Genomic DNA, 115343 nt, shown 5'->3' on the forward strand with positions numbered 1-115343 from the left:
GGAGAAATAGGCGCTGTATTTCAGCGCCGCTAATAATGTTGCATTTTTCATGTTGTTTCACTCAGTCTGTTTTATATATTCAAAAGGGAATGTGTTCAGAACACAGGAGGAAAGATCCCATAAAACAGACAAGCGAAAATGGTGAGGTGATAAGAAGTAATATAAGTCGATGAACGGAAGAATACTAAGATAAAGCAATCCCCTCTAGGCTGTTATGCCTTTTTCACAAATTTTGCTGTGACAAACATATCTCCAGCGCCATCCACCTTACAATCAAGTTGATGGTCTTTACCTTCTTTGATGCGTTTGATCAGCGCTTTCGTACCAATTTTTAGCACCATAGAGCTACCTTTGACTTTGAGGTCTTTTGCTAAAGTGACTTTGTCGCCTTCAGATAACAAAGTACCGTTCGCATCTGTAACCGAAAACTCGCCATCATCTTCTACTTCGTTAGGGTTCCACTCATAAGCACACTCTGGACAAATAAGATTAAGTTGATCCTGATAGACATATTCTGATTGGCATTTTGGGCAAGGTGGTAAAGACATGTGTTGCTTCTTTTACATATAAAGTGATCGTTAATTTTAACCTTAAACGACTTTTTGAACGATAGGCAAACTAGCTAAAATGCAAAAGCCCCTGAAAGTTACCTTTCAGGGGCTTGGTAAAGCAAATATTTAAGCGATCTAATGCTTAGTTTGCAGTGCGAACAGTGTCGAACTGAGATTGCAAATCACTGATTTTGTCTTGGTAAGCATCTAGTTTCTGAGACAAAGTCGCTGGAGAGTTAAACTCTACATTTGGGTTTGATTCAACACCCATTGTCTCTAGTTGAGCAGACAATGCTTTGGCATGTGCTTGAGCATCTAGGTAATCATCTAGAAGATTGTTTTCATCGCCAGAAGCGAATGAAGCTGTTGCAGTTAGGGCTAAAGTTGCAATGATAGCTGGAGTTTTAAAGTTCATATTATTCACCTTTTAATCTATTAAACATTTTCTGTTTTGTCTGTTAGGCGAAACGTTTAGGGAAGTGTTTCGCGTTTCGATGGAAGTAATATTAGCGCTTCAAATATAGAAAAAAAGAGCCCAACAGAGCGTTCCAAAATGCTTCCTTCAAGCCTCTAAAACAGCCTTAATTAGCGATAAAAGCACCAATCGCGCAAACCCTAAAAAAAATGACATCAAAGCGTCAGAAGTTGCAAACAATGTTCATAAAAATCATGCCGTGCCCCGTTTAAATACGTTACAACAGCCAAATATTGCAAACAGCATTCACCGATCCGTTCGCAATCCATCCTAAAACCCCAGCATAAAAGTTATTTGGACTCGTACACTTACATAATTGAAATCGAAGAAATTGATCAGAAAGCATCAGTACGTTCGATACATTTTCTCAAACTGCAGAGTCATTAAGTTTTGTATATTAGTTTAACCCCCAAAGACGTGATTTTGCTCTGCAAGTAAGCTGGCGGCTGACGGTCTGTAATCAGGCAATCAATGTCTTTCAGACGTGTCCAAACACAGCGTGACGCACGGTCAAATTTCGTGCTATCGACCATTAAAACTCGGTAATGGCAATTATCAACCAAGGCTTCTAAAGAGCTAATGTCATCATCTGTAAAGTCAAACAACACGCCATGCTTATCAATAGCGGATACGGAAAACACGCCCACATCTGCTCGATATTTCTGAAAGAAACGCACTGCATCTGCACCGACAATATCCTGATCGCGTTTGCGAACTTTGCCGCCAGCTACGGTTAGCTCGCCCTTTGGATGCTCGCTAATAATACGCGCCGCATGAAGATTCGTTGTCATGACATGCAAATCTTCTTTTTCGCTAAGACATTTCGCTAACTCAGCAACTGTTGAACCAGATCCCAAAAACACCGACTGATAATCCGAAATCTGCTGTAAGCAGAGTTCGGCCATACGTCGTTTACCTTCTGCGTTGTAAATCTGACGCTGATTAAAGCTGATGTTTTCACGGTTCGGAAATGGAACCACTTCCCCATGATTTCTTAATAACAGTCCCTTCTCCGATAATAAACGCACATCACTGCGAATGGTTTGTACAGAAACACCAAAAGCATCCGCTACCGCTTGTAATGGCTGACGACCATTTACATTGATCCATTGAATAATATCCAGTTGCCGCTGATTCATAATCCTCCCCTAAAGCGTAAAACTTCAAACGAAAGCAAATAACATCCAAACGAAAGCATTCAGTAACTTTAGTGTCAAAGTGTGGCGTTAGTGTTTCAGTAACTTCTAACCACTTAGGAACTTTTGCAATGAAGATGTTAAAAACGCTCGTCGCAACCAGTATTTTGGCTTCAGTATCTTCCCTATCCTTCGCTGAGACACTGACGCTGTACACCAGCCAGCCAAACAAAGATGCTCAAATGACCGTGGATGCGTTTGAAAAAGCGAACCCGGGAATCGAAGTGGAATGGGTACGCGACGGCACCACTAAATTGATGACTAAACTTCGTGCTGAGCTAAGCAGCGGCGTGGTGAATCCAGATGTACTTTTAATCGCTGATAGCGTGACTATGGAGTCCATGGCAAAAGATGGCTACTTAGCCCCCTACCTAAGCCCTAACCGCTCGAACTACGATGCGTCTCTTTACCATAACGAAGGTTACTACTACGGCACTAAGCTGATCACAACAGGGATTGTTCGTCACCAACGTGCGCCAGAAAAACCAACAGATTGGTCTGACTTCGCAAAGCCTGAGTACAAAAACCAAATTGCGATGCCAAGCCCACTGTACTCCGGTGCAGCGCTGATCCATCTGGCAACACTGACAGATGAACCAAGCCTTGGCTGGTCATACTACGAAGCGCTGCATAACAATCAGGTGATGGCGCAAGGTGGCAACGGTAGCGTATTAAAAGCCGTTTCTTCAGGCACCAAACCATACGGTGTGATCGTCGATTTTCTTGCGATTCGTGAAGCGCAAAAAGGCTCACCACTTGAATTCGTATTTCCGAAAACAGGTGTCAGCATGGTGACAGAGCCAGTGGCCATTATGAAAGGTTCAAAAAACCAAGCAGCAGCACAAAAGTTCGTAGATTTTGTTTTATCAAAACAAGGTCAACAGCTAGTGCTTGACCAAGGCTACTTGCCAGCACGCTCTGGCATGCCTGTTCCAGAAGGCTTCCCTGCACGTGAAGACATTAAGCTAATGGCATTCGATGCGGCAAAAACATTGGAAAACAACGAAGCCAACAAACAGCACTTTAGCGATATTTTTGAAGGCTAATACACGATGTACCTACGCAACACCGATAGCCAGCTTCGCTGGCTATCCTTTTCGATTTTTCTATTGATTGCTTTGCTGAGCTTATTACCCAGCGTCAGACTCATCATGGAAGCCTTAAAAGGTGTGCAGTTTGATGTGCAGTCTCCCTTAAGTGAAGTGATGAGCAGCAGTCAAACATGGACGGCTTTTCGAAACAGCTTTTATACCTCAGGCCTTGGCACACTGATCGCCGTGGTATTAGGTGCAGGATTCGCCTTTATTGTCACCCTAACCAATATCCGCGCCCGCGCGATTTGGGTATTTCTGTTTATGTTGCCGATGATGATCCCACCACAAGTCACGGCACTGAGCTGGCTTCAGCTGTTCGGTCCAGCCAGCCCTATTTTGAATACCTTTGGCGTGGCACCTGCGCTGGGTAGTCCAAACCCAATGTACTCTGCAGAAGGCATTGCTCTGCTATTGGGCATCCAGAATGCGCCGCTAGTATTTCTTGCTTTGCGTACTCAGCTGCTTTGCTTACCTCAAGATTTGATTGAGGCAGCTAAAGTTGCTCGCGCCTCACAAGAAGCTATTTGGATCGATATCATTTTGCCGCTCACCCGTGGCGCCTTAATTGCTGGTGCCGCACTGGCGTTTGTCTCATCATTAGGCAACTTTGGCATCCCTGCCATGCTGGGCATCCCCGTGAATTATTTGGTTTTACCAACGCTGATCTACCAAAAAATGGCAGGCTTTGGCCAAGGTATGCTGAGCGAAGTAGCAGGCTTATCCATGTTGATCTCGTTTCTTGTTCTAGGCGGGATGATTATGCAGCAATGGCTACAACAGCGCAGCGAATACGCATTAGTGGGACACAGCTCAAGCCATATGTCATTCCGTTTAGGTAAATGGCGCCTACCCACTGAAACCGCTCTTGGCTTGATACTGCTGATGATTTTAGTGGTGCCATGCATTGCGCTTGTGGTCAGTTCATTTGTGCCAGCTTTAGGCATGCCATTGAACAGTCAAACGTTTACTGTTTCTGCTTACATTGAAATGCTCGCAAACCAAGGCGTCACAGCCAGAGCGTTTAGCAATAGCTTATTGCTGGCTGGATCAGCTTCCGTTGTCTTGATGTGCTTGTGTTTACCACTTAGCTACATCTTGTTAAAGCTGCCGCTTAAGGTGCGAATATTAGTCACCAGTTTGATCGAAGTGCCTTATGCGATTCCAGGGATTGTATTGGCCATTGCTTTCATTTTACTGTTTGCACGCCCTTTGCCTATTCTCGGTGTGAGCATTTACGGTTCCATGAGCATTATCTTCCTTGCCTATTTATCATGCTTTTTGAGTGTCTGCTTAAAACCGATTTATAGCGCTATGTCTCAGATGGACAAAGCTTTAGAAGAAGCGGCACAGCTAGCCGGCGCTAATGCAATACAGCGTTTAGTTCATATCATTCTACCGCTTACTGCACCCGCCTTCTTTGCGGGTGCCATCCTAGTGTTTCTTATCTCAGTCAATGAACTGACAGTATCGGCTCTACTTTGGAGTGCCGGTAATGAAACCCTAGGTGTATTGATCTTTAACTTAGACGAAAGCGGTGACACCGTTCTAGCGTCTGCAATTTCCGTATTAGTTGTTTTACTTGTGGCAGCGCTGATGGCCTGTCTGAGCTTACTCGCGCCACGCTTACCTAAAGGTGTAATCCCATGGCACGACTCAGTTTAAACGCAGTCAGCAAGTCTTTCGGCGATAAAACAGTCGTCGATAATCTTTCATTAACCATTAAACCTGGGCAATTCGTCGCACTGCTTGGCCCAAGTGGTTGTGGCAAATCCACAATATTACGTATGTTAGCAGGCTTTGAAACCGTCTCAGCTGGCGATATTCAGCACGGAGATCAGTGCCTTTCGAGCACAAAGTTTCACTTACCTACGGAAGAGCGTAACTTTGGCATGGTGTTTCAATCCTATGCCCTATGGCCGCACATGACAGTGATGGAAAACGTGGGCTACCCGTTGAAAATCCAGAAAGTGGATCGTCAAAACTATCAACGACGTGTACAAGACGCCTTGGACATTGTGCAACTTAACGATTTCAAAGACCGTTTACCTAACCAATTAAGCGGTGGTCAGCGTCAACGAGTAGCGCTCGCTCGTAGCCTTGTAACAGAGCCGGATGTCATTCTGTTTGATGAACCACTCGCGAACCTTGATCGTCATTTACGGGAAAGCATGGAAATCACTTTTCGTGAATTTCACCGCCGTACCGGCGCCACCATGGTTTATGTGACTCACGATCAAGCAGAAGCAATGGCTTTGGCGGATCAAATTGCCGTACTAAAAGATGGCCAATTGATGCAATGGAGTACGCCTGAAAACTTATACACTCAACCAAGTAATGAATGGGTAGCAAACTTCATCGGTCAGGGCTCGATCCTACGCTGCCAATCAGTTCTAGGTAATAAACTGCTGACATCCACCGATGTAATTGGGCTACTGTACGATCAGACAGGGCACCATGGCCGAATGCTGGTCCGCCCACAGCATGTTGATTTGTCCGCTACCTCCAACATGTTACAAGGTACGGTTCGCGAATGTATTTTCCGTGGTGAGCGTTACGACATCTTCTTGGAACTTGAAAATGGCGACACGCTGCACGCCTACCACACAGAACCTTTAACGATTGGCTCAACTCGTCAGTTATCAATTCAACAAGCCTGGACGCTAGAGCCTTCCCATGACCATGACCGTTAATGTTTTAAGTGGTTTTGGCGCTAAGGCCGCAGCTGCGATTTCCGTTAAAACCCAATTAGAAAATGGCCAACTTGTGCATTTGCTGCTCGATGCTGGTGGTTCACTAGAAGGCCACTTAGATAAAGGTTGGCAGCTACCCGAAGATATCGATGCCATCATTATCAGTCACGATCATCCTGATCATATCGGTGGATTAGTCGACGCCCCTGCATCGATTCCAGTGTATGCAACGGAGCAAGTCATTCCCTATTTGCCGAAGCATTTAAATATTCAGCGATTACCAAACCGAGGCACGATTGATATTAACGGTATTCGGATTCGAACAGGCTGTGCCGGCCATTCTTTTGGTGGCGTGTGGTTGCATTTGGAAATCGCAGGCGGCATTTTTTACAGTGGGGATTTCTGTCTAGAGTCCGAACTGTTTCCGTTTGACCGACCACCGAAAGCTGCAACAGCATTATTAGACGCATCCTATGGTTTGTACGATCGAACTCAAGATCAGGCGAAGCAAGATATCCTGTCAGTACTATCAACAGAAAAGCCAAACTTGATGCCTGTTCCGCAAAGTGGACGTGCTTTGGAAATGGCTTGTTGGTTTGAGCAACAAGGCATGAAAGATTGGGTGTTAGGCAATGACTGTCTGCAGCCCCATAATATCACTCAAGTCTCGGATGAGCTGGTTTGCCCAGAGCTCAAAAAGCTAGCATCTAATATTGCCCACAGAAAATTTGATGACCATGCACCGATTATCTTGTGCGGCGATCCCGAAGGCTTCTCAGGGGATGCTGGGCGACTATTGAAACACGCTGACCAGTACAATGTGATCTATACGGGACATCTTCCCGCTCACGCGAGACAAGCAGTTTCCGAGGGAAAAGCGCACTTTGTGCGTTGGAATGTTCACCCAACCAGCCAAGACATCGCGCGTGTTATGGATCAATTGCAATGTCAGCGCTGTGTGCCTCTCTTTAGCCCCATCGAAGATATCAACGAATGGCGCTACCGCCTAGGTGAACATCTTCTAGCAACATCAATTATCGAACTTTAACTATGCAACTTATCTCGAAACCGTTTGTGTTTGCTCGCCATGCACAAAGCAACTTTAACGCCGCTAAACGCATTGGTGGCAGTACCGATAGTCACCTATCAGAACTTGGTGAACAACAGGCTAAAAACGCTGCCAAATTGCTTAATAAATCTTGGTCAGCCGTGTGTACTAGCGATTTAACACGAACCATTCAAACCGCCAAACTCGCCGTTCCGGGGAATGAGCTACAACTTTTTAAAGGCATTCGAGAGCGAGACTGGGGCAGCCTTGAAGGGCAACCTATTCCTGACGCAACCGACTATTTCGCAACGCCTGAAAACGGTGAGCCTTGGGATTATTTTTATGCTCGTAGCATCGAGACTCTCAACCATATTTTGGCGCAATACGATCATCCGTTAATCATCGCTCATTCAGGCATTTATCGAGCGATTCATCATTCCCTATTCGGCACGCCAGAAGGCCCACGCATTGGCAATATTGAGCCAATCATCGTGCAGCCCAAACGAGGCCGAAGCCATCGTTGGGAACTTATTCCATACAGAGGACATTCATTATGAAACACAGTGCAGTCATCGTCGATTTGGATGGCACATTAGCCGAGTTCGATCCCGTTTTTGTCAAAGACTGGGTGTTAGGCAAGGAGAAACAATGGGACCCTTTCTTTGATCACATGAAAGACGCCCCCGTGATTGAAAATGTCTTTAAACTAGTCAAAATCCTAAAAAATAGTGGCGAAAAGATCCTAATCTGCTCAGGTCGACCAGAAAGTCACCAACAACATTCTGAAGCTTGGATGCAACAAAACAACATCCCATTCGATGGCGTTTATCTAAGACCATTGGATGCGGATCATGTGCCAGATGAGGAGGTAAAAAAACAGCTGCTTGAGCGTATTCATGCGGATGGGTTTGAGCCATGGATGGTGCTTGATGATCGAGACGCAGTGGTAGAACAGTGGCGCAAGCTAGGACTCACTTGTCTCCAGTGCGCACCGGGCAATTTTTAATCCCAAAACAACAAAGCCCCGACAGAGTACCTGTCGGGGCTTTGTTGTTTTTCGGCTTTAACTCAATATTAGTTAGCTTGAGTTACTGCTGTGTTGTGCGCATCAAATTCAGCTTGAAGCGAATCAATTTTGTCTTGATAAGCATCTAGCTTCTGAGACAACGTTGCTGGAGAGTTAAATTCTACGTTTGGATTTGACTCAACACCCATAGTCTCAAGCTGTGCTGACAAGGCTTTAGCGTGTGCTTGTGCGTCTAGGTAATCATCAAGAAGGTTATTCTCATCGCCAGCTGCGAATGAAGCAGAAGCAGTTAAAGCAAGAGCAGCGATTAATGCAGGAGTTTTGAAGTTCATAGTTTCACCTTTAATTTGTTATTAGGCTGTCGATTACTACAACCTTTAAACTTGTTAAGAATTAAGCATGTCGCTTAATTCGTTTCGATAAGGTGAATATTAGACTGCCTAGAAAATAAAAAAAGAGGTCTAAAACGTGTTCCAAAATGCTTCCTACAAACCGTTAAATCAATCTTAATTTGGGATAAATGGATGGATTATGAAACTTTTGAACATGACGTCCGCTATTCATTAAACATCGCAAAAAATGTTTATGATCAACAAATTTTTCAGCATACCCTCGATTACTTAAACAACAAGTGATCAAAAAAACGTTAAGGATGAATGCAATATTCATCCTTAATACTGTAACCAAGCTGAAATAGGCTTATTCCATTTACTCATTTGAAATCGATAAACTTGATCGCTCTTAATCAAAAAGTTCGATAATTTCCGCTGAGTTGGCTACCAGCCTTGTCGGTCTGCAAAATCATGCCATTTCATAATGGCAGGAAGGAACCAAGGTGTACCATTGTAAAGCGGCCTTCCTTTGAATGGGAAGGCATCAAACGAGGTTTTCCCTTCGGCAAGTTGCAACACTTGTTGAGCCACTTTACGACCAAAGTAGTTGGCTCGCCCCACACCAGATCCGCAATACCCCATGGCGTAGTTCATATCGTCTAGCTTGCCAATATGCGGAACATGGTCAAACGTATAGGCAATTAGGCCAGACCAAGCATAATCGATTTTGGTTTCGCTAAGCTGCGGGAACGTTCTTATCATAAAGTCCTGAAGGTACTTCGAATAAAGTTGGGGTTGATCACCGCGACCAAAGGCGCGACCGCCAAATAGAATACGCTTACCATCGGGAGACGGTCGATAATACGCTACTAAGCGCTCGGTTCCGCCGTGGGCACGTAGTTTTGGAGAGACAGATTGAACGACGGACTCCGGTAATTCTTCGGTGGCAATCATCGCCGAGCGGATCGGTATTAAACGTCGTTTAAATTCGCCGAACTGCCCATCGGTGTAGCCGTTGGTAGCAATGATGACTTGATCTGCCTGTAACTGACCGCCATCGTATACCACATTAAATCCTGAGACTTGCTTATCAACATTGCGCACTTTCGTGTGCTCACACAGGAATGCCCCCTCGTGTGCAGCGATTTGAGCTAACCCTGCAAACAGTTTTGCTGGCTGCAGCGCACCATCTGTTGGGTAGACCACTCCGCCATGGTAAGCAGTAGAGCCGACTTCTTCGTGTTGTCGTGATTTAGGCACTTCAATAGCTGGAAAGTCGACGACTTTTGCCAATTCTTCTGCTTGTTCGATTAGACCAGCATAGTGACTGGGATGGCTGGCACCACGGAAACGGCCACATAAGTTTAAATCACAATCGATTTTTTCTTCGCGTATAAAATCCACCAACCAGTTGAACGCCGTCAAACTTTCTCTAATGGAGGTATGGACGTTTTCTCGACCGTACTGTCGCTCTAAACCATCAACACCTAATTTACTGAAGCTGGGGCCAAGCAAACCGCCATTGCGACTGCTCGCCCCTTCGCCCATTCTGCCTGCTTCAAGTACCGCGACTTTCATTCCAGCACGCGCTAACGTGATCGCCGCAGACATTCCAGTAAAGCCCCCACCGACAATGCAGACATCTACTTTTGTCGGCATTTGATAGCGAGGCGTTGTTTGAAAAGTTCGGTTGTAAGACGTATCTGCCAGCCAAAAAGGCATGTTGGTGTACGTCGATAAATGTTTTGCCAACATATCGATAAAATCCGTAAATCTTGGGTGAATAATGGAGCCCCTACTTGGGCTCCTAGAGCATCGGGCTAAAGCACGTGTTGTAAGAACTCTCTGGTTCGGTCCCATTCTGGGTTGACCAGCACCTGCTCAGGTGGGCCGACTTCAACCACTTCACCATCGGCCATAAAGACCACTCGGTCAGCAACTTGTCGGGCAAACTGCATTTCATGGGTGACACAAACCATGGTCATGCCGGTTTTAGCGAGGTCGATCATAACGTCCAATACCTCTTTCACCATTTCAGGGTCTAATGCGGAAGTTGGCTCATCAAACAGCATGATTTTAGGTTCCATCGCTAATGAGCGAGAGATCGCCACACGCTGTTGTTGACCACCAGAGAGTTGCCCTGGGAAACGCTGCGCCAAATGGGCAATGCCGACTCGATCGAGCAGCTTCATAGCGGTTCGATTGGCTTCGTTCTCTGGTAACTTACGTAACCAAGTCAGCCCAAGCGTACAGTTCTCTAATACGGTAAGGTGCGGGAATAGGTTAAAGTTTTGAAACACCATGCCCATGGTATTGTGGATCAGCTGATCGCTTTGGCGGTCTCTAGCCAGCGTCTGACCAAACACATTCACCTGACCTTCTTGGTATTCTTCTAAGTGATTAAGAGAGCGAATCAATGTGGACTTGCCAGAGCCAGACGGTCCACAGACCACCATGATTTCACCTTCGTAAATATCGAGAGTAACGTCTTTTAAAACGTGATGGTCTCCGTACCATTTATTCAGTTGCTGGATTTCAATGGCTTTTACTTCTTCCTTTGCCAACGCAGCGTTTGTATTCAATGTAGCCATTAGCGATCAACCTTTAAACGTTTTTCCAAATTAAGACTGTATTGCGACATGCCATAACAAATGACAAAAAATAGAATAGAAATCATGACCAGTGGCTCAGTGTGTAAGCCGATCCAATCTTTATCATTGGCAATGTTCCGCGCCATCAACATGATGTCGAATAAGCCAATGATGGAGACTAGCGTGGTGTCTTTGAGCAAGCTGATAAACGATGTCATGATATTTGGAATCATCATGCGCAGTGCCTGAGGCAAGATAACCAGCAACATAGTGTGCCAGTAGCCAAACCCTAACGTTTTGGCGGCTTCATATTGCCCCGCTGGTATAGCCTGTAAACCACCGCGAATGTTCTCGGCCATGTAAGCACCTGCAAAGATACAGACCGCAACGAGTACTTGGGCGAGCTTATTGAACTCCACGTCAGCTGGCAGAAAGATCGGGAGCAGTGTCACCGCCATAAACAGAACAGTGATTAGAGGGACGGATCTCACCAATTCAATCGTTACCAGACATAACCAATGAATCACTGGTAACTTGGAACGGCGCCCTAGGGCTAACACTACCCCAACAGGAATCGCCATGGTGATTGCAAAGCCAGCGATGATGAAAGTTAAGAACAAACCGCCCCAGCGTTCGATGGCAACACTAGGCAATGAGACTTGCGTTAAGCCAAAAGCAATGACGATAGCCAAAGCTCCCCAAACAAGTAGCAAGCTGGTTAAATGAACACGTCGCTGAATCCATTGCGATAACACCGGAACAAATACTTCATGAAGTCCCTGTTTACCCAGTTTATGCAACCCCCAGTTAAGGTAATTCAGCACAAAGTAAGCGAGTGCTAAGCTGGTCATAAGACCGTGAAACAGTCCTAATTCTTGGCCAAACTGCCCCCCTAGAAACAGGTACCCACCTAGGAATGGAAATAGACCAATCCAAGAAAGTAAAACAAAGTTTCTTAATGGCAAACCTTTTGACATCAGCGGCAGTAACCAAGCCACACCAATCAAAAAGCCAGCATTCACACGCCATTGTTCTTCTAATGGATAACGGCCGTAGATAAGTCCGTTAAACCAGCTGATAATGCCTGCCCAGCAGGCGCCATCAGGGCTGATTTCCATACATTGACGACGACTGTCTGCGACAAATACGGCGTTAATAACAGCCCAATCAAGGACTCCTTTTATTAAATAAAATCCACCTAATAGAATCAGCAATGTTAAAACTGAGTTACCAACATTGTTAAAGCATCGCTGACGCAAAACATGAAATAATCCACGATTTTGCTTCAAGGGAGCACGCGCCGGAGCAGCTTTGAAGCGCTTCACAGCGGAATTATCTGTGTATTTAGAAGCACTCATTTATCTCACCTTATATTGAACGCGTTCGTTGTATCGATTTAACAGATACGACATAAGCAAACTGATAATGATGTAGAAGCCCATCACCATAGAGATAATTTCAATGGCACGTCCGGTCTGGTTGATTGAAGTTTGCATAAACACGGACACTAATTCTGGGAAACCAATGGCAACGGCTAAAGAGGAATCCTTGGTCGCCGCCAGCCATGAGTTGGTCATCGGTGGAATAATGGCCCTTACGGCTTGTGGAATAAGTACCAAGCGAAGCGTTTGGAATCTTGAGAAGCCGATCGTAAACGCGGCTTCGTGTTGGCCTTTATCGATGGATTGCATGCCAGCACGAACAGTCTCAGCAATAGCCGCGGAACGATAAACGGTCATTGCGACAAAGGCTGCGCCAAATGAGGCCGGTAAGAAGGCTCCGCCAGAAAAGTTAAACCCTTTCAATGCAGGAATAGACCAGCTTAGCCATTGAGACAGTACTCCGTAAGAAATGACAACCGCGATTACCCACACCGCCAGCGCTAAATAAAACGCTTGTGGATGCTTGCCCGTTTCTCGTTTTACATTGGCAGACCAGCGACGTATCAACCATAGGCTCAACACGGATAGTGCAATTAACAGGACTGCCCACCAGCCTGAAATCGACATGCTCGCCGTTGGTAAATACAGGCCTCGGTTGTTCAAGAAAGCCCAATCGAAAAAGTGGTAGCTTTGTCTAGGTGCAGGCAGTGTTGAGAAAATGACGGTGAACCAGAAGATGATCTGAATAAGCAATGGCACGTTACGCACCACTTCCACGTACCAACGAGCCAATTGAGAGACCAGTGGATTGTGTGAAAGTCGCATGATGCCGACAATGGTTCCAATCAGGGTGCCAACAATGATCACGGCAAAGGATAGAACCAAGGTGTTAAGCACACCGACCAAGAAGACGCGCCAGTAGGTCATGCTTGGATCGTAAGGGATTAAGCTCCAGCTGATATTGAAACCAGCGGTTACACTGAGGAAGTCAAATCCAAACGACATTCCCAAGCGGTCCAAATTCCCTGCTGCATTGGCAAAAACATACCACAATGTAAATAGCACAATGCCAAGTGTAATCGCTTGAATAAATACCGCTCTAGTGGAGTCTTTATTTAGCAACCCCGGTGTAGAACTGGCTCCTGGTGTGATCGTTCGGCTGGCCATCGGGGTGTTAGCTCGTTTAGCTATTGAAGATTGAGTCATAGGCAAAACCAATATGAATAAGGTATAAAGCAGGGGAAGCGACTCCCCTGCTAGCGTTACATTAACGGAACGACTTGGCGTACATCATGCCGCCATCTTTCCATAATGCGTTCAGAGTACCCTCACGCTCTAAACCTAAAACACTGTTTGGTCCTACGTTTCGCTCATATACTTCACCGTAGTTACCCACATTTTTTATCACTCGATATGCCCAATCATCAGGAAGCCCAAGTCCTTTATTTAAACTTCCCTCCACGCCTAGTAAACGACGCACTACAGGGCTTTGGCTGTTTGCTTTCATCTCATCTACGTTTTCAGATGTGATACCAAACTCTTCTGCTGCAACCATGGCTGCAAAGGTCCACTTCACAACGTTGGCCCATTCGCTATCATTCTGCTTCACAGCAAAAGACAATGCCTCTTTAGAAATAGTCTCAGGCAAAATAACGTAGTCTGCAGGATTAGGGGCCGCTGAACGTTGAGCAGCAAGTCCAGATTTATCATTGGTTAGAGCATCGCAGTTGTTATTAAAGAACGCCGTATTTCGGACCGAAGAATCATCAAAGACAACAGTTTTCAAATCTAGGTTGTGTGCTCGGCTGTAATCGGCAATGTTTAATTCACTAGAAGTACCTGTCAGCACACAGATCGTTGCTCCCTCCAGCTCTTTCACTGAAGTAACACCTAGATCTTTACGTACCATGAAGCCTTGGCCGTCATAGAAATACGTATCTAAAAAATCCAAACCTTGCTCAGCGTCGCGTGAAAGTGTCCATGTCATCCCTTTAGACAACATGTCACCTTTACCACTCTTAATGGAGGTAAAACTTTGCGCCCACTGGACAGGCAGGAATTTAACGTTTTTCGAATCACCAAATACAGCGGCAGCAACGCCACGGCACATATCAATATCCATGCCTTGCCACTCGCCTTCTTTATTAAGACTGTAGAAGCCAGGGAAAGAGTTACCAATGACACAGTTCACGTAACCCCGTTCTTTAACTTGAGTTAATGTAGAGGCCGTGTCAGCGGCAAAGGTTGGAGCAGACAACAGTGACGAAGCTAGCAAAATAGAGGTAGAAAGCTTTAGCATTTGAGTTTCCTTTTGTAGTGTCCTTACCACCGTAGTGGTAGTGTTTTTTGTTCTAAGCTGCATATGATCAACAATTTGATTTAGATGAGCATGCACTAAATGATGCAGATCAATTCGCTAACAGTTAGGATCTTATTTGAAGCATCTTGATAATCACACTGAATATTTTTAATGAAGTCATAACCTAAGGTTATTTGTTATGAACATAAATAAGCTACGCATCTTCCACGAAGTATTTGTGACTGGCAGCATTACTCGAGCGGCGGAACGATCATATGTTAGTCAACCGGCTGCCAGTAAGATGTTGGCGAACTTTGAAGATGAAATTGGCTATAAACTTTTTGAGCGCAGTAATGGCAAGCTGATTCCTACAGATGAGGCAATGTATCTTCATGAGGAAGTTTATGGAGTGCTGCAAAGTGTTAACCATCTAGAAGACAGCATTAAGAGTGCAAAAAACAATCGTTCAGGTCGACTAAGAGTGTGTAGTATCTTTGGCCCCTCTTATCAGTTTCTACCTGAGTTGATCGCAAAATTTAAAGCGAATAATCCGGGTGTTCATGTCAGCCTTCACTTATCGGGCTGTTCCGCTATTCGCCAAGGGGTTGCTTCAGGACAATACCAAATTGGATTAGTCGATAAAGCGCAAAGTTCCTCTAAACACGACTCTGCTGCATTTGACATGGCGTGCTATTGTGCATTGCCCGCACACCATCCTGCAGCGCAATTGGAGCAAGTTTCACCTCAAGACCTCATCGATACCGCCTGGATTACACTTGACTCTGAAAACGCAACGACAAAGGCGTTGAAAAAAGCCTACAACAATGCAGAACTAAGGCTACGTCGCACTATTGAAGTTCATACAACCATTCATGCTCTGTCATTCGTTAACCTTGGAATGGGCGTGGCACTCGTTGACGCATTAAACTACCATCATTTTTCTAGCATTTTTAATTTACCAAATGTGGTGTTGAGACCCTTTACTCCAACCATTATTGAGCCCCTTGAAGTAATTACCTCAAATCTCAACCCTCTTTCTGGATTAGCTAAAGAGTTTTACGATTCCTTAATAAATGAGCTGCAGAATAAATCAGGCATTTCCATGGAGGGACCGAACTGATACAGCTTTATTTCGGCCAATGCCAAGCAGGTAGATCTAGAACATCAATATCAGGGATCATGGTTTCCCCAAAGCTTTTTTCTAAACGTATCGAGTGACATTGCTCATCTTGTTCTAAAGCAGCAATAAGGCGCGATGCATGCGAAACGATCCACATTTGTGAATGCTGAGCAGCGTAGCGGATTAAACGCGCAAGCGCAGGCAGCAAGTCTGGATGTAGACTTGTTTCTGGCTCGTTTAAAACCATTAGCTCCGGTGGTCGTGGCGTGAGCAAGGCCGCTACCCAAAGCACATAGCGCAATGTTCCATCGGACAGTTCAGAGGCGGTTAACGGTCTTAGTAAACCATGCTGGTAAAAATAGAGAATAAAGCGACCTTCTCGGGTTCGCTCAATATCAATGCTGGAACCAGGGAAAGCAAAGTCAATTGCGCTGTGTAATGCTTCTGCATCCCCTATTTCTAAAATGGTTTGTAGAGCAGCGGCTAAATCCCTGCCATCATGATGCAGGACTGGTGTGAAGGTTCCCATATGATGCTGCCGTGCAGGTGCGGCTTGGTCGGTACGAAAATGATCGTAGAAACGCCATTTCTTAATGCGATCTTTCATTAAGAATGCTTCTGGGGTTTGAACGGCGTTTGCCGCCACTTCAAATAATGAGTCAAAGCTTGAAGTATGGAAATTAATGACTTCCCAGCTTCGGCCATTACGACATTTGATGGCATTGTCTTGTCGATCGATCAAAGCACTAGCAGGTCGGTAATAATCACCATGCCAAATCGTTTCACGCATGATCCCTGGATCAAGTTTGAACAGCGTCTCAGATGTGGTCGGCATTGCCACACCAAATTTTGGTAAACCAAGTGACACGGCATAACCATAGTCTTCACCAGAAAACCCCAACCTCAGTTGGCGCTTGGTTTTTCTTGGGCCACCCTGTACCGGTACTTCGCCATTGCGCATTCGTTTTGAAATTTGTTCTGGCCCAGCCCAAAACACCGACTCCAAACCGCCATCTTCTGCTAAGGAGCGCACCAAGCCACCCTCACCCACTTTGGCCAGCAATCGCAGTGCTTTGTAGAGATTAGACTTACCGCTGCCATTTTCACCCGTGACCAAATTTAGCTGCCCCATAGGGATGGTTAAGTTAATAATGGATCGGTAATTTTGGATGGCTAAGGTTTTGATCATATGAAATGGCTTCCTTTGGGTCAGTTTAACGCGTTCATACTTTGCTTTCTTTTAATAACTAGGTAACGTCTACCTGAATTTAGGAGTCATTTCATGCAAACCGTTGGAATTTTCGTGGACATACAAAATGTGTACTACACCACAAGGCAAGCGTATCAAAAACGCTTCGATTATAACTACTTTTGGCAAGCAGCTCTCTCAGATCGCTCTCTATACCAAGCTAACGCTTACGCCATTGACCGAGGTGATCCTCAGCAGCGCTCTTTTCAAAACATTTTACGCGCCATTGGTTTCAACGTAAAAACCAAACCCTACATCCAGCGTGCAGATGGCTCAGCTAAAGGCGATTGGGACGTTGGCATTACGATCGATGTTATGGAAAGTCTCCAACATATTGATGTTTTAGTCCTAGTGTCAGGGGATGGGGATTTCGAGTTACTAGTCGAAAAAGCGAAATCTTACGGGAAGAAGGTGGAAGTCTATGGTGTACCAAGCTTGACGGCGGACTCGTTAATACAAGCTGCGACAACATTTATCCCTATTGAGCAGGACCTATTACTTAATAAATAAACTAATTATAACAATAGCTTAGTATAACAACCTAATTTAACGTTTTGACGTTACGCTTTGATATCAATTAAGGTTCCGAGCACCTCATTGGAAGTATCAATGACTCGTGCGTTTGCCTTGGCGTTAATTTCACTTGTCTTAGCGTCAATCAAACCACTTTGAATACCATCTCTGGCACCATCTGAAGTACCGTCTGTGCTCGCTTCTGCTACTTTTGCGCTGGCTTGATCTAAACTTTGTTGGCCTCTTTGCAGACCTAATTGGCCATAATACAGACCACCATTAGATGAAATTTGCATACAACACCTTTAGCTTTTATTCCGAACATTAGTTATAGCACAAGTTCAGCTGACTCGCCCCATATCTCGCTCTTGCCAAATATCATGGGCAGCTTGATGCAACAGACTATGCCGCTGAGCTACTTTTTGATGATTATGATCATATCCCCCACCGATCACACATGCAATTGGCAAGCCTCGGTCTAATACTTGCTCTATCACGTATCTGTCACGCGCCAAAATCCCTTGATCCGATAAATTTACATAGCCTAATCGATCATCTTTGTGAACATCAGCACCTGCATCGTACAAAACAAAATCAGGTGAATGCTGATCCAATAGTTTAGGGATATTCTCTTCTAGAATACGCAAATAGGCTTGGTCTTTAGTACCTTTTGGCACAGGAATATTAATGCCCTCGCTTTGCTTGTCGGCAGGGAAGTTTTCTTCACAATGGAATGACACTGGCAATACAGTTTCCATATTTTGAAAAAAGGCAATCGTGCCGTCCCCTTGATGAACATCACAGTCAATAATCATAACTTTAGTCGCCTTACCGGATTCGATCAGATGCGTCGCCGCGACGGCTAAGTCGTTAAAGATACAAAAGCCAACACCTCTATCAGGAAACGCGTGATGTGTTCCCCCTGCAAGATGGCACGCTAGTCCATATTGCAAAGCAAGCTCTGTAGTTAGCAATGTTCCAGATACTGCTCTCAGTGTTCGCTCAACTAGCCAATCGCTCCAAGGCAAACCAATGGCTTTCACCTCTTCTGTCGATAACTGCCCACGAATAAATCGTTGCACATAATCAGGCTGATGAGCTTTCATTAACGTAGCTAATGACAAGGGACTCGGTTCATGGCAGTTATCAGGCGTCAGGATTTCGAGTTGAATTAAGTGTTCGTACAGAAGCCGGAACTTGGCCATCGGGAATCGATGTCCATCTGGAAAAGGGATACTGTAATGAGGATGGTAAACGAGAGGTAATTTCAAAGCAGAACAACAAGTCGTATAAAAACTTAACCTTAACGCTATCGGTTCTTCGCCACCAGCAGTTTTCTCACCGCACGGTTAAAAGCATCGATTAAATGCGGCGGCACGCCTTTACCACTCTCTGAGTTTACTTTTTGAATGGCTCTCATGGCACTTTTTTTGTACTCACCGCCCGATTTTCCCCACACCACATCAATGAACCTTACTGCCATTGAAAGAACAAACGCACCTTGTGGGATCATGCCACCTACCAGTCCCTCTGGATAACCGGAACCATCAAAGCGCTCTTTGTAAGCCATGACCATTTCTGACGCCTGTTCCCAGCCCTCATGTTTGGACATAAGCTGTGCGCCAACCATTGGGTGGTTTTGCTCGGCATGTTGTTTAGCGTCCTCATCATCGCCACACTTAAGGATCATGGCTAATCCCATATTATGCATGTACGCCGCGGCGCAAAGCTGTGCTTTGTCGACAGGATCCGAGCATTCTTGATTAATCAGCAGACTCAATTTGAGGATACGTTCACCCCGTTCAGATGAATAGCCTAGCAACTTATTTAGCCGATAACTCAACTGTCGAAAATGTTGGATATCTTCTAGCTGCTCATCGGCGTAATCTACCTTTACGACGAGACTATCAGCTTCTTCGTTTTCCTCATCCTCAATGTTGTTGTCACTCATTTTTCGCAAGAAGCTATCAGCTAAATCAATGCGCGTCTGCTGATCTTCTTCAGCATAAATTTTATCAAGGTAGGATTGCAGGAAGATAAGTGGCTCACGATCTGCACCGTGATGTAGGTGTAATTGGCGAAGTAGATATAACACTTGATCTAACACCAAGTTAATAAGCTCGCCTAGCAATGAGTCATATGCGATGTATCCGCCACGCATGCCGTCTACGATCTCTTCTAATCGATGTAGAGCATCCACTAACGGATCAAGAAAACAAACAGAGCAGTTACCCTTCATACTGTGAAGAGAGCGAAACAAAGTGTCTAGCTTTTCATGAGAAAAGCCAGTTGATTCAATATCGTTTACAATCGCTTCGATTTCTTGCTGAGCTTCCACGTAACATTCTAGCAAGTCATCTTTTAGCTCTGCGTCTAAGGCAGAAAACTCTTTGCAAGCAAATTGATTCATAGTTTATCCAATCAAACCCAAACATCCGGTTATTTCACTTAACCCATTTCATTGTAGTGACTATCTTTCGCTTAATGAACAAAATGAATGTATCTTTCTGCAAAGATCAACAATTTAAGAATAGGACAAGTATGGCAGTTTGGTTAATGAAGTCTGAGCCGGACGAGTTTTCTATCAATGATTTAAAACATCGACAACGCGAAAATTGGGATGGTGTACGTAATTTCCAAGCACGCAACTTTATGAGAGACATGCGCATTGGAGATACGGTTTTGTTTTACCATTCAAGCTGTAAAGTACCGGCGATCGTGGGCTTAGCACACATTTCTAAAGAAGCTCACCCAGATCCCAGCTGTTGGAACCCTGAAAGCTCCTATTACGATCACAAGTCCACTCCCGAAGCACCTAGATGGGATCAAGTTGAAGTGACCTTCGCTAGCATTTTGAAAAAGCCTCTGACTTTGACCGTACTAAAAAGCTTACCTGGGCTAGCAGGTTTCCCATTAATCATGAAAGGCAGCCGACTCAGTGTTATGCCAGTAGAAGAAAACTACTGGCAAGTTATCAAAGAAAAACTAGGCGACATCTGAGCTACATAAGCTGTACTAATGGAACGATCGATCCCTTTGCTTGACGGTCATGGTGCGATCAAAGTAGTAACGTACTTCTAGACCCACGTAAGGAAATGAGTCCCCCTCCCCGGCTCGTAAGATAGCGCCATACGCTAATTGGTTACGGCGCTTCTCAGGCTGAATAAACGCCTCTAAGCGCCAACCAGTGCCTTTTACTTGGTCTTCGGCATACAAAGCAACGCGTCGAATCGCATCAGGATACCAAATAGCTCCCAATTCCATGGAAACCGCTCGGTCAAACTCATCGTTATAATTGGCGTATTGCCAATCCAACGTCACATCTTGCCAATAGTAAGAAGCTAAAAATCGCGCAATGCCAACACGTTCTGTCGTAAACGAATCATCACGAGACTTCTTTTCCAGTAACCCTAAGCCAGCGCCTAAACGCCAGTCATCACGTCGGTAAAAGCCAATCGCATTAAACTCAGTCATAGCATAATCTTTATAAACCGTGTCATTAAACACATAGTCACTTTCCAAGTTTATCTGTGAAGATAACCGCTCTGAAATCGGAATATTAACGGTAAGATCAATATTAAACGCAGGTTCTGTTTTCGCGATACCGCCACCTAACGCCAGCTCAAAGTTTGGTAATTCTCCAGCGGCATGAGCGGATGGCATTAAAGCGCCCCCCAGCAAAGCTGCAAAATATAAGTGCTTCATTACGATTTTTAAGACCTTATAAAAATGACAAAATCGAAACAGTTTTCCATAGCCCGCTATCCCTGTAGACGAAGCAATCTTGAAAATCCTGTATAGCTTGGCTCCACCCTATGGGAATCGAACCAAAACCTCAATATAATGTGCGCCAAAGTCACATGACTCACATATTACTAGGTTTACTTTTTACATGGCGAAAAAACTCTTTATCCAAACGCACGGCTGCCAGATGAACGAATACGATTCATCTCGTATGGCTGACCTTCTTGGTGACTCTCACGAAATGGAATTAACGGACAACCCAGAAGAGGCAGATGTTCTTCTGTTAAATACTTGTTCAATCCGTGAAAAAGCACAAGATAAGGTATATCACCAACTTGGCCGCTGGAAAAAACTTAAAGAGAAAAATCCTGACCTGAAAATCGGTGTAGGTGGTTGCGTTGCCTCTCAAGAAGGCGACAACATCCGCAAACGTGCAAAACACGTCGATATGATTTTTGGACCTCAAACACTGCATAAACTTCCAGAAATGGTCGATGCAGCAGCCAATGCCATCCCTATTACGGATGTTACCTTCCCAGAGATCGAGAAATTTGATCACCTTCCTGCGCCAAAAGTGGACGGTGCTGAAGCGTTTGTATCGGTAATGGAAGGCTGCAGTAAATACTGTACTTTCTGTGTTGTACCTTACACTCGTGGTGAAGAAGTAAGCCGTCACTTTGAAGACATCATCAAAGAAGTGGTTCAACTGGCTGAGCAAGGTGTTCGTGAAATTCATTTATTGGGTCAAAACGTTAACGCTTATCGTGGTGAAAACGAAGATGGCGACGAAATGGATCTAGCGGATGTGATTCATGCTGTGGCACTGATCCCTGGTGTTGAACGTATTCGCTTTACAACCTCGCACCCTGTTGAGTTCACTGACAGCTTAATTGAAGCTTTCCGTACCGAGCCAAAACTGGTTAGTCATCTTCACTTACCAGTACAAAGTGGCGCTGACTCGGTATTGGCCAACATGAAACGTGGCCACGACCGTCAGTTTTACATCGACAAGATCAATCGAATCAAAGAAGCACGTCCAGGCATTAGCTTGTCTTCTGATTTCATTATTGGTTTCCCCGGTGAAACTGAGCAGGACTTCATTGACACCATGAATCTGATTCAAGAAATCGGCTTCGATCACTCATTCAGCTTTGTTTACAGCCAGCGCCCTGGTACACCTGCTGCGCAGCTTGATGACACGACGCCAGAAGAAGTGAAGAAAGAGCGCCTTGCGATACTTCAACGACGTATCATCCAACAGGCTTACGACATTAGTCTAGGAATGGTTGGCAACATTGAACGTATTCTAGTAAGCGGCTACTCTCCACGTGATCCAGGTAAGTTACAAGGTCGTACTGAAAATAACCGTATCGTGAACTTCCCTGCGGATAACCCTGCTCTGATCGGCAAATTTGCAGACGTCGTAATTTCTGATGCGTACCCTAATTCATTATTGGGCGAGCTGGTCAGCTCTGAGCTTGACGCCGACTTCGAACTAAACAAATAAGGTCTATTTTGGACACAACATCTGTTATAACCCAACAAATTCGTTTGGAGCCTGCTGAGGCTCCAGCACTGGCTGCATTATGCGGCCAGTTTGATGAGCACCTTAAACAAATCGAGCAACGTCTAAGCGTTTCTATTTCTCATCGTGGTGAATTATTCGAAATTTCTGGCGATGATAATGAGCGCGTTGCCGCGACAAAAGTGCTACTAGAAAGTGTTTACCGTGAAGCCCTTGCACAAAAGGAAATCACCAAAGAAGCCATTCATCTTTACCTACAAGAAAGTGCTATTGAATCGCTTTCGAAAGGCAAATCGGATAATGGCCAAGTAGTGATCAAAACCCGCAAGGCTTACATCAAACCTAAAGGTAAAAACCAGCAGAGCTACGTCCAGCAAATTCGTAAGCACGATATCAACTTTGGTATCGGTCCTGCAGGTACTGGTAAAACCTACCTGGCGGTTGCTTGTGCCGTAGAAGCTCTCGAGGCAGACCGTGTTGAACGCATCATGCTTGTTCGTCCTGCCGTCGAAGCAGGTGAAAAACTGGGATTCTTACCGGGTGACCTTTCGCAAAAAATCGACCCTTACCTGCGTCCTCTTTATGACGCATTGTATGAAATGCTTGGCTTTGAACTTGTCGATAAACTGATTGAGAAAAACGTGATTGAAATTGCGCCATTGGCTTTCATGCGTGGTCGTACTTTGAATAACTCCTTCATCATTCTAGACGAGAGTCAAAACACGACTCGTGAACAGATGAAGATGTTCTTAACACGTATTGGCTTTGGTTCTACCGCTGTTATCACAGGTGACAAAACTCAGGTTGACTTGCCTCGTGGCACAAACTCAGGCTTAGCGCACGCCATGCATGTGCTCGACAATGTGAATGGCATTAGCATAACGCACTTTTCTTCTTCAGACGTGGTTCGACACCCATTGGTGCAGCGCATTGTGGAAGCCTACGATAAGTTCGATGAAGAAGCCGAAGCAGAGCGCAAAGAGAAAGAGGCTCTGAGACGTGCTGAGCGCGAAGCCGCGCAAAATACTGATCAAGGTCAATAAACGTGACAGAACTGTATTTAGACTTGCAGATCGCAACTGAAAGCGAAGATAACCTACCAAGCGAAGCTGATTTTCAAAAGTGGACATCAGCTGCACTGCCCTGTGATGGTGAGTTTGAAGTCACCATTCGCTTGGTAGACGAAGCTGAGAGTCATGAGCTAAACCTTGAATACCGTGGTAAAGACAGGCCAACGAACGTTTTATCGTTTCCTTTTGAAGCCCCTGATGGAATTGAGTTGCCTTTGCTAGGTGATTTAGTGATTTGTCGTCAGGTCGTTGAGCAAGAAGCCATCGAACAACAAAAACCTTTATCACACCATTGGGCACATATGGTTGTACACGGCATATTGCATTTACGTGGTTATGATCATATAAAAGACGATGAAGCAGAGGAAATGGAAGCGCTCGAAACTGAAATTCTAGCGACATTATCCATCCCTGACCCTTATTTAGTTAACGAGTGAGTTTCACCACCATGAGCGAAGACCGATCGGGAAGTTCTAACGATCAGCAGAAATCTTGGTTTGAGCGTCTTGCCCAAGCCTTCCATGACGAGCCTCGCAGCCGTCAGGACATTATTGAATTACTTCAAACCGCAGTTAAATCAGAAGTGATTGATCGTGATGCCTACACCATCGCAGAAGGTGCTTTGGATGTTTCTGAAGTGCAAGCGCGAGACATCATGATTCCACCATCACAAATGGTTGTTATCAAATCTGAAGACGACCCTAAAACCTCCATTCGAAAAGTGATTGATTCCTCTCACTCACGTTTCCCTGTGGTGGGCGAAGACTCTGATGAAATTCTCGGGGTATTGTTAGCCAAAGATTTACTGCCTTTGCTCTTCAAAGAAGGTGACGTTACGCTCGAAGACATTCTTGATCGACTGCGTCCAGCGAACTTTATCCCTGAAAGTAAACGTCTAAACGTACTACTAAATGAGTTTCGCACCAAACGCTACCATATGGCCATTGTTTTGGACGAGTATGGCAGCGTATCTGGTCTAGTAACGATTGAAGACGTGTTGGAACAAATTGTTGGTGAAATCGAAGATGAAACCGACCGCCTAGAGAACGAAGACATTCAAAGCACAGATGAGCCTGGCGTTTACCTCGTACCCGCTCTGGTTTCTGTTGAAGACTTCAATGAACACTTCAACGCTAAACTAAGTGAAGAAGAATTCGACACTATTGGCGGCATCATTGTTCAGCAGTTTGGTCATGTGCCTTCTCGCGGTGAAGATATTACCTTTGAAAACTTCCATTTCAATGTCGTAAAGTCAGATGGCCGCCGTGTCAAAACTTTACAAGTAAGAAAGTTAAGCGAAGACGATACTGAATAATATGAGCACCAACGCCACCTTAACAACGGATGTATTGGGGTGGCGTTTGCGCCTCCTTCATTCTTTTAGCAACCACCCTTTCCTGCAATCTATTGCTTTGCTGCTACTTGGAGCAGTATCAACGTTAAGTTTTGCGCCTTTTTATATTTGGCCAATTTATATTCTGGCTGCCGCATACCTCATGCTTGCTTGGCAAGGCGCAAATTCCGCAAAACATGCTTCAGCCTTTGGTTTTAGCTTTGCACTCGGACTATTTGGCAGTGGAATTTCATGGGTATACGTGAGCATTGCCAACTTCGGCCAAGTAGGCTTTCCAATTGCCATTTTAATCACCTTTGGCTTGATTGCGGCGGCATCTATTTACTGGGCTTTCGCTGGGGCAGTGTATTTTAAACTGCGTACCCGATTAAATTTGGCCTTCAGAGCCCCTTTATTTGTAGTGGCCATACTGCTTTTTGAATGGCTACGCAGCACACTTTTTACAGGCTTTCCGTGGCTGTTACCAGGCTACATTGTTGAGAAAAGCTGGCTATTTGAGTTCCTACCTATAGGTGGCATTTGGTTCGTCAGCGCATTAGTAGCATTGACTTCTGCGGCTATTGCGACCGCATTGATGTTTAAACTGCGTTGTTATTTGGTCGTTACAGGACTGTTATGGAGTGCAGCTGGTCTGCTAGTTTTTATGGGGCCAAGCTATGTCACTGAAACAGACACCAAGCAAGTCACCTTAGTGCAGGGCAACGTTTCTCAGGATCAAAAGTGGCTCCCTGAAAATGCCGCGCCAACGCTAACGTATTATCAGCAAGCAACGCTTGAGAACATTAGCAGTGATATCGTGATTTGGCCGGAAACAGCCATTACTTATGAACTGCACCAAGTTCAGCCATATCTGAAACCGTTCTCTGAAGATTTAGCGCAACAGAGCACGACCGTCATCACAGGTGTGCCAATCTGGGACGCAGAGCGTAAGAGTTATTTCAATGGGGTTTGGGCCACAGGAAATGGCTTTGGCATGTACGAAAAGCAGAAGCTTGTCCCTTTTGGCGAATACGTACCTTTAGCGGATTGGGTTGGGCCTATCTTTGATTTGTTTGGCATGCCCATGTCGCAATTCCGTAAGGGACCTAGCAACCAGCCTACTTTGCAAGCAGGCGAGTTAAGCGTTGCCCCCTTTATCTGCTATGAAGTCGTGTACCCAGACCTCGTACGCTCGATGGTTCGCGACAGCGATGTATTACTGACTATCAGCAACGACGGCTGGTTTGGACACTCCATTGGACCATTACAACATTTACAAATTGCACAGTTTCGCGCGAAAGAAGCGGGACGCTACATGATCCGCGCAACCAATACTGGCGTCAGCGCAATTATCGACACCAATGGTCACATCAAGAGTGAGCTACCACAATTTGTCCGCGCCACTCTGACCGGAGAGATTTCAACAGTGAGCGGAATCACTCCATATGTAATGCATGGCAACCTAGCTCTTTGGCTATTACTCGCCTTGCTGGCAGGTCTAGGCGCATTACCAAGTTTCAAATTATCCAGCCGAAAATAACAACCAGTCGTACGACCCGATTACATTGGGGATTCAATGCTTTATCGCCATCAGGAGATGGCTCGTACGACTTTATTCCATCGAGGGATATAAGCCCCCTACTCTCCTTGGTAGTACATGACGCCGTAATGGCAGACCTCACAAGTCGCCAATGAGCCACCCTCATGGCGATTTTCATGGCCGCAGTCCATGCAAATATAGCGCCCCGCATCAGCCTCTTTGCCAGCGACGACACATTGCTCCAATGGTACTGGATTGTTGTTTGCATGGTTAATAAGCCAAAGCAACGCAGCATCCTCCCGCTTATCTAGGTCTTCTACGAGCTCTTCGCCTTGGTCTTGCACCAAATGCCAGTTAGCATCAACCCAGGCTTCCATATACCCCATTTGGTCATGCCAATAAGCTTTCATCAGTTCTACATCTTCAAGAAACCAATTCTTCGCACCTTCGAGTGTTTTTTTGGCTTCTTGCACTAAATCTAGGTCTTGATCAGTATCTTTTTTCATAGATTGTACAACTCCATCGTTATGCGCCTTCTAAAGTGCGCCTCATCTATATAAAATAGCGGATATTTCATTTTTCTGTTGGCGAAACTCGCATTCAAGCGATGTAAAGTATTAAGTCGCCAAACAAACTTAACGCCTATTACGGGATGATCAAAGCACATGCAAGAACAATATAGTCCGCAGCAAATTGAAACCGCTGCACAAAGCTATTGGGATGAAAACAAAGTATTTAAAGCGGTAGCCGATTCAAGTAAAGAAAAATACTACTGCCTATCTATGTTCCCTTACCCAAGTGGCCGACTCCACATGGGCCATGTGCGTAACTACACCATTGGTGATGTGATCTCTCGCTACCAGCGTATGCTGGGCAAAAACGTAATGCAACCAATGGGTTGGGATGCATTTGGTATGCCTGCCGAAAACGCTGCAATCAAGAACAAAACGGCACCAGCAAAATGGACCGATGAAAACATCGCGTACATGAAAGGCCAGTTGAAGAAACTAGGTTTTGGTTATGATTGGGATCGTGAAATTGCGACTTGTAAACCTGAATACTACAAGTGGGAGCAATGGTTCTTCACTCAATTAGTAGAAAAAGGCCTAGCGTACAAAAAAACTTCTGCCGTGAACTGGTGTCCAGAAGATCAAACCGTTCTGGCCAACGAGCAAGTTGAAGATGGTGGCTGCTGGCGCTGTGGCACACAGGTTGTGCGCAAACACATTCCACAATGGTTTATCAAAATCACTGACTACGCCGAAGAGCTACTAAACGATCTTGATCAGCTAGACGGTTGGCCGGAAAAAGTTAAAGCCATGCAGCGTAACTGGATCGGTCGTTCAGAAGGACTTGAGTTCAGCTTCGCTGTTGAGGGCAAAGAAGAGCGCTTATCGGTTTACACCACGCGCCCTGATACAGTGATGGGTGTAACTTATGTTGCTGTAGCGGCAACACACCCTCTTGCTCTTGAAGCAGCAGAAAGCAATGCCGAGCTTGCGGCGTTTGTTGAAGAAAGTAAACATACTTCTACAACGGAAGCAGACCTTGCAACGGTTGAGAAGAAAGGCATGAACACTGGCTTTAAAGCCGTTCACCCAGTCACTGGCGAATCTGTACCCGTTTACGCGGCAAACTTCGTATTGATGGATTACGGTTCTGGTGCAGTAATGTCTGTGCCTGCACACGACCAGCGTGATTACGAATTCGCAGAAAAATACGGTTTACCTATTAAGCAAGTTATCCAGCCAGCTGGTGATGAAGCGATCGATCTAGCGAAAGAAGCTTTCACTGAGAAAGGCATTCTGTGCAACTCTGGTCAATTCGACGGCCTTGAATTCGCAGCAGCATTTGATGCGATTGCAGCTTTCATGACAGAAAAAGGCATTGGTGAGCGTAAAGTTAACTACCGCCTACGTGATTGGGGGGTAAGTCGTCAACGTTACTGGGGCGCGCCGATTCCTACGATCAATCTTGAAGATGGCACAGTGGTCGCAACACCACATGACCAACTTCCTGTGGAACTGCCAACTGATGTTGTGATGGATGGCGTTAACTCGCCAATTAAGAACAACCCGGAATTCTCTGCGACGACTTACAATGGTCAGCCTGCTGAGCGTGAGACAGATACCTTCGATACCTTCATGGAATCGTCTTGGTACTTCGCCCGTTACTGCTGCCCAGAGTCAGACGATGCCATGCTGACTGAAGAAGCAAACTACTGGCTTCCAGTCGACCAATACATCGGTGGTGTTGAGCACGCAATCCTGCACTTGTTGTACGCGCGCTTCTTCCACAAATTGCTACGTGATGCGGGTCTTGTAAAATCTGACGAGCCATTCAAGCGCCTACTAACGCAAGGTATGGTAAACAAAGACGGTACTAAGATGTCGAAATCTAAGGGCAACACCGTTGACCCTCAAGAGATGATCGAGAAATACGGTGCCGACACAGTTCGTCTATTCATCATGTTTACTGCGCCACCAGAGCAATCACTTGAGTGGAACGATGCGGGTGTAGACGGTGCGTCACGTTTCCTACGCCGCCTATGGTCATTGGCATACCGCCATAATAATGCAGGCACGCCGGGCAAACTGGATGCAGAAGCGCTAAATGGCGATCAAAAGGCACTGCGTCGTAAGACCCATGAAACCATCAGTAAAGTAAGTGATGATATTGAGCGTCGCCAGACATTCAATACAGCCATCGCTGCGGTCATGGAACTTTGCAACGAGATCAGCAAGTTCGAAGACAAATCTGAGCTGGGCCTTGCTGTAGAACGTGAAGCACTTGAAGCTGCGGTACTATTGCTTTCTCCAATCGTGCCACACATTTCGCACCAACTTTGGAGCGAACTAGGTCACGGTACAGATGTTGTTAATGCTCCATGGCCACAAGTGGATGAAGCCGCACTTGTTAAAGACGAATTAACCATCGTTGTTCAAGTTCTTGGCAAAAAGCGTGCAGAAATCACAGTGTCTGCTAATGCAGACAACAAGGAAGTAGAAACTCAAGCACTTGCTAACCCTAATGTTCAGAAATTTATCGATGGCAAAACAGTTCGTAAAGTCATCGTTGTTCCAGGGCGTTTGGTTAACATTGTTGCTAATTAAGTGACTTGGGGGTAGTGATCCTACCCCCTTTATATTAGGGATAAGATATGTCATTACATGTTCGTACTTTATGGCTTGCGCCATTACTTTGTTTGTCGTTGATTCTTACAGGTTGTGGTTTTCAGCTACGTGACCAAGCAAACTTGGCTCCGGAGTTGTCACAACTTACGTTGTCATTAGGCCCTGGTTCACAAGATTTTAACCGTGACCTTCGCATCGCATTAGCACAAGCAGGCATCAAGATTATCGATGCTGAGCCATCCGAAACACTACATGAGTTGAAGACTAACCCTTTGACAGCTGAAGACACCGTTTTAGCGCGGGCAAGTGATAACGATGTTACTCAAGTCGAACGCCGCCTTTCGTTGACATATTTCATCCGAGATGAAGAAGGTAAGGCCCTATGGGGACCACGCACTATCAGTACGTCATTGATGCTAAATAACCAAGACGCAGAGCAAAGCTTAAAAGCTGCCTACAATGCGGAGCAAATGAGCCGAGCAGGTCAGCAACTTGCAGATGAGCTGGTGTACGACCTTCGGTTTGCCTCGTTCTAAGCATGAAAATTCGCCCTGATCAACTTAATGCCTCATTAGAAAAAGGCTTACAGCCTATCTATATCGTTTCTGGAGATGAGGTATTACTGTGCCAAGAAGTTTGTGACAGCATTCGCAAAGCTTCTTATCACCACGGAATTGAAGAACGTTTGAGATTTGTCGCTGATGCTCAATTCGATTGGCAAGATGTCACAAATGAGCTACAAGCCCTATCTCTGTTTTCCAGCCGCCGCTTGTTTGATATTCAGATCGACAAGCTCGCAGAAAAGCATAGCAAAGCTCTAGCGCAGATTGTGCAGCACTTGAGTCTCGACAATGTGGTGCTGCTGTCGCTTCCAAAAGTGGATGCGAGAACTCAAAAGAGCAAATGGTTCACGGCCCTAGAGCAAGCTGGAGCATTTATTCAAATCTGGCCTATCGACGCTAATCGCCTACCAGCTTGGGCACAACAACGTGCCAAGTCGTTAAACCTAAACCTGTCACGGGATGCCGCGAGTGTGCTGTGTGAACGGGGTGAAGGCAACTTACTTGCGCTCTCTCAAGAGCTAGAAAAACTCCTTCTAAGTCACGGCCCAGGAGCTCAGTTAGACGTCCAGACGATTGATGAAACTGTTGCTGATTCAAGTCGTTATTCGATTTATGATTTAAGTGATCGCCTGTTAAGTGGCAAGCTTAAAGAAGCTCTACACTGCCTGCAACAACTGCGCGCCGAAGGCACAGAGGACAGTATTATGCTTTGGCTATTTAACCGTGAACTGAGCACACTAGTCGAACTCAGCCACCTAGCAAAGCAACAAAACTTTCGTGCGGCCTGTCAAAAATTGAGAATTTGGGACAAGCGAGTACCACTCTACGAAAGCGCTTTCCAGCGCCTTTCTATTAACAGTCTGGCTTATATGCAGCGTTATATTGCGTTATTAGACCAAAGTATAAAGGGACTTGAAGGTCCAGATATTGAGTTAGGATTTCGCAATATAACCCTTATGTTTTGTGGCATTAAACCCGTCATGACTGAATTAGACTGCTAAAAGTAGCGCCCTCTCTATTCTTAATGTCCATTGACTCAGATCAATAAGCCTCCTAAGTTTACATAAACACTATAGGTTTACATTTCAGCGAACCTTACACTGAAAACAAAAAGTAATACTTATATTAGGACTGCAAAATATGGCTTGGTTTAAGCGTACACCTTTTGTCGATAGCACTACTTCACCTCAAGAATTTTCTAATCTTGTTCAAATCAGTTCTAACCAAATTTCATCTGATTCCTTACAGAAGCTAGCCTTCAAAAAAGCCAAAACCCAACTGGTCCTTGCTTTTATATCTCCACATGTAGATTTCGAGTCGACGGTCAACAAAATCAAATCAGCGATACCATTTTGTTCAAACATCATTGGTATCATGACAGCGGGAGAGTTAAACAGCAGCCAAAGCAACCTTTATCAATCGGCTGAAAATGCCTGGGATAATATTGTTCTACAGAGCTTTAGCAGTGATTTGTTTGAACATGTCAGTATCCAAAGTATTCCATTGCATTGTGAAGACCTTCATACCGAGACGATAAAACTATCGAAAGAACAACGAATCAAGTCCATTCAAAATGAATTCGAGCGAATCACGCTGCCCTTTCCTGTTCATTTTAATGACACCATTGCATTAACATTTATCGATGGCCTGTCATCATCTGAAAACTTTTTTATGCAAGCTATGTACGCTACCGGAGAGTTTCCATGTCACTTTATAGGTGGTTCTGCTGGGGGGAAACTGGATTTTCAAAAGGCTTTAGTTCATAACGGCAATCAAGTTGCTCACAATTGTGCCGTGGTTGCATTTGTTAAGATGAAACCAGATACCCGATTCGGTATTTTAAAAACTCACAACTTCGAAGCCACTAACGAGTCCTTTATTATTGCTGAAGCTGATGCTCTGCGACGAAATGTTCGAACTGTTATCTCTAAGAAAACAGGACAGATGGTTAATATCATTGACCATCTTTGCCAACACTTTCACTGCCAACCAAATGAATTAGAAGGCAAACTTACAGGCCACACCTTTGCGGTAAATATTCGCGACGAGCTTTTCATTCGCTCCGTTGCTGCCGTCGACACCAATGAAGGTCTCATTCACTTTTTCTGTGACTTAGATTTCGGGGACGAGCTGCTACTTGTCAAAGCAAAAGATTTCGCTGGATCAACTGAAAAAGCTTTCCAAGAGTTCATGCGTGACAAGCCCTCTAAACCAGTCGCTATGATCGCAAACGATTGTATTTTACGACGCTTAAACAATCCCAATGAGCTAAATAAAGTCACTAGTTTCAAAGACATCAAAGCAGCTGGCTTTTCTACGTTCGGAGAGATACTTGGCATCCATATGAACCAAACTCTCACAGGGATCTTTTTCTTTCAAACTAAACAGGGAGAAACCTTCAAGGACTACTTTGTTGATAAATTCCCTGTGCATTATGCCAACTTCCGAGAGTACTTCCTGCTCACGCAGCTCAACAGCAGCCAACAGCTCAACAAGCTTCAGGATCACTTGATCCATCACCTATCCGAGTATCGCCCATTATTAGAAGAGATAACTAGTAGCTTTGAGCGCGTTACGAGTTACTCAAGCTCAACCCAAACGGTTGTTTCAGGGGTTACCTCAGAGTTTTCAGACTTTAGCCAAGCTATTCAAAGCCAAGAGAAAGACCGTGCTGAGATGGTGTCGAATGTCAAAGAGCTGAAAGAGAATGCTGAGCGAGTACTTAGTATTTTAAAGGTCATTTCAGGCATAGCAGACCAGACTAATTTGCTAGCATTAAACGCTGCGATCGAAGCAGCTCGTGCTGGTGAGGCAGGACGTGGCTTTGCAGTAGTTGCTGACGAAGTACGTCAGCTATCACAGAACACTCAACAAAGCTTAGATCAGACAGGTGAGACCATACACGCTGTGGATGCCTCCGTTGGTTCCATTGAAGACAGCATACAAAAAATCGACGCATTTATGAGTCGATTACTTGAAAGTACATCCACACTGTCTTCTCAAATAGGTAGTTTAAGTGAAACCTCTGAGTTGGCCAGCCAAGATGTTCAAAACAGTATTGCCTCCATCGAAAGAATGAGTCATCGAGTTGAAGAAATAAACAACGAAGTGGACATGATTGAACGGTTAAAAACCAATAACAACTTATCTATTTAGATAACCTGGTAGAGACCTAAAGGGATGCCCCTTTAGGTCTCTAAGTTATTAACCCTCAGAACTGACCTCACTGCTGTACACTTGCGCTAATCGATCTCCATCCCAAGATTCCAAACGAACATCAAAGCCCCATAAACGCTTGAAGTGTTTTACGACTTCTACAGTATCGTCATTTAATGGGCGAGAGCTGTCCATGGTGTGCTTCAACACTAGGCTGCGATCACCGTATAAATTAACTCTTTGAACCTGAATGTTAGGCTCTCTATGGCTTAAGTTATATTGCTGAGCCAGTCTTTGACGAAGTCCTTTAAAACCGCTGTCATCATGGATTTCTTTCACTTCTACGTAAGGGTCCAGTACATCGTTTTCGATACCAAAGAAGCGGAAGTCACGCATTACTTTGGGCGATAAGAACTGCAGGATAAAACTCTCATCTTTGAAGTTTCGCATGGCAAAATCCAATACCTCTATCCAAGGCTTACCCACGATATCTGGAAACCACTCACGATCCTCTTGCGTTGGGTTCTCACACATGCGCTTAATGTCTGAATAAATCGCAAAACCCAAGGCGTACGGGTTGATCCCTGAGTAGTAAGGCGAATCAAAACTTGGCTGTGAAACAACGTTAGTATGCGACTGAAGGAACTCGAGTATAAACCCCTCTTCAACCTTGCCTCGGTTGTACAGCTCATTCATCAAGGTATAGTGCCAGAATGATGCCCAGCCTTCATTCATTACCTGAGTTTGACGTTGAGGATAAAAGTACTGCGCCATTTTTCGCACAATACGAATGATTTCACGCTGCCACGGCTTCAAGAGAGGTGCATTCTTTTCCAAGAAATACAGTAGGTTTTCCTGTGGTTCGCTAGGAAAAACTCGCTCTTTTTGCTGCTCCTCTTCTGCTCGATCAAATACTGGAATCGTGCGCCATAGGTCATTCACTTGCTGTTGCAAAATTTGCTCACGCTCATCCTGCCTAGCTTTCTCTTCAGTCATCGATAATGGAACGGGGCGCTTATAGCGATCCACCCCAAAATTCATTAAGGCATGACAAGAATCTAGCGTCAGTTCAACTTCTTCAATGCCATACTTCTCTTCACATTCTAGGATGTACTTCTTGGCAAAAACTAAGTAATCAATAATGGCTGTGGCATCGGTCCAAGTACGGAACAAATAATTACCTTTAAAAAAGGAGTTATGACCATAACAAGCGTGGGCAATGACTAACGCCTGCATCATCATATTGTTTTCTTCCATTAAATAAGCAATACATGGAGACGAGTTGATCACTATCTCATACGCCAGCCCCATCCGGCCGCGTTTATAGTTCTGCTCCACTTCGAGAAATTGCTTGCCATATGACCAGTGGTGATAACCAAGTGGCATCCCCACCGACGCATAAGCATCCATCATCTGTTCTGAGCTGATGATCTCAATTTGATTCGGATAGGTATCCAACCCAAACTCTTTGGCAATTTTGCCAATTTCCTCATCGTACTGCTGAATCAACTCAAACGACCAATCCGGTCCTTGAGACAAACGGTCTGACTTTTTAGCGGCTCGACTCATGCTGCCTCCTTTGGAACAAATCTCTAAACACAGGATAAATATCGCCTACTTCAACAATGTGACGCATTGCAAAGTTTTTAGGGTGATTGGTCTGTACTTGTTCATAAGCATGCCAGAGGCTCTGATGTTCACGAGGAGTGATCTCGATGTAAGTGAAGTATTGCACCAAATCGACAATTTCCTCTTCCATCAGTTGTCGACAAATTCGAGAGTCATCATCCCAGTTATCACCATCAGAAGCTTGCGCTGCGTAGATGTTCCACTGCTCCGGTGAATAACGATCTTTAACGATTTTTTCCATGAGCTTGAGAGCACTTGAAACAATGGTTCCGCCAGTCTCTCGGGAATAGAAAAACTCTTCCTCTGTTACCTCTTTAGCGCTGGTATGGTGGCGAATAAACACCACGTCAATTTTCTCGTAGTTTCGGTTTAAGAACAGGTACAACAAGATAAAGAAGCGTTTCGCTACATTCTTTGTTTCCTGTGTCATAGAGCCAGAGACGTCCATGATGCAAAACATCACTGCCTTGCTGCTTGGGCGCGGTTCTTTTACATGATGGTTATAACGAAGGTCATAAGTGTCTAAGAACGGTGTGCGTTCTATTTTTTGCCTAAATAGCTCTATTTGTTCATCTAGCCAAGCTATTTTGGCTTTTTCTTCAGGACTGTCAGCCAGTTTCAGTAATGCCTCACGTTCCGCTTCCGCTTCGGCAAGCTTCTTTCGAGAACCGCTACTCATAACCATACGGCGAGCGTAGGCATTACGCATCGAACGCACGATATTTAACTTTGAAGGGGTACCTTCAGATACAATCCCTGCATGCTTGATACTAAACTCTTTAATTTCTTTTAGATCTTTCCTAACCAAATTAGGTAAGGCTAAATCTTCGAAGACAAAGTCCAGAAACTCTTCCTGAGAGATCTGAAAAACAAAATCATCCTCCCCTTCGCCTTGGTTGGACGCATTACCCTGACCTGCTCCCTGGCCACCGCCCCCCTCTGGCTTAGGGATACGGTCACCCGTGGCAAACTCTTTGTTACCAGGGTGCACGATCGAACCTTTGCCACCGGATCCATGACCAAAATTCGGCTCATGGATATCACGCTTAGGGATCGTGATTTGCTCTCCACGATCCAAATCTTGAATGCTACGTTGATTAACCGCTTCCTCCACCGCTTTACGAATATGCTCGCGATAACGGCGCAGGAAACGCTGACGGTTGACGCTACTCTTGTGCTTTCCATTTAGGCGGCGGTCAATTATGTAAGACATGCTCGCACCTCCTCTTTCAACCTATTTAGGCAACTGCTTAATTACTACCTACTGGGATTTACGCACACGTAGATACCACTCAGACAATAAGCGCACTTGTTTCTCGGTGTAGCCACGCTCAACCATTCGTTTCACAAACTCATTGTGTTTGCGTTGATCTTCTTTCGAAGATTTGGCACTGAATGAAATGACAGGCAACAGATCTTCTGTGTTAGAGAACATTTTACGCTCAATCACCACACGCAATTTTTCATAACTTAACCAACTAGGGTTATGACCGTTGTTGTTCGCACGAGCTCGCAAGACAAAGTTCACCACTTCATTTCGGAAGTCTTTTGGATTACTAATGCCTGCTGGCTTCTCAATTTTCTCCAGTTCGTCGTTGATGGCTGAGCGATCTAGAATGTCCCCTGTTTCTGGGTCGCGATATTCTTGGTCCTGAATCCAGAAATCGGCGTAAGTCACATATCGATCAAAGATGTTCTGACCGTATTCAGAATAAGACTCTAAATAAGCAGTTTGAATTTCTTTACCAATAAACTCGACATAACGTGGCGCAAGAAACTCTTTCAAAGCCCGCAAATAGCGATCATGACGATCTTGGTCAAATTGCTCTTGCTCGATTTGCTGCTCAAGTACGTACATCAAATGCACAGGGTTTGCTGCGACTTCGGTTGGGTCGAAGTTAAACACTCGAGACAAAATTTTGAAGGCAAATCGAGTTGATAAACCATCCATGCCTTCGTTTACACCAGCGGCATCTTTATACTCTTGCAGTGACTTCGCTTTTGGATCAATGTCTTTTAAGGACTCACCATCGTAAATCCGCATCTTAGAAAAGATACTAGAGTTCTCAGGCTCTTTGACTCGAGACAGAACAGAGAATTGAGCCAACATTTTTAATGTATCAGGTGCACATGGCGCGTGATTCAAAGAGGAATGTTCAAGCAGCTTTTTATAGATGCTCATTTCCTCTGTCACACGCAAACAGTAAGGCACTTTTACTGTGTAAACCCGGTCAATGAATGCTTCATTAGTTTTGTTGTTTTTGAACGATTGCCACTCAGATTCGTTTGAGTGGGCAAGGATTATTCCATCAAATGGAATACCACCGAGACCTTCTGTACCGTTGTAATTACCTTCTTGAGTGGCGGTCAAAAGTGGGTGCAAGACTTTAATCGGCGCCTTAAACATTTCCACGAATTCCATAATGCCACGGTTACCTCGACACAAACCACCCGAATAGCTGTAGGCATCCGCATCGTTCTGCTCAAAGAATTCCAGCTTACGAATATCCACTTTACCAACCAAAGCGGAGATATCTTGGTTGTTCTCATCGCCTGGCTCAGTTTTAGATATACCAATTTGCTTAATGGCAGATGGGTACACTTTCACCACACGAAATTGTTGTATATCACCATTGTATTCTTTTAACCGTTTAGCAGCCCAAGGCGACATCACTCCCTTCAAGTAACGTTTGGGAATGCCATATTCCTCAGCAAGGATGTCGCCATCTTCATTGACGTCAAATAAAGACAAAGGTGACTCAAAGACTGGTGAGCCTTTGATTGCATAAAATGGTACCGACTGCATTAGCTCTTTAAGCTTCTCTGCTAATGAGGATTTACCGCCGCCGACAGGCCCGAGTAAATAGAGCACTTGTTTCGACTCTTCAAGCCCTTGAGCAGCATGAGTTAGGAAGGCGACGATCTTTTCAATCGAATCTTCCATTCCATAGAAATGCTCAAAGGTTGGATAACGCTTGATTAGTTTGTTCGAAAAAATCCGGCTGCTACGGGAATCTTTCGACGTATCAATAATTTCTGGCTCACCAATTGCCATCAGTAAGCGTTCAGGTGCAGAAGCATAGGCAGCAGGGCTGTCTTTACACAAAGTTAGGTACTCGTCGAGTGACATTTCTTCTTCTTTTTGAGCATCAAAACGAGATTGAACATGATCAAAAATACTCATCGCGGTGTCCCCTTCTATACAGTCTATGGGTACGCACAGGTCGCAACGGCTACCCAGGATGTCAACCAGACGAACTGGTTTCAAATGCAGTAATAAATCTGAGAAGATAATTAAGGTTTAGCATAGTCTGGCGACTACTCAAGGAAGAAAAGACCGGATTTACAAAAATAAATCTTTGGTAAAACAAAGTGATAAAACTTTAACTGTCTGATAATTAAGCGTTTCAAAAGTGTTTTAAGAAAATAAGAATTTTATTTTCTTGCTTGCTTGGAAAAGTTATCTCTGAGTATTGTTCGGGCCAGTAAAATTGCCGTTTTCCTGTATTGAAGCTTTCCTTACAAGGTCAAAATGTAGTAATTTAACGAAATAAATCACGTATTTTCATCATACTGTTTTTATTTTACACAACCGATGCCGGAATATTTTTTGCATTACATTTAGAACAATCTAATCTAGATAACAACATGCACCCGATCCATTGTCATACTTTCTGTATCACAATGGATGACTTCAAACATTTTGCTAAGGCAATGTCATAAGGTGGTTTAATGGATTTATCAAACTATGTGAGCGACCTCCCATTTACTCAGAACGCTCCACAACACGTCATTCAAACCCTTAATGAGCTGGCCCAACTTAAAGAACTCAACGCTGGAGACATGTTGGCTCAGCAGTTTGAGGTGGGACACTCTCTTTACTTTCTAGTTTCTGGAGAGATCTCAATCTCTATTCCTTTGCAAGAGTCTGGAAAAAGCTATCATGTAGGCCTAATTAACCAAACATTTGCACCGATTGGCTGGTCTGCGTTTCGTCAGCCTTCTCGCTACGCAACAAGCTTTCAAGCCACTAAAGTAAGCCAACTGATCAGTTGGCCTATTACGTCATTACAGAAACTACTTGAGCAAGAAACAGACTTTGCTAACCAATTTTTGTCGTTCGTTTATCGTGAATCCCTGCCGGTACTGACCAGTATCCAGAACCACACTCGTCCATTCTTCGCAAATGAGTCGCTCGCATTTGAAGAAACTCGCCCATTAATAAACCCTGTTATCCAAAAACAGTCGATCAAACAAACCACAGCATTTTTAAGCGATACAGCGTTTTGCGAATCATTCACTCAAGTGGAGTTGCAGGCCATCGCCAAACAGTCGGGGGTTATCCTGGCACATCAAGGCGATATCCTCTCCCAACAAGATCAAGCCGAAGATGGACTTTATTTCTTAGTTCAAGGTAAAGCGGTTGTCAGCTATCAAACAGAATCTGGGGACATCATTACCACTCGTACGATTTCACGCCCGGGTACCGTGTTAGCTTGGTGCACTACAGATGAGCAACAACGCAATCGTGCGACCATTATTAGTTCTCGTGACTCGACAGTCTTATTTATACCGAGACTTTCTTTGGTAAACATTTTTGCCGAAATGCCTAAGCTAGCACTGAAATATTGGTATCGTTTAATCTGGTTGGTAGGCACACATTTAGTGTCAGCTCGAATGCGCTACCTATCGCAAATCGCAGGTGATGAAGTGCTGGCAGTGAACAGCATGATTGAACAAAACGCCGCCGTTCTGCCGGTAAGCTCGCCGCTTTACAAAGTGGGATCACTTTTAAAAAATGCGGTGACGACCGATGAGGCATTTGGCGTCCTGTACCGTTGCCTACACTATGGTACGAGGATTGAGCGCACGGTTGCGGGGATGAGTTTAGACATTCTTAAAGACCTGCAACGAGAAAATGCTTTCTACCGTAAGCTGGCTAACATTTATGACTCCGTCAATGCACTACCCGACGAGCAAAGTTCAATCGATGTTAGACGTTTTGGTACGGAGCAGTTCCGTCAAGCTTTCAAGCAAGTACCTTACATTATTAAAGGTATGGAAAATCTACCGAAGAAGCCTGGCAGCTTGTTCTTTTACAACCACCTTTTAGGCTCTAGCAGTACGCAACTTGCGAATGGCTTCCGCTACTCCCTTGATGCGCAATTTATAAGCTCAATGGTAATTTACAAACAATACGGCGTGGCTGCGCAGCGAGTGGTACGACGCAGTAAGGAGTTTGAATTCTGGCGTGACGCATACTATGAACGTTTTGGTAATGTATTTGTCGACAGCTGGAGTGCTCTCACATCTGGAACGGAAGCACACGACCTATTCATCGCCGATGGTCAAACAACCCTAAAAGCTAAAACACCTTTATTAATTTCACCTGAAGGAAAGAGCTTCGCAACCGATCAATCACCTGGTGAATTACTTCCCTATGTGTTCGAATTGGCTGGATCTTTGAAGGGTGAAGAGGAACCTTGGTTAGTGCCTATTGCGGTCGCCAACTTCGATAAGCGCTCCGATCACAATATTTATACGGTAGTCATTAAACCTGCTTTCAAACTCTCAGAGCGCGTCGATATCTCGGATAAAGAAGCGCTTTCTACCTTCTTGAAAGACTACCAGCAAGAGTTCCGCTTAGCGGTAAAAGAAGCTGAAGAGCTAGCGCAAGAAATTAAGAAATACCCGATTCTTAGCCAGCGAGAAGGCTGCCTATCAAACGTTAGAAGTGTTAATCAGATCGATGTTGAATTTGAGTCGGATGTTCGTGAACTGGAATTTCGCTCAGCTCACCGTCGTTTTGATAAGCGCCCGGTAGCATTTTATGGCAGCTCCACCATCAAATCTTGGTCAGAGTTTGAAGCCCCTTTTGATACTAAGGAAACCATTAACCTAGGCTTTAATGGTGCGACACTAGATGCCTGCGTTTATTACTTTGAACGCATCATCTTGCCTTATAACCCTCGCTCTTTGGTGCTCTATGCAGGGGACAATGACATTGGTAATAAGCATAACAGCAATAAAGTGATTGATCGTTATGTCAGCCTTTTAGAAAAAGTAGATCGCTATTTACCTGGGATTCCAGTCACCATTCTTGGTGTCAAAATTAGCCCAACTCGACACGGTTTAGAAGCAACAGTGAATGCAACAAACCAGATGCTTGAGCAGCTTGCACGAACAAGACCCAACACTCTCTTTGTCGATACCAACGAATCGATTCTAGATAAGCATGGGAATGCTGACGAAAGCTTGTTTGAAGAGGATAAATTACACTTAAATCAAAAAGGCTATCTGAAACTCAACTCTCAATTACAATCTAAAAAAGCTCACATATTCGACCAATAGAGCTTTAAATATCTGGGTAGTCCATGCCATATGGTCTACCCAGTTCTAGCATTGGTGATACTGCAAAGTGTTACGTGTACTCTGCCATAAGTGGTAGTAAATACGCCCTTTCAATTACACTAGCGGCTTGAGGTTTTGCAAAATAGTACCCTTGCAAGTACTTACACCCAAAGGACTGCAGCAACTCCCATTGTGCTTGCGTTTCGACCCCCTCTGCAACAACATCCATGGACATACTGGCTGCAAGCGCAATAATAGCTTTTGCCACATCACGATCGTAATGATCACTCGTGATGCCATCGATAAAACTTCTATCGATTTTCAATGTATTGGCATTCAATTTTTTCAAATAGCCTAGGGAGGTATAACCGGAGCCAAAGTCGTCTACCGACGATTTTACACCGCATCGTCTCAACGTATTTAAAACCACTGTCGCTTGGTCAGGATCCGCCATAATGGCCGTTTCAGTTAATTCTATTTCTAAGCAATCTCCTAAATAAGGGTGCTTTTGTAATAGCCCCTGAAAAAGATCAACTAGACCATTTCTGGTGATATGCGCAGCGGAAACATTCACCGAAACCTCTAACAGCGGAAGCCCTCGTTTACGCCATTTCGAAAGCTGATCAGCGACCGCATTGACGACCCAACGATCTAACTCCAAGATCAAATTGGACTCTTCCGCAATACCGATAAAACGATCAGGATACACCAAGCCAAGTCGAGGGTGATTCCAGCGTACCAAGGCTTCTAGACCATAAACTCTACCCGAGTCCGCCTCCACTTTCGGTTGAAAATGAAGCATCAGCTGATCTTGAATGATTGCTTCGCGTAACTCTGATTCCATTTGCACACGCTCTGGTGTGGAGCCTTTCAAAAACGAGCGTTGCCAGAACACAAAACAACCTTTACCGGCTTTTTTGGCTTCATATAACGATATGTCGGCATAACGCATGGCGGTCACCATATCTTGAGCATCATCCGGTAGGTTAACAATGCCGACACTTGCGCCGATATACACTTGGGACTCAAAGACATTGAATACCGCAGATAACTGTTCAATAAGATGCTCAGCAATCTGCTCTTGTTGCCGACGTGATAATGCCCCCGTCAGCAACACCACAAATTCGTCACCACCCTGTCTGGCAACCAAAGTAGCATTCTCAACCGATGCCACTAATCTCTGTCCAACAAGATACAGCAGTCGATCACCGGCATGGTGCCCGAGTGAATCATTTACAAATTTGAACCGATCAAGATCCAAATAAAAAAGAGTCATGGGCTGGGTTGTCAGCAAAGGAGAAGAAAGCTTTTGCGTTAGAAATTGCTCAAACTGAAAACGGTTAGGCAAAGAAGTTTGTGCGTCAAAATAAGCCATGTGATGCAACTGCTCTTGCACTTTCTTAGACTCAGTAATGTCATTGAAAATAGCAATAAAGTTAACCACCTTCCCCTGACTGTCTCTCAATGCTTCAAGTGATAACCAGATCGTCTTATCCACTAATTCAGGGCTAGTAAAGTAAACTTCCCCAGCCCAATGGCTACTTTCAATTACATGGCGCCATATATCATTAATAGACATATCATGCGTCCATGCTGTCGCTAGACGCTCATTGATCCTATCAGCGAACTCCCAGGCTCGTAATTTAAAAATTCCGCAAGCAACGTCATTAAAGTCCAGTATTTCTTTATGACGACCCATTAAGACATTACCCTGCATAGAGGACTGAAAAAAATGTGATGAAATTTTCACCAAGTGTTCCGAAGTTCTTAGGTCGGAGATATCCTGTAAAACGCCTTGAATAGCATCTTTAGAATGAACACCACCTACTTTAAATCGCCCCCTTAGAATGACGTAAAACTCCTGACCCTCTATGACGAAATGCAGCTCAGACTGTATGGATGTTCCGTATTTTTGACAGTGCTTAAATTGCTTTTTTAGGACTTGCTGCTCATCGTCGTTTACCAGCTCTAAAAAGTCCGCAAACGTGAACCTTCGATAGCTTTTAGGAAGTTTTAACAGCGTGAGCAAGTTATCAGAGAATAGGATTTCTTGGTTGTCCAGATCGAATGACCACTCTCCCATTTTGGCGAGCTCATGAGCGTTCTGTAATTCTTCTTCGAACTCTTGAAGTAGGCGCTCTGCTTGTTTTTGCTCAGTAATATCCGATAGTGTCCAGAGTCGACCTATCATTGTCTCCCCTCGCATACGGGGTTTCACATGATATTGCAACCAACGCCCATCTTTTAGTAAAAGTTCCCCATCAAATGCAGCGTGGTTTTCATGGCTGTTGCGTAGGAAGGAAAGAAAGTTGTCTGGATTTTCTAGCTGAATCGATAAGACCTGTAGAAAGTTATCCATACTAATCGCCCCGCTAAAATGCAGGGGGATTTCTAGCAATGTCGCCAGAGCCTCGTTGTATTTTAACAATGCTTTTTCAAAGTCGACCAATAGCATCGCTTCGACAGACGAGCCAAACGTGTCCTCGAACAGTTCCAAATTCTCTGTCGCAACATGGTTATGCTCTTGTAATGCCTCAGAGGCAAGATCAACTGACCTTTCCAGTAAGTTTATCTCTTGTTCTTGATCTCTAAATAGAAGATCCAATTCAGATGCCAAATTCTGAAGTTTGCGGTCTTCCAACTGATTTGGAAAATGCTTTTCAAGCAAGTACTTGATCTTCTGGTGCATTACAACTCTCTAAAATGAATTCAGTACTATCAGACATGCATGGATAACGAGATATGATGCTAATGAATTTGACCCTTAATTTCTAATGAAATTACCCTTAATTTCTTCAGCAACGGACTTGACTCTCACGTAAAAAAACATCAGCATGACATGGATCCTGTTTTAACTAGCAAAAGATTTCACGACTCATGGCATTCACTTCTAAACGCAACGGCGATAAACGTAAGGTAAAGAAACCTTGCGATGCTGGCGTGTGAATGTAATTTAACAAATTCCCCCGGCAGCATGTTTGCCGATGGAATACCTAAGCCAGCATGCTACCGATAAACAATGAGGTAACAGCATGTTTCAAGGCGCTATCACTGCACTAATCACTCCTTTTTCCAACAATCGTCTAGACGAAGATGCACTACGTCGAATTGTCCGTTGGCAAATTGACTCAGGCATTAACGGGCTGGTTCCTGTTGGTACAACTGGCGAAAGTCCAACGTTGAGTGAGGCTGAACATAAACGCGTTGTTGAAATCACAGTGGAAGAAAGCAATAAGTCTGTTTCAATCATTGCTGGTGCAGGCTCTAATAACCCAATCGAAGCAGTAGAATACTCAAACTTTGCGGCTCAAGCAGGCGCGGATGCAGCACTTCATGTTGCAGGCTACTATAACCGACCAAACCAACGCGGCCTGTATGCTCATTATGAATACGTTCATAACCATACAGATTTACCTATTGTCATTTACAACATTCCACCGCGTGCAGTGGTTGGTGTCGATGTCTCTACCATGGCAGAACTGGCAAAACTTGAACGTGTTGTTGGCGTAAAAGATGCTACAGGCGATTTAACGCGCCCTATCCGAGAACGTGCGCTGATTCAAAAGCCTTTCAGCTTCCTAAGTGGTGATGACGTAACCGCTGTAGCCTATAATGTCGGTGGTGGTAATGGTTGTATTTCCGTCACTTCTAACATTGCTCCAAAGCTAGTGGTTGAACTGCATAAACTTTGTCGCGAAGGTGATTTTGTTGCCGCTGCAGCACTTCAAGACAAATTATTTGCACTTCATTCCTCTCTCTTTATTGAGCCAAACCCAGCTGGCCCGAAATACGCCATGTCTCTGCTTGGCCTATGTTCTGAAGAAGCACGACTGCCAATGATGCCGTTACAAGAAAGCACCAAAGAAACTATTCGCAATGCAATGAAGGCTCTCGAACTTATTTGATCCCCCTCCATAAAAAAGGCAGCGAAAATTCGCTGCCTTTTGACATGATTTTAGTATCAGACTAACAATATCTATTCACCAATGTGCCAGCCATTTGTGATGGGGTAACGTCGATCTCTTCCGAAACCGCGCTCAGTGATTCGCACTCCTGTTGGCGATTGACGGCGTTTGTATTCATTCAGGTCGACAAGACGTAATACACGATAAACCGTCTCACGATCAAAGGTGCCCAGCGCCAAGATTGCTTCTGCACTCATGTCTTTTTCAATGTACATATGCAGGATTTGATCTAAGACATCATAGCTTGGCAATGAATCTTCATCGACTTGGTCAGGCGCTAATTCAGCACTTGGTGGACGTGTAATCACACGCTCAGGAATCACATAACCTAAAGTATTTCGGTATCGGCATAGACGGAATACCAAGGTCTTAAATACATCTTTCAGAACCGAATAGCCGCCAACCATGTCACCGTATAACGTCGCATAACCAACAGCCATTTCACTCTTGTTGCCCGTTGTCAGCACCATGTAACCTTTCTTGTTAGAAATTGCCATCAGTGTCACACCGCGGGTTCGAGCTTGCAGGTTTTCTTCTGTGGTATCACGGCCATAGCCTTCAAATTCTGGAGCCAAGGTCTCCATAAAAGCTGTCACCATCGGTTCAATCGGCAAAACACTGTATTCAACACCTAGAAGCTTGGCTTCTTCTTCTGCGTCTTCCAGGCTCATCGACGACGTGTAAGTATAAGGCATCATAACCGCCTGCACCCGATCAGCACCAATGGCATCAACCGCGACGGCTAATGACAACGCTGAGTCAATACCACCACTTAAACCAAGTACAATGCCTTTGAAGCGATTTTTCTCAATGTAATCTCGAAGCCCTGTTACCATAGCTTGATAAACACTGGCTTCAACATCCATGGTCGGTGCGATTTCTCCCGCCATCACTTCCACGCGAGGCACACGATCTTCTGCGATGGTAAAATCTACACAATAAAGCCCTGATTCGTACCAAGGGGCTTGGCGGACTTTTTGACCTTGTGCATTCACCACAAAAGAACCGCCTTCATAGACCAACTCATCCTGCGCGCCCATATAGTTTACATAGACGATAGGTAACTGGTTTTCTGTTGAACGCTGGTGTAGTAATCGCTCACGCACGCCCATTTTTTCAATATGGAAAGGAGATGCATTAAGGTTCAAGATCATTTCAGCACCCGCTTCTTTGGCTTGTGCAATAGGCTCCGGATGCCAAATATCCTCACAAATACTTAGGCCAACTTTCGCGCCTTTGATCTCAACGATGCAAGGCGTATGCCCTGCTTGGAAGTAGCGCTTATCATCGAAAACTTGGAAGTTAGGCAGCTCTTGTTTGCAGTACTCACCTAGGATCTTACCTTGATGGAAGACACCACCGCAGTTGAAGAGCTCTCCATCAATCTCGCGTGGGTAGCCTACTACAACAAATATGTCATGAACTTGTTCTAAAATCTGAGTCAGAGCCGCTTCAATTCTCGGTGTTAAGCTTGGACGTAACAAAAGGTCCTCAGGCGGATAACCGGTAAGCGTTAATTCAGGAAAAACGATAACGTCTGCGTTATGCTGATCTCTAGCGATCAAAGACTGAGCAATCACGGATTCCGTGTTATTTTTTATATCGCCAACCAGCATATCTAGTTGGGCCATAGCGATTCGAATGGTCATTACGTTGTGATCTCTGACACTCTATTTAATGGTATTCGTGTTATTGTCGTGGAATTACAAGGTTAAGGTAAAGAGCATGATTGTACGTTTGTTATTTTTTATTCTAGTTTTTGCCATTGTTTGGGTGATTTATCGACAATTTGCAAAAGCCATCGTTGCGAAGTCCAAGTCCGTCAAGAAAGCCGACAAAGCAAATCACGAAGAAAGTATGGTCAAATGCGCAACATGTGGCACATTTGTTCCATTAAGTCATGCGGTGTACGATCACAACCAAGTTGCATTTTGCAGTATGGAACACAAAATTGAGCACTCAGACCAGCAGAAGTAACCTTCGCAGGTTAACAGAAAACACTTTATTTTGACTAAGGTAGTGTGAGCCACATCTCTCTTTTTGCGCCAGAATCGTTATGCCACCAACATTTGATGTGTGTTTTATCAAAGGATGCGCACCAGCGCTCTACTGATAATGACGATATGCGCTTGCGCTGTAGCCATATTGCTTCCCCGTCAAAATTTTTATGGAGCCAGACAAAGCTTGAAGGGCTACAAAAACCTAAGCAGCTCTCGTTATCGGCTTCAGTAGCTGGTATCGATCTTAGTAAATGGTGTACCTCTTTCCAGGCAGTTTCTCTTTCTTGTATGCGATAGACTAATTGCCAATGTTTGAAGTCATTCAGCGAATCTTGTTGCTGCAACAACAATAAACTCAAAATAGAAACAAGCATAAGTACTGGAACACTAATCCAGCCGTAATTATGTATCTTTTTCCTATTCATCATTGGCTACTATCAACTTCCCAATTCCGGAACATACATTGTCATATTTCCATTCATCGCCGCGTAAGCTTATATAAGTCAACATTGGAAGGTGACTGGTACATTCGAATAAACGGAAATGATACTCCACTAAAAAACCAGAGACTCTTGAATGCAGGGCGTTATAAGTTTGGTTCGCAACCTCATCCGCTACGCCATCTTCATCGTTATCTAAAAGCAGTGAAATACGCACATGCTCCACTCCCGGTGTCAGCTCCAGTGCATTACCTTTAATGGCAGACCTTCTCCAAAAAGAGTTCCCTCCAACTTTGCCTGGTTGTATAAACCAGTAAAAAGGCTCTTGAGTGTATACATGCACTTCCCCCTCCAGCGACGCTTCAGGCCATTGTGCAGTGATTTTATGCTCCGATACCGACAATACAGTAACTTCCTTCACACTCTGGCATGTTCCAGCCAATAGGCGATCACCTACTTTGACTCCATTGCATACTGCCGGTATATCCAATATGCCACTTTGAATTGCGCCGTAAGTAGAACACTCTCCGACGTCGTTCGCATATAACCAATCAGAACCTTCATCTAAAGTGTAATTTTTAATTCGTTGCGGAGCAGAAATCGCCTTCCCTACCTGAACTTTTAATAATGGAGCGTAGCAGCCATAGTTGCCTACTCTATTAAGCTGGGCCTTTAGCTGATCTGAAATATTTTGCTCTAGTAGCAGTAGCTCTATTACATGGCGCCGCGTTTCAGACAGCTTCTCAACTTGCCTTATGCCAGGCACTAATAACGTAAACAGCCCTGCCAAAATTATCGTAACGATTAGAACTTCTAATAAGAGATAACCCCCAAAACGACGTTTCACCATTGATTCAGCTCATAGTTGAGAACCTGCTTCAAAGCAATGCCTGTACAAGAAGAACATGAAGGTGGCGTAATAACCTCACTGTTGATCGCTATATCCACAGCAAATGTATTTTGAATAGCACTTTTAAATGCTATTTGCTTTTGCTGAAAAGTATCACGTCTAATTTCGAGCAACTGTTGATCAAGTGAAATTTGGTTTTCCTGCGATATGGTTAAAATAAATGCTACGCAGGCCAGCGCAAAAATCACTTCAATCATTAACCAGCCTCGGCAAAGATTGATTTTCATTGGCATACCTCGAATGAATACTCCTGAGGATCCAAATAAGCTCGCCCGCTTTGATTCATTAATATCCTGCGCGCAATTAATCCCTCGTAGCACAAATAAAACGAGCCATTTTGATAACTAGATAACCCATTGGAAAGGAATTCAATGTATTGCCTAGAAACAGGGAATCCGCGCCATTCCATGGAGCTATCAGCGGATAAAATTAGACTGGCAAGTGGTTTAGAAGAATCACTTAAACGTAATATAATGGAATGGTTCCAGTCGCCATTACAAAGCTCTCCACCACACAAATAAACAGGGCGTTGAAACTCAACTGCAGCAACTCTTGCTTTGGTAATTAGGGATAGAACCGAATGAACATCTCGGTTAAATGAGTTCAATGCTTTCCAGCGCTGAAAAAATGAAATTAAGCTTGAGGAATACAAAGCCGCCGAGCAAACTGACAAGATAGCAATCACTACTAACAGCTCGACGATCGTGAATCCGTACTTACGAGACAGCATGGCACTCTCCTTTTGCCAATAACCTCTAGCATCCATGCTAAAGGCTTAGTTTATGTGGCGCAATTTGACTTACTCTGAAGCTTCTAGATCACCAGTTAAAAAATCGTTCTGAATTATAGCGTCTTCTGGCTGAATCCACTGCGCAATTCGGTCAATCATTTCCTGCTGGTAATCAAATATTTGTTTCATATCAGTCATTGTTTGCTCTTGCTGTTCTCGCATGGCTAAAATATCTGACATAGTACTTTCTACAACGCTTCTAAAGTCGTCAAACAATTCAGAAGCTTTTAGCATAGTGTCTTCCAAAGCTTGTCGATATTCTGTCAACGGCTCTTGAATCGAACGCATGCCATTATTCTGGGAGTACGCTGAAACAGCCTGACTTGTCTTCATCGTTTGTGTCGTTTGCAATGTCATTGAGAAATTCGCTAACTGCGACGCATCAAACCCCATATCGAAGCCTTTTTGCAGTGCACCGGACACATCGCCACTAAAGAATAAATCAGACACTTCCCCTGCTGATTGCATCATTCCTTGAATGGCAGCCAACTCATCATCATTCAAATCACCTTCTACACTGAAATCAAAGGCAAAAGTTTGGGAAGTACTTTGATAGCGAGAATACGCCATGCCATCATCTGAAACACTTAATGAGTCACTCGCTTCAGAGCGGTTTAAGGCATACAAATTGATGCTAACGACATCTCCCTCTTGAGTCGTGACCTCCATTGTCGAGAAGTCTTCGCGACGGTAGCTCTGACTTGAGCTCGCTTCAAGAGCAGAAGTCACCTGCTCATTCGTATCAAACAAAACGGACTCTAAAGAATCAAACCCTTCGTCGAGCAAAGACTGTGTTTGATCAATCCCTTGTTGCACACCGCCATTGGCTAACCAGCCTAATGCTTCCAATTTTTCTTTGGCATCATCCATGCCCTGTTGTACAGCCTCTTTAGCACTGGCAAACACTGTACTCAGACGATCATCACTTGCGCCATCTTGTTGCAGTTTCTCCATGTAATTTCCGACATGAGAGAGAATTCGCTGAGCCACACGTTCAGGAGAGAAATCGTTTTTGGACTCTTGCGTATTAGCTTGCTCTGCAGTTGAGCTAGTATTACCTTCAATCGATGCGCTAAATCGTGCCGTCACCGACTGCTGAATTAGACCCATGGCCCGATACGAGGAAGAAGATGGGCTATATCCATCAGCGCCCCAACTTTTTTGAGAGACAGAAGAATCGGCAGACGTACTTTGATTGCGCTGCTGTGTCGCATAATTGGACACTAAATTCCCCAAGCCTTTTAGTGGATCAGACATACTCCTTCCCCATAATTTAATTAAACTATAGGGAAGTTAACGGCCAAGCTGTTTAAAACTTAAGCAAAAAGACACTATTTTATTAGCCATTGATTAATGTATTTTGCGATTTGTCTTGGTTTTTGGAATGGAAGAGAGTGATCACAACCAGTTAGCGTAATGTGTTGCCAGTCGTCGCGCGCTTGAGCTACCTCATCATAGTGCTCAATCAATAGGGTATGACTTAAAGCCCCAGAGAACAGTAAAACTTGATCCGTATGATCAATCAATACATCACGCTTATTTGGGGCTTTCGTCATCGCTTCTACCCAATCCGTCACGGCATCTAAGGCATAACTAAAGCCAATCGGACGGTGGGCCAAGCGGCTTTGCGTCGTTGCTTCGGCAACCGGATGCTTGCGGCGATTCGGCGAAACACCATCCATAAAATGCGCCACACCGAGTTCCACGTCTCCTGTTTCTCGAATGGTTTGAGAAGCCAATCTGTAACGCTGACGCACGTCTGCAAGTGTCTTAACACAAGCTCTATCCAAAGAAGCTGGCTCCATTAACATCATACGATGCGCTACGCCATTTTCTTGCACCAACCATGCATTTAGATTCAGTGCTATCAAGCCCCCTAGAGAATAGCCAATGATGTCAAACTGCTGCCAAGATACATTCTCGATCAAACATTGTATCTCTCTCGTTAGAGAGTCAATTGTGACCGGTGTTTCTTGTTTCGTGTAATGGTAGCTTTGCCCCATTCCGGTTAAGTCTGGGATCAATAACCAACGCCAATAAGATAAATGCTCTAACATAGGTCCATAAGTTAGCTCTCCTGCCACCCCTGCTCCGTGGAGTAGCAAACAACACCCATCACTGTGACTATTGGGATTTTCGATTAGTCTGTATGCAAGAATACTCTCACCACAGTGTAAAAATTTTGTCTCCACCACTTTAATTCTTCCTATTTGCTCCCACTTTTTGGGTATCATACGTTTCTAACGCTTTAATTTACGTGGTTTTATATTATGTCAGAAGTCAAACTTATTCGTTTGCCTTATGAAAGCTCTCTTGCACGACTGTACCCAGCTGTGCAAGACCTCGATTACCCGATTCTACTAGATAGCAACCATGACTCATTCTCAGACACGCGTTGGGATATCCTGAGCGCCGCACCCATTGCGACGCTCACCGCCCAAGGAACATCGTCTGAGCTAATGTGGCATACTCCAGCACCATTTGAACTAAGCAACCAAGAGAATCCGATGGATACTCTGCGCTTAATGGTTGAAGAGATTACCAATCAACCTTGGAGCGACGATGTCACTCTGCCATTTAATGGCGGTTTGCTAGGCTACTATGGTTATGAAGCTGGAAGATATGTTGAACAATTACCTGAAAGCGTCATCGAAGACGTTAACCTCCCTACGCTTCTAGTGGGATTATATGGTTGGGCTCTCATCTCAGACCATCAAGCCAAAACCACGTCTTTAGTCATGACACCTTGGTGTCAATTCGACAAGCAGACATTGCTCGACCGACTGACAAAGCTAACATCAGATAAGACGGTACCATTTTCGTTGCACAGTGCATTTGAAGCGAATATGAGTGCACAGGGCTATGCAGAGCGGTTTGAAAAAGTAAAAAACTACATAAAAGCTGGTGACTGCTACCAAGTCAACTTAACGCAACGCTTCTCAGCCTCTTATGAGGGGGATACTTGGTCTGCGTACCTAGCGTTGAAAGCTGTCTGCCCCACTCCTTTTTCTGCTTATTTCAAATTACCAGATGGACGCGCCGTTTTATCTCACTCTCCAGAACGGTTCATTTTGTGTGATCAAGGCAGAGTAGAATCCAAACCGATAAAAGGTACTCGCGCTCGTGGAGAAAATGCCAAACAAGATGCGGCATTGGCAGAAGAATTGCTTGCTTCTGAAAAAGACCGCGCTGAGAACTTAATGATTGTCGATTTGCTACGTAATGATCTAGGTAAAAACTGCGTCACTGGCAGTGTAAAGGTTCCTATTTTGTTTGGCCTTGAGAGCTATGCCAATGTGCACCACATGGTTTCAACCGTTGAAGGCAGAGTCGCTAAAAAAGCCGATGCGTTAACCGTATTTCAAGAAGGCTTCCCTGGCGGCTCTATTACCGGAGCTCCCAAAGTGCGAGCGATGGAAATCATCGATGAGCTTGAGCCTCATGAACGCAGTGTTTACTGTGGATCAATGATTTACTTTGGTTGTAATGGTCAAATGGACTCAAGTATCACCATTCGCACACTCGTGGCGGATGGTCAAAAGATCCATTGCTGGGCAGGAGGAGGCTTGGTCGCAGACTCAATCTGTGAAGAAGAATACCAAGAAACCTTTACCAAAATAGGTCGTTTAACCCATACTTTAGAGAAGGAGTTCTTAAGGTAATCGCTATGTTGGATGTATCTCACTTTTTAGAATCCCACCCATTAACGCCCACGATTGATGACATTCGTGCCGCGTTAGATATCGAGACATCCAACCACATCTACAATCCTGATCAACACATAGCGCCACAGGCCTACCGCCATGAATATCGAGCGGCTGCAGTCTTAATTCCTATTTATAATTGCCCCGAAAGCAACGAGCTGAAGGTTTTACTGACACAGCGCTCATTAAATATGCGAAATCATCCAGGTCAGATCGCCTTTCCAGGAGGAAAGCACGACCCAGAAGATGCCAGCATCCAGTACACCGCCTTGCGCGAGACATTAGAAGAAGTCGGGCTTTCCCCCGACTGTTTCGACCTATTAGGAGAATTGGGCGAGTACTGCTCGGTCTCAGGCTTTTGCATCAAACCCGTTGTCGCAGAGATGACAAGAATGAGTGAACTTAGCCTGTGTGAAGAGGAAGTGGAACAGGCTCATTGGGTCCCCTTGCATCACTTACTTGACCCGAGGAACTTTCGCTACGTAGAGCGCGAAATTGGTAATGTAAAACGAGGCTATTTCGAGATTCTTTACGGTGATCTAAGGATCTGGGGAGTCACTGCTGGCATCATTTATGGGCTCTACCAAGCGATTGAAAATCATTCTCACAGATAGTGCTGATACATATAAGGTTAGGCGTCATTTGTATTTTATATCCCGCTAGTTAATTGCTATGGTACAGCCAAATTTGATTTCAACTAGGGTAGGAAACAATGTCCAACTTTGACCTAGACGCCTTTGTTGCTCGCCATAAAGCAGATGAAGCACAAAAAATTATTCACAGCGCGCTTAAAGAGTTCGATAACATTGCGATCTCATTCAGCGGTGCAGAAGATGTTGTTCTGATTGATATGGCTGTAAAAGCCAAAAAAGACGTCAGTGTTTTTTCTTTGGATACTGGCCGCCTTCATCCAGAAACTTACAAGTTTATTGAAACGGTTCGTAAGCATTACAACATTACGATTGATATCATGTCACCGGACTCTGAAAAGCTTGAAGCCTTTACCAAAGAAAAAGGTCTCTTCAGCTTTTATGAAGATGGTCACAAGGAATGTTGTGGCGTTCGTAAAGTAGCGCCTCTACGTAAAAAGCTGGCTACGTTAGATGCTTGGATTACCGGCCAACGCAAAGACCAAAGCCATGGCACACGTAATCAGCTTGATTTCGCCGAATTAGACAGCGCTTTCAGCAGCGAAGACCAACCATTGTATAAATTCAATCCACTTGCAAACTGGTCTTCAGAAGATGTGTGGAACTACATCAAAGTGTTCGAAGTTCCATTTAATGAGCTACACCAAAAGGGCTTCACCAGCATTGGCTGCGAACCTTGCACACGCCCAGTTCTGCCTAATCAGCATGAGCGCGAAGGGCGCTGGTGGTGGGAAGAGTCAGAACATAAAGAATGTGGCTTACATATCGGTAACCTAATACCAACTAAGCAAGCCTAACTCTTTTTGAGCGCCTAAATCACTTTAGGCGCTTTGCCTTGCCCCTGCACGATCATCCTTGTGAGTGACATAACTCTGCCACTGCTCAACAAAACGTTCATAGCAACTACCTAAGTCTTGAACATGTTGGAACAGCACTTCCCCAGCCTCTGTTAACTCCGTCGAACGACCGTGGCGAATCAACAAAGGCTCACCCAATCCTTTCTCAAGTTTTTGAATATGCTGACTGACCGCAGGCTGAGTCAACCCCAGCTTACGAGCCGTCTGCGTGAAACTTCCTGTTTCGACCAGCGTTCTAAATGTAATAAGATGTTGAGTATTAAGCATAATGTTTCCTTATGATTACGCTCATTATGCCCCCTACTCAGCTGTCAGGCATTGACCTACATCGTATTTTAATGAAAGACTGAGATTACCGCCTTTTGACAGCAGTAAAGCATGATGAACGACAAATACGATCTCACCGAGTGGATGGAGAGACGCTCTGGTCCACGACTTGATAAAAGCAATGATCATCGCAATGTCTATCAGCGTGACCGTGCTCGAATCATTCACAGCGCGGCTTTTCGACGCCTACAATCAAAAACTCAAATTCTGGCCATACGCCAGAACGATTACAGTCGGACACGACTGACCCATTCATTAGAGGTTGCTCAGATTGGGGGCGGTATTGTCTACCATCTACATGCTTCCAATGATCAAGAAGCCGCTTTTCAGCCATGGCTTGCCAGTGATTCCCTGATCGAAACAATCTGCTTAAGCCACGATATCGGTCACCCACCATTCGGACATGGAGGTGAAGTCGCTCTGAACTACATGATGATTGATCACGGCGGTTTTGAGGGAAACGGACAGTCGCTACGTATATTAGGTAAAAGAGGATCATACTCAGAACATTTCGGCATGGATGTTTCTCGAAGAACTATGCTAGGCGTACTTAAATATCCAGCACTACACGATACAGTGGTGGGAAAGTACCCACCAAAACCGGATAGTTTAAGAGAGTTCAAAGCGAAAAACTGGCATCCGCCAAAATGTATTTATGCTGAAGAAAAAGAATTACTTGAATGGATTCTCTCTCCTTTCAGCCAGTGGGATCGAGAACAACTCAGCCAAGTTACTTGGCACGAAAGCAGTCAACATGGACGAACCGCTCACTGCAGCTTTGATACTTCGATCATGGATCTAGCTGATGACATTGCTTATGGCGTGCATGATTTAGAAGATGCCATTGTGTTGGGTATGGTGACCAGAGACATGTGGCAACAACACCTGCGCCCTAAATTGGATGAAATCAACAGTGCTTTTCTAAAGGACAACTTGTCCCGCCTTGAGGAGCAACTGTTTAGCAAGCAAAGTCACTTACGCAAGAAAGCGATTGGCGACTTGGTAAGCTGGTTTATTACCACCTGTTACGTCCAAGAAATACAATCATTTGAGCATCCTTTGCTCCGCTTCCAAGCCACACTTCCGGAAGCTGAGCGCACTGCACTTAACATTTTAAAAGACTTTGAAATGCAGCACATCATCATGCGCCCCGAGGTGCAAATTCTGGTTTATAAAGGTCAGCAAATGCTCTTAGAAATGTTTGAAGCGTTGGCAGCGGACCCCGCCAGATTACTACCTAAAGAGCTTGCAAAGGAATGGCGACAGTGCCATGAACAAGGAGCCGATGGCCATAGAATCATTTGCGACTATATGGCGTCAATGAGTGACGATTACGCCAGCCGCATGTATAAAACGTTGTTTGTTCCAAGTTCTGGGTCAGTATTCGAGCCGATTTAGTCAGTATCACAACCCAATATGGCGACCCAACAAAATCAGGTCGCCTTTTACACCACCGCTACGTGCAACACTGGGTAAACATCCCCACTGCTCATAACCCTGCTGCAAAAAGAAATGTTGACTGGTGACATTGGCCTCTAACACATGCGCTACAAATGTATGCAGCTGATGTTCCAAAGCGTACTGATTTAAATAGCGAAGTAGCCAAGCCCCGATGCCCAGTCTATGCCATGCTGTTTTTATATAGATGGCGATTTCAGCAACACCTTCCAAGGCCGGAACACCATAAAATGATTCTGAGGCACACCACCCAATGAGCTCACCTTCATGACATACAACCAGCAACGGGAATTTATCCGTTGAGCAATCGATCCAGTCCAGCACGCTGGCAAGAGTAATCCCGCCTTTGAAATCGGCCTGAGCCTCTGACTCAAGGAAAATAGCAAGAATTATTGGTGCATCATCTATATCCGCATGACGCACCAATAATGAATTAAGGTCCACGCTAGCCTTGCTCAAGCAGTCGAATCAAGTCGATGATCTGTGCATTCGCACGGGACATATATGACGCCATCACAAGGGAATGATTGGCAAGGAAACCGAAACCGCTACCATTCAAAATGACTGGCGACCATACAGCTTGCTGGGTTGACTCTAGCTCTCGAATAATTTGACGAAGGCTGACTAAAGCATTCTTATCCTGCAATGTGAACACGAAATCCACTTCCACAGATTTTAGAATGTGAATCATAGCCCAGCTTGCACCACGAGCTTCATAGAATACATCGTCTATTTGGGTCCATGGTGTCTGAACATATTTATAGCCAGATGTTTCAGTTGATTGACGCGCACTTGTGTCACCCGCCAAATCAGTGTTTTCTCGAACCTTAGCCACACTTGCTGATAAACGCTGGGACAAGCTGCCTAAACGAGTAGACATATCAGACAAGTAATCCGCTAAATTGTCCGCACGAGAGTAAAACTGCGCATTGTCTTCTTTTACAGCTAAACGATCGAGGTATTTAATAAGCTCTGAATTACCGCGACGATACTCACTTTCACTGGATGGCAAAGCCCAACTGCGTGTATCAAAGTTGTACTGTGGCTCCGCAATTTTCAAGTTCTCATCTTCGGTAGATTGGGATTGACTACGGCTAAATTCTTTACGCAAAGCACGTGCCAAGTCTCGAACCTGAACCATTACTCCCATTTCCCATGCAGGCATATTGTCTAGTAATACACCAGGTGGCATCACGTCATTTGATAAAAAGCCTCCTGGCTTCTCTAACAAAGTATCAACCAAACTATACAAAGTGTTTGTGGTCGTGTACCCCGTCACAAGTTGCTTACTATTATTTAAATAGCCGCGAGATTCAGCACGCTCTTTTGCCGCCGCCACCACATCAAATGGCTCAGGCTCTGAACTCCAATACATTCCCAGCCCAGTCAGCAATACGATCAGTAGCAGAACGATCACTGAAATCGTGCGACCAACCTTTGGCAACTCTGACAATGAGCGCCAAAATGCTATTTTACTAATGAATTTCGCCATAAATGCGTTCCCATAGTTAGTTTACTTTAATCTCAATCAGGTGCTTCGAGTTTCTATAAGTCATTGCTCGAACACGAAAATTAGGCGTTCTACTATTGATTATTTGATATAGCAGCCGACCTTCTTTATCACTAGGCCAGTGTATTTCAAGTGCCCCTTGTGTTTGCTCAACACGATCAATAATGGGTTGTAAATGCGCTAGAATAACAGGTTCGTCTAATGTAAATAAATTTTTAGGTAGAGTATACACATCTTCACTTACCGGCGTTTGCACGGTCTCTACCTTATTAGTGTTGATTTGAGCGATGCGCTGTTTTGCTTCTGCAATAGCTGGATCGTCAGCGTTAACTCGCAATGCTTTTGCAATAAAACCATTTGCGCTAGATCTTTTCCCCTGCCGAGCCGCCGTTTCTGCCCACTCGATATATGTGTCTACAATGTCAGCCAATCCTTGTGTCGCTTCATAGTTCCCAGGATCACGACCTAAAGCAATTTGAAAGTACAAATAAGCATTATCACCCTCAGGTGTTAGTAATCGCTGCTCAGATAGAGCCAGTTTACCTTGCTGGATAACCCTTTGTGTTATACGTTGTGCTTGTGACATTTTATACGTTTTAGACGTGTTAGCACTATGACTCACTTTCGGCTCTTCAGCTTGCTCAATTACGTCACTTTTTTGAAGACTATTCGATGTAACTTGCGTATCGGTATGCCACCAGCTTTGCCCACCCATTGAGCTACAAGCAGTTAAAAACATTGACGAAGTAAGTAAGAAAAGCGCTTTTTTTATCAAGAGAACTCCTAGCTATTTGGAAACTTTTACATCCATTGGTAGTCTATATCGCCTTCAACTACGATAACACTTCTGTCGCAACAATTCGGACCCAGCACTATTATGCGAATAATCGCTACATTTATAGTATTCATCTTTTCCAGCTATGCCGCAGCCTTTAATTTTGGGTCACCTTTTCAATCTGAACCTGAGTTCCTACCTGTCGATCAAGCATTTAGTTTATCAGTAAACAGTGATGACACAGGACAAGTCTGGGCTACATGGCAGATCGCTGACGGCTATTACCTGTACCGCCACCAACTGTCTGTAAACAGCGACAGCGCATCCAATATTCGCTTCAAAAGCATTCCTAAAGGGGAAATAAAGCAAGACCCCTACTTTGGCGAAGTGGAAGTCTATCATCAACAATTAAAACTGCCATTAGAGATCGATGACCCTCGGCCCTATCAAGCATCTTTTATACTTAAATACCAAGGTTGTGCCGAACGGGGACTTTGTTACCCACCTCAATCCGTGCCAATGTCTACTGAGTTTCCAGAACTATCCGTACCAGCACAGGAAAAGCAAACACCTACTACGCAAAACATAGCGCCTTCCGAGGCAGAAAAAGTTTCCTCTTTGATCAGCCACTCATCATTTACCCAAATGCTAGTGGTTATGTTTGGTCTCGGGTTAATGTTATCTCTAACACCTTGCGTGCTACCGATGGTCCCGATTGTTAGCGCTATTGTTATTGGGGGTAAAGCAAATGGACGCACAGGTCTTGCTCTATCCAGCGTATATGTGTTGGGCATGGCCATCACATATGCCGCATTGGGGGCATTAGCGGGCTGGTTTGGCGCGCAAATGAATTTACAAGCAGCCTTGCAAAACCCAGTTGTTTTGCTGATTAGCGCAACGATATTTATTGCTTTAGCTTTAGCGATGTTTGGAGCATTTGAATTACGACTACCGACCGTAATACAGACCCGAGTTGACCAATTAACAAATCGCTCGCAAGCGTCAAAATCTAAACTGCTCGGTATATTTGTCGCGGGTGTGCTAGCAACATTAATTGTATCACCTTGCGTCTCGGCACCTCTTGCGGGAGTGATCTTGTATATCAGCTCCACTTCTGACCCTGTATATGGGGCAACAGCTTTGTTTAGCATGGGTATCGGCATGGGCATCCCTCTACTATTAGTGGGTGCGTTTGGTGGTAAAGTGCTACCAAAGAATGGTCCTTGGTTAGATGATATTCGAAAAGTAATGGGGTTTGCACTTCTTGGGCTCGCTGTATGGTTAGCAAACAGGTGGTTGCCAGAAAGTACGCATCTCTTTATTTGGGGTGGCCTAAGCGTTAGCGTCGCAGCTTACTTTCTACATCGAATATTTACACAGCACTCCCATCCAGTCAGATGGTTTATTGCACTCATTACCATTATGGTAGGTTTCATGGAGATTTTGGGCGGGGCCTCAGGCGGCCAATCGCCTTTATCTCCTTTAAAGCACTTAGTGTTGGGAAATCCGTCTAACAATACATCCAAGACTGTACCTTATTATAAAACAATTGGCTCATTAGCGGAGTTAGAGCGGATTCAACAGCAAAGTACTCTTCCCGTGGTTATCGATTTATATGCTGATTGGTGTATTAGCTGCAAAGTAACAGAAGAAGAGGTCTTTAAGCACCCTGATATTCTACCGATGTTGCGACAGGTTACTTTTGTGAAAGTCGACATTACTGACAACAGCGATAAGAACCAAGCATTGCTCAAACACTTTAATCTGTTTGGCCCACCAGCCATGCTGTATTTCGACTCTAAAAACCAGTTAATCGATAAGTTTTCTTTGATCGGAGAACCCACAAAAGAAGAAGTTGAAATACGTTTGCAAGCTCTTATTACTAACAAGCAGGACCAACAAAGTTAACAATTGATCACAATTTAACCTGAAATTCATTTTTTATGTTTTTTCATAGCAAAACTGGACAATTTCGCGGTTTTTACTGATAATTTCCGGCTAATTGGAATTTCAAATGTCAGTAGATCCTTTTCTGTTCTACTGACATATTCGCCTATTGGCTTGCACGACGAACCAATAGAAATAGACTGAATACATAGACAAAGAAAGAGAGTCAACATGGACATTCGTAAAATCAAAAAGCTTATCGAACTATTAGAAGAATCTAACGTTTACGAGATCGAAATCAAGGAAGGTGAAGAAGCAGTTCGTATCAGCCGTGGTGGCGCTCCTGTAGCAGCACCTCAAGTATTTGCAGCACCAGCGCCAGTCGCGACTCCAGCGCCAGCGGCGGCTCCAGCAGCAGACGCTGCACCAGCAGAGGCAGCGATCGCAGGCCACACTGTTAACTCTCCAATGGTTGGAACTTTCTACCAGTCTCCAGCTCCTGGCGCGAAGTCTTTTGTAGAGGTCGGCCAAAAGGTAAACGCTGGCGATACCATCTGTATCGTTGAAGCGATGAAAATGATGAACCAAATCGAAGCAGACAAAGCTGGTACCATTGGCGCTATCTTAGTATCTGATGGTGAGCCAGTAGAGTTCGATCAGCCACTTGTTACAATCGTTTAATTTACAGCCAAAGGTTCATCATGCTAGATAAAGTATTGATTGCTAACCGAGGCGAAATTGCACTGCGTATTCTTCGCGCTTGTAAAGAACTCGGTATTAAGACAGTTGCGGTTCACTCTAAGATTGACCGTGACTTACTACACGTACGCCTTGCAGACGAATCGATCTGTATCGGCCCAAACCCATCTAAAGACAGCTATCTAAACATCCCTGCACTGATCAGTGCGGCAGAATTGACAGATACATCTGCGATCCACCCAGGCTACGGTTTCCTTGCAGAAAACGCCGACTTTGCCGAGCAAGTTGAACGCTCTGGTTTTGCTTTCATTGGCCCTAAAGCTGAAACGATTCGCCTAATGGGTGACAAAGTTTCTGCGATCAAAGCGATGCGTGAAGCAAACGTACCAACGGTTCCAGGCTCAAATGGTCCAGTACCATCTGATCCAGAGGAATGTATGCGCATTGCTCGTGAAATCGGTTACCCAGTGATCGTAAAAGCGGCAGCTGGTGGTGGTGGTCGTGGTATGCGAGTTGTTCATAATGAAGGTAGCCTTCTAAAATCGATCAGCGTAACGCAATCTGAAGCAGGCTCTTACTTTGGTGACAGCACGGTTTACATGGAAAAATTCCTAACCAACCCACGTCACGTTGAAGTTCAGGTTCTTGCTGACGGTCAAGGCAACGCTATTCACCTTTACGATCGCGATTGCTCTCTGCAACGTCGACACCAAAAAGTGCTGGAAGAAGCACCAGCGCCACTACTTGACCCTGAGTCACGAGCACAATGTTTACAGGCATGTGTGGATGCCTGTATTAAGATCGGCTACCGCGGCGCAGGTACATTTGAATTCCTATACGAAGACGGTCGTTTCTACTTCATCGAAATGAACACTCGTGTTCAGGTAGAGCACCCTGTAACCGAAATGGTAACTGGCGTAGACATCGTTAAAGAGCAACTACGTATCGCAAGTGGCTTGCCTCTTTCTATCAAGCAGGAAGATGTTCAGCTAAAAGGTCACGCCGTTGAAGCACGTATCAACGCAGAAGACCCTAAAACCTTCATGCCAAGCCCAGGTAAAGTAAACTACTTCCACGCTCCAGGCGGCATGGGCGTTCGTGTTGATTCTCACCTATACAGTGGCTACTCGGTTCCACCAACTTATGACTCAATGATCGCTAAAGTTATTTGTTTTGCGGACACTCGTGAAGGTGCGCTAAAACGTTTAGAAGTAGCCCTAGATGAAACCTTCATCGACGGTATCAAGACAAACGTTGAACTACAAAAAGACTTGGTAACAGATACTAACTTCATTGCTGGTGGCGTTAACATCCACTATCTGGAAAAGAAACTGGGCCTATAATTGCGCTCAATTACTACACCTCCAGCCGGAGGTGTAGTACCCTCCCTTATATAAAGAATTAACCAGACTTACAAAAGTCTCAATTGGACCCTACTCCCATGCCTTGGTTGCAAATCCGCGTTCATACAACACCTGATCACGTCCCTGCTTTTGAAGATACCTTGCTAGACTGTGGCGCTTTAGTTGTCACCTTCGAAGACGTTCATGACGACCCAGTTTACGAACCAGATCTCAACACAACACCGCTTTGGAAGCACACTCGTGTAACAGGGCTTTTTGAAGCCGATGCGGATCTTGAGCACATCCGCCCAGTGGTTGAGCATAAAGCAAAGCAACTAAACCAGACCGACATCGACCTAAAGATTGAAATCCTCGAAGACAAAGACTGGATTCGAGAATGGATGGACAGCTACCACCCGATTCAATTTGGTAAACGCTTGTGGGTTTGCCCGAGCTGGCGTGAAGTACCCGATGAAAATGGTGTTAACCTTATTCTCGATCCAGGCTTGGCCTTTGGCACAGGCACCCACCCAACAACAGCACTATGTTTAGAGTGGCTAGACTCTATTGACTGCCAAGACAAAAGCATCATCGACTACGGCTGTGGCTCTGGCATCTTAGGCATTGCCGGTTTGTTATTAGGCGCCAACAACATGGTGGGGATTGATATCGACCCTCAGGCAGTTGAAGCGACGCAGGCCAACGCTGAACGCAACAACATTACGCCAGATCGTTATGAAGTAAAACTGCCACCTTATGAGGGCGACCTACAAGCAGATGTTGTTGTTGCGAACATCTTGGCTGGACCTCTAGCAGAACTTTCGGGCACTATTTCCAAGTTAGTGAAACAAGGTGGTATGCTTGCCCTTTCCGGTATTCTAGAAAGCCAAGCGCACACTGTTGTTGAGGCTTACAAACCATGGTTTAAAATTGAATCCGTTGTCGAAAAGGAAGAATGGGTTCGTATTGTGGCTAAAAAACTGTAGCCCTTTAAGGAAGTACTCGCTTTATGTCAGAAAGCATGATCACTCGCTGCCCTAAATGTTCAACGACTTTTCGCGTTACGCAAGAAGTTCTTAATATGGCCAAAGGGAAAGTCCGCTGTGGTCAATGCTTTCATATCTTCACAGCATCACCAGCATCGTCGAACCAGAATAAATCGACGCAACCCAACCCTGTGAAACCTACTAAATCGCAGCAACAGGCAAAACCTAAAGCCCAATTAAAACAGCAAGATGTGCCAAGCAAGAAGGCTGCAAGTTCAGCCCAATTGGGCTCTGCCACTCCGGTTAGCGATGATGGTTCCGTTAATCCAGAATGGTTAAACACACTCTTCCACGAAGAAGACCTTGCTCCGTATACGCCACCTAAAAACACAAACGCACGCTTTACGGAACAAATGGACCTGCACGATGAACAAGAATCCTCGTTACTTGATAGCCCCATTTTAAAAGCTCCCCCCCTCAATCGGAAGCGGAGCCGCCAAGACAAGAAAAGGCAAATGAAGAACTCGCACCATGGGAGCTAGAGCTAGCCGAACTTGATGCACAAATGAGTGCGCAGTCACCAGCAAGTGAGCCTATTTTTAGCGAACAAATAAAGCCTGAACCAAGCCGAAACACTGTCCAGCCGAAAGCAAGTACAGAGGAAAAGCAGACTTCTCTTGCAACCGAAGAACCTGATTATATGCAGGCCCTGCACTCTCTTGCTCAAGATGTTTCAAACAAAGACGCATTCGATGAAGAAGAATACTCCTCCCAAGAGTCCATGAAGCAACTGGCAGCGGAGTACAGCCTTGCTACCCTAACCGACCACAGTGATACAAAAACCAAAAGCAAAACTAAAAACAAACACACCGCTCTTTGGTCGCTTGGCTGCTTTGCAGCGCTACTTTTATTAGCAACCCAAGTTGCCATAGGTTACTTCGATGCTGGCAGTCGATCACCAGAATTTAGAGGACTATACAAAACTGCCTGCGCTTATTTAGGTTGCACCTTGCCTGCTTTTGAAGATGTTGATGCCATTACCACCGAACACGTTCGCATTCAAAGTCACCCAACCGCTGCAAACACACTACAGGTGAATGCCATCATGACCAATACAAGCAGTTTTGCTCAACCAATGCCAAAACTTGCGCTTGAATTTTATGATTTAAATGGTCGACCTGTTGCAGCAAGACTCTTCGCCCCGCAAGATTACTTACACAAAGACTTTCTCGATATTACTTTCATGCCACCAAGCACTCCTATCCATATCGTTATCCCCATTCAAGATCCTGGCGCTCGCGCTGTAACACATCAAATAAAAGTATTCCCTAGCGAGACGCAGTCTTACTAAATGTGCATTTATTAAACACATTTAAAATAAGCACAAATTTTAGCCAATTTATGAGTTGTCAAGACTTCAAAAATCCAAATCCCCTAGGTATTATTCACGCCCGCTCGACGGTGTAGCAGATCTTTAACAACAGATTCGGTATTTAAAATCATCATGGCTTTCAATATTGGCCAATACAGCATCGATAAGCCTGTTATCTTGGCCCCTATGGCCGGTGTTACAGACTTACCTTTCCGACGACTTTGTCACCAGAACGGCGCTGGCTTGGTGGTCTCTGAAATGGTCACTTCAGACGTTCGCTTGTGGGACACCAACAAAAGTCGTATGCGTTTAGTCCATGATGATGAAGTAGCACCCCGCTCAGTACAAATTGCTGGTGCATCCCCTGAAATGATGGCTGAAGCCGCACATGAAAACGTAAAGTTAGGCGCTCAGATCATCGATATAAATATGGGTTGCCCCGCGAAGAAAGTACTCAACAGAGCAGCTGGGTCTGCCTTATTACAAGACGAACCTCTTGTTCAAAGAATACTCGAATCTGTCGTAAGTAGTGTTGACGTTCCGGTAACGCTTAAAATAAGGACAGGCTGGTCAACCGATCAGCGTAACGGCTTAACAATTGCTAAAATTGCTGAGCAGTCAGGCATACAAGCCCTAGCAGTACATGGTCGTACTCGTGCTTGCAAGTTCAAAGGCGAAGTTGAGTACGATACCATCGCGCAAATTAAACAGGCGATATCGATTCCTGTTTTTGCTAATGGTGATATTCAATCGGCCGAGCAAGCCAAGCAAGTATTAGATTACACCAAAGCTGATGCAGTTATGATTGGCCGTGCTGCTCAAGGACGCCCATGGATCTTTAGGGAAATCAATCACTACTTAGAACACAACGAGCTTTTAGCGCCACCTTCCACGGAAGAGGTTAAAGATATCGTCATTAATCATGTTAAAGCGTTACATGCATTTTATGGCGACTTTATGGGCACAAGAATTGCGCGCAAGCACGTTGGCTGGTATCTGCAAACATTGGCTGATACAACGCCATTTCGTAGCCAGTTTAATCGCATCGAAGATGCACAAGAACAGCTCGATCTGTTGAATGAATTCTTTGTTTCTTAAAACATAAGAAACATATCTGGTACCTGAGTTGCGTTGAGGGAACCCCTTTGCACAACTCCATAATGGTTAGCTTTAAAATAGAAGGTTATTCTGTGGTAGATCAAACACATACTCAAACATTTCAAACCGCTTCAGCTGAGCAATCTCAAACTCTGCGCGACAATGTTGAAAAAGCATTGCAGAACTACTTTGCTCACTTAGATGGCCAGCCAGTCACTGATTTGTACCAACTAGTGTTAGCAGAGGTTGAGGCCCCTTTGCTAGAGTCCGTCATGAACTACACTAAAGACAATCAAACAAAAGCGTCGGCTATCCTAGGCTTAAACCGTGGTACGCTACGTAAAAAGCTGAAGCAGTACGGTATGCTGTAAGTAAAAAAGGGCTTAAATGCCCTTTTTTCGTTTTACCCGTTCCCCTTAATTATTAAATGTTCATCACATTGCGAGAAGCATAATGGCAAATACGACTCCAATTAAACGCGCTCTAATCAGCGTTTCAGACAAAACTGGTATTGTTGAATTCGCACGCGAATTAGCAAACCAAGGTGTTGAAATCCTTTCTACAGGCGGTACTTACAAACTTCTTCTTGAAAACCAAGTCGCTGCTGTAGAAGTATCAGACTACACTGGTTTCCCTGAAATGATGGATGGCCGCGTAAAAACACTTCACCCGAAAGTGCACGGTGGTATCTTGGGTCGTCGTGATATCGACGGTGCGATCATGCAAGAACATGGCATCCAAGAAATTGATATGGTTGTCGTTAACCTATACCCGTTCGAAGCAACCATTGCTCGCCCTGACTGTGATCTTCCTCTTGCGATCGAAAACATCGACATCGGTGGTCCAACAATGGTTCGTTCTGCTGCGAAAAACCATAAAGACGTTGCTATTGTTGTTGATCCAGCAAGCTATGAAGGCATCCTAGCGTCTTTGCAAGAGAGTGGTGGTCTTACTTACGATCAGCGTTTCGACCTAGCTGTTAAAGCATTCGAGCACACGTCTAACTATGACGGTAACATTGCTAACTACCTAGGCAAGAAAGTAGAAGGCGGTAGCGAAGACTTCCCACGCACTTTCAACTTGCAATTCAACAAGCAAGAAGAAATGCGTTACGGTGAGAACCCACACCAAAAAGCAGCATTCTACGTTGAAGCTAACCCTCAGGAAGCGTCAATCAGCACTGCTAAACAGCTTCAAGGCAAAGCCCTTTCTTACAACAACATCGCTGACACGGATGCTGCCCTTGAGTGCGTTAAGAGCTTCCAAGAGCCAGCTTGTGTCATCGTTAAGCACGCTAACCCATGTGGTGTAGCGACGGCTACAAGCCAGCTTGAAGCATACGATCTAGCATTTAAAACGGACCCAACGTCTGCTTTCGGCGGCATCATCGCTTTCAACCAAGAGCTAACCGCTGAAACCGCGCAAGCCATTGTTGATCGTCAATTTGTTGAAGTGATCATCGCACCAAAAGTTAGCACAGCAGCACTTGAAGTGGTTGCCGCGAAACAAAACGTTCGCCTTCTAGAATGTGGTGAATGGTCAACTGACAAGCCTGCTGCACTTGACTACAAACGCGTTAACGGTGGCCTATTGGTTCAAGACCGTGATGACGGCGCAATCGAACTTGGCGACCTAAAAGTTGTGTCTAAGCGTCAGCCTTCTGAAGACGAGCTTAAAGACCTTCTGTTCGCTTGGAAAGTAGCGAAATTCGTGAAATCTAACGCCATTGTTTACACTAAGAACGGTCAAACAATCGGTGTGGGTGCAGGCCAAATGAGCCGCGTCTACTCTGCTAAGATTGCAGGCATTAAAGCGGCGGACGAGAACCTACAAGTAGAAGGTTCTGTTATGGCCTCTGACGCATTCTTCCCATTCCGTGACGGCATCGATGCAGCGGCAGCAGCTGGTATTACAGCGGTTATCCAACCTGGCGGTTCAATGCGTGATGAGGAAGTCATCGCAGCCGCTGACGAAGCAGGCATGGCGATGGTATTCACCGGCATGCGCCACTTCCGTCACTAATAAAGGCATAGGAAACAAGCATGAAAGTTCTTGTAATTGGTAACGGCGGGCGCGAACACGCGCTTGCTTGGAAAGCAGCACAATCGGCTGACGTAGAGACCGTTTATGTTGCACCTGGTAACGCTGGTACGGCCCTAGAGGCAAAAGTTGAAAATGTAAACATCGGTGTAGAAGACATCGATGCTTTGGTTGCATTCGCTAAAGATAACAACATTGGTCTAACCATCGTTGGCCCTGAAGCTCCGCTAGTAATTGGTGTAGTCGATGCATTTGATGCGGCGGGTTTGCCAATCTTTGGCCCGACCAAAGGTGCAGCTCAACTAGAAGGCTCTAAAGCCTTCACTAAAGATTTCTTAGCGCGCCACAAGATCCCTACGGCGGAATACGGCAACTTCACAGAAATCCCGCCAGCAATCGCCTACATCAAAGAAAAAGGCGCTCCAATCGTTGTTAAAGCCGACGGTCTTGCTGCAGGCAAAGGCGTTATCTTGGCAGAGACTGAAGCCGAAGCGATTGCAGCGGTTGAAGATATGCTAGCAGGCAATGCTTTTGGTGAAGCCGGCTCTCGCGTTGTCATCGAAGAGTTCCTTGTGGGTGAAGAAGCTAGCTTCATCGTCATGGTTGACGGTGAAACGGTTCTTCCTATGGCGTCTAGCCAAGACCACAAAGCTCGCGACAATGGTGATACAGGCCCGAACACAGGCGGCATGGGTGCCTACTCTCCTGCTCCAGTGGTAACACCTGAAATTCATGATCGCATCATGAACGAAGTGATCATGCCTACGGTTAAAGGAATGAACGCTGAAGGCAACCGTTACCGTGGTTTCCTATACGCAGGCGTCATGGTTGCTCAAGACGGCACACCAAAAGTACTTGAGTACAACTGTCGCTTCGGTGATCCAGAAACACAACCAATCATGATGCGTCTACGCTCTGATCTGGTATCTATGTGTCTAGCAGCTATTAATGGTGAGCTTGAGTCTGTAGAAGCAGACTGGGATCCACGTGCAAGCCTAGGTGTTGTACTAGCTGCTGGTGGTTACCCAGCGTCTTACAACAAAGGCGATGTGATCTCTGGCCATGATGTAGCATTGCCTGCACACCAGAAGGTATTCCATGCTGGTACTTCTTCAAAAGACGGCAACGTTGTTACCAACGGCGGTCGAGTTTTGTGCGCTGTATCGCTAGGTGAAACCGTTGCAGAAGCTCAAGCTGGCGCGTATGACGTCGTTAAGAAAGTCACATGGGACAAAGTATACTTCCGCACGGACATCGGCCATCGCGCCGTTTCTCGTGAGCAAGCCAAATAAGCTAGCCCTCTACTAGATCGTGAGACTAAAAAGGCCACTTTTCAAAGTGGCCTTTTTTACGTTTTTTTTCGAACAGTCACTACTTACCTAAGCCAGCCTGTTTTTTATCTAACCACGCTTTAAACTTCTTGCCGACTTCCAGCACTAGTAAGCCAAAAACCACACCCGCCATCCAATCTAAATCCAACAAAAAACCCAGCGCTCCCAGCATGGCATAGCCATATAAGAAATTACTTCTCTTTTGGCCTTGATGCACACGCGTAAACCAAGTAACGACGAGCAGTGCAATACACCACCAAACATAATATTCCACCAAGATTGGATATAGCATTTCACACCCTAACTAGTTAATAATGTACGCCTCATGGAGGCCATTTTGATAAAGTACCTAAAACTCATTCCAATTCTTCTTACTACATTTCTGCTAACCAACTTCAGTTATGGAGCTCCCATGATGGCTCTTCTTGACGAGGAGCAAAGTAGTGTAAACCTAGGCCAAGTTGGCAGCTATTACATTGATGATACAAGTAGGCTAACACTAGGAGACATAAATTCTGAACTGCTAAGAAAGCGTTTTACTCCTTTGAAAAGAGACTTCCAACAATTCGGTCTTGTGGAAGGAAATATTTGGATCAAAGCGGACATCGCTCAGAGGCTACCAGCAGGCCAATCGGCAGTATTGCATATTAAAGCCCCTAGAGTTCAAGTAGTCGATATTTACACCCCCAGCCTACTTAACAACCAAGTGTTTGCGGAAATGGGAGAAAAGCGACCATATTTCAACAGACCTATCAAACACTCTGATTATATCATCCCGTTACCTGCCAACGTACCGCCTGTGTATACTGTCTTTATCAAGGTGAGCTCTCATTTACCCATCAATCTCGTTTTAGAGGTGAAAACACTTTCTGAACTTACGAAAGACTTGCAAAAAGATAATTATCTAACTGGATTTCTGATTGGAGTTCTCTTGCTCCTGTTCACATGCAATGTCTTTTTTTCACTTCGAACAAAGCACCCCATGTACTTTATATACTCCGTCTTACTCATCGGCGTGGCATGCTTTCACTTAGCTCTTCATGGCTTGATATATCAACTATTGCCGAATTTCATTGGCCTTCAAGAACGGGTCTACAATTTTTTCGCACTTACCTGCATTGCATTAATTACTTATTTCACGAGATTTTATATTGAAACTAAAGAAAACCTACCTAGGATCGATCGACTACTGCAGCTGCTGATCATAACAAACACTACTCTGGCAATTATCTTTGCGATCGCCCCTCAAGAACTAAATATTGCCTTTTTAAGTGTTAGCACTGTCTCAACACTCATTATGTTGCTATTTGTAGGTCTTTACAGTGCTTACCAAAGAATCCAATACTCTAATTATTACTTAGTTGCCCGTGTTTTACTTACGGCCGGACACACTTTTTGGATTCTAACGGCATACGGTATTTTATCATTACCATTCTGGTACAAATGGGGACTGACTATTTCAATTGTTATTGAGGCACTCATTCATTTCACAGGCATTATTACCAGGCACACTCCCACTAATTTCAACACGTCAAAACAGGATGGGTTTCAAAATACCTATCTGCTTAATGACGTATCAGCTCGAATCACAAGACAGACGAAAATCATTGATCAAGAGCTAAAAGCAATTGAGCCGCACCAAGAAATACTCAAACGTGCTTATAAAAACCTTTCTAACTTGGCTGAACGTATCAATTATATACAAGCCTTTAAAACAGTGCAGGAGGTAACTGATCAAAGCTCAGGCAATCTACAATTACTTATTGACCAAGCAACAACCGATTTTTACGCAGTCGACCAACATAGCTCAGAAATCGAAATGCAATACGATACTACGGTTCACTGGGAGCTCCTGAGCAATAGCCAAACCATTAAACATATCTATCAAGTCATCATGGAAGAAATGCATCACCAGACTGATCAAGCATTAAACATTCACAGCGACGTCGAAGCTAATGAGCGCGATGGCCAACACACTCTTCACATTAGAACTTACCCGCTACCAAATTCGTTAGCGATGGATAGTAATCAATACCTTGGTGCTCGATACCTAGCTGACATCGTTGAGACATTAAACGGACATGCTCAAATATCTGGTGAGGGAAGAAAACGTGCGCTTATTTGCTCCATTCCCATTCATGCACGACAAGTTGAGCTAAGCGCTCTTGCGAAAGCTACGCAAACAGGGTCGTTCATACCTGTCATCATCGGCCATCAAGATTCCGAGCTAATCGAACGGACCAATAACTTTTTGCACAGTCGCCTTCTATCATTAACACATATAGATAAACTAGAAGACTTGCATTTGTTGATCGGTAACCGCTCCATCAATTCTCGCTTTTTAATTATTCTTTTTGAAGACACTAAAAATTTTGGTGCTTCTGATCTGGTAAGCTTCATTCACAATCTGCAAGACGATGATGCCTGCCTACTGATCTCTAACAATGTTAATATGTCACAAGAATACGCAAGTGCACTTGGCTTTAATGGCTTTATATACAGTTCTCAAATTGAAACTAAACTACTCTTTGATATGGAACGTATTCAACGAGAAACTTCGAATATTATGCTGTCACGCGTCAAAAGAAGGCACTAACCACCTTGTATTTGATAGACATTCTCAAATAATGGATCTGCTTAGCTTAAGGAGCTTATTATGGATTGTTTGTTCTGCAAACTTGTAAACGGCGACATACCTGCAAAAATCTTATACCAAGATGATGATGTGATCGCTTTTGAAGATATTGCGCCACAAGCACCCACTCATTTTCTGGTCATTCCTAAGCGTCATATCAGTACGTTAAATGACCTGACTAATGACGACGCAGCACTGGTCGGCAAACTCCCTATTACCGCAGCAAAAATTGCAAAAGAGAAAGGGCTTGCTGATGATGGTTACCGAGTCGTTATGAACTGTAATGAGATGGGGGGACAGACAGTCTACCATATTCACATGCATGTTCTGGGTGGCCGTGCGATGACTTGGCCTCCAGGTTAACCAAAAGGTACTCTCATGCTGCTAAATAAATTGGACAAAGCGGTCTTACAATTTGATCGCGCACTACAAACACTGGTACCTAAAGCGGCTAAAGCTGATCGACCGTCGCCAGCTCACCCTCTACCCGAAGCAGAATTCTCTGCATCAGAGCGCAAGCATGCTGTTGGGTTGATGCGTATAAACCACACTGGCGAAGTGTGCGCGCAAGCCCTTTACGCAGGTCAAGCAACGACCGCCAAACTGGCTACAGTTAGAGCAGAAATGGAACATGCTGCAGATGAGGAAATCGACCACCTTGTTTGGTGCGAAGAAAGGCTTTACGAGTTAGGTAGCCGCCCAAGTATACTCACCCCACTTTTCTACGGTGCATCATTTTGTATTGGTGCTGGAGCGGGACTGATTAGCGATAAGCTCAGTCTAGGCTTTGTTGCCGCCACGGAAGACCAAGTATGCCTTCATTTAGATAAGCACATGGCGGCTTTGCCCGCTCAAGATCAACGCTCGCGAGCAGTGCTTTCTCAAATGCGTATTGATGAAGCGAAGCACAAACAAATGGCTCTTGATTCTGGCGGCTATGAGTTCCCAAAACCTGTTATGCAAGTCATGACTTTGGTCTCAAAAGTTATGACACAGTCAACTTACCGGATTTAAACTATGAATCGTGATTTACAATCTTTGCGCAGAGATTATCAGTTTGATGACCTGACAGAAGAAAAAGCAGGACAAGACCCTTTAGCACTCTTTGACGAATGGCTTAATCTAGCCATTGAATCTTGCCCGGAAGACCCGACTGGCATGCTTCTTAGTACAGTCGATGCGGATAACAAACCCCATTGCCGGACTGTTTTGTTAAAGCAACGCGAAGGCGACACATTTAGTTTTTTTACTAACTACGACAGCGATAAAGGCCAAGATATTGCCCAGAACCCTAATGTCTGCTTGACGTTTTTCTGGCCTTCCTTATCTCGCCAAGTTCGAATTGAAGGGGTAGCAAGCAAAGTCGATCGTTCAATCTCAGAAAACTATTTTGCCACACGCCCGAAGGGTAGCCAGCTAGCAGCCAGTATTTCTCGGCAGAGCCAAATCATTGACTCGAGAGAAGTGTTATCTACAGAGTTTGCTGCCATGGAAGAGCAATATAAAGACACACCAGTCCCCTGCCCTGAAAACTGGGGAGGATATAGTGTTAAAGCAACCATAATAGAGTTCTGGCAAGGGCGCCCTAGTCGTCTACACGATCGTATTATTTTTACCGCTCATTCAGAGGGTAAATGGAGTGTCGTGCGAAAAGCTCCTTAGTTGCTTTTCCGATCGGCTGCCATGCTATATTCTGTGCAGCCGATATCTAGCACCTTTACCATAATGTCTTTAACTGAACGCTCATATCGATCAAACAGCTTAGATACTTACCGTGGTATCGCCGTTGGTTTGATGATCCTCTTTCATTTTCTATGGAATCTTAGGGAGTTCGGACTCTTATCTTTCGATATAGAAAACCCTATTTGGCTCGGCTTTCGAAGTATCATTGTTTTTATGTTTGTCAGCGCATTAGGGTGTTCAAGCTACCTTGCCGTGAGTCAGAACCATGCCAGACAACGCTTTCTTAAGAATCAGCTCAAACTTGGTATTGCTGCACTCTGTATCTCTTGTGGTACTTATCTTTTATTGCCATCACAGTGGGTATTCTTTGGTATTTTACAGTTCTTGTTCATAACTGGCTGGCTACTGAGGTCTATCGCTTCTTATCCAGTAATCACTGCAAGCGCGGGCTTAGCTATAGTAGCGCTAAGCCTTTACAACAACGTTGATGCCATAACGGCACACCGCTGGTTCATAACGACTTTTAATGCACCGGCAAATACCATCGATTTTATTAACCCACTCCCATGGATTGGAGTTGCTATGATTGGCCCATTTTTTGGATACGTAAAGCTTCATAAACTTATGTTACCAATCAATGCACTGACTTCTGGATTAAGTTGGATGGGGAAAAACGCTCTGGCGATTTACTTATTACACCAACTTATTCTGTTTCCTTTCGTTGCCTTAATGAGTTTTGCTTTAAGGTGACAGTTGTCACCCTTTAGTCGTAATAAATTAGCACACAAAATTTCTTTTTTTGATGTTGCAATTGTAGGTTCTTGAAGTGTTGGGCACAGAAACGTGAGTGACCACTTCAGTGGCATGTGAGATGCAAAATTTTGCATTTTTCAAGCCTTGATTTTCATCGATATGCGCACTATTGTTCGTGCCATAAAAGACAATACCACACTACATCTAGTATCAAGCAGTACTTGTAAATACTATATACAGTATATCCACAGGTTTTACTGCAAAAACGGGAATTTAAGCATGAGCACTCTGACAGTTACCAAGCGGAACGGCAGCATTGAGAAAATTGACCTAGAAAAAATTCACAAAGTGATTACCTGGGCAGCAGAGGGTTTAGAGAATGTTTCCGTTTCACAAGTTGAGCTAAAAGCTCAAATTCAATTCTTTGAAGGCATTCGCACAACAGACATTCACGAGACCTTAATCAAGTCAGCAGCAGACTTAATTTCCGAAGACACTCCGGACTATCAGTACCTAGCGGCTCGTCTTGCTATTTTCCATCTTCGCAAAAAAGCATTTGGTGAATTTGAGCCACCACATTTGCATCAGCATGTACGCAACCTGATCGAGCAAGGCCGCTACGACAAAGAAATCCTTGAGCATTACAGCTCAGAAGAGCTAGATACAATCAACGGCTTCATTGATCATTCCCGCGATATGAACTTCTCTTACGCAGCCGTTAAGCAGCTAGAGGGTAAATACCTAGTCCAGAACCGCGTAACGGGCGAAATTTACGAGAGCCCACAGTTTATTTACATTCTCGTAGCGGCATGCTTGTTTGCGAAATATGAAGGCGAAACTCGCCTTGATTTGATCAAACGCTTCTATGATGCTGTTTCTCAATTCAAACTATCTCTACCAACTCCAATCATGTCTGGTATTCGAACACCTACTCGCCAGTTCAGTAGCTGTGTATTGATTGAGTGTGGAGATTCACTTGATTCCATTAATGCGACATCCAGCGCTGTGGTTAAATACGTCAGCCAACGTGCAGGCATCGGTATCAATGCTGGCGCCATTCGAGCGCTAGGTAGCCCGATTCGTGGCGGCGAAGCATTCCACACTGGCTGTATCCCATTCTATAAACATTTCCAAACAGCAGTGAAAAGCTGTTCTCAGGGCGGTGTGCGTGGTGGGGCAGCAACCGTGTTCTACCCAATCTGGCACTTAGAAGTTGAGAGCTTGCTGGTTCTTAAGAATAACCGTGGTGTGGAAGAAAACCGTGTACGCCACCTTGATTACGGTGTTCAGTTTAACCGCTTGATGTACCAACGCTTGATCAAAGGTGGCAACATTACTTTGTTCAGCCCTTCTGATGTGCCTGGTTTGTACGATGCCTTCTTCGCTGATCAAGAAGAGTTTGATCGCCTATACACTATGTACGAAGCGGATGAGAACATCCGTAAGCGCACCATCAAAGCATCTGAGCTATTTACTTTATTCGCTTCTGAACGTGCGAGTACAGGTCGAATCTATCTACAAAACGTTGACCACTGTAATACCCATAGCCCATTCGATCCGAAAGTTGCGCCGGTCAAACAAAGCAACCTTTGCCTTGAAATTGCATTGCCGACTAAGCCGTTAAACCGCATCGATGATGAAGAAGGTGAAATTGCTTTATGTACTTTGTCTGCATTTAACCTAGGTGCGCTAGAAAACCTAGATGAGTTGGAAGAACTGTCTGATCTGATTATTCGTGCACTAGACAGCCTTTTGGATTACCAAAACTACCCAATCCCAGCGGCACAACGTGCAACAGAATTGCGTCGTACTTTAGGTGTAGGTGTGATTAACTATGCTTACTACCTAGCTAAGAACGGCGTGCGCTACTCAGATGGCAGTGCAAATGATCTTACCCATAAGACCTTTGAAGCCATTCAGTACTACTTGCTGAAAGCGTCTAATCAACTGGCTAAAGAGTTTGGCCCATGTACTGCGTTTAATGAAACTACGTACGCTAAAGGCATCCTGCCAATTGATTCATACAAGAAGGATCTGGATAGCATTGTCACAACAGAGCTTCAATACGACTGGGAAGCACTACGTGAAGAAATTAAGCAACACGGCCTACGTAACTCAACGCTAACTGCGTTGATGCCATCTGAAACGTCTTCACAAATCAGCAATGCGACCAACGGCATCGAGCCACCACGTGGTTTTGTATCAGTTAAAGCCAGCAAAGACGGTATCCTGAAACAGGTTGTTCCTGAATTTGAACGTCTTAAGCACGACTACGAACTACTTTGGACACTACCTTCAAATGATGGCTACTTGCAGCTTGTTGGTATCATGCAGAAGTTTGTTGACCAAGCGATTTCAGCGAATACAAACTACGATCCATCAAAGTTTGAGGGTGGTAAAGTACCCATGAAAGTCATCCTAAAAGACTTGCTTACCGCTTATAAACTAGGTGTTAAAACCCTGTATTACCACAATACTCGTGACGGTGCAGAAGACAAGCAAGATGACATGGCGGATGATTGTGCAGGCGGCGCTTGTAAGATCTAATTCCCTTGGCCCTGCGTAATATTGTGTAGGGCCTCGCTCCTAATTTACTTATTAATTTTCGCGATCATTAAGGATCTTTTTCGGCAATGAGTTACTCTACCTTCAACCGCAAGAAATTTGATAGCTTGCAAGAACCGATGTTTTTCGGGGAAAACGTTAACGTAGCGCGCTACGACCAACAAAAGCACCCAATCTTTGAAAAGCTTATCGAGAAGCAGCTGTCCTTCTTCTGGCGCCCAGAGGAGGTAGATCTTTCCAATGACCGTAAAGATTTCTTGAAGCTAGAAGAGCATGAGCAACATATATTTCTGAGCAACCTGAAATACCAAACGCTGTTAGATAGTGTTCAAGGTCGCTCGCCAAACGTTGCTCTGCTACCTATTGTATCGCTACCAGAACTTGAAACATGGATTGAGACATGGTCGTTCTCAGAAACCATTCACAGCCGTTCGTACACACATATCATTCGTAACATTGTTAATGATCCTACCAAAGTATTTGACGACATTATTGTAAATGAAGAAATCGCGAAACGTGCGATCAGTGTGTCAAAGTACTACGATGATCTCATTGAGCTGGTAAGCCTTTACAACACTCTGGGCCTAGGCACACATCATGTCCCAGGTCGTGGCGAAGTGGTTGTTTCAATGAAAACTTTGAAAAAAGCACTGTATCTGACTGTTGCATCGGTAAACGTCCTTGAGGCCATACGCTTCTACGTTAGCTTTGCCTGCAGCTTCGCTTTTGCTGAGCGCACGTTGATGGAAGGTAACGCCAAAATCATAAAGTTGATCGCTCGCGATGAAGCGCTACATTTGAATGGTACTCAGCATATGATGAACCTGATGATGTCTGGACGCGATGACCCAGAAATGGCGGTCATTGCACAAGAGTGCCAGCAAGACGTCATTAATATCTTTGTTGAAGCAGCGCAACAAGAACGAGATTGGGCTCAATACCTATTCAAAGACGGCTCTATGATTGGCTTAAACGCTCAGATTCTTGGTCAATATGTTGAATACATTACCAATGTTCGCATGCAAGCAATTGGTCTTGAGCCTCAGTTCCCTACAAAGAACAACCCTATCCCATGGATCAATGCATGGCTTGTCAGCGATAACGTTCAAGTGGCCCCACAAGAAGCTGAAATCAGTTCTTACCTAGTGGGTCAGATTGACAACGATTTAGACGGAGCAGATTTTGACGACTTTGATCTCTGATACTGAGCATCAAGATCGAACCGTACATCGTGTGTTATTGGGGAAGAAGCAAGTTCTGGTAACAGAAGATGAACCACTCCTTCCCCAGCTAGAACGATCTGGTATTCTCGTCGAATACCAGTGTCGGGAAGGATATTGTTCAGCCTGTACCATTAAACTGCTTTGGGGAAAGGTAGACTACCCTGTTGAGCCATTAGCATGGGTCAACAGTGGTTATATTCTGGCCTGCTGTGCAATCGTGAAAAGCGATATCGAGATTGCGCTCCTTTAAGCTTTTAACATCTTATAAGACACAAACACTCTTGTTGCGGTTGTCACCCAACAAAGACAACCGAACACCACGGCTAATAACACAAAGTGACTTGGCAACAAGCACATTAATACAAAACAAGCGATGGTTTCTGAGCCTTCGGTGATCCCTCCTAGAAAGTAAAGAGACTTTTTCCCATACTCTAACTGCTCAATGTTTTGTTTAGCTGCCATAATGGCAAACGCTAAAAAGCTGCTACCTGTTCCCATAAAAGACCAAATTAAAAACGCTGCTGCCAAAGCGTTTTCCTCAGGTAAAGCGACGGCAAAGCCCACCACAACCCCAGAGTAAAAGATAAAATCGAGAACAATATCTAAATATCCTCCTGCATCAGAGCTGGTATCAGTGATTCGAGCAATCGTACCATCCAGCCCATCTCCTAAGCGATTAAGACAAATAGCAACAAGCCCCAATCCATACATCTCCATTGAAATAAACAAAGCCCCCATCATCCCCACAACAAACGCTGCGACGGTAACTTGATTGGCTGATATACCGCGATCAATCAGAGGTGTCGCCAAACGTACTAGAGGCGCTTTTATGACCGGCAAAACATATTTATCAAACACAACTTCTCTCTCATCACTAAATCTATAAGCATTATTTTACTTATACGTTCGATCCATGTTGTTTGTTACTATAGCGATCAGATTTAATGCCTGGCTATAGGAAATAATTTCATGATTTACGCAAAGCAGTATGGTGAAGACCTGCCTCCACTTGTTGTCATTCACGGCCTCTTTGGAAACGCTGACAATTGGCACTCTATCGCTCAAAAATGGGCAGAGCACTTTACCGTCTACTGTCTTGATTTACCAAACCACGGGCGCTCTTCCGGCTTAGCTCCTATTACTTTTCCAGCGATGGCCAAAGTCATCAACGAATGGTTAGAGGAAAACCAGCTCAGCCAGTTCTATCTCTTAGGGCACTCTCTTGGTGGTAAAGTTGCGATGCAGCTAGCAAGTGATTATCCAGAGAAAGTTCTAAAGCTCGTTGTAGCAGACATCGCTCCGGTGAATTACACACCTAGCCATACCGAAATATTCAAAGGGCTGAAAGAAATTGATCGCCAACTCCCTGCTACTCGTAAAGAAGCCGATCAAATCCTTGCCCAATTTGAACCAAATATCGGTGTTCGACAGTTTCTGTTGAAAAACCTTCAACGCCAAGACAATGGCGGACACACCTTAGCACTTGGCTTGGATAATTTGATGGCAGGTTACAATACAATATTGAGTGCTCCGCTATTGAGTGACGGTATTTCAGTTGAAACACTGTTTATAAAAGGCGAAAAGTCGCCTTATATCTTACCTGAGCATCAAGCAGCAACCTTGAAGTTCTTTCCAAACGCCACTGTGAAAATGATTCCCGATACTGGACACTGGCTCCATGCAGAAAAGCCGACAACGTTCGCCAGCCTAGTTCGTAGATTCTTGGCACCCTAGTTCTGGGCAGACACCGAGTTCGTCAATCAAAAAGCGATCGGTTGGTAAAACTAGCCCATACATCCTAATGAGGTATGGGTTAAACGTCACACGCAGAGGCGTAGGGTAGCTTGGGGGCATCAACGTTTGACTTGATTCATAAACATGGATGTATGAGCTGACCAAAGACAATTTTTCTTGAGATGTGCTGTAGATTCCATAGAGCGCCCCAGCTCTAACCAATTGCAAAGAATGCGCGCCAAGCGCCTTCTTTTTATGAAACATTAGACGAATGGCATCTTTCGAAAATTGAGCGTCAAACAAGACTGAATCATACAGAGACAGTACCAGATTAGAACTTTCCAAAACCGTCGTCAGGTCTTTGAGTGTTTGCTCACGATTACCGACTTCAATCATCTGACTTTGCAGAGCTACGCCAAACTTTTCAGATAATTCAGTCAGGTCTGCACCTAAAGCAATGTTCGGGCTATGCACAATCGTAATAGGTGCTTGATCTTCCCAGAAAGTTTTTAACACAGATAAACGAAGTGCTAGGGGGGCACCAGAGAACACGGCTGTGGTGGGTTTGCTGCACCCCGCTTGAGCCTGTACAAACTCTTGCTCCCCCAGAAACAAAGCTACGATAGAGACTTGTTTAGAACTTGCGCATACTTTCTTGAAACTATGTTGACCTACCGTAATGACAAGATCGCCATCTTTCAACTGCTGCTGGGGATTATTTAAAGCAGAAACTTGGTAATGCGAAGAGGCACTAAGGGACATAGAAAGAACCCTAGAAACGTTTTCACGGCCATCGTGGTACACGTAAGTAACAGCGCTAGCATAAGCACTAAACAAACACCCAATGATCACCGAGATAAACCATTTCATAGCGAACGATTTCGTCGTCAAAACGACAAGTTTGCAAACATGAATAGGCTAGTTTTATCATCCGTCACATTATTCACTCGAATATAAGGATTACTGTCCAATCGTACCGTTCCTCCTAAACCCGCACTGAAGGTAAAGTCATCTGTTGTTGCCCGATGGGTCAACCAGAGACTTAAAAATTCGTGGTCGTATGTCGCCATTTCCTTTCCATAAATATAGCGGGAATTGAGGGAAATTCTATCGTTTACAGGTAAACTTACAAATAACGTTGTAATCAAAGGTGTTACCGTTTCTTTCAGCTTGCGAGACTCCGTATCGGTATCTTGGTAAGCAAATGTACCTCGCACCAGCACCCCATTCCGTGAGCGCCAATCCAATTCCGCTTCAAAACCTTCGATGGTAGCTTGATAACTTTCATTAGACGTTAATATGCCCCCATCCTCTAGCGCATCCTCATATTTTTTTCCCGACGCAGAAAGGTTCGATAAATGCTCACTATACACTGACAGGTCATAAGACAGTCCAAATTCGGGTATATTATGATAAAGGCCGAGTTCGTATGAAGTAATCTTCTCAGCTGGAATCCCTTTTGCGTAAGCGGGAATAGAATGAAGGCCATTAAAAACATATGACCATTCAGCCTTTTCGTCCAGTAAGTCTGGGGTACGATAGGCCTGTGAGACATTTGCTCTAATTGAGGCCTGTTCAGATAGTTTATACACCACACCAAGCTGTGGCGATGTATAGCTCCCCGTAAGCTTACTGTGTTCAAGCATAAGCCCGGCATTCAATATAATAGGATCCCATGCTCGATAGTTCAGATTACTAGACGCACGAACCAGCTCTTCGGTGTAATCGCCATTGAAATAAGTCTTAGAATATACGTTATCTTGTCTATAGGACGCCGAATTTACTAAGCGTAAATCCTGATTAGGGGTCCAAATACTCTGCACTTCAATATCATGTCGATTTTCATCAAGATCCGATACAAGCTCGCCTGAGTATATTTGGACATTCGGCAGATTTTGAGCAAACAGCAGGTTTAAGACTTGGCCGTATACATCGATATTATGTACTTCGGTTTGTTGCGATCGGTCATAATAATATTGAAGCTTTACTGTATGCGATGGCGATTGGTCTAATTCCCACCCTACTTTAATGTGCTCTCTATCTTGATCCAAATATGGAGTTGATTCGTCGTAACTAACTCCTGTTATTTCGTAGAACTCAACATCTGCATCAAGATGTGAGGCCCCTATATCAATGTCTAACTTCTGAGACTCATCTTGGTAAATAAACAACATATTACCAGAGCGCTGAGTATGTCCATCATTCCTTGGATCCCCATCACCTTTGCGATCGTAACCATCAATAGTGCCTTGAGAAGCAGAAACTCGATAGCTCCAGTTGTCCTTCAGACCGCTGTGCTGTCCGTATACTCTGCGATTACCTTGATCGTCATTGGTGTAAAAAATACTACTCCCCAATGTATCCATCGGGCTGCGAGTAATAATATTCACAACTGCTAAGAAAGAGTTACTACCGTAGCTTGATGCATTTGGTCCGCGATTCACTTCAATGCGTTCAATATCCTCAACATTTAAAGCCAAACTTGACCAGTCCACACGAGCGTAAGCAGAGCTGTAAACAGAACGACCATTAACAAGCACTTGTATACGACGAAATCGATCTAACTCAGTACCATGGTAAGCCACAACTTTGCGGTATGAATTCCAATATGGCCCGACAAAAAAACCCGGCACATAAGCAAGAAGGTCTTCAACATATTGCACATTTGACCGACGAATAAACTCTCCGGAAAGCACCGACAAAGTGGAAGACACTTCTACTCTAGGTTGAGCAACCCTAGCGGGGGTCACCACCGCTGGGATGTCATCTTGTAACATATTATCCAGCACCGCTAACGAAAACTCGTACTCTTCAGCTGAGATTAATCCTGCATAAGCAAACAGAATCACCCCTGTCGCGAATCGAAACATATATCCTCACTTACGAAAAGAGTCGGCATAGTAAGTCCCTAATATGCGTATATCTTCTGAAAAGAAACGGAGCTCCTCTAATGCTGCCTGCATACTTGGAGATTGAAAGTGTGCCTCCACATCAACATAGAATTGAGTTGCGGTAAAATGGCCATCCAACATATAGCTTTCTAGCTTAAGCATATTGATGCCATGGGTAGCAAAGCCCCCCATGGCCTTATATAACGCAGCAGGGATGTTTCGCACTTTAAATAAAAACGAAGTGATGTAGCGTTGACCTGGCTCGTAGATAGGCATTTTTTGTTGTCTAGAAAAAACAAGAAAGCGAGTAGTGTTTCCAGAAACGTCATTAAAGTGAGACTGTAAAATCGTTAAGCCATAAAGTTCCGCGGCAAGAGATGAAGAGATAACCGCTAAATCCTGCTGCTTGGATTCAGCCAAATGTTTTGCCGCCCCTGCAGTATCGTACATCGCAACAGCTTTCGCATTGATCCCTTTAATGTTTCGATCACATTGAGCGAGTGCTTGGGGATGACTGCCGATGAGCTGTATCGCCTCAACCGGAGTATCAGGCAGGGCCATTAAACAGTGATTAACCGGCTCGAAGTGTTCTTTCACGACATAGAGTTGCGTGCCTTTTAACTCTCGATAAATCTCTTCGACCCGACCCGCTGTCGAGTTTTCAACCGGAATCATGGCATAATGTGCTTCGCCATTCTCGACTTTCGCTAATGCTTGGCTAAAACTGGCACAATTAATCATTTGCCAGTCAGGGAAACAGTGCTTACATGCTAAATGAGAATAAGCGCCGGGTTCTCCCTGGTAAGCGACAATTTGGTCAGCATCGATAGCCACATCTACGTGAGACATGAACGTTTACCCATATATGAAAATAATTAGACTTTGAACCTTACCAATTTTTTACGTTTTTCAACACTAGAAATGGCAATAAAACCATATATTTAATGACATATGAGCTAATATGAAACGCGCCTTTATTCTCTTAGTGAAACTTTATCAGTACCTGATAAGCCCTCTTTTGGGTAATAACTGTCGCTATTACCCAAGCTGCTCGGCGTATATGATCGAAGCAATTGAACGATTTGGTGTGGTAAAAGGAACATGGTTAGGACTAAAGAGATTGGGCCGCTGCCACCCATTTTGTGAAGGTGGCATTGACCCAGTGCCCGAAAAGAACAGCAAAACCTGTCAGTCATGCTCAGACAAACATTCTTCGAAGAAACGCTAATTAAGCTGGAGATTAAGGTCACTCACAACCAAAACGGCTTGTGTACGATTGTTGATATTCAGTTTTCTGAAAATGGCTGTTATGTGTGCTTTAACAGTCGCTTCTGAGATACTCAGCTCATACGCAATTTGCTTGTTCAACAAGCCTTCATGCAAATAGCAAAGCACCTTATATTGCTGCGGTGTCAACTCTGCAACCCGACGTTGCATGTCTAAATTTGGTGCAGGCAACTGCTGTAACTGCTCCGCCATACCCTGCGGCAACCAGCTATCTCCCTCCAAAATGGTTGAGATGGCTTCTACGTAGAGAGCAGGCTCGCTAGTTTTTGGGATAAACCCTAAAGCACCAGCCTCAATGACATTAGCAACAACTGTTAAATCATCACTACCAGAAATCACTGCAAGGGGAATATCAGGAAAGTCCGAACGGATACGTATTAATCCATATAAATCACCGCTTCCTGGCATATTTAAATCCAGAAGCAGCAAATCCACATCAGGATTTGCCTTTAAGCTACCTAATGTGGATTCCAGATCATGTGATTCTTGGATCTCTACTTCACCGAGTTGATCTCGCAGTGCCCCCGTAAGAGCACTACGAAATAAAGGATGATCATCAGCGATAAGAAGTGAAATCACTCGTTTTCCTTAGCATGTACGTATGATTTACTTATTTAACCTGTTATCGATCAAATCATCAACCACACTAGGGTCTGCTAGGGTACTTGTGTCACCTAATGAGTCATGTTCATTGGCTGCAATCTTACGCAAAATACGGCGCATGATCTTACCTGAACGAGTTTTTGGTAAACCTGTCGTTGCCCAATGCACAAGGTCAGGCGTTGCGATTGGACCTACTTCTTGACGTACCATCATTTTCACTGACTTAGTCAGCTCTTCGTCTACCTCAACTCCGGAAACTGGGATGATGTAAACATAGATCCCCTGACCTTTCAGGTCGTGTGGGTAACCCACAACCGCTGCTTCCGCTACCGATGGGTGAGCAACTAAAGCACTTTCGATCTCTGCCGTACCTAGACGGTGACCAGAGACGTTCAGTACATCATCCATACGGCCAGTGATCCAGTATGCGCCATCAGCGTCGCGACGAGCGCCATCACCTGTAAAGTATTTGCCTTCAAAGGTACTGAAGTAAGTTTGCTCGAAACGTTCATGATCACCATAAACCGTTCGAGATTGACCAGGCCAAGAATCTAGAATCACTAGGCCGCCTTCTACTTCAACCCCCATTTCAGTAATCAAGTTACCTTCTGCATCAACTAGAGCTGGCTGAACACCAAACAATGGAGCAGTACAAGAGCCTGGCTTAGGGTTTGTTTCTGTGACACGCGGCGTCATCATTAAGCCACCTGTTTCTGTCTGCCACCAAGTATCAACGATCGGGCACTTACCGTTACCAATGTTCTTGTGGTACCAAACCCACGCTTCTGGGTTAATTGGCTCCCCGACACTGCCTAGCACACGAAGTGAGTCACGTTTGCTCGTCGCAATTGGCTCATCGCCTTTCGCCATTAAGGCACGGATAGCGGTAGGCGCGGTGTACAGTTGGGTCACATTAAATTTGTCTACCACACGGCCAATTCGGCCTGAATCTGGATAAGTCGGTACACCTTCAAATAAAACACTGGTCACACCATTCGCAAGAGGACCGTAGACCATGTAGCTGTGGCCTGTGATCCAACCCACGTCAGCCGCACACCAGTACACATCATCCGGTTTAATATCAAACACCACTTCGTGAGTTAATGATGCGTAGACTAGGTAACCACCCGTGGTGTGAACCACACCTTTAGGTTTGCCTGTTGAACCTGACGTGTAGAGAATAAACAACGGATCTTCTGCATTCATTGGCTCAGGTGCGGCGTCTGTACTTTCTTGAGAAGCAAGCTCAGCCCAATCCAGATCACGACCTTCTACCCAATTCACATCGGCGTTGGTATAGCGATAAACCACCACGCTCTCGACCGATGGGCAGGCATTATTTTCAAGTGCCTTGTCCACGTTATTTTTCAGAGGTACAAGGTTGCCGGCACGCTTACCTTGATCTGCTGTAAGAACCAATTTTACTTTACAGTCGTTTAGACGATCTGCGATGGCAGAAGCAGAGAAGCCCCCAAAGATAACACTGTGAATCGCACCGATACGGGCACAAGCAAGCATCGCATAAGCTGCTTGCGGGATCATAGGCATGTAGATAGCGACACGATCGCCTTTTTGCACACCCTGTTTACGCAACACATTTGCTAAACGCCCTACTTCATCATGCAACTCTTGGTAAGTAACAACTGAATCGTTGCCCTCAACATCACCTTCAACATAAAAAGCGACTTTATCTGCTTTTTCAGGTAAGTGGCGGTCAATACAGTTGTAGGCTGCATTCAGCTCGCCGTCTTCGAACCACTTAATGCTGACATTGCCACGCTCAAAGCTTGTATTTTTTACTTTCGTGTAAGGTTTTGACCATACTAGACGTTTACCCTCTTCTCCCCAGAATGCCTCTGGGTCTGATACTGATAACTGGTAACGCTCTTCAAATTCTGCTTGGCTAACATTGGCATTGGAGTAGGTGTAATCCATCTGCTCCGTGTAATTTGACTGTGACATGACTCGCTCCGTTGTTATTTTTTATAAGGATGCTGAAAAACACTATATCGCTTGATCCGTGGCAGGGTATCCCACTTTAGTCTAACCCTCTGAAAACGCTCAGTTATCAAAGGTTCCTGCATACAAGAAGAATGGCAAGCGCGCGGGCACCTTTTCTAAAGGATTCTTCCAAATATACTCAATTTCTTTTTCTGCCTGCTTGATCATAAAGTCACCATGTTGTTCCATCATGATTTGTGAGGCGGACCAAGAACGCATAAAGGCAAATGCTTGTGACATGGTCCAATGACATTCTAGCTCAAATGAGGGTGTCTCAATCGCCGTGAAAGGAAACTCAACAGCGGTATATTGACCACGCAGCAAGGCTGTCTTTTCAGGCCAAAAGGGTTGCAGAATTGGCAGTAAATGCTGTTTGATGGCTTGATCGAGAGCATTGTCAAACTGTATCCAATTGTATCCCCAAATAAATAGCTTCCCATCAGGTTTCAACACACGTTTTACTTCCGCCCAAAAATGCTCTAAATCGAACCAATGCAGAGCGTGCGCCACACACACAGCATCAAAATGATTATCAGGAAAATTGGTTCTCTCAGAAGGTTGAACAGAATAATTAACTTTGCGGTGTGGCGTCGCCTTAGCAATTTGAGCTTCAGAAATATCCGTTGCTTCAACATGCTGAAAATAAGCCGCTAAATCAATCGATGCTTGGCCTGTTCCGCAAGCACAATCCCAAACTCGCTCAGTTTGTTTGACTTGGTGACTCAGCCAGTAATACAGCTCTGGTGGGTAAGTCGGCCTAACACGTGAATAATTAGCCGCCGAGGATGGGTCAAACGTACGCATATCTCTTCCAAACTGATTTGCACAAAAAGAATAGTATCTACCTAATTACTCCATATGTATAAAGGATTTCTTGTGCACTTGCGATCCCCTTGACCCGTTCGGCTTGTATTCCTTTTGTCAGCGCCCCTTCAACATTTACTTGGTTATCATCTAAAAATAAGATTTTATGAGGTTCAACACCTAATTCGTTGATCACATGATTAAAAACTTCACTATCAGGTTTCACGAGCCCCATTTGGTGTGAGGCAAAATAACTGTGAAATAAACCCGATAAGCCCATCTCATCCATCAATCTTCCCCAGTGCGCATCATTGGTATTGGACAACACTGCGCGATGGTAATGAGCCGGTATGCTTTGCACTAATTCAATCGCTCCCTGAAATAACCCTTTTGGCCAATTGATAAAGTTCTTAGTGAAGCTATTAGGGTCCATATCATGGCCGGTTTCTTTTAATAATCGCTCAACAAACACCGGCAACGGAATTTGGCCGCTGTCGAAGGCTTTCACCGATGGCGACTTAAGCCACATCTCCCAAAACTCTGACTCACTGCCCGCCTCAACTTGAAAGACCTTAGCGAAGTCTTCTTGTGTACCTAAGTCCACCAACACATTGCCTAGGTCAAACAGAACCACCTCTATTTTTGACATACTTCTATCACCTTCCTCTTTGTCGACTTCTACACTTAGCAAACAAGTTTTACATTTTGAGCTTTGTATTTACTAAAGATTTATCATTTAATGACGTTAAGAGGATATGAATATTTATATTTATATTTATATAAGAGGTTACTATGATGTCACTTAAGAAAAAATATTTGATCACTGGTATATCTGCATTATTGGCTAGCCATGCGCTGGCTTTAGAGACGTTAAACTCTAATGCTACAGTGACTGTAAATAATGCTTTCACTTTAGCGGAAAGTTCTGCAATGACATTCGGCACAATTCGAGCAACAGCTCATGTAGGTGGTACTAATACTGCTTCATTAACATTGCCCGCAGACGGTACCGCTGGAGCTGTTACAGCAGCGACTCCAGCTGATGCAAACATAGTTGTTATTAACCAAGGTACGCCTGCATCATTCTCAATAACTAATGCAGCTCCGTTTACAACGCTTACACTGACACTTCCTACCACCGCTATAACCCTAGCCACAGCAGGCGGAGATGCTGAGTTTACGGTTGATACTTTCAACGCCATTATAAGAGGGGGGCAAAATGATGGTGACGCTTATACCACTGGTACTCCTAATCTAAGAACAGATGCCTCGGGTGCTGTGAATTTCGATGTAGGTGCAACATTACATACTGACGCGAACTCTGCATCCTCTGATTATTTAGATGGTAGCTATTCGGGTAGTTATCAGGTGCAGGTTGATTACTAACTCGCCTCTCAAAATGAATATGCCATACTTAAAAAGTATATTCTGTACGACACTGCTATTATCTATTGCTGAAGTTAAGGGTGAAATCATTGAGCTCTCGCCCTTAACTTTCGGTTCAGTGGTTATTGCAGAAAACAACACCCAAGAACACATCACCTTAACCTACTCAGGAAATGTTATTCGAAGCAATGGCATTTATATTGTTACTCCCCCAACCGTCGGTCAGTTTCTATTAACCAACTACCCTAGTAATCAACAAGTTTTTATTTCTGGCAGAAGCATTCAAGCCAGAAGCAATAGCGATATTTATTCCGCAGATCAGTTTTCATTAACAGATGTAGATGTGCCTTCTGTACTCACAACTGATAACTCAGGTGCGGCAACGCTTTTTGTAGGCGGTACACTAGAAACATCAGGGTCTGGTGTAAATTCTTATCTAAACACACAATATAGAATTAGCTATCAAATATCAGTCAATTATTAAGGTCTTTATGCTTCAATCTAAAAGAGCTATTCCTTCCATAAAAGCTACAACACTCATCATTGCTTTTTTTCTATGCACGAATTCTTATGCTGATTTATTGATTTCTCCCACTCGAGTTTTTTTAGATGACAAAGCTAGAACCTTTGTAGTCAACTTGATAAATACAGGCAAACAAACTAGAAGCTATCGTGTAGAATGGAAGCAAATGGCCGCTCTACAACAGGGCGGCTACCGAGACCTAACAGAGAAAGAAAAAAGCCAATATTCAAGCCTTGAGCGATTTGTGAGAATCAGTCCAAAACAAGTTTCGCTTGCGCCGGGTGGACGACAAACAGTTAAGCTTCTTGTAAGGAAGCCAGGAGGGCTACCATCTGGAGAATATCGTTCCCATTTATCTTTTGTTGCACTTCCATCCGATAAAAGTGACTCAAAACAAAACGCTGGCAGCTCAATTAAATTGAATGTTTTGATGAGCTACACCATGCCTGTCATCTACCGCGTTGGCTCGGTTGTTGTGAACCCACAAATCACTGATATTTCTCTAGTTCATAAAAAAGAAACAGGTATTACCAATATCAAAGTCGACCTGTTCCACGATGATTTATTCAGTACACATGGCAGACTTATCGCTTATTGGACACCAGCAAATGGTCAACCTAGGCAAGTTGGCCTTTTAAACGGCTATAATTTTTACCCTGAGATCAAAAACGCTACTACGCAGTTCCCATGGAAAGACTTTAAACTTGAGCCTGGGACTTTAGAGGTACGTTATGAAGGTCAAGCAGAGTTCAGTGGTTTATTGCTTGCTCAAAAGACGCTGACGATTACGCAGCAAATGGTCGATTCCGTTAGGTAGTTTTTATGCGCAGTCTTTGCTTCGTATTACTTGCATCGTTAGCTGCGCAGCCTTTATACGCGAATGACGCCTTTGAACGCTTAAAAGCCAAATATAAAGCCTTACAAGACGGGAAGACAGCGTTACCGAGTTTGACTGAAGCAGTTACTACTGAGCCCCAACCAGCTGATAGCATTACCCAAGTCAGACGTTCTGAAGACTTATCCGGCACTATCCCCGCAGGTGAGGAACTGATTCTAGGTGTACAACTCGATAAGTTAGTTTTAGGACAAGTATTTGGTTTTAAAACCGAAGATGGTGCTAAGCTGAGCCTATTCGATATGACACAGGCCTTTGATTTCGCCATTGAAACAGACTTTGATAACGAGTCGGCTTCTGGTTGGATTCGTAACCCCAATAATACCTTTACGCTTACCCATCTTGAAGAAGGCACTTGGTCCGTCACCGCAAATGGACAGTCGTCCATTATTAGTTCAGAGAAGATCGATCTAGAAGACGATTTTTATATTGAACTCGATCTGTACGAGCAATGGTTTGATGTAGCGCTCAAGCCTGATTACGGCACGTTAACGCTTAACACTCAAAGCAATCGCCCTCTACCTATCGAAGAGAAACTAGCTCGTGAACAGCGCGCTAAAAATGCATACCGCACACGTAATGAAGCCCGTGCCCCGCTTCAAAAGCATGATTACCAGCCAATTTCAAAGCCACTACTGGATATCCAAGCATCAGTGAATGCCAGCGAAAACAGCGATACCAGTCATAATATTTCGGTATTAGGCTCTAATGATGTGGCTTACTTTAATACCCAGTATTACTTTGCTATCAACAATGAAAACGAGATTAACTCCGCGCGTATTTCCGGCAGTCGCTACTCTAACGATGCCGATCTATTGGGGTTTCTAAAGGCTACAACAATTGAGTTCGGTGATATTCGAACGACTCAAATAAACCCACTTCAGCGAAATAACACTTATTTAGGTGCTCGTTTTAGTAATACCCCTCTTTCCTATAATGGTGGCAACAGCATTAACTTGGTCGGCAATATTCAAGCTGGCTGGGATGTGGAGGTCTATCGAAACCAACTGTTGTTAACCAGCCAATTTAATGTCACAGACGGCCAATATGAGTTTCAAGATCTTCCCTTGGTATTTGGCTACAATGAAATAGAGTTAGTGTTTTACGGACCTCAGGGCCAAGTCAATCGCGAGAATCGCAGCTATTATGTCAGTTCAACCGGCCAATCAGCCGGAGAATTTGTGTACGACATTTCGTTTGTGGATGAAGGTGAACGCTTATTTGATCAAAATACCTTGAATGATAATGACAAAAATGGCCTCAGCACTCTGATTCGAGCTGACTATGGTGTTACGGACTGGTGGTCCTTAAGCATTGGCTCACAGATACATCACGAACAAGGCTTTGAACAATATGACGAACAGTCATTTGGCAGCGAAATTTCTCTGTTTGGCGAAGCATTATTATCCATCGACTCTCTTGAGCAAGATAATGGTGAATATGAGCGCCGTTATCAAATTGATACCAGCGTATGGGATCAATCACTAAGCTTTGTCCATAGAGAAAATCAGCGCACCGATGAAGACGACGATGAAATAAATATATTTGAGTCACAAGAGCTAAGACTATCTGGCGCTATTCCAAACCTGAACTTGTCCTATCAACAATCCATCGAGCAAATCACGCCAAATAATGATGACGAATACTTACGCCTGACTAATCAGATTGGTACGAGCATCGGTAACAGTTACTTGTCAAACCGTTTGTCATGGACTGATCGTGATGAAGGCGAAACAGCGGGTAACTGGCAAATTCAACGCTACGTAAACAATTTCTTTTGGCGATTTGGCAACGATTACAACATTTCACCAGAATTTGATATTGAGTCTTTTTTCACTGAGATCAGCGGTGATATGAGTGACAACACCAGTGGTCGCGTCAGGTTTATTTATGATCTGGAGAACGACTCCAGTGAAACGTCTCTGGTGGCTAGCTGGCAACCAAATGAATTCAGTCTGACTTCAAACGTCTCTTACAACGATCGAACTGGATGGCGAGCCTCACTCTTGGGGCGCGTTGGTATTGGCCTCACGCAAAACGACAGCCCTTTTTTCACGCGCATGCCTGTCTCGTCTCAAGGTACATTGTCGGCTCGTGTCTTTTTAGACAACAATAAAAATGGCCGCTTTGACTTAGGCGATCGACCACTGCCTAACGTAGAAGTGGAAACCTTACAAAGTTACCGCAAAGCCACCACTAATTCACAAGGGATCGCCGTACTCACTTCCCTACCAAGCTATCAGCAAACCGATATCGAGGTCGACTTAAGTCAACAGGAAGACGTGTATTTGATTAGGGCTGATCAAGGCGTTTCCATTGCGCCACGCCCTGGCTCAGTTCAAACACTAGACATTCCAGTCGTGCCTTCTTTGGAAATTGAAGGCTACGTGAAAGAACTACAACAAAACGGTAACTTAGCGAACAAAGCGCGTGTTCCACTATTATTGAAAGGCTCATCTGGCGCTATCATCAAAGAAGTGACCAGTGAGTTTGATGGTTATTTCTTGATAACTGAAATCATCCCAAAGCCCTACACATTAGAAATTGATCCAACCTATCTGCGTAACTTCAATTTCCAACAGGGAACAAAGATACAGCTTACGGGAAACGAGTCTGGTATTTTGGCAGAGCAAAATCTAATCTTGCGTAAAACGTTTGATGTACAGGGTTTCAGCGCCCAACTGGCACTATTTACTCAACTTGAGTCTTTACGTAGCTATTGGCGCATCCTCACCAAACGAATACCCAAACTGGCTCAATATCGTTACTTTTACAACCATACTGAGGCAGGCTATCGGCTCTTCGTTGGCTTTTCAGAAAGCAACGAAGAAGCCAATAAGATTTGTACGACATTAGCTCGTCTGGATATAGAGTGCACAGTTAAACAAATCACTCGCCGCTAATTTTTATACATATATTAGCGGCGTATACGCATATTATAAGGATAGAAAAGGCTCGCCTTTATAGCGAGTAACTAAACAATCCTGCTGCATTTGTTTAAGCATATTACAAAAATCAACACTGTAAGGTTTCTTTAGAAAAGGCCCTACAATCAGCTGGTAATACGTTTTGCCATTCACCTTATGTCGATTTATTAAAGGGGCGGTATCAGCAAACTCCTCAGCAAAATTCTGTGTAATGGTCTGCCAACCTTCGATTGCCTGCTTTTCTGAACCATAAGCAGCTAACTGGACACCATAGTACTGAGCATCAGATTTCGTATTCGCTCCACCCTGAAACTCTGCCGTTACCGCATTACTAGGCGGCGTTTGACGAAACGGTTTTTCTGGTCGCTCAACTGCGGCGGAGACGGGGGGAGTCTCTACCTTAGGCATGGTACTAATTTCCGCCAATGCGGCTGAAGGTAAAACCGGAGCTTGAGTTGCTTGCTGTTTAGCTTCTGCTTCGGGCGTCATTTCTGCCGTTAAACTTGCACTCGATTCTGGGACACTGTCTAGTGTTTCTACCAGCAGCTTTAAATCAGATTCAAGGGCAAGAATACGCTGAAGTTGTGGCTTCATGTCTTCCCATTCTTGTTGCTGTGTCTGCAATGCAGCTTGTAATTCAGCATTAGACATGGTGCCACTTTTCTCTTTGGTAATAGTACAACCGGATAAAACGACCATTCCGACAGCAACACACGTTAACTTCAGTCTCATACATCCCCCTATGTCCATTGAGACATATTACGATAACACCAAGGCACTTGTCCCTAAAACCAATACAGCATAACGTAACGATTTACCAATAAAGATCCATAAACAAGTCCCCCATCCGTTTAGTCTAGCCACACCTGCTGCCAAGCATATAGCATCCCCAACCACAGGTAGCCAACTCAACAACAAAGCAGGAAAGCCAAAACGCCTAACCCACGACTGCACTTGCTGCAGCCTTTTTTCTGGGACAGGAAACCAACGTTTATGTTGATAGCGTAATAAGTATTTACCAAGCCACCAATTGGTTAAACCGCCTAAGGTATTTCCAACACTAGCGGATAACCAAAACCAAACGGATTGCTCAGGCATTTGCCCCACAAGACCGAGCAACAGCACTTCTGAGCCAAGTGGCAATAATGTCGCAGCTAGGAAGGATACCACCAATAAACTGGCCAACTCTGGCCCAAGCTCTATCAGCAAATTATAGATAGCCGTTACCTTCTACTTTCTTGAAAATTGTCATTGTTGACCAGTGGAGACTCTCGTCAACCTAGTGTGAAACGTGATAATAATTAATTGTTCTCACATTTTATATTCATAATATATAAATAAGATGAGTCGACGACTCAGGCAAATTCGGGCATCAACAAGGCCTCAAAATTGCATGCGCATACTATCACACTAAAAAGGGATCTTTTTTATGCCGTTTGATATTACATCCGAGCTCAACTCCCTATACGAACACATTGATAAAGTCATCTTGTCGCGACAGCACCCAGTAACAGGGCTATTTCCTGCAAGTACTAGTATCAATAATCATGGTGACTACACTGATGCCTGGGTGCGCGATAACGTCTACTCCATTCAAGCGGTTTGGGCTCTTTATCTAGCTTATAAACGTGCTTCAAACCCAAACAATCGCGCTCATGAATTGGAGTATGCATGCATCAAAATGATGCGTGGCCTCTTGTTTGCCATGATGCGCCAGTCTCATAAAGTCGAGGTATTTAAAGACACCTTGGACCCCAAAGATGCTTTGCACGCAAAATACGATACGAAAACAGGCCTAGAAGTCGTCGCAGATGATGCTTGGGGGCATCTACAGATTGACGCCACAAGCCTGTTTTTACTGACCCTTGCACAAATGACGAAGTCAGGTAGCTCGCTGATTTATTCTCGAGATGAATTCAACTTTATCCAAAACCTGATTTACTACATTTCCAGAACCTACCGCACACCAGACTTTGGGATTTGGGAGCGAGGAAATAAAGTTAACAACGGTAAAGCGGAGATAAACGCCAGCTCTGTTGGCATGGCAAAGGCCGCACTAGAAGCCTTAGATGGGCTCAACTTGTTTGGAGAACAAGGTCCTGAATGGGCCGTTGTACACTCATTTGCTGACGCGGTCGCTAGAGCTGGCTCAGTACTCGAATCACTGCTACCAAAGGAATCACGCTCCAAAGAAGTAGATGGTGCCCTACTCAGCATCATTAGCTACCCAGCCTTTGCCGTAAATGATGAAAAGCTTAAACGCCGAACACGTCAAGAAATCTTGGACAAACTGGGTGGCACCTACGGCTGTAAGCGCTTCTTATTAGATGGACACCAAACCGTCTTGGAAGATCATAGTCGGATTTACTACGAATACGATGAGTTGATTAACTTTGAGCACATTGAATCTGAATGGCCACTGTTCTTCACGTATTTGTATATTGATCGCCTTTTCGCAAGAGACTGGGAAGGCGCCAATTATTATCGCTATCGCCTAGAAAGCTTAATGGTTGAAAAAGACGGTGAGCAGCTCTTGCCCGAGCTTTACTATGTGCCCGAAGAACACATTTTGGAAGAAAAAGCCGTCCCAGGAAGCCAGCCTAGAAAACCAAATGACAACCTACCACTAGTTTGGGCACAAAGTTTGTATTTAGTCGGCCGTATGTTGGACGATGAGTTGATCACAACCGATGATCTAGACCCATTAGGTTTACATAAAAAACAGCATATCCACCGCAAAGTGAATATCTCCATGGTGGTGCTAGCTAAGAACAGCAAAATCAAACAGCAACTTATTGACGCAGGCTGCCTATGCCAAACGGTTGACGAAATTGCGCCGATACAAGCGATCAGTTCAGAGCAGTTAATTGAACTCTACCGAAACGTCGGAGCGTCTTCTGCGCTGGGGCTAAGTGGACGTCCTAGCCGAGCCCTCAGCAGCTTAGCTAGCGCACAGCCTTTTGTTGTAAACGATCAAAAGTGCCTGTGTCTATCATGGTTCCAAAACGAAGATCGTGACTATCGCAAAACCGATCCCGCCCTATTTGAACAACATATCCGCAACGAACTTTCCGTTCTGTCGGGCAGTTGGTATTACCCGGCTAATGCCGTCTTTGCCATTCTGATTGACGAAGCATTAGCCGAAATGAAAGGGGCGTCTGATCTTTTTGAATTCATACGCAGCCTGCAAAACAAAGAACTCAGTGAATACCGAGTTATTCCACAATCGGCTAAAAATGCCTTCAAGTCAGGCAGTCGTCGAGTTATGAATTTCACCATGCCAAACGGGCATGAATTGGGTGCTCAACTGCCAGTATATGAGTCACCTTGGCCAATTTCAGAAGCTCAAGACAATCAAGTTTACGATTACAGTAGCTGGAGCATCAGTCAGCTTATTCAACATTTGCAGGAACAGCCTAGTCTAAGTGACGCAACTGAGATCCTTCTGCAGCTTGGTCGTCGCAATGCACTGCACGAGCACATACAGAAAACTAGCGGTGATGATATCAGCATCAAAACCGTATTGGACTCGGTATACACCAATGCACTCATTCACCGGAATTGGTACTGTGCTCGTCAGCTATACTCACTCATGCTTAAGCCCACCACAGACATGGCGACGCATACTGCTGAAATTACAGTTCGTCAACGGGTGCTAATACTTGGCAAACAGTCAGACAAACAAAGCCACATCACGACTCCACTGCATCATGATGAAGTCTTTAAAGTCATAGCACAGAGCTCTGAGTCTCTGCTCGCTCAAGTGGTTTACCATGAGCTCCTAGCCATCACAGGCACACTGATGAAAATTCATCCAGAGTACTTCGCTGGGGTGCGTACGATTCGCTTGCATAACCTCGGGCTACTGTGTGCACATAAATTCACAGAAGAAGACGATGACAGCAAGATCGACGTCATTCAAACCTTAGCGTCAAAATCACCTATGTCTCTTTATGAAACATTACGCAGTGTACTGGTTGAAAAACATAAAGAATTCACTCATGTAGTAGCCAGTGTGCGATACAACCACCGACTGGACACTAAAGATGGTCGATCTAAAGACATCGATTGGTTTGACTGGCGGACAGGCCAAGGACTGATTACGAAATTGCCTGAAGCCATGCTGCTACAGCTATGGGATAGCCTGAATCAAACCAATCGCATTGTTTTTGGCGACCTACAAAGTAATACCGTGCTAGAAAGCAAGAGCACATTAAGCTCCATGACACCTGGGGAAGACACTTTTGCCTTGTTAATTGAGTCTCTGACATCAGACATTTCCCCTAGTTGGTATAAGTGTCTGATCTTTGAAGGCCTCTATGCCTTTATTCAATTTTGTCAGAAACACCCTGAAGGCCACTTTATAGAAGAAATTAATTTACCGGTTTTGGTTTCCAAAGCGGCACTAGATCATGTAAAACAGTATAAGAATAATCACCCAGAGGTGGAAAACTATGACATGGCTCTGGATGAGTTTGCGCAATTAACGCCTAACAAAGTGAATCATTACTTCAGTTGGGCCGTCACAAAATTACACAGTCAGCAGCGCCATGCGCTCAAATAATTAGCTTGGTTGGAGATGTAAATGGATCTTCTGAACGACGTCATCAACGCTCGATGTTCCGACCCTTTTAAATGCCTAGGCCTAAAACCCAATGATAAAGGCGAATTAACGTTAACCGTTTGGCGTCCAGACGCGTCAAAAGTGGATGTCATAGCCATCGACAGCGATGATCTGATTGGTACTATGACTCAATCGGATACGGCTGGGGTATTCACCCTATTATGGCCCAAAAACGCCACCAAGCATCACTATCGGTTAACCATTCATTACGCGAACGAAAGCTATACCATCGTAGACCCTTATCAATTTTCGTTTGCAACGTTTTCTGATCCTGAGCACCATCGTGCTGCTTTGTATAAAAAAGAAGGGGCTTTGCTTCGCTCTGCGCAAGTCAGCGAATCACTTTCCATTTCAGGGACGCGATTTGCAGTTTATGCTCCAGCCGCACGCTCTGTCTCAGTGGTCGGGGATTTTAATAGTTGGGATGGTCGCTTACACCCTATGTCGAGCAATGGGGACGGTGTATGGCGTCTATTCATCCCTGATGTGGTGGCCGGCGCTCGCTATAAGTACGAGATTCGCGCACCCAATGGTGATGTATTACCTCACCGTACCGACCCTTTTGCTCAGACAATCGAGCAATTCCCATCCTTTGCAAGCGTTGTTTGTGAGCACGACTACCGTTGGCAAGACAGTGCTTGGACAAGCCGCAATGTAGAAGACGTTTACGAGCGCCCAATGTCGATTTATGAAGTGCATTTAGGGTCTTGGCGCAAACATCAGGATGGCAAGCCACTTTCCTACCTTGAGCTAATTGAACAACTTGTGCCTTACGTCACCGATATGGGATATACCCATGTCGAGCTATTACCTGTCATGGAATTCCCATTCGATGGTTCTTGGGGCTATCAGCCCATTGGCCTATTTGCCCCCACTTCCCGTTACGGCACTGCAGAAGAGTTTAAGCGCCTTGTCGACGCCTTCCACGAAGCAAACATCGGCGTCATTATGGATTGGGTACCGGCCCATTTCCCGACTGACAGCCACGGCTTGGCAAACTTTGACGGTTCTAAACAATACGAGTACCCAGATCCGAAAAAGGGCTGGCACACTGAATGGAATTCACTGATTTACGACTTTGGTAAAGAACATGTCGTGGATTACCTAATTAGCAATGCTAATTATTGGTTAGAAGAGTTTCATATCGATGGATTGCGAGTAGATGCTGTCGCCTCCATGTTATACCTCGATTACTCTCGCGAAGAAGGTGAATGGGTGCCAAATGTTGATGGTGGTAATCACAATTATGAAGCCATCGAGTTTCTGCGAAAATTAAATGAAACCATTTACCTCAACCACCCTCGATGCTTTACCGTTGCGGAAGAATCAACGGCTTTCCCAGGCGTTTCCAAACCAACCTATATGAATGGGCTGGGCTTCGGCTTCAAATGGAATATGGGGTGGATGAATGACAGCTTAGATTACATCAGTAAAGATCCCATCTACCGTCAGCATCACCAAGGCGACCTAACGTTCTCGATGGTTTACGCTTTTGACGAGCAGTTTATCTTGCCAATATCACATGATGAGGTGGTGCACGGCAAAGGATCCATGATTGCAAAAATGCCTGGGGACGCTTGGCAAAAGTTCGCCAATTTAAGAGCTTTTACCAGCTACATGTATTTCCATCCTGGCAAGAAGCTTAACTTTATGGGCAATGAGCTGGCACAAGGCCAAGAATGGAGTCATGAACGTTCTCTTGACTGGCATTTGCTAGATGTTGATTTTCATTTGGGCCAACAACGGGTCACAAAATCACTCAATCACCTCTATCGTAACGAGCCTGCGCTACATTTGGACCACTCCCCTTCAGGTTTTGAATGGATTAGTCATGATGACAGCACCAACTCAACTTTAGCGTTTGTTCGACGCGCTAAAGAATCCGCTGAGCATCTCATCGTACTTGTTAATTTCACCCCAACACCACATGCTGATTACAAAATTGGTACCCCTCAAACGGGCCGTTATGAATTAGTGTTTAACTCCGATGAGAATCAATATACCGGGAGCGGTTACCCTATCCATGGCAGCTATAAAACGAACTCAGAAGCTAGCCATGGTCGGGAGCAAAGTATCAAGGTTCAACTACCACCATTGAGTGTGATTGCGCTCAAATGGTTTGACAAATAAACACCAAAGAGAGGATTGAAGCATGGCAACTAGTTGGCAGACACGCAGTGGTACGCCCCTACCTCTGGGCGCGACCCCAACTGACTATGGTGTCAACTTTGCTGTCTTTTCAGAGCACGCAACCAAGCTTTACCTGTACCTTTATTCCGATGCAGGAGAAGAGCTAACCAGACTGGCTTTCCCCAATAAACATCGAGGAATCTGGCATATGGAAGTGGCTGATTTAAAAGTAGGTCAGCATTATGCACTCAGAGCCGACGGCCCATTTTCTCCTGAGCAAATGCATTTCTTTAATCCTCATAAACTGTTAATTGACCCGTACGCGAAACGTTTGAGTGAGCGCTTAGTCTTCCATGAAGAACAAGTTACTCAACAAGAAGATGGCACCCTAGATAACCGTGATTCAGGTAATGTAGTACCAAAATCTATTGTTTCTCATATCACTCCTTTAGAGCATAAACGCCCTAAGAGCCCAGAAACCTATCAGAGATCTTTATACGAATTGCATATTAAAGGCTTCTCGCAACAATTGGACATTGATCCGGCTCTTCAAGGCACCTATTTGGGAGCCTGCAGCACCCCAGCTATAGAGCATCTGCAGCAACTTGGTATCACCACCATTCAGTTAATGCCTTGTTTTGCCTTTGCTGATGAGGTGCACCTGCAACAAAAGGGATTGTCTAATTACTGGGGTTACAATCCCATTAACTTCTTCACTCCGGATCATCGCTACGCCATAGATGACCCCGTGACCGAGTTTCAAACCATGATCGCTACATTCCACGCAGCAGGGTTTGAAGTGATTCTTGACGTGGTCTACAACCACACCGCTGAAAGTGAGCTGCAACATGGCACAACGTGTTACAGAGGCTTAGATAACGCTGTCTATTATCGTCACAAGGACGGTATGTATTTGAACTACACAGGGTGCGGCAACTGTGTAAACACTTATCACCCAGCTAGCGTCAGACTGATCTGCGACAGCATGCGACATTGGGTGGAAATACTTGGTGTAGATGGTTTTCGTTTTGATTTAGGCGTTGATTTAGGCCGAGAGCAACACGACTTCTCACCCACTGCCCCTCTACTTCAAGCAATCTTACAAGATCCTATACTGAGTCAAACAACTTTGGTTATGGAACCCTGGGATATTGGCCCAAATGGCTACCAAGTAGGCCACTTCCCAAGAGGATTTCTAGAATGTAATGACAAGTATCGCGATACCGTGAGGCGTTTTTGGCGCGGAGATACATACACTGTTCCGGAATTCGCAACACGCTTAATGGGGTCTCGAGATGTGTTCCACAAAGGTCACAAATGTGCTCTACACTCAGTGAACTACATTACCTATCACGATGGCTACACGATGAAAGACTTAGTGTCTTATCATCGCCGTCATAACTTGGCCAATCTTGAGGACAACCGCGATGGCCATACTGATAACATCAGTCAAAACTTTGGTTTAGAAGGCGAAACGGACGACTTACGCATCCAGCAAGCTCGTATCAATCAACAGAAGTGCTTTCTTGCCACCCTATTTTTTAGCCAAGGTACGCCACACCTATTAGGCGGTGATGAACTCTCTCATTCACAGCTCGGTAACAACAATGCTTATTGCCAAGACAACGAGACCACATGGCTAAAATGGCCAAAAGAGAACTGTGAATCTGATTTTAGTCGCGTCATTTCTGAATTGATCGCGCTACGACAGCGGTTTCCAATTTTAGCCGAGGCATTTCTACCCGACGACCCTCTTTACCAACATAAGCAAAGTGATGAAGTATCTTGGTTTAATGAGTTTGGCCATCCTATGTCAAGCAGTGACTGGGATGACCCTGAACGTGACTTTATTGCATTACAATTAATAGAGTCACAAAGCCAAACCAGACTTTGGCTCGCTTTTTATCGAGAGGATCTTGCCCTCACTGTGGTACCACCTAATAGCTCTCACATTAAAAGCGTGCTATTTTCGACCGATGAAACAATTCAACTTTTTAAAAGCACTGTTGAATTATCAAAGCGCACAGTCCTTTTAGCCGAAATGAGTCACTAGGTTATTCAATGAGCTCAATTATTAGGATTTTAAAGTGCACGATGGAGACAATTTAGTGGCCGATGTAACTCTACCAAATTTTAAAAACCTTAACGAAAAGAAGTCTAATGCCGGTGAATCCGTTGCACACAAAAAAGTTCTGATTATTGAAGATATTGGCGAAATGAGACTGATGCTGAAGTCACTAATGAGTAGCTTAGGGTACTCTAAAATTGATATAGAGCCATCAGGTCAAGCTGGACTTAAACGCATCCTTGAAGGGAGATACGATATTGTATTATCAGACTTCAACTTAGGTGGCAGTATTGATGGTCAGCAACTACTAGAAGTTACTCGTAAGACTTATGCCCTAGATCACTCAACCATTTTCATGATGATCACCGCGGATACAGCTTATGAAGCGGTCGTTAGTGTTTTAGAGTATCAACCTGATAGCTATTTAGTGAAACCGTTTCCACCTGAGGCATTTGTTCGACGTTTAGGTCGCGTAATACAACAGAAAAAAGCATTCCATAATTTGAACCAAGCTCGACTCAATAAGGATTGGGATCAAGTTATTGAGGAAGCAAAATATATTATGTCGCAACATGCTCCTTACGCTGGCCTATGCTTAAAGTCTATTGGGGAAGCTTTGTTTGCGAAGGGAGAATACAAGCAAGCTAAAACACATTACATGCTCATCACCCAAAAGCATAAAAACCTTGCTTGGGCATATTTTGGTATAGCTCAATGCGAGATGAAGTTAGGTGCGACGGCCGCTGCCGCAAAAAACTTAGAGACGACCATCAATTTAAGTCGGCACTTTTTGTCTGCCTATGATTTACTAGCAGACGCGTGCGAAGAAATGGATAAGCTTGAAGAAGCGCAGAGTGCTTTACGCTCAGTATTAGAGGTCTCACCTAGATCAGCGGAGCGAAGTAAACGGCTCGGTGATATCAGTGCAAAGCTGAAGGATTGGTCGGCAGCTGAGCAAGCCTACGCACGAGTTATTCGTCTAAGCCGTGATACGATTAATGAAAACGTTGATATGTATTACGATCACTTACAGGCTATCACCAACTTAATAGCATCTGGTCACGAAGGCAGCAAAACGTTGAACGACAAATTTAAGCGTTCCCTAACACGGTTGCGAATCATTGGCAAAGCCAGCCCTGTGGCAGTCACAAACTCTTTCCGAATAGAAGTTCAGCAATATGTCACTCGTAATCACCTTGGTGAAGCAATAAAAACTTGGCAAAACTGGCATCGCCTTATTACACAGGGGAAAGCCTCTCCTCTAAGTGAAGCCCAAGAATACACACTTAAAAAACGACTCGGCCTCGTTTAAACTCAATCAGAATGAACACCACATTGAATCACTCAGATCATCCGTATAACGACTTATTACCAGACACTGTTATGGATGCAGTGGAAGCGCAAGGCTTCTACTGCGACCATCGCCTATACCCTCTTAATAGCTATGAAAACCGCGTTTACCAAGTAGGCGTTGAAGACCATACGCCATTAATTGCAAAGTTTTATCGACCTGGTCGTTGGCAACAAGATCAAATCCAAGCTGAGCACGATGCATTGTTGCAGCTAAAAGAGGCTGGAGTTTCCGTGGCGGCGCCCATTGTCGTCAATGATCAGACACTCTTTCACCACAATGGCTTTGATTACTCCCTCACCAACAAATTGATCGGGGATGTGCCTGAAGCGGGGAACCTTGATCATCTCTACCAAATAGGTGAATTGATCGGGGCCATACACAAGGCATCAACAAGCTGGTCATTGCCAGAAAGACCTTATGCATCAAACCTGTCACGCATTGAGCGAGCAAGCCAGCAACTCCTAAAAGACTCTTGCTTCCCAACATCATTGCAAACAGAGTATGTGAAAACAATTGAGCAATTGCTGCTTGTATCAAAGCGAACCCTAGAAAAATCCAATCAAAACAATGTTCGCTTCATTCATGGGGATTGCCATCGTAGCAACCTGATTTTAAGCGAAGGCTTGATGACAGCCCTGGATTTTGATGACTGTCGTATGGGGTATGCAGTTCAAGATATCTGGATGCATCTTAGCGACGAAAATGAACGCCAAGCACAACTCAGTGAACTCATTGAAGGTTATGAGAGTTTTTGCGCATTTGATACACGGGAACTGGAACTGATCGATGTTCTCATTGCCGAAAGAACGATTGTATACACCGCTTGGATCGCTGAACGTTGGAGCGACCCAGCATTCCCAAAACTGTTTCCACACTTTACTGGAAAAGCTTACTGGGATCAGCATCTTGCAGACTTAATTAGGATCTTAGATAACTGGGGAAACTGGCGCTAATCATCTTGTTTAAAGCTTTTTACCGCAATCAAATTACGATCAAGGTCATGCATTAAAAACATCACAAACGTACCTTGATCTTTTGGTGGCTCCAGCAGCTCGACTTGTAACGACTGGAAATGCTCGGACAGGGTCTCTGGTGGCAGCATAGTTAACAAAACAATATGCGACGCCCCCTCTAAAGCATGATGTCGAAGTTCTTCCCCAATGTTTTGCAGCCATATTGTTTGCTCTTCGAAACGCACACCTTTGCAGCTGCCCTCTGTGATCGGCTCCATGTTAAATACAGTCTTGTAAAATGCCTGTGATCGAACCACATCCGCGACAGTTAACACCATGCCATCAAATCGTTTAATCATTGCCAATCCCTTTACTTTCGCTTAATCAGGATTTCCTCTATCACCTAACTTAAGATTGAGTCAGGACTAAATCGGGAAACGCCTCAAATAACGTAATCTGCCCCGATACAATGCGATCTTTCATCGCGCGAGGCAAGCGCTTTATTCTGTATTCCACCTTGAGCGCTAGCTCTTTACTCAAGCCTGTGTGTTGCCATACTAAGGTTAAAGGGTGTTTACCTCGTAAGTAGCGGGCACACTTCTTCCCACCACTAGCGTGCTCAGCGAAACGCCTCGCCACATCGGTGCTGACACCGGTATACAAGGTTTCACTTTGCGTTTCGATCATGTAAACCGCCCATGATGACATCGTGGTAAATACCCTCAAATGATTTATTTCACACGCCTAACTTGCAACAAAAAGCCAATATAATAGTAGGTTAAAAACACGCCCCATGAGACTATGTAAATCTATGCAAAGAGCATAGTTATTGTGTTTGTTTCCTTTAAAATTTCCAGTAATTTTAACGACTTATTTATGGATGATCTACGATGATTCCTTCGAGAGTCCTCTCCATCACTGTCTTTACAGCGGTTGCAATCATAATCACGGGGTGCAGCTCAACGGCGGATAATCAAGCAAGTTATTACCAGACCGCTGAGACGTCACTGCAGCAAGAAAACCAACGTGTATTCGGTGAATCAACGGCGCAACAATCCGATGCCATAGACTTAGCTGATTTAATCCCTGATGAGAATTTAAAAACGCTTATTAACAATGCCTTAGCAGGCAACCCTAGCCTTCAGCAAACGTTACTTTCTCTGAAGGCCAGTGAGTTAGGATTGGTTAACACTCATGCTGATCGCTTACCCAGTGCTAGCGCCAGTCTATCAACCAGCCGCTCTGAGGGCAGCAATACAGAGTTTTCCTTGAGCAGCAGTGTTAGCTGGCAGCTGGATATTTGGTCACAATTGGCGGATGCAGAACAGGCTGCAACTAAGAGTTATCAAAGCGATGTAGCGCTCTTTCGGGCCGCACAAGCCTCTTTGGTTGCCAGTGTCATGAAAAGCTGGTTAGAGCTAGTGTCTAGCTATCGAGCCATCGTCATTGAAGAAAAAAGATTGGCTCTACTGGAAACAAATGAAGCATTAATCATTCAACGTTTTCGTAACGGTTTAGGCACACTCGAAAGTCTAGACGAGGCACAAACGTCTACATCTAAATCACGCTCCGATTTAGCAGAATATAAGGAAACCCTTGCCAGCAATAAACGAGCATTGCAATTACTGCTCGGCGAACAACAAAGCTCTATTAAAAATTACCCCACGGAATACCCGGATGTTTGGCTTGATTTAAGCGCTCTACCCCAGCAAGACCTCGCGTTACGCCCTGATTTACAAGCCGCCTATCTCGCCATCGAAGCAGCCGATTACAGCGCCAGCGTTGCCTATAAAGAAATGTTGCCATCGCTCAACCTAAGCGCCTCACTAAGCGACAGTAGCACATCTTTACGGGATGCATTGTTCGTTTCTCCAGTTTGGTCATTATTAGGACAACTTAGCGCCCCTATATTTCAAGCAGGTACATTAAAAGCCAATCATGAGATAGCCAAATTAGAAGTCGCACAGTCTTACCAAAGTTACCGTGAGACACTACTTAACGCCGTCAATGAAGTCCAAGACGCCATAGGCCAAGAAAAGGTTCTCAATACTCAACAGCAACACATCCAAAAAGCGTTGACCAGTGCCCGCAGTAACCGTCAGCAATATGAACAAAAGTATCGCTCTGGGCTCGTCGAACTCAGTGATTTGATCTCAGCTCAGCAAGCCGTCTTCGACCTCGAAGCAGAACTGGATACCTTACAGTATCAACAACTCAGCAATCGTGTTGATTTGGGCCTCGCCCTAGGATTAGGAAGCAGCAACACATGAAACGATTTTTACCTTGGATAACCTTTGGCCTAGCACTACTGTGCCTCTTGGCTGCCTATCTTTATGTCAGTTCCGCCATGAGCGCCAAAAATGAAACGTTTAGTCGTCAGCGCCCTACCGCTCAAGAAACAGCGCTCGACGTCACCGTGGTTACAGTTCAAGCTTCTGACCATGCAGCAGAGATTCGCGCTGTGGGTGTTGCAGAGCCCAAGCAGAACCTCACCTTATCCTCACAGGTAAGTGGCGAAGTCGTTTCACTAAATCGTGAATTTGAAGAAGGCAATCGAGTTCGTAAGGGACAAGTACTTGTTTCACTTGCAAACACAAACCTTGTATCAGAGCTGGCCAGTGCAGAAAATACTTTGGCCGCTGCACAGCTGACTCTGAAAGAGGAGCAACGTCAAGCAGAGCAGTCCAATACCGAATGGCAAGCCGCGGGGCTCACTGGAGAGCCAGCCTCAGATTTGGTGTTGCGTGAGCCTCAGTTGGCTGCCGCTGAAGCAGAAGTCGCTGCGGCAAAAGCCGCTTTGGCTGAAGCCAAAGACAATGTCCAGAAACTGACGATTCGTGCTCCTTTCGATGCAATCGTGGTCAGTAAAGATATTTCATTAGGATCTTACCTTAGCAGCAACACCCAAGTGGCAACCCTCTATAGTACGGACAAAGTAAAGATTGAGCTTGAGCTCAGTAGCAGCGACTGGCAGAAGCTGCCATCATCAGACAGCATGATAAAGAACCAATGGCCAGCAAACATTACTGGCGTTAACGAGCCTCAGAAAAAGTGGCAAGGCTATGTGGATCAAGCCGGTATGCATATCGACAGTGAATCAGGGCTACGCAGCCTATTCGTTGCGGTAGACCAACCATTGCAGCAATCTCCCCCTCTTCTTCCAGGGAGCTACGTAACCGTTACCTTAGCTGGTGACTTACTGGCAGACTTATGGCAATTACCAAACTCAGCACTCAGCCAGAAAAGCCAAATCTGGTATCTAACAGATGAGCAAAGGCTGGCTAATTTTGATGCAACACCGGTTTTTGTTGATCGCGAGTATGTGTACATCAAGGCCCCAGAAAACCTTCGACAAGCACCGCAGCGAGTTTTGACACACCCTTACAATAGCTATTTGACCGGTACACTCGCTAACCCACAAGAGACTGTTAGCCAATGAACCCAGAGCAAGCACGCGGCATCATTCCTTGGTTCGCTAACAACCCGGTTGCAGCAAACCTTTTACTCGTTCTGATCATCGCACTAGGTGTCATTAATATGAATGACATTAATCGCGAGGCCTTTCCGAGCCAAGAGCCGGACGAAGTCACCGTCTCCATTAGTTACGACAGCGGTTCTGCTCAAGCCACCGAAGAAGGGGTCGCCATTCCTATGGAACAGGCCCTTGAAGATGTTTTAGGGATTGATACGCTCACTATCTCTTCGACTTCAAGTAAGGCTTCCGCTGAAATTGAAATGCAAGCAGGTTATGACATTGATGAGTTGCTACAAGATGTCAAAGACAGCCTCGATCAAGTAACGTCTTTTCCGGATGAAGCGGATCCTCCAGTGGTGGCAAAAGAGACTCGCCAAGAGCACGCCATCATGATTCAGCTGTTTGGCGATACCGACCGCCGCTCACTGCAAGCGCTTAGCAAAGACTTAGAGTCTGATCTACTTGATAAGAGCAATATCAATTCGGTTTCCATTTCAGGCTGGCTGGATCCAACGATCATGATCGAAGTGGATAAGGATAAGCTAGAAGCCTACGGGTTAACTCTAGATGACATCACCAGCGCCATTAATAGTGAGTCGAGTCCGTCTCAAGTCGCTACATTAAGAAACGAAGATATTTACCTGCATGTCAGAGCGTCTGAGCAAGCCTATGTGAAACAGGATTTTGCCCAAATACCGATACGCACTACCAGTACTGGTGCTGTCTTAACGCTTGGCGACCTAGCAAATATCATTGACGGTTTTGACGATGATGACTTTACCTTATCTCGCTTCAATGGTCGCAGCAGTTTGGCGGTACAGGTCATTACAACGGGCCAAGATGACATCAGTAAATCGGCCGAAGCCGCCAAAGAGGTTGTAAGGGAATGGCAAGAAAGCGGCCGTCTACCACAAGGGGTTGAAATCGAAACCTGGTATGACCGTAGCGAGTCCATCAACGATCGACTGTCGCTAATGGTGAAAAATGCCATCACGGGGATTGTGCTCGTGTTTATCATGTTAGCGATTTTTCTAAACCTGACGGTGGCCTTTTGGGTCGCTCTGGGGTTGCCGTTTATTTTCTTTGGTACCATGTTTGTGATGGGGCTCGACAGCGTCGGGTTAACTCTAAACATGTTCACCACCTTTGGCTTTATCATGGCATTAGGCATTGTCGTCGATGATGCCGTTGTGATCGGTGAAAGTGTTTACAGTGTTCGCTCAAAAGAAGGCGATACTCTTGCGAATACCATAAAAGGTACATTGCGAGTGGCCATCCCTACCCTGTTTGGTGTATTCACGACTGTGGCAGCCTTTTGGGCCTTATCCAATATTGATGGTCGATTAGGCCATCAATATGCCCAATTTGCTGCGGTTGTAACCATTTGCCTAGTGTTATCGGTGATTGAATCCAAGCTGATCCTGCCAGCACATTTAGCTCACCTAAACACCCAGCGAAAAGCTCGAAAAAATTGGTTAGCACGAGGCTGGGGCGCTATTCAGCACTGTGCTGATTTTGCTTTGCAGTGGTTCAATAACCGTATCTACGCAGGCACCATTAGATACGCCATTCAGCATCGTTATGCCGTGATTGTTGCCTTTATCGTGCTGTTTTTATTAGTGGTCTCGATGCCACTAACGGGAGCGATCCGTATCAGTTTCTTCCCTAATATTCCAGGCGATACCATTCGTGCGAGCTTGAGTATGCACAGCGATGTGAGTTATGGACAAACCCACAAAGCATTGACACTGCTTGAAGAGACTGCTCGGGCAACCGATAAAAAGCTGTTAAATGGTAGCGATGCTCAAGGTATAGAACATCTTCAAGTGACCGCAAGCGGTGATCAATCAGGCAGTCTACGTATTGAATTAGCGTCCTCAGCACCATACAGCGCCAATGATTTTGCTCAAACTTGGCAACGTCTTGCAGGAACGCCAGAAGGCGTTAGCAGTCTTCGCATTCGAAGTGCAAGAGAGTCTATTGACGCTCTAAGAGTTGAGCTACGAGGCTCTGATAACACTGTTCTTGATGGTGCTATGGATACTTTTATCGGCAAGTTAGGGGCCGTCTCGGCTGTTCGAGGCATTGAGTTGAGTAACTCTTCGACAGAGTCTCGACTCGTCTTGAAACTGAATGATCAAGGCCGCGCTCTAGGACTTTCAACCAATGAACTTGCTTCACAAATCAAAGGCAACTTTGACGGAGAAGTGGTACAAAAGTATCAACGCGACAGTGCGGAAATTGAGGTCAGAATTGGCTATCCGGACAGTCAACAAGAAAGCCCTGCTAACATTCTGAATACGCTGATTACATTAACCGATGGCACCAGGGTTCCGCTATCATCAGTGGCCTTACTCACTCAAGAAGATGCTCAAACACGCATCACTCGAATTGATGGCAAACGCTCGGTCTACTTATCAGCGGAAGTGGATAAAGATCAGATGTCTTCCACTGAAGTCGTTGAGTATCTGAAGAGCGCTATTGAACCCGAAATGAATAAACGCTTCCCTTCAGTGGATTTATATTACTCTGGTGAAGCAGAAGAGCGAGAAGAAACCGAATCGTCGATGATCAAGATGTTTGCCATCGCCATGCTGGTGATATATGGCTTATTAGCGATTCCATTAAAGTCGTACAGCCAACCAGTCATCATCATGATGGCCATCCCATTTGGTATTGTCGGAGCACTCTTAGGCCACTGGTTTAACGGTATCGCCTTAGGTATTTTCTCCCTGAACGGCATCATCGCTTTATCCGGAGTTGTAGTGAATGACAGTCTCTTGCTGACCTCCCGCTTTAACGAGTTAAGACAGGAAACCAAGCATTTACACAAAGCCATCAGTGAGGCATGTCAAAGCCGCTTAAGAGCCGTCTTATTGACGTCTATTACCACGTTTGCTGGGCTTATCCCTATTCTTTGGGAAACCTCTAGACAAGCTCAGGTCATGATTCCAGCTGCGGTCTCATTAGCTTACGGTATTCTGTTTGCCACGCTGATCACCCTAATATTGATTCCCGTTCTGCTAATGGCACAAGAAGACATTAAGTACCTTATTAAACGCGTGAAGGCGTATGTAAACGACGACAATACTGAGCTGGTTAGCAAAACGTTCGATTAGTTTTTGAGTATTTTAACTGACCTCAACGAAACAGCGCCGCCTCGAAAGGGACCGGCGCTTTTTTAGGCCTCTAACAAGCCTAATTTGATGTTTTTTGCACTCTTCGACTAAAGTCTCAATTCTTCTTTATAAGCGCACTGCTACATTCAATGTGCAAATAAAAATAACAAAGGAGATCGACAATGTCTGATCACACGGAAAACCAAGAAAACTATTGGAAGGCGAATGTTAGATTGATTTTCGGCTGCTTAATCGTATGGGCCTTAGTGTCTTACGGTTTCGGCATTTTACTTCGTCCAATGCTTGCAGGAATCGAAGTCGGGGGGACTGATTTAGGCTTCTGGTTTGCACAACAAGGCTCAATCATCAGCTTTATTGGCCTGGTGTTTTTCTACGCATGGCGTATGAATGCACTGGATAAAGAATTTGGACTTGAGGAGTAATCACCATGAGTCAATTCACGATTAACTTGTTGTTTGTAGGGGCATCCTTTGCCCTCTACTTTGGTATCGCGATTTGGGCCCGTGCGGGTTCGACAAAAGAGTTCTATGTTGCAGGTGGTGGCGTACACCCTGTAATGAACGGTATGGCAACGGCCGCCGATTGGATGTCCGCGGCTTCTTTCATTTCGATGGCGGGTCTAATCGCTGCTGGCGGTTACGCTAACTCAACCTTCCTTATGGGCTGGACTGGTGGTTACGTACTTCTAGCGATGTTGCTTGCCCCTTACCTACGTAAGTTCGGTAAATTTACCGTGCCAGACTTCATTGGTGATCGTTTCTACTCACGCACAGCTCGATTGGTAGCGGTAGCGTGTTTGATCATTGCCTCGGTAACCTACGTAATCGGTCAGATGACCGGTGCTGGTGTGGCCTTCTCTCGCTTCCTTGAAGTAGACAAAGACACTGGTCTAATCATCGCGGCGGTTGTGGTATTCTTCTACGCTGTATTGGGCGGTATGAAAGGTATCACATACACTCAGGTGGCTCAGTACTGTGTACTAATCGTGGCATACACGATTCCTGCTGTATTTATCTCTCTTCAACTCACTGATACTTTCATTCCAGCGATTGGTTTGTTCTCGGAACACACTCAATCTGGTATGCCTTTGCTACAAAAACTGGATGAAGTCGTACGTGAACTTGGTTTCCGTGATTACACCGCTGACGTAGACAACAAACTAAACATGGTTCTGTTTACATTGTCTCTGATGATCGGTACTGCAGGTCTACCACACGTAATCATCCGTTTCTTCACTGTACCTAAAGTAGCTGACGCACGTTGGTCTGCTGGTTGGGCACTAGTGTTCATCGCCTTGCTTTACCTAACGGCTCCAGCAGTAGCGTCTATGGCTCGCTTGAACCTAATGACCACTATCTACCCTGAAGGTCCAACAGAAAACTCTATCGCATACGATGAACGTCCTGATTGGATTCAAACTTGGGAACAAACAGGTCTAATCAAATACGAAGACAAAAACGGTGACGGACGTATCCAGTTCTACAACGACACGCCTGCGTTTGCTGAAGAAGCAACAGCACGTGGTTGGGCGGGTAACGAGCTGACTGTTAACCGTGACATCCTAGTCTTGGCAAACCCAGAGATCGCTAACCTACCTGGTTGGGTAATCGGTCTGATCGCAGCAGGTGGTCTAGCCGCAGCACTTTCCACTGCAGCCGGTCTACTATTGGCGATTTCATCTGCGGTAAGTCATGACTTGATCAAAGGTTCGATTAACCCAGACATTACTGAGAAAGGTGAGCTGTTAGCGGCTCGTGTATCCATGTTCTTCGCGATCATTATCGCCACTTATTTGGGTATGAACCCACCTGGCTTCGCGGCTCAGGTAGTTGCATTAGCCTTCGGTATCGCTGCAGCATCTATCTTCCCAGCGCTAATGATGGGTATATTCTCTAAACGTGTGAACAGTAAAGGTGCTGTACTAGGTATGCTAGCAGGTCTAGGTTGTACTCTAGTTTACATCTTCACTTACCTAGGTTGGTTCTTTATCCCTGGTACAAACACACTAGCGAACACACCTGACAACTGGTTGTTCGGTATATCACCTCTATCATTTGGAGCGATCGGTGCAGTGATTAACTTCGCAGTAGCCTTCATCGTGTCAAACATGACAGAAGAAGTACCACAAGATGTACAAGACCTTGTTGAAAGCGTACGTTACCCTAAAGGTGCGGGCGGCGCAGTCGACCATTAATCGTTAGTTTAACTAACAAGGCTAGCTCCACTGGAGCTAGCCACTTAATTTGCACCACTGATTTCAAACAACAGAATAATAAAAAGGTGACTTTATGCTTTGGGAATTAATCGCGACAATCTGTGCAGGCCTTGCAGGTGCGGGTATCGCCCTATTCATCCGCAAGCTGTCGTTAAAGAAAGCACCTAAATGGCTGGTCCCTACTCTTGCAGGCATCGGCATGCTAAGTTTTCAAATTCAAAGCGAATACACTTGGTACGAGCACCAAGCAAGCCTATTACCAGAAGGCGTAGTGGTGGTAAAAACCGTTGAAGAAGAAGCCCCATGGCGTCCATGGAGCATGGTTTACCCACAAACCACTCGCTTTATTGCGGCAGACATCAACAATGCCGCACAAAATGAACTAAACCACGATGTGTATTTGGTAGATCTCTATTTCTTTGAACGTCGCCTCTCGGCTAAGCGCGTTACTCAAGTTATCCATTGTGGCGCAGGCGCACGTACAAATTTCACCAATAAATTAGAAGTGCCAACTGGAAACCAGGTAAATAATAGTGAATGGGTATCTCTTTCAAATAACGACCCATTACTGGCCGCTGTTTGTGATGGACGTGCTTCTTGAAAAGCGCTCAGCAATAAGCACTAATCACTCATTTGCACCTTTAACACTTTTTCCCGACAATACAGGGCTCTTACATTGGAGTCCTGTATGCATTTCGACGCAACCCATCGCGATCATCTTTACAACATCATTTTCAACCGCCGCGATGTGCGCCGAGACTTCCTACCCACTCCGATTGATGATGAAGTCATTCAGCGACTTTTAACAGCCGCTCACCATGCCCCAAGCGTTGGTTTTATGCAGCCTTGGGATTTCATCATCATTAAAAATCCTGAAACTCGTGCAACAATTAAAGACGGTTTTCTTGCCGCTAACGAAGCCTCTGCCAAGTTATTTGACGGCGAGCGTCAGGCGCTTTATCGCTCACTTAAACTAGAAGGCATTGAAGAAGCTCCATTAGGTATTTGCATCACTTGTGACCGATCACGCACGGGAAACGTTGTCTTAGGTCGCACCATCAAACCGGAGATGGATCTATTCAGCGCGGTTTGCGCGGTACAAAACCTGTGGCTAGCAGCAAGGGCTGAAAACCTTGGTATGGGATGGGTAAGCATTTTAGAAGACCAAGTGCTATATGACACGCTGGGGATACCTGAAAGCTTAGACATCATTGGCTACTTCTGCATCGGCTATGTAGAAGCGTTTCAAACAACGCCTGACCTTGAGCGTTATGGATGGCAAGACCGACGCCCCCTAAATGAAGCTATTCACTATGAGAAGTGGAACACCGATAGTTGAGTTTTTCTAATCTATTAGGAGAGTTTTTATCGTTTGAGACAATGCAAGCGTTCTTCTATCATACTTTAGTGTAATAACTCACTTTTAGGAGAACGATATGAAAACTAAATCTCTTGTAGAAATGCTTGAAACTGTAGACACTACATACTTAACTGAACACGAGAAAGCAGCTGTGATTGCCCGTGCTGAAGCATCTGAATACACCATTGCACTGATTTCCTCAGCATTTGCTTGGGTTAAAAAAACATTGGTAAGCAAACGTATTTCTTTCAACTCAGCTAAGCACTCTCACGCTTAATCACGCTGTTTTAGGTTATAGGGCGCAAAAATTAATATAAAAATGCGCTTTCCTAAGCCTCCTCCATACCCTTTCTTTTCTCT

The 115343-nt window shown here is 44.7% G+C and carries 105 protein-coding genes (1 of these 105 cut by a window edge); 62 read left to right on the forward strand and 43 right to left on the reverse strand.

The features are described 5' to 3' along the window. From ACXAC1_RS00805 to ACXAC1_RS00820, 4 genes are all read right to left on the reverse strand, one after another. On the reverse strand, positions 1-51 hold the beginning of the coding sequence (locus ACXAC1_RS00805) for a MipA/OmpV family protein (RefSeq protein ID WP_475057689.1). 705 nt of this gene lie to the left of the window's left edge; 51 of the gene's 756 nt are visible here — the first part of the coding sequence; its start codon is at positions 49-51; its stop codon lies off the left edge, out of view. A gap of 161 nt (positions 52-212) precedes the next feature. After that, a complete protein-coding gene (locus tag ACXAC1_RS00810; protein ID WP_475057692.1) occupies positions 213-548 on the reverse strand; it encodes a zinc ribbon domain-containing protein YjdM in 336 nt (111 codons plus the stop codon). Between the two features lie 145 nt (positions 549-693). Continuing rightward, the gene (locus tag ACXAC1_RS00815) at positions 694-966 is read right to left on the reverse strand and encodes a hypothetical protein (protein ID WP_133560266.1); all 273 of its coding nucleotides are present in this window, start codon (positions 964-966) and stop codon (positions 694-696) included. Positions 967-1409: 443 nt separating this feature from the next. Then, positions 1410-2165: a DeoR/GlpR family DNA-binding transcription regulator gene (locus ACXAC1_RS00820; RefSeq protein WP_475057695.1), complete on the reverse strand. Its 756-nt coding sequence runs from the start codon at positions 2163-2165 to the stop codon at positions 1410-1412. A 128-nt stretch (positions 2166-2293) separates the two neighbouring features. Between ACXAC1_RS00820 and ACXAC1_RS00825 the strand changes: the two genes are divergently transcribed. Genes ACXAC1_RS00825 through ACXAC1_RS00850 form a run of 6 tightly spaced genes read left to right on the forward strand, consistent with a single transcriptional unit; the run spans position 2294 to position 8060 of the window. Further along, a complete protein-coding gene (locus ACXAC1_RS00825; RefSeq protein WP_475057698.1) occupies positions 2294-3268 on the forward strand; it encodes an ABC transporter substrate-binding protein in 975 nt (324 codons plus the stop codon). Positions 3269-3274: 6 nt separating this feature from the next. After that, on the forward strand, positions 3275-4978 hold the full coding sequence (locus tag ACXAC1_RS00830; RefSeq protein ID WP_475057700.1) for an ABC transporter permease: 1704 nt from the start codon (positions 3275-3277) through the stop codon (positions 4976-4978). After that, a complete protein-coding gene (locus ACXAC1_RS00835; RefSeq protein ID WP_475057703.1) occupies positions 4960-6006 on the forward strand; it encodes an ABC transporter ATP-binding protein in 1047 nt (348 codons plus the stop codon). Before ACXAC1_RS00830 ends, ACXAC1_RS00835 begins: the two co-directional genes overlap by 19 nt. Continuing rightward, positions 5990-7054, forward strand: a complete 1065-nt coding sequence (locus ACXAC1_RS00840; protein ID WP_475057706.1) for an MBL fold metallo-hydrolase — start codon at positions 5990-5992, stop codon at positions 7052-7054. Before ACXAC1_RS00835 ends, ACXAC1_RS00840 begins: the two co-directional genes overlap by 17 nt. Before the next feature lie 2 nt (positions 7055-7056). After that, positions 7057-7611: a histidine phosphatase family protein gene (locus tag ACXAC1_RS00845; RefSeq protein WP_475057709.1), complete on the forward strand. Its 555-nt coding sequence runs from the start codon at positions 7057-7059 to the stop codon at positions 7609-7611. After that, on the forward strand, positions 7608-8060 hold the full coding sequence (locus ACXAC1_RS00850) for a phosphatase domain-containing protein (RefSeq protein ID WP_475057712.1): 453 nt from the start codon (positions 7608-7610) through the stop codon (positions 8058-8060). The genes ACXAC1_RS00845 and ACXAC1_RS00850 overlap by 4 nt, the downstream gene beginning before the upstream one ends. A gap of 68 nt (positions 8061-8128) precedes the next feature. On the opposite strand, the gene ACXAC1_RS00855 is transcribed toward ACXAC1_RS00850, so the two are convergent. The 6 genes from ACXAC1_RS00855 to ACXAC1_RS00880 all read right to left on the reverse strand — a co-directional run bounded on the left by ACXAC1_RS00855 (position 8129) and on the right by ACXAC1_RS00880 (position 14685). After that, a complete protein-coding gene (locus ACXAC1_RS00855) occupies positions 8129-8413 on the reverse strand; it encodes a hypothetical protein (RefSeq protein ID WP_133560273.1) in 285 nt (94 codons plus the stop codon). Between the two features lie 444 nt (positions 8414-8857). After that, entirely contained in the window at positions 8858-10168 is a 1311-nt protein-coding gene (locus ACXAC1_RS00860; RefSeq protein WP_475057715.1) for an NAD(P)/FAD-dependent oxidoreductase, read from the reverse strand. A 65-nt stretch (positions 10169-10233) separates the two neighbouring features. After that, positions 10234-11004 carry an amino acid ABC transporter ATP-binding protein gene (locus ACXAC1_RS00865; protein ID WP_228189702.1) on the reverse strand — a complete coding sequence of 257 codons (771 nt, stop codon included), beginning with the start codon at positions 11002-11004 and terminating at the stop codon, positions 10234-10236. Next, complete coding sequence (locus tag ACXAC1_RS00870) at positions 11004-12362, reverse strand: amino acid ABC transporter permease (protein ID WP_475057718.1); 1359 nt, start codon at positions 12360-12362, stop codon at positions 11004-11006. Before ACXAC1_RS00870 ends, ACXAC1_RS00865 begins: the two co-directional genes overlap by 1 nt. Beyond that, positions 12363-13592, reverse strand: a complete 1230-nt coding sequence (locus tag ACXAC1_RS00875) for an amino acid ABC transporter permease (protein ID WP_475057720.1) — start codon at positions 13590-13592, stop codon at positions 12363-12365. Between the two features lie 61 nt (positions 13593-13653). Next, entirely contained in the window at positions 13654-14685 is a 1032-nt protein-coding gene (locus ACXAC1_RS00880; RefSeq protein WP_475057723.1) for an amino acid ABC transporter substrate-binding protein, read from the reverse strand. Between the two features lie 199 nt (positions 14686-14884). Here ACXAC1_RS00880 and ACXAC1_RS00885 point away from each other — a divergent pair, with 199 nt between their 5' ends. Further along, on the forward strand, positions 14885-15805 hold the full coding sequence (locus tag ACXAC1_RS00885) for a LysR family transcriptional regulator (protein ID WP_475057726.1): 921 nt from the start codon (positions 14885-14887) through the stop codon (positions 15803-15805). Positions 15806-15812: 7 nt separating this feature from the next. Here the strand turns inward: ACXAC1_RS00885 and ACXAC1_RS00890 are convergent, their stop codons facing one another. Next, positions 15813-16994, reverse strand: a complete 1182-nt coding sequence (locus ACXAC1_RS00890) for an AAA family ATPase (RefSeq protein WP_475057729.1) — start codon at positions 16992-16994, stop codon at positions 15813-15815. A gap of 93 nt (positions 16995-17087) precedes the next feature. Here ACXAC1_RS00890 and ACXAC1_RS00895 point away from each other — a divergent pair, with 93 nt between their 5' ends. Next, positions 17088-17564 (forward strand): LabA-like NYN domain-containing protein, encoded by a 477-nt coding sequence (locus ACXAC1_RS00895; RefSeq protein WP_475057731.1) that lies wholly within the window; start codon positions 17088-17090, stop codon positions 17562-17564. 50 nt (positions 17565-17614) lie between these two features. Here ACXAC1_RS00895 and ACXAC1_RS00900 read toward each other — a convergent pair whose 3' ends face one another. From ACXAC1_RS00900 to ACXAC1_RS00910, 3 genes are all read right to left on the reverse strand, one after another. Beyond that, positions 17615-17863, reverse strand: coding sequence for a hypothetical protein (locus ACXAC1_RS00900; protein WP_475057734.1), 249 nt, complete (start codon positions 17861-17863; stop codon positions 17615-17617). Positions 17864-17908: 45 nt separating this feature from the next. Next, a complete protein-coding gene (locus ACXAC1_RS00905; protein ID WP_475057736.1) occupies positions 17909-18772 on the reverse strand; it encodes a histone deacetylase family protein in 864 nt (287 codons plus the stop codon). Positions 18773-18876: 104 nt separating this feature from the next. Next, positions 18877-19977, reverse strand: a complete 1101-nt coding sequence (locus ACXAC1_RS00910; RefSeq protein WP_475057738.1) for an HD domain-containing phosphohydrolase — start codon at positions 19975-19977, stop codon at positions 18877-18879. Between the two features lie 131 nt (positions 19978-20108). Between ACXAC1_RS00910 and ACXAC1_RS00915 the strand changes: the two genes are divergently transcribed. Further along, positions 20109-20567: an EVE domain-containing protein gene (locus ACXAC1_RS00915; RefSeq protein ID WP_475057739.1), complete on the forward strand. Its 459-nt coding sequence runs from the start codon at positions 20109-20111 to the stop codon at positions 20565-20567. Positions 20568-20582: 15 nt separating this feature from the next. On the opposite strand, the gene ACXAC1_RS00920 is transcribed toward ACXAC1_RS00915, so the two are convergent. Then, complete coding sequence (locus ACXAC1_RS00920; RefSeq protein ID WP_475057742.1) at positions 20583-21272, reverse strand: hypothetical protein; 690 nt, start codon at positions 21270-21272, stop codon at positions 20583-20585. A gap of 187 nt (positions 21273-21459) precedes the next feature. On the opposite strand from ACXAC1_RS00920, the gene miaB reads away from it, so the two are divergent. From miaB to lnt, 5 genes are read left to right on the forward strand one after another with little or no spacing between them, the layout of a single operon-like run. Then, complete coding sequence (gene miaB / locus ACXAC1_RS00925; protein WP_133560291.1) at positions 21460-22818, forward strand: tRNA (N6-isopentenyl adenosine(37)-C2)-methylthiotransferase MiaB; 1359 nt, start codon at positions 21460-21462, stop codon at positions 22816-22818. An 8-nt stretch (positions 22819-22826) separates the two neighbouring features. Beyond that, entirely contained in the window at positions 22827-23879 is a 1053-nt protein-coding gene (locus tag ACXAC1_RS00930) for a PhoH family protein (protein ID WP_475057744.1), read from the forward strand. A 2-nt stretch (positions 23880-23881) separates the two neighbouring features. After that, positions 23882-24343 (forward strand): rRNA maturation RNase YbeY, encoded by a 462-nt coding sequence (gene ybeY, locus ACXAC1_RS00935; protein ID WP_475057747.1) that lies wholly within the window; start codon positions 23882-23884, stop codon positions 24341-24343. 11 nt (positions 24344-24354) lie between these two features. Then, the gene (locus ACXAC1_RS00940; protein WP_475057750.1) at positions 24355-25221 is read left to right on the forward strand and encodes an HlyC/CorC family transporter; all 867 of its coding nucleotides are present in this window, start codon (positions 24355-24357) and stop codon (positions 25219-25221) included. A gap of 1 nt (position 25222) precedes the next feature. Further along, positions 25223-26779 carry an apolipoprotein N-acyltransferase gene (gene lnt, locus ACXAC1_RS00945; RefSeq protein ID WP_475057753.1) on the forward strand — a complete coding sequence of 519 codons (1557 nt, stop codon included), beginning with the start codon at positions 25223-25225 and terminating at the stop codon, positions 26777-26779. 98 nt (positions 26780-26877) lie between these two features. On the opposite strand, the gene ACXAC1_RS00950 is transcribed toward lnt, so the two are convergent. Further along, complete coding sequence (locus tag ACXAC1_RS00950; protein ID WP_475057756.1) at positions 26878-27285, reverse strand: Rpo12/RPC10 RNA polymerase subunit family protein; 408 nt, start codon at positions 27283-27285, stop codon at positions 26878-26880. 159 nt (positions 27286-27444) lie between these two features. On the opposite strand from ACXAC1_RS00950, the gene leuS reads away from it, so the two are divergent. The 4 genes from leuS to ACXAC1_RS00970 all read left to right on the forward strand — a co-directional run bounded on the left by leuS (position 27445) and on the right by ACXAC1_RS00970 (position 33632). Then, on the forward strand, positions 27445-29892 hold the full coding sequence (gene leuS, locus ACXAC1_RS00955; protein WP_475057758.1) for a leucine--tRNA ligase: 2448 nt from the start codon (positions 27445-27447) through the stop codon (positions 29890-29892). Between the two features lie 47 nt (positions 29893-29939). Further along, positions 29940-30449, forward strand: coding sequence for an LPS-assembly lipoprotein LptE (locus ACXAC1_RS00960; protein WP_475057760.1), 510 nt, complete (start codon positions 29940-29942; stop codon positions 30447-30449). Positions 30450-30451: 2 nt separating this feature from the next. After that, positions 30452-31477, forward strand: a complete 1026-nt coding sequence (gene holA / locus ACXAC1_RS00965) for a DNA polymerase III subunit delta (RefSeq protein WP_475057762.1) — start codon at positions 30452-30454, stop codon at positions 31475-31477. 139 nt (positions 31478-31616) lie between these two features. Continuing rightward, entirely contained in the window at positions 31617-33632 is a 2016-nt protein-coding gene (locus ACXAC1_RS00970; RefSeq protein WP_475057765.1) for a methyl-accepting chemotaxis protein, read from the forward strand. Positions 33633-33680: 48 nt separating this feature from the next. On the opposite strand, the gene ACXAC1_RS00975 is transcribed toward ACXAC1_RS00970, so the two are convergent. Genes ACXAC1_RS00975 through ACXAC1_RS00985 form a run of 3 tightly spaced genes read right to left on the reverse strand, consistent with a single transcriptional unit; the run spans position 33681 to position 38445 of the window. Further along, complete coding sequence (locus tag ACXAC1_RS00975; protein WP_475057768.1) at positions 33681-35201, reverse strand: SpoVR family protein; 1521 nt, start codon at positions 35199-35201, stop codon at positions 33681-33683. Next, complete coding sequence (locus tag ACXAC1_RS00980; protein WP_475057770.1) at positions 35185-36474, reverse strand: YeaH/YhbH family protein; 1290 nt, start codon at positions 36472-36474, stop codon at positions 35185-35187. Before ACXAC1_RS00980 ends, ACXAC1_RS00975 begins: the two co-directional genes overlap by 17 nt. A 48-nt stretch (positions 36475-36522) precedes the next feature. Continuing rightward, a complete protein-coding gene (locus tag ACXAC1_RS00985; protein WP_475057773.1) occupies positions 36523-38445 on the reverse strand; it encodes a PrkA family serine protein kinase in 1923 nt (640 codons plus the stop codon). A gap of 548 nt (positions 38446-38993) precedes the next feature. Here ACXAC1_RS00985 and ACXAC1_RS00990 point away from each other — a divergent pair. Continuing rightward, positions 38994-41612 carry a cyclic nucleotide-binding domain-containing protein gene (locus ACXAC1_RS00990; RefSeq protein ID WP_475057776.1) on the forward strand — a complete coding sequence of 873 codons (2619 nt, stop codon included), beginning with the start codon at positions 38994-38996 and terminating at the stop codon, positions 41610-41612. A 70-nt stretch (positions 41613-41682) separates the two neighbouring features. Here ACXAC1_RS00990 and ACXAC1_RS00995 read toward each other — a convergent pair whose 3' ends face one another. Next, positions 41683-44301 (reverse strand): sensor domain-containing protein, encoded by a 2619-nt coding sequence (locus ACXAC1_RS00995; RefSeq protein ID WP_475057779.1) that lies wholly within the window; start codon positions 44299-44301, stop codon positions 41683-41685. Positions 44302-44644: 343 nt separating this feature from the next. Here ACXAC1_RS00995 and dapA point away from each other — a divergent pair, with 343 nt between their 5' ends. Further along, positions 44645-45517 carry a 4-hydroxy-tetrahydrodipicolinate synthase gene (dapA, locus tag ACXAC1_RS01000; protein ID WP_228189681.1) on the forward strand — a complete coding sequence of 291 codons (873 nt, stop codon included), beginning with the start codon at positions 44645-44647 and terminating at the stop codon, positions 45515-45517. Between the two features lie 71 nt (positions 45518-45588). On the opposite strand, the gene ACXAC1_RS01005 is transcribed toward dapA, so the two are convergent. Then, positions 45589-47226 carry an NAD+ synthase gene (locus ACXAC1_RS01005; RefSeq protein ID WP_475057781.1) on the reverse strand — a complete coding sequence of 546 codons (1638 nt, stop codon included), beginning with the start codon at positions 47224-47226 and terminating at the stop codon, positions 45589-45591. A 76-nt stretch (positions 47227-47302) separates the two neighbouring features. Between ACXAC1_RS01005 and ACXAC1_RS01010 the strand changes: the two genes are divergently transcribed. Further along, positions 47303-47554: a PP0621 family protein gene (locus tag ACXAC1_RS01010; RefSeq protein WP_133560324.1), complete on the forward strand. Its 252-nt coding sequence runs from the start codon at positions 47303-47305 to the stop codon at positions 47552-47554. Positions 47555-47994: 440 nt separating this feature from the next. On the opposite strand, the gene ACXAC1_RS01015 is transcribed toward ACXAC1_RS01010, so the two are convergent. The 5 genes from ACXAC1_RS01015 to ACXAC1_RS01035 form a co-directional block, all read right to left on the reverse strand. Further along, the gene (locus ACXAC1_RS01015) at positions 47995-48867 is read right to left on the reverse strand and encodes a hypothetical protein (RefSeq protein ID WP_475057784.1); all 873 of its coding nucleotides are present in this window, start codon (positions 48865-48867) and stop codon (positions 47995-47997) included. Then, positions 48861-49154 (reverse strand): hypothetical protein, encoded by a 294-nt coding sequence (locus tag ACXAC1_RS01020; RefSeq protein ID WP_475057786.1) that lies wholly within the window; start codon positions 49152-49154, stop codon positions 48861-48863. The genes ACXAC1_RS01015 and ACXAC1_RS01020 overlap by 7 nt, the downstream gene beginning before the upstream one ends. After that, positions 49151-49657 carry a GspH/FimT family pseudopilin gene (locus ACXAC1_RS01025; protein ID WP_475057788.1) on the reverse strand — a complete coding sequence of 169 codons (507 nt, stop codon included), beginning with the start codon at positions 49655-49657 and terminating at the stop codon, positions 49151-49153. Before ACXAC1_RS01025 ends, ACXAC1_RS01020 begins: the two co-directional genes overlap by 4 nt. Before the next feature lie 69 nt (positions 49658-49726). Next, positions 49727-50974: a DUF5610 domain-containing protein gene (locus ACXAC1_RS01030; protein ID WP_475057791.1), complete on the reverse strand. Its 1248-nt coding sequence runs from the start codon at positions 50972-50974 to the stop codon at positions 49727-49729. A gap of 74 nt (positions 50975-51048) precedes the next feature. Next, positions 51049-51951, reverse strand: coding sequence for an alpha/beta fold hydrolase (locus ACXAC1_RS01035; RefSeq protein WP_475057793.1), 903 nt, complete (start codon positions 51949-51951; stop codon positions 51049-51051). Between the two features lie 36 nt (positions 51952-51987). Between ACXAC1_RS01035 and pabB the strand changes: the two genes are divergently transcribed. From pabB to ACXAC1_RS01050, 3 genes are all read left to right on the forward strand, one after another. Further along, positions 51988-53379, forward strand: coding sequence for an aminodeoxychorismate synthase component I (gene pabB / locus ACXAC1_RS01040; protein ID WP_475057796.1), 1392 nt, complete (start codon positions 51988-51990; stop codon positions 53377-53379). A gap of 5 nt (positions 53380-53384) precedes the next feature. Further along, positions 53385-54035, forward strand: coding sequence for an NUDIX hydrolase (locus tag ACXAC1_RS01045; RefSeq protein WP_133560340.1), 651 nt, complete (start codon positions 53385-53387; stop codon positions 54033-54035). 98 nt (positions 54036-54133) lie between these two features. Then, positions 54134-54868, forward strand: coding sequence for a phosphoadenylyl-sulfate reductase (locus ACXAC1_RS01050; protein WP_475057798.1), 735 nt, complete (start codon positions 54134-54136; stop codon positions 54866-54868). Between the two features lie 24 nt (positions 54869-54892). Here ACXAC1_RS01050 and ACXAC1_RS01055 read toward each other — a convergent pair whose 3' ends face one another. After that, entirely contained in the window at positions 54893-55195 is a 303-nt protein-coding gene (locus tag ACXAC1_RS01055) for a LysR family transcriptional regulator (RefSeq protein WP_475057800.1), read from the reverse strand. 111 nt (positions 55196-55306) lie between these two features. Between ACXAC1_RS01055 and ACXAC1_RS01060 the strand changes: the two genes are divergently transcribed. Next, positions 55307-56653 (forward strand): anti-phage deoxyguanosine triphosphatase, encoded by a 1347-nt coding sequence (locus tag ACXAC1_RS01060; protein WP_475057802.1) that lies wholly within the window; start codon positions 55307-55309, stop codon positions 56651-56653. Positions 56654-56659: 6 nt separating this feature from the next. Here ACXAC1_RS01060 and ACXAC1_RS01065 read toward each other — a convergent pair whose 3' ends face one another. Genes ACXAC1_RS01065 through ACXAC1_RS01075 form a run of 3 tightly spaced genes read right to left on the reverse strand, consistent with a single transcriptional unit; the run spans position 56660 to position 58998 of the window. Beyond that, positions 56660-57157: an N-acetyltransferase family protein gene (locus tag ACXAC1_RS01065; protein WP_475057805.1), complete on the reverse strand. Its 498-nt coding sequence runs from the start codon at positions 57155-57157 to the stop codon at positions 56660-56662. Between the two features lies 1 nt (position 57158). Next, positions 57159-58205 (reverse strand): DUF2333 family protein, encoded by a 1047-nt coding sequence (locus ACXAC1_RS01070; RefSeq protein WP_133560350.1) that lies wholly within the window; start codon positions 58203-58205, stop codon positions 57159-57161. 16 nt (positions 58206-58221) lie between these two features. After that, positions 58222-58998, reverse strand: coding sequence for a hypothetical protein (locus ACXAC1_RS01075; RefSeq protein WP_475057807.1), 777 nt, complete (start codon positions 58996-58998; stop codon positions 58222-58224). 102 nt (positions 58999-59100) lie between these two features. Here ACXAC1_RS01075 and dsbD point away from each other — a divergent pair, with 102 nt between their 5' ends. The 10 genes from dsbD to purD all read left to right on the forward strand — a co-directional run bounded on the left by dsbD (position 59101) and on the right by purD (position 69715). After that, on the forward strand, positions 59101-60906 hold the full coding sequence (gene dsbD, locus ACXAC1_RS01080) for a protein-disulfide reductase DsbD (protein ID WP_475057809.1): 1806 nt from the start codon (positions 59101-59103) through the stop codon (positions 60904-60906). Between the two features lie 210 nt (positions 60907-61116). After that, complete coding sequence (accB, locus tag ACXAC1_RS01085) at positions 61117-61566, forward strand: acetyl-CoA carboxylase biotin carboxyl carrier protein (protein ID WP_475057812.1); 450 nt, start codon at positions 61117-61119, stop codon at positions 61564-61566. A 20-nt stretch (positions 61567-61586) separates the two neighbouring features. After that, positions 61587-62927, forward strand: coding sequence for an acetyl-CoA carboxylase biotin carboxylase subunit (accC, locus tag ACXAC1_RS01090; protein WP_475057814.1), 1341 nt, complete (start codon positions 61587-61589; stop codon positions 62925-62927). 98 nt (positions 62928-63025) lie between these two features. Then, entirely contained in the window at positions 63026-63913 is an 888-nt protein-coding gene (gene prmA, locus ACXAC1_RS01095; RefSeq protein WP_475057816.1) for a 50S ribosomal protein L11 methyltransferase, read from the forward strand. Positions 63914-63936: 23 nt separating this feature from the next. Further along, entirely contained in the window at positions 63937-64455 is a 519-nt protein-coding gene (locus tag ACXAC1_RS01100; protein WP_475057818.1) for a zinc-ribbon domain-containing protein, read from the forward strand. A 23-nt stretch (positions 64456-64478) separates the two neighbouring features. Next, positions 64479-65264: a DUF3426 domain-containing protein gene (locus ACXAC1_RS01105; protein WP_475057820.1), complete on the forward strand. Its 786-nt coding sequence runs from the start codon at positions 64479-64481 to the stop codon at positions 65262-65264. Between the two features lie 153 nt (positions 65265-65417). After that, positions 65418-66383, forward strand: a complete 966-nt coding sequence (dusB, locus tag ACXAC1_RS01110) for a tRNA dihydrouridine synthase DusB (protein WP_475057822.1) — start codon at positions 65418-65420, stop codon at positions 66381-66383. Positions 66384-66475: 92 nt separating this feature from the next. Further along, a complete protein-coding gene (gene fis / locus ACXAC1_RS01115; protein WP_067034794.1) occupies positions 66476-66754 on the forward strand; it encodes a DNA-binding transcriptional regulator Fis in 279 nt (92 codons plus the stop codon). 82 nt (positions 66755-66836) lie between these two features. Beyond that, positions 66837-68405: a bifunctional phosphoribosylaminoimidazolecarboxamide formyltransferase/IMP cyclohydrolase gene (gene purH, locus ACXAC1_RS01120; protein WP_475057824.1), complete on the forward strand. Its 1569-nt coding sequence runs from the start codon at positions 66837-66839 to the stop codon at positions 68403-68405. A gap of 20 nt (positions 68406-68425) precedes the next feature. Beyond that, a complete protein-coding gene (purD, locus tag ACXAC1_RS01125; RefSeq protein ID WP_475057826.1) occupies positions 68426-69715 on the forward strand; it encodes a phosphoribosylamine--glycine ligase in 1290 nt (429 codons plus the stop codon). Between the two features lie 79 nt (positions 69716-69794). Here purD and ACXAC1_RS01130 read toward each other — a convergent pair whose 3' ends face one another. After that, a complete protein-coding gene (locus ACXAC1_RS01130) occupies positions 69795-70046 on the reverse strand; it encodes a hypothetical protein (RefSeq protein ID WP_475057829.1) in 252 nt (83 codons plus the stop codon). 120 nt (positions 70047-70166) lie between these two features. On the opposite strand from ACXAC1_RS01130, the gene ACXAC1_RS01135 reads away from it, so the two are divergent. The 8 genes from ACXAC1_RS01135 (at position 70167) to yfaE (ending at position 78863) form a co-directional block, all read left to right on the forward strand. Further along, the gene (locus ACXAC1_RS01135) at positions 70167-72350 is read left to right on the forward strand and encodes a 7TMR-DISM family protein (RefSeq protein ID WP_475057832.1); all 2184 of its coding nucleotides are present in this window, start codon (positions 70167-70169) and stop codon (positions 72348-72350) included. 60 nt (positions 72351-72410) lie between these two features. Beyond that, positions 72411-72752, forward strand: coding sequence for a histidine triad nucleotide-binding protein (locus ACXAC1_RS01140; protein WP_133560371.1), 342 nt, complete (start codon positions 72411-72413; stop codon positions 72750-72752). 18 nt (positions 72753-72770) lie between these two features. Beyond that, positions 72771-73403, forward strand: a complete 633-nt coding sequence (gene coq7 / locus ACXAC1_RS01145) for a 2-polyprenyl-3-methyl-6-methoxy-1,4-benzoquinone monooxygenase (protein WP_475063759.1) — start codon at positions 72771-72773, stop codon at positions 73401-73403. Positions 73404-73406: 3 nt separating this feature from the next. Next, on the forward strand, positions 73407-74051 hold the full coding sequence (gene pdxH, locus ACXAC1_RS01150; protein ID WP_475057835.1) for a pyridoxamine 5'-phosphate oxidase: 645 nt from the start codon (positions 73407-73409) through the stop codon (positions 74049-74051). 63 nt (positions 74052-74114) lie between these two features. Beyond that, positions 74115-74822, forward strand: a complete 708-nt coding sequence (locus ACXAC1_RS01155) for a heparan-alpha-glucosaminide N-acetyltransferase (RefSeq protein ID WP_475057838.1) — start codon at positions 74115-74117, stop codon at positions 74820-74822. A gap of 282 nt (positions 74823-75104) precedes the next feature. Then, on the forward strand, positions 75105-77372 hold the full coding sequence (nrdA, locus tag ACXAC1_RS01160; protein WP_475057841.1) for a class 1a ribonucleoside-diphosphate reductase subunit alpha: 2268 nt from the start codon (positions 75105-75107) through the stop codon (positions 77370-77372). A gap of 86 nt (positions 77373-77458) precedes the next feature. Continuing rightward, on the forward strand, positions 77459-78592 hold the full coding sequence (gene nrdB, locus ACXAC1_RS01165; RefSeq protein WP_475057844.1) for a class Ia ribonucleoside-diphosphate reductase subunit beta: 1134 nt from the start codon (positions 77459-77461) through the stop codon (positions 78590-78592). Next, complete coding sequence (yfaE, locus tag ACXAC1_RS01170; protein ID WP_475057847.1) at positions 78573-78863, forward strand: class I ribonucleotide reductase maintenance protein YfaE; 291 nt, start codon at positions 78573-78575, stop codon at positions 78861-78863. Before nrdB ends, yfaE begins: the two co-directional genes overlap by 20 nt. Here the strand turns inward: yfaE and ACXAC1_RS01175 are convergent. Continuing rightward, the gene (locus ACXAC1_RS01175) at positions 78860-79471 is read right to left on the reverse strand and encodes a CDP-alcohol phosphatidyltransferase family protein (RefSeq protein WP_475057850.1); all 612 of its coding nucleotides are present in this window, start codon (positions 79469-79471) and stop codon (positions 78860-78862) included. The genes yfaE and ACXAC1_RS01175 overlap by 4 nt on opposite strands. A gap of 111 nt (positions 79472-79582) precedes the next feature. On the opposite strand from ACXAC1_RS01175, the gene ACXAC1_RS01180 reads away from it, so the two are divergent. Next, the gene (locus tag ACXAC1_RS01180) at positions 79583-80347 is read left to right on the forward strand and encodes an alpha/beta fold hydrolase (protein ID WP_475057852.1); all 765 of its coding nucleotides are present in this window, start codon (positions 79583-79585) and stop codon (positions 80345-80347) included. On the opposite strand, the gene ACXAC1_RS01185 is transcribed toward ACXAC1_RS01180, so the two are convergent. The 3 genes from ACXAC1_RS01185 to ACXAC1_RS01195 are packed head-to-tail and all read right to left on the reverse strand — an operon-like array spanning position 80321 to position 84087. Further along, a complete protein-coding gene (locus ACXAC1_RS01185) occupies positions 80321-81217 on the reverse strand; it encodes a hypothetical protein (protein ID WP_475057855.1) in 897 nt (298 codons plus the stop codon). The two genes, ACXAC1_RS01180 and ACXAC1_RS01185, sit on opposite strands and share 27 nt — an antisense overlap. A gap of 17 nt (positions 81218-81234) precedes the next feature. Further along, positions 81235-83217 (reverse strand): TonB-dependent receptor plug domain-containing protein, encoded by a 1983-nt coding sequence (locus ACXAC1_RS01190; RefSeq protein WP_475057858.1) that lies wholly within the window; start codon positions 83215-83217, stop codon positions 81235-81237. A 6-nt stretch (positions 83218-83223) separates the two neighbouring features. Next, complete coding sequence (locus tag ACXAC1_RS01195) at positions 83224-84087, reverse strand: prephenate dehydratase (protein WP_475057861.1); 864 nt, start codon at positions 84085-84087, stop codon at positions 83224-83226. Positions 84088-84199: 112 nt separating this feature from the next. Between ACXAC1_RS01195 and yidD the strand changes: the two genes are divergently transcribed. Further along, positions 84200-84466 carry a membrane protein insertion efficiency factor YidD gene (gene yidD / locus ACXAC1_RS01200; RefSeq protein WP_475057864.1) on the forward strand — a complete coding sequence of 89 codons (267 nt, stop codon included), beginning with the start codon at positions 84200-84202 and terminating at the stop codon, positions 84464-84466. On the opposite strand, the gene ACXAC1_RS01205 is transcribed toward yidD, so the two are convergent. The 4 genes from ACXAC1_RS01205 to ACXAC1_RS01220 form a co-directional block, all read right to left on the reverse strand. After that, positions 84463-85104 (reverse strand): LuxR C-terminal-related transcriptional regulator, encoded by a 642-nt coding sequence (locus tag ACXAC1_RS01205; RefSeq protein ID WP_475057867.1) that lies wholly within the window; start codon positions 85102-85104, stop codon positions 84463-84465. The two genes, yidD and ACXAC1_RS01205, sit on opposite strands and share 4 nt — an antisense overlap. Positions 85105-85131: 27 nt before the next feature. After that, positions 85132-87090: an acetate--CoA ligase gene (gene acs, locus ACXAC1_RS01210; RefSeq protein ID WP_133560397.1), complete on the reverse strand. Its 1959-nt coding sequence runs from the start codon at positions 87088-87090 to the stop codon at positions 85132-85134. Between the two features lie 99 nt (positions 87091-87189). Beyond that, a complete protein-coding gene (locus ACXAC1_RS01215) occupies positions 87190-87933 on the reverse strand; it encodes a class I SAM-dependent methyltransferase (protein ID WP_475057870.1) in 744 nt (247 codons plus the stop codon). Positions 87934-87970: 37 nt separating this feature from the next. Then, positions 87971-88582: an HAD family hydrolase gene (locus ACXAC1_RS01220; protein ID WP_475057873.1), complete on the reverse strand. Its 612-nt coding sequence runs from the start codon at positions 88580-88582 to the stop codon at positions 87971-87973. Between the two features lie 143 nt (positions 88583-88725). Between ACXAC1_RS01220 and ACXAC1_RS01225 the strand changes: the two genes are divergently transcribed. From ACXAC1_RS01225 to ACXAC1_RS01240, 4 genes are all read left to right on the forward strand, one after another. Further along, positions 88726-89319 carry a DUF4402 domain-containing protein gene (locus ACXAC1_RS01225; RefSeq protein WP_475057875.1) on the forward strand — a complete coding sequence of 198 codons (594 nt, stop codon included), beginning with the start codon at positions 88726-88728 and terminating at the stop codon, positions 89317-89319. A gap of 19 nt (positions 89320-89338) precedes the next feature. Next, the gene (locus tag ACXAC1_RS01230) at positions 89339-89803 is read left to right on the forward strand and encodes a DUF4402 domain-containing protein (RefSeq protein WP_475057878.1); all 465 of its coding nucleotides are present in this window, start codon (positions 89339-89341) and stop codon (positions 89801-89803) included. A 205-nt stretch (positions 89804-90008) separates the two neighbouring features. Next, positions 90009-90659 (forward strand): hypothetical protein, encoded by a 651-nt coding sequence (locus tag ACXAC1_RS01235; protein WP_475057880.1) that lies wholly within the window; start codon positions 90009-90011, stop codon positions 90657-90659. A 5-nt stretch (positions 90660-90664) separates the two neighbouring features. Continuing rightward, a complete protein-coding gene (locus tag ACXAC1_RS01240; protein ID WP_475057882.1) occupies positions 90665-93640 on the forward strand; it encodes an SPOR domain-containing protein in 2976 nt (991 codons plus the stop codon). Positions 93641-93673: 33 nt separating this feature from the next. Here ACXAC1_RS01240 and ACXAC1_RS01245 read toward each other — a convergent pair whose 3' ends face one another. Together ACXAC1_RS01245 and ACXAC1_RS01250 are read right to left on the reverse strand one after the other, a co-directional pair. Continuing rightward, positions 93674-94396, reverse strand: a complete 723-nt coding sequence (locus ACXAC1_RS01245; protein ID WP_475057885.1) for an SPOR domain-containing protein — start codon at positions 94394-94396, stop codon at positions 93674-93676. Between the two features lie 27 nt (positions 94397-94423). Continuing rightward, on the reverse strand, positions 94424-94849 hold the full coding sequence (locus ACXAC1_RS01250; protein ID WP_475057887.1) for a YqaA family protein: 426 nt from the start codon (positions 94847-94849) through the stop codon (positions 94424-94426). A gap of 244 nt (positions 94850-95093) precedes the next feature. Between ACXAC1_RS01250 and ACXAC1_RS01255 the strand changes: the two genes are divergently transcribed. From ACXAC1_RS01255 to ACXAC1_RS01275, 5 genes are read left to right on the forward strand one after another with little or no spacing between them, the layout of a single operon-like run. Further along, entirely contained in the window at positions 95094-98228 is a 3135-nt protein-coding gene (locus ACXAC1_RS01255; RefSeq protein WP_475057890.1) for a phosphorylase b kinase regulatory subunit alpha/beta, read from the forward strand. A 21-nt stretch (positions 98229-98249) separates the two neighbouring features. Continuing rightward, positions 98250-100418, forward strand: coding sequence for a 1,4-alpha-glucan branching protein GlgB (glgB, locus tag ACXAC1_RS01260; protein WP_475057893.1), 2169 nt, complete (start codon positions 98250-98252; stop codon positions 100416-100418). Between the two features lie 22 nt (positions 100419-100440). Then, positions 100441-102471, forward strand: coding sequence for a glycogen debranching protein GlgX (glgX, locus tag ACXAC1_RS01265; protein ID WP_475057895.1), 2031 nt, complete (start codon positions 100441-100443; stop codon positions 102469-102471). Between the two features lie 55 nt (positions 102472-102526). Further along, positions 102527-103798 carry a response regulator gene (locus ACXAC1_RS01270; protein ID WP_475057897.1) on the forward strand — a complete coding sequence of 424 codons (1272 nt, stop codon included), beginning with the start codon at positions 102527-102529 and terminating at the stop codon, positions 103796-103798. 23 nt (positions 103799-103821) lie between these two features. Further along, positions 103822-104793: a serine/threonine protein kinase gene (locus ACXAC1_RS01275; RefSeq protein WP_475057900.1), complete on the forward strand. Its 972-nt coding sequence runs from the start codon at positions 103822-103824 to the stop codon at positions 104791-104793. Here ACXAC1_RS01275 and ACXAC1_RS01280 read toward each other — a convergent pair. Further along, positions 104790-105152, reverse strand: coding sequence for a VOC family protein (locus ACXAC1_RS01280; protein ID WP_475057902.1), 363 nt, complete (start codon positions 105150-105152; stop codon positions 104790-104792). The two genes, ACXAC1_RS01275 and ACXAC1_RS01280, sit on opposite strands and share 4 nt — an antisense overlap. Positions 105153-105201: 49 nt before the next feature. Next, on the reverse strand, positions 105202-105480 hold the full coding sequence (locus tag ACXAC1_RS01285; protein WP_475057905.1) for a GIY-YIG nuclease family protein: 279 nt from the start codon (positions 105478-105480) through the stop codon (positions 105202-105204). Positions 105481-105683: 203 nt separating this feature from the next. Here ACXAC1_RS01285 and ACXAC1_RS01290 point away from each other — a divergent pair, with 203 nt between their 5' ends. From ACXAC1_RS01290 to ACXAC1_RS01325, 8 genes are all read left to right on the forward strand, one after another. Next, positions 105684-107063: a TolC family protein gene (locus ACXAC1_RS01290; RefSeq protein WP_475057907.1), complete on the forward strand. Its 1380-nt coding sequence runs from the start codon at positions 105684-105686 to the stop codon at positions 107061-107063. Next, positions 107060-108232 carry an efflux RND transporter periplasmic adaptor subunit gene (locus tag ACXAC1_RS01295; RefSeq protein ID WP_475057909.1) on the forward strand — a complete coding sequence of 391 codons (1173 nt, stop codon included), beginning with the start codon at positions 107060-107062 and terminating at the stop codon, positions 108230-108232. The genes ACXAC1_RS01290 and ACXAC1_RS01295 overlap by 4 nt, the downstream gene beginning before the upstream one ends. Then, a complete protein-coding gene (locus ACXAC1_RS01300; protein ID WP_475057912.1) occupies positions 108229-111387 on the forward strand; it encodes an efflux RND transporter permease subunit in 3159 nt (1052 codons plus the stop codon). The genes ACXAC1_RS01295 and ACXAC1_RS01300 overlap by 4 nt, the downstream gene beginning before the upstream one ends. A gap of 182 nt (positions 111388-111569) precedes the next feature. After that, on the forward strand, positions 111570-111830 hold the full coding sequence (locus ACXAC1_RS01305; protein ID WP_133560436.1) for a DUF4212 domain-containing protein: 261 nt from the start codon (positions 111570-111572) through the stop codon (positions 111828-111830). Between the two features lie 5 nt (positions 111831-111835). Then, on the forward strand, positions 111836-113602 hold the full coding sequence (locus ACXAC1_RS01310; RefSeq protein ID WP_475057914.1) for a sodium:solute symporter family protein: 1767 nt from the start codon (positions 111836-111838) through the stop codon (positions 113600-113602). A 94-nt stretch (positions 113603-113696) separates the two neighbouring features. Continuing rightward, positions 113697-114224: a hypothetical protein gene (locus ACXAC1_RS01315; protein WP_475057915.1), complete on the forward strand. Its 528-nt coding sequence runs from the start codon at positions 113697-113699 to the stop codon at positions 114222-114224. A gap of 87 nt (positions 114225-114311) precedes the next feature. Further along, a complete protein-coding gene (gene bluB, locus ACXAC1_RS01320) occupies positions 114312-114962 on the forward strand; it encodes a 5,6-dimethylbenzimidazole synthase (RefSeq protein WP_475057917.1) in 651 nt (216 codons plus the stop codon). Between the two features lie 97 nt (positions 114963-115059). Next, positions 115060-115260 carry a hypothetical protein gene (locus tag ACXAC1_RS01325; protein ID WP_475057920.1) on the forward strand — a complete coding sequence of 67 codons (201 nt, stop codon included), beginning with the start codon at positions 115060-115062 and terminating at the stop codon, positions 115258-115260. Positions 115261-115343 lie beyond the last annotated feature (83 nt).

The sequence above is a fragment of the Marinomonas sp. AWM4_232 genome, from assembly GCF_056158325.1.

Coding starts and splice junctions, on each gene's coding strand:
- ACXAC1_RS00985 (WP_475057773.1), bottom strand. CDS start 38,445: ATGAGTATTTTTGATCATGTTCAATCTCGTTTTGATGCTCAAAAAGAA.
- bluB (WP_475057917.1), top strand. CDS start 114,312: ATGCATTTCGACGCAACCCATCGCGATCATCTTTACAACATCATTTTC.
- ACXAC1_RS01325 (WP_475057920.1), top strand. CDS start 115,060: ATGAAAACTAAATCTCTTGTAGAAATGCTTGAAACTGTAGACACTACA.
- ACXAC1_RS01100 (WP_475057818.1), top strand. CDS start 63,937: ATGTCAGAAAGCATGATCACTCGCTGCCCTAAATGTTCAACGACTTTT.
- ACXAC1_RS00960 (WP_475057760.1), top strand. CDS start 29,940: ATGTCATTACATGTTCGTACTTTATGGCTTGCGCCATTACTTTGTTTG.
- ACXAC1_RS01180 (WP_475057852.1), top strand. CDS start 79,583: ATGATTTACGCAAAGCAGTATGGTGAAGACCTGCCTCCACTTGTTGTC.
- dsbD (WP_475057809.1), top strand. CDS start 59,101: ATGCGAATAATCGCTACATTTATAGTATTCATCTTTTCCAGCTATGCC.
- pdxH (WP_475057835.1), top strand. CDS start 73,407: ATGAATCGTGATTTACAATCTTTGCGCAGAGATTATCAGTTTGATGAC.
- ACXAC1_RS01310 (WP_475057914.1), top strand. CDS start 111,836: ATGAGTCAATTCACGATTAACTTGTTGTTTGTAGGGGCATCCTTTGCC.
- ACXAC1_RS00910 (WP_475057738.1), bottom strand. CDS start 19,977: ATGAATCAATTTGCTTGCAAAGAGTTTTCTGCCTTAGACGCAGAGCTA.
- miaB (WP_133560291.1), top strand. CDS start 21,460: ATGGCGAAAAAACTCTTTATCCAAACGCACGGCTGCCAGATGAACGAA.
- ACXAC1_RS00915 (WP_475057739.1), top strand. CDS start 20,109: ATGGCAGTTTGGTTAATGAAGTCTGAGCCGGACGAGTTTTCTATCAAT.
- ACXAC1_RS01030 (WP_475057791.1), bottom strand. CDS start 50,974: ATGTCTGATCCACTAAAAGGCTTGGGGAATTTAGTGTCCAATTATGCG.
- purH (WP_475057824.1), top strand. CDS start 66,837: ATGGCAAATACGACTCCAATTAAACGCGCTCTAATCAGCGTTTCAGAC.
- ACXAC1_RS01070 (WP_133560350.1), bottom strand. CDS start 58,205: ATGGCGAAATTCATTAGTAAAATAGCATTTTGGCGCTCATTGTCAGAG.
- ACXAC1_RS01010 (WP_133560324.1), top strand. CDS start 47,303: ATGATTGTACGTTTGTTATTTTTTATTCTAGTTTTTGCCATTGTTTGG.
- dapA (WP_228189681.1), top strand. CDS start 44,645: ATGTTTCAAGGCGCTATCACTGCACTAATCACTCCTTTTTCCAACAAT.
- ACXAC1_RS01055 (WP_475057800.1), bottom strand. CDS start 55,195: ATGCTTAATACTCAACATCTTATTACATTTAGAACGCTGGTCGAAACA.
- ACXAC1_RS00830 (WP_475057700.1), top strand. CDS start 3,275: ATGTACCTACGCAACACCGATAGCCAGCTTCGCTGGCTATCCTTTTCG.
- ACXAC1_RS00840 (WP_475057706.1), top strand. CDS start 5,990: ATGACCATGACCGTTAATGTTTTAAGTGGTTTTGGCGCTAAGGCCGCA.
- ACXAC1_RS01255 (WP_475057890.1), top strand. CDS start 95,094: ATGCCGTTTGATATTACATCCGAGCTCAACTCCCTATACGAACACATT.
- ACXAC1_RS01140 (WP_133560371.1), top strand. CDS start 72,411: ATGGATTGTTTGTTCTGCAAACTTGTAAACGGCGACATACCTGCAAAA.
- ACXAC1_RS00820 (WP_475057695.1), bottom strand. CDS start 2,165: ATGAATCAGCGGCAACTGGATATTATTCAATGGATCAATGTAAATGGT.
- ACXAC1_RS01245 (WP_475057885.1), bottom strand. CDS start 94,396: ATGAGACTGAAGTTAACGTGTGTTGCTGTCGGAATGGTCGTTTTATCC.
- yidD (WP_475057864.1), top strand. CDS start 84,200: ATGAAACGCGCCTTTATTCTCTTAGTGAAACTTTATCAGTACCTGATA.
- ACXAC1_RS00885 (WP_475057726.1), top strand. CDS start 14,885: ATGAACATAAATAAGCTACGCATCTTCCACGAAGTATTTGTGACTGGC.
- ACXAC1_RS01240 (WP_475057882.1), top strand. CDS start 90,665: ATGCGCAGTCTTTGCTTCGTATTACTTGCATCGTTAGCTGCGCAGCCT.
- ACXAC1_RS00855 (WP_133560273.1), bottom strand. CDS start 8,413: ATGAACTTCAAAACTCCTGCATTAATCGCTGCTCTTGCTTTAACTGCT.
- lnt (WP_475057753.1), top strand. CDS start 25,223: ATGAGCACCAACGCCACCTTAACAACGGATGTATTGGGGTGGCGTTTG.
- ACXAC1_RS00900 (WP_475057734.1), bottom strand. CDS start 17,863: ATGCAAATTTCATCTAATGGTGGTCTGTATTATGGCCAATTAGGTCTG.
- ACXAC1_RS01235 (WP_475057880.1), top strand. CDS start 90,009: ATGGCCGCTCTACAACAGGGCGGCTACCGAGACCTAACAGAGAAAGAA.
- dusB (WP_475057822.1), top strand. CDS start 65,418: ATGGCTTTCAATATTGGCCAATACAGCATCGATAAGCCTGTTATCTTG.
- ACXAC1_RS00920 (WP_475057742.1), bottom strand. CDS start 21,272: ATGAAGCACTTATATTTTGCAGCTTTGCTGGGGGGCGCTTTAATGCCA.
- ACXAC1_RS00995 (WP_475057779.1), bottom strand. CDS start 44,301: ATGCACCAGAAGATCAAGTACTTGCTTGAAAAGCATTTTCCAAATCAG.
- glgB (WP_475057893.1), top strand. CDS start 98,250: ATGGATCTTCTGAACGACGTCATCAACGCTCGATGTTCCGACCCTTTT.
- ACXAC1_RS00890 (WP_475057729.1), bottom strand. CDS start 16,994: ATGATCAAAACCTTAGCCATCCAAAATTACCGATCCATTATTAACTTA.
- ACXAC1_RS01195 (WP_475057861.1), bottom strand. CDS start 84,087: ATGTCTCACGTAGATGTGGCTATCGATGCTGACCAAATTGTCGCTTAC.
- glgX (WP_475057895.1), top strand. CDS start 100,441: ATGGCAACTAGTTGGCAGACACGCAGTGGTACGCCCCTACCTCTGGGC.
- ACXAC1_RS00970 (WP_475057765.1), top strand. CDS start 31,617: ATGGCTTGGTTTAAGCGTACACCTTTTGTCGATAGCACTACTTCACCT.
- ACXAC1_RS00905 (WP_475057736.1), bottom strand. CDS start 18,772: ATGGCCAAGTTCCGGCTTCTGTACGAACACTTAATTCAACTCGAAATC.
- pabB (WP_475057796.1), top strand. CDS start 51,988: ATGTCAGAAGTCAAACTTATTCGTTTGCCTTATGAAAGCTCTCTTGCA.
- ACXAC1_RS00880 (WP_475057723.1), bottom strand. CDS start 14,685: ATGCTAAAGCTTTCTACCTCTATTTTGCTAGCTTCGTCACTGTTGTCT.
- ACXAC1_RS01300 (WP_475057912.1), top strand. CDS start 108,229: ATGAACCCAGAGCAAGCACGCGGCATCATTCCTTGGTTCGCTAACAAC.
- leuS (WP_475057758.1), top strand. CDS start 27,445: ATGCAAGAACAATATAGTCCGCAGCAAATTGAAACCGCTGCACAAAGC.
- accB (WP_475057812.1), top strand. CDS start 61,117: ATGGACATTCGTAAAATCAAAAAGCTTATCGAACTATTAGAAGAATCT.
- acs (WP_133560397.1), bottom strand. CDS start 87,090: ATGTCACAGTCAAATTACACGGAGCAGATGGATTACACCTACTCCAAT.
- ACXAC1_RS00825 (WP_475057698.1), top strand. CDS start 2,294: ATGAAGATGTTAAAAACGCTCGTCGCAACCAGTATTTTGGCTTCAGTA.
- ACXAC1_RS01105 (WP_475057820.1), top strand. CDS start 64,479: ATGAGTGCGCAGTCACCAGCAAGTGAGCCTATTTTTAGCGAACAAATA.
- ACXAC1_RS00815 (WP_133560266.1), bottom strand. CDS start 966: ATGAACTTTAAAACTCCAGCTATCATTGCAACTTTAGCCCTAACTGCA.
- ACXAC1_RS01060 (WP_475057802.1), top strand. CDS start 55,307: ATGATGAACGACAAATACGATCTCACCGAGTGGATGGAGAGACGCTCT.
- ACXAC1_RS01045 (WP_133560340.1), top strand. CDS start 53,385: ATGTTGGATGTATCTCACTTTTTAGAATCCCACCCATTAACGCCCACG.
- ACXAC1_RS01315 (WP_475057915.1), top strand. CDS start 113,697: ATGCTTTGGGAATTAATCGCGACAATCTGTGCAGGCCTTGCAGGTGCG.
- ACXAC1_RS00950 (WP_475057756.1), bottom strand. CDS start 27,285: ATGAAAAAAGATACTGATCAAGACCTAGATTTAGTGCAAGAAGCCAAA.
- ACXAC1_RS01020 (WP_475057786.1), bottom strand. CDS start 49,154: ATGAAAATCAATCTTTGCCGAGGCTGGTTAATGATTGAAGTGATTTTT.
- ACXAC1_RS01295 (WP_475057909.1), top strand. CDS start 107,060: ATGAAACGATTTTTACCTTGGATAACCTTTGGCCTAGCACTACTGTGC.
- ACXAC1_RS00980 (WP_475057770.1), bottom strand. CDS start 36,474: ATGTCTTACATAATTGACCGCCGCCTAAATGGAAAGCACAAGAGTAGC.
- ACXAC1_RS01290 (WP_475057907.1), top strand. CDS start 105,684: ATGATTCCTTCGAGAGTCCTCTCCATCACTGTCTTTACAGCGGTTGCA.
- ACXAC1_RS00875 (WP_475057720.1), bottom strand. CDS start 13,592: ATGACTCAATCTTCAATAGCTAAACGAGCTAACACCCCGATGGCCAGC.
- ACXAC1_RS00940 (WP_475057750.1), top strand. CDS start 24,355: ATGAGCGAAGACCGATCGGGAAGTTCTAACGATCAGCAGAAATCTTGG.
- ACXAC1_RS01185 (WP_475057855.1), bottom strand. CDS start 81,217: ATGAAATGGTTTATCTCGGTGATCATTGGGTGTTTGTTTAGTGCTTAT.
- ACXAC1_RS00810 (WP_475057692.1), bottom strand. CDS start 548: ATGTCTTTACCACCTTGCCCAAAATGCCAATCAGAATATGTCTATCAG.
- ACXAC1_RS01280 (WP_475057902.1), bottom strand. CDS start 105,152: ATGATTAAACGATTTGATGGCATGGTGTTAACTGTCGCGGATGTGGTT.
- ACXAC1_RS01005 (WP_475057781.1), bottom strand. CDS start 47,226: ATGACCATTCGAATCGCTATGGCCCAACTAGATATGCTGGTTGGCGAT.
- prmA (WP_475057816.1), top strand. CDS start 63,026: ATGCCTTGGTTGCAAATCCGCGTTCATACAACACCTGATCACGTCCCT.
- ACXAC1_RS01285 (WP_475057905.1), bottom strand. CDS start 105,480: ATGATCGAAACGCAAAGTGAAACCTTGTATACCGGTGTCAGCACCGAT.
- ACXAC1_RS00865 (WP_228189702.1), bottom strand. CDS start 11,004: ATGGCTACATTGAATACAAACGCTGCGTTGGCAAAGGAAGAAGTAAAA.
- ACXAC1_RS00990 (WP_475057776.1), top strand. CDS start 38,994: ATGGATTTATCAAACTATGTGAGCGACCTCCCATTTACTCAGAACGCT.
- ACXAC1_RS01025 (WP_475057788.1), bottom strand. CDS start 49,657: ATGCTGTCTCGTAAGTACGGATTCACGATCGTCGAGCTGTTAGTAGTG.
- ACXAC1_RS00895 (WP_475057731.1), top strand. CDS start 17,088: ATGCAAACCGTTGGAATTTTCGTGGACATACAAAATGTGTACTACACC.
- nrdA (WP_475057841.1), top strand. CDS start 75,105: ATGAGCACTCTGACAGTTACCAAGCGGAACGGCAGCATTGAGAAAATT.
- ACXAC1_RS01225 (WP_475057875.1), top strand. CDS start 88,726: ATGATGTCACTTAAGAAAAAATATTTGATCACTGGTATATCTGCATTA.
- holA (WP_475057762.1), top strand. CDS start 30,452: ATGAAAATTCGCCCTGATCAACTTAATGCCTCATTAGAAAAAGGCTTA.
- ACXAC1_RS01220 (WP_475057873.1), bottom strand. CDS start 88,582: ATGTCAAAAATAGAGGTGGTTCTGTTTGACCTAGGCAATGTGTTGGTG.
- ACXAC1_RS01035 (WP_475057793.1), bottom strand. CDS start 51,951: ATGATACCCAAAAAGTGGGAGCAAATAGGAAGAATTAAAGTGGTGGAG.
- ACXAC1_RS00975 (WP_475057768.1), bottom strand. CDS start 35,201: ATGAGTCGAGCCGCTAAAAAGTCAGACCGTTTGTCTCAAGGACCGGAT.
- ACXAC1_RS01135 (WP_475057832.1), top strand. CDS start 70,167: ATGATGGCTCTTCTTGACGAGGAGCAAAGTAGTGTAAACCTAGGCCAA.
- ACXAC1_RS01155 (WP_475057838.1), top strand. CDS start 74,115: ATGTCTTTAACTGAACGCTCATATCGATCAAACAGCTTAGATACTTAC.
- ACXAC1_RS01015 (WP_475057784.1), bottom strand. CDS start 48,867: ATGGTGAAACGTCGTTTTGGGGGTTATCTCTTATTAGAAGTTCTAATC.
- nrdB (WP_475057844.1), top strand. CDS start 77,459: ATGAGTTACTCTACCTTCAACCGCAAGAAATTTGATAGCTTGCAAGAA.
- ACXAC1_RS01230 (WP_475057878.1), top strand. CDS start 89,339: ATGCCATACTTAAAAAGTATATTCTGTACGACACTGCTATTATCTATT.
- ACXAC1_RS01050 (WP_475057798.1), top strand. CDS start 54,134: ATGTCCAACTTTGACCTAGACGCCTTTGTTGCTCGCCATAAAGCAGAT.
- ACXAC1_RS01190 (WP_475057858.1), bottom strand. CDS start 83,217: ATGTTTCGATTCGCGACAGGGGTGATTCTGTTTGCTTATGCAGGATTA.
- purD (WP_475057826.1), top strand. CDS start 68,426: ATGAAAGTTCTTGTAATTGGTAACGGCGGGCGCGAACACGCGCTTGCT.
- ACXAC1_RS01215 (WP_475057870.1), bottom strand. CDS start 87,933: ATGCGTACGTTTGACCCATCCTCGGCGGCTAATTATTCACGTGTTAGG.
- ACXAC1_RS00850 (WP_475057712.1), top strand. CDS start 7,608: ATGAAACACAGTGCAGTCATCGTCGATTTGGATGGCACATTAGCCGAG.
- ACXAC1_RS00860 (WP_475057715.1), bottom strand. CDS start 10,168: ATGTTGGCAAAACATTTATCGACGTACACCAACATGCCTTTTTGGCTG.
- ACXAC1_RS01130 (WP_475057829.1), bottom strand. CDS start 70,046: ATGCTATATCCAATCTTGGTGGAATATTATGTTTGGTGGTGTATTGCA.
- ACXAC1_RS01305 (WP_133560436.1), top strand. CDS start 111,570: ATGTCTGATCACACGGAAAACCAAGAAAACTATTGGAAGGCGAATGTT.
- accC (WP_475057814.1), top strand. CDS start 61,587: ATGCTAGATAAAGTATTGATTGCTAACCGAGGCGAAATTGCACTGCGT.
- ACXAC1_RS00835 (WP_475057703.1), top strand. CDS start 4,960: ATGGCACGACTCAGTTTAAACGCAGTCAGCAAGTCTTTCGGCGATAAA.
- ACXAC1_RS00845 (WP_475057709.1), top strand. CDS start 7,057: ATGCAACTTATCTCGAAACCGTTTGTGTTTGCTCGCCATGCACAAAGC.
- ACXAC1_RS00870 (WP_475057718.1), bottom strand. CDS start 12,362: ATGAGTGCTTCTAAATACACAGATAATTCCGCTGTGAAGCGCTTCAAA.